This is a genomic window from Bradyrhizobium sp. CCBAU 53338 (genome assembly GCF_015291665.1).
Classification (GTDB): Bacteria; Pseudomonadota; Alphaproteobacteria; order Rhizobiales; family Xanthobacteraceae; genus Bradyrhizobium.
Map to the genome: position 1 here is coordinate 2,778,569 of NZ_CP030048.1, position 115,343 is coordinate 2,893,911.

78 protein-coding genes and 1 pseudogene (2 of these 79 running past the window's edge) are annotated in these 115,343 nt (G+C 61.6%); 47 read left to right on the forward strand and 32 right to left on the reverse strand.

The window, feature by feature from the left end:
- A protein-coding gene (locus XH90_RS12930; protein ID WP_194481843.1) for a S8 family serine peptidase crosses the window boundary here: on the reverse strand, positions 1–1,049 show its beginning. The gene continues 1,318 nt to the left of window position 1, outside the view; the window shows 1,049 of its 2,367 coding nt (coding positions 1–1,049); it begins with the start codon at positions 1,047–1,049; the stop codon falls past the left edge of the window.
- Positions 1,050–2,260: 1,211 nt separating this feature from the next.
- Between XH90_RS12930 and XH90_RS12935 the strand changes: the two genes are divergently transcribed.
- The 3 genes from XH90_RS12935 to XH90_RS12945 all read left to right on the forward strand — a co-directional run bounded on the left by XH90_RS12935 (position 2,261) and on the right by XH90_RS12945 (position 5,903).
- A complete protein-coding gene (locus XH90_RS12935) occupies positions 2,261–3,979 on the forward strand; it encodes a type I secretion system permease/ATPase (protein WP_194481844.1) in 1,719 nt (572 codons plus the stop codon).
- A 9-nt stretch (positions 3,980–3,988) separates the two neighbouring features.
- Entirely contained in the window at positions 3,989–5,347 is a 1,359-nt protein-coding gene (locus tag XH90_RS12940; RefSeq protein ID WP_194481845.1) for an HlyD family type I secretion periplasmic adaptor subunit, read from the forward strand.
- An 82-nt stretch (positions 5,348–5,429) separates the two neighbouring features.
- A complete protein-coding gene (locus XH90_RS12945) occupies positions 5,430–5,903 on the forward strand; it encodes a hypothetical protein (protein WP_194481846.1) in 474 nt (157 codons plus the stop codon).
- A gap of 76 nt (positions 5,904–5,979) precedes the next feature.
- On the opposite strand, the gene XH90_RS12950 is transcribed toward XH90_RS12945, so the two are convergent.
- Positions 5,980–6,561 (reverse strand): hypothetical protein, encoded by a 582-nt coding sequence (locus XH90_RS12950; RefSeq protein WP_194481847.1) that lies wholly within the window; start codon positions 6,559–6,561, stop codon positions 5,980–5,982.
- 533 nt (positions 6,562–7,094) lie between these two features.
- Here XH90_RS12950 and XH90_RS12955 point away from each other — a divergent pair.
- The 11 genes from XH90_RS12955 (at position 7,095) to XH90_RS13005 (ending at position 46,542) form a co-directional block, all read left to right on the forward strand.
- Complete coding sequence (locus XH90_RS12955; RefSeq protein ID WP_194481848.1) at positions 7,095–7,469, forward strand: helix-turn-helix domain-containing protein; 375 nt, start codon at positions 7,095–7,097, stop codon at positions 7,467–7,469.
- An 848-nt stretch (positions 7,470–8,317) separates the two neighbouring features.
- Positions 8,318–36,799, forward strand: a complete 28,482-nt coding sequence (locus tag XH90_RS12960) for an LEPR-XLL domain-containing protein (protein WP_194481849.1) — start codon at positions 8,318–8,320, stop codon at positions 36,797–36,799.
- A gap of 30 nt (positions 36,800–36,829) precedes the next feature.
- A complete protein-coding gene (locus XH90_RS12965; protein ID WP_194481850.1) occupies positions 36,830–37,633 on the forward strand; it encodes a SapC family protein in 804 nt (267 codons plus the stop codon).
- A 123-nt stretch (positions 37,634–37,756) separates the two neighbouring features.
- A complete protein-coding gene (locus tag XH90_RS12970) occupies positions 37,757–39,619 on the forward strand; it encodes an efflux RND transporter periplasmic adaptor subunit (RefSeq protein ID WP_194481851.1) in 1,863 nt (620 codons plus the stop codon).
- A gap of 13 nt (positions 39,620–39,632) precedes the next feature.
- Entirely contained in the window at positions 39,633–41,780 is a 2,148-nt protein-coding gene (locus tag XH90_RS12975) for a PqqD family peptide modification chaperone (RefSeq protein WP_194481852.1), read from the forward strand.
- Entirely contained in the window at positions 41,773–43,788 is a 2,016-nt protein-coding gene (locus tag XH90_RS12980; RefSeq protein ID WP_210348724.1) for a preprotein translocase subunit SecA, read from the forward strand. Before XH90_RS12975 ends, XH90_RS12980 begins: the two co-directional genes overlap by 8 nt.
- A 32-nt stretch (positions 43,789–43,820) precedes the next feature.
- Positions 43,821–44,714: an efflux RND transporter periplasmic adaptor subunit gene (locus XH90_RS12985; protein WP_210348725.1), complete on the forward strand. Its 894-nt coding sequence runs from the start codon at positions 43,821–43,823 to the stop codon at positions 44,712–44,714.
- 88 nt (positions 44,715–44,802) lie between these two features.
- Positions 44,803–45,066, forward strand: a complete 264-nt coding sequence (locus tag XH90_RS12990) for a cold-shock protein (protein ID WP_194481854.1) — start codon at positions 44,803–44,805, stop codon at positions 45,064–45,066.
- Between the two features lie 180 nt (positions 45,067–45,246).
- The gene (locus XH90_RS12995; protein ID WP_194481855.1) at positions 45,247–45,498 is read left to right on the forward strand and encodes a hypothetical protein; all 252 of its coding nucleotides are present in this window, start codon (positions 45,247–45,249) and stop codon (positions 45,496–45,498) included.
- A gap of 273 nt (positions 45,499–45,771) precedes the next feature.
- Complete coding sequence (locus XH90_RS13000) at positions 45,772–46,173, forward strand: hypothetical protein (RefSeq protein ID WP_246755787.1); 402 nt, start codon at positions 45,772–45,774, stop codon at positions 46,171–46,173.
- A 108-nt stretch (positions 46,174–46,281) separates the two neighbouring features.
- Positions 46,282–46,542, forward strand: coding sequence for a hypothetical protein (locus tag XH90_RS13005; protein WP_194481856.1), 261 nt, complete (start codon positions 46,282–46,284; stop codon positions 46,540–46,542).
- A gap of 319 nt (positions 46,543–46,861) precedes the next feature.
- Here XH90_RS13005 and XH90_RS13010 read toward each other — a convergent pair whose 3' ends face one another.
- The gene (locus XH90_RS13010) at positions 46,862–47,029 is read right to left on the reverse strand and encodes a hypothetical protein (RefSeq protein WP_194481857.1); all 168 of its coding nucleotides are present in this window, start codon (positions 47,027–47,029) and stop codon (positions 46,862–46,864) included.
- A 292-nt stretch (positions 47,030–47,321) separates the two neighbouring features.
- Between XH90_RS13010 and XH90_RS13015 the strand changes: the two genes are divergently transcribed.
- On the forward strand, positions 47,322–47,822 hold the full coding sequence (locus XH90_RS13015; RefSeq protein ID WP_194481858.1) for a pilus assembly protein N-terminal domain-containing protein: 501 nt from the start codon (positions 47,322–47,324) through the stop codon (positions 47,820–47,822).
- 132 nt (positions 47,823–47,954) lie between these two features.
- Here XH90_RS13015 and XH90_RS13020 read toward each other — a convergent pair whose 3' ends face one another.
- Complete coding sequence (locus XH90_RS13020; protein ID WP_246755788.1) at positions 47,955–49,265, reverse strand: UbiA family prenyltransferase; 1,311 nt, start codon at positions 49,263–49,265, stop codon at positions 47,955–47,957.
- A 182-nt stretch (positions 49,266–49,447) separates the two neighbouring features.
- Between XH90_RS13020 and XH90_RS13025 the strand changes: the two genes are divergently transcribed.
- Together XH90_RS13025 and XH90_RS13030 are read left to right on the forward strand one after the other, a co-directional pair.
- Positions 49,448–50,701 carry a glycosyltransferase family 87 protein gene (locus XH90_RS13025; RefSeq protein ID WP_194481859.1) on the forward strand — a complete coding sequence of 418 codons (1,254 nt, stop codon included), beginning with the start codon at positions 49,448–49,450 and terminating at the stop codon, positions 50,699–50,701.
- 279 nt (positions 50,702–50,980) lie between these two features.
- A complete protein-coding gene (locus XH90_RS13030; RefSeq protein ID WP_194481860.1) occupies positions 50,981–51,154 on the forward strand; it encodes a hypothetical protein in 174 nt (57 codons plus the stop codon).
- A gap of 62 nt (positions 51,155–51,216) precedes the next feature.
- Here the strand turns inward: XH90_RS13030 and XH90_RS13035 are convergent, their stop codons facing one another.
- The 3 genes from XH90_RS13035 to XH90_RS13045 all read right to left on the reverse strand — a co-directional run bounded on the left by XH90_RS13035 (position 51,217) and on the right by XH90_RS13045 (position 53,664).
- Positions 51,217–52,845: an IS66 family transposase gene (locus XH90_RS13035; RefSeq protein ID WP_194481048.1), complete on the reverse strand. Its 1,629-nt coding sequence runs from the start codon at positions 52,843–52,845 to the stop codon at positions 51,217–51,219.
- Between the two features lie 70 nt (positions 52,846–52,915).
- Positions 52,916–53,263 (reverse strand): IS66 family insertion sequence element accessory protein TnpB, encoded by a 348-nt coding sequence (gene tnpB, locus XH90_RS13040; protein WP_194481050.1) that lies wholly within the window; start codon positions 53,261–53,263, stop codon positions 52,916–52,918.
- Positions 53,260–53,664: a transposase gene (locus XH90_RS13045; RefSeq protein WP_194481052.1), complete on the reverse strand. Its 405-nt coding sequence runs from the start codon at positions 53,662–53,664 to the stop codon at positions 53,260–53,262. Before XH90_RS13045 ends, tnpB begins: the two co-directional genes overlap by 4 nt.
- A 603-nt stretch (positions 53,665–54,267) precedes the next feature.
- Here XH90_RS13045 and XH90_RS13050 point away from each other — a divergent pair.
- The 13 genes from XH90_RS13050 (at position 54,268) to XH90_RS13110 (ending at position 66,366) form a co-directional block, all read left to right on the forward strand.
- Positions 54,268–54,483, forward strand: a complete 216-nt coding sequence (locus tag XH90_RS13050; RefSeq protein WP_194481861.1) for a hypothetical protein — start codon at positions 54,268–54,270, stop codon at positions 54,481–54,483.
- Between the two features lie 135 nt (positions 54,484–54,618).
- A complete protein-coding gene (locus tag XH90_RS13055; RefSeq protein ID WP_194481862.1) occupies positions 54,619–54,834 on the forward strand; it encodes a hypothetical protein in 216 nt (71 codons plus the stop codon).
- Between the two features lie 72 nt (positions 54,835–54,906).
- Positions 54,907–55,413: a prepilin peptidase gene (locus XH90_RS13060; RefSeq protein ID WP_194481863.1), complete on the forward strand. Its 507-nt coding sequence runs from the start codon at positions 54,907–54,909 to the stop codon at positions 55,411–55,413.
- A 1-nt stretch (position 55,414) separates the two neighbouring features.
- Positions 55,415–56,371, forward strand: coding sequence for a Flp pilus assembly protein CpaB (gene cpaB, locus XH90_RS13065; protein WP_194481864.1), 957 nt, complete (start codon positions 55,415–55,417; stop codon positions 56,369–56,371).
- The gene (locus tag XH90_RS13070) at positions 56,371–57,567 is read left to right on the forward strand and encodes an AAA family ATPase (protein ID WP_194481865.1); all 1,197 of its coding nucleotides are present in this window, start codon (positions 56,371–56,373) and stop codon (positions 57,565–57,567) included. Before cpaB ends, XH90_RS13070 begins: the two co-directional genes overlap by 1 nt.
- Positions 57,564–58,994, forward strand: a complete 1,431-nt coding sequence (locus XH90_RS13075; RefSeq protein WP_194481866.1) for a CpaF family protein — start codon at positions 57,564–57,566, stop codon at positions 58,992–58,994. Before XH90_RS13070 ends, XH90_RS13075 begins: the two co-directional genes overlap by 4 nt.
- The gene (locus tag XH90_RS13080) at positions 58,991–59,923 is read left to right on the forward strand and encodes a type II secretion system F family protein (protein ID WP_194481867.1); all 933 of its coding nucleotides are present in this window, start codon (positions 58,991–58,993) and stop codon (positions 59,921–59,923) included. The genes XH90_RS13075 and XH90_RS13080 overlap by 4 nt, the downstream gene beginning before the upstream one ends.
- Entirely contained in the window at positions 59,920–60,822 is a 903-nt protein-coding gene (locus XH90_RS13085; RefSeq protein WP_194481868.1) for a type II secretion system F family protein, read from the forward strand. Before XH90_RS13080 ends, XH90_RS13085 begins: the two co-directional genes overlap by 4 nt.
- A gap of 73 nt (positions 60,823–60,895) precedes the next feature.
- On the forward strand, positions 60,896–62,236 hold the full coding sequence (locus tag XH90_RS13090) for a pilus assembly protein TadG-related protein (protein WP_194481869.1): 1,341 nt from the start codon (positions 60,896–60,898) through the stop codon (positions 62,234–62,236).
- A gap of 421 nt (positions 62,237–62,657) precedes the next feature.
- Complete coding sequence (locus XH90_RS13095) at positions 62,658–63,095, forward strand: hypothetical protein (RefSeq protein ID WP_194481870.1); 438 nt, start codon at positions 62,658–62,660, stop codon at positions 63,093–63,095.
- A gap of 556 nt (positions 63,096–63,651) precedes the next feature.
- Positions 63,652–65,313: a type II and III secretion system protein family protein gene (locus tag XH90_RS13100; protein WP_194481871.1), complete on the forward strand. Its 1,662-nt coding sequence runs from the start codon at positions 63,652–63,654 to the stop codon at positions 65,311–65,313.
- 12 nt (positions 65,314–65,325) lie between these two features.
- Entirely contained in the window at positions 65,326–65,727 is a 402-nt protein-coding gene (locus XH90_RS13105) for a hypothetical protein (protein ID WP_194481872.1), read from the forward strand.
- Between the two features lie 102 nt (positions 65,728–65,829).
- On the forward strand, positions 65,830–66,366 hold the full coding sequence (locus tag XH90_RS13110) for a tetratricopeptide repeat protein (protein WP_194481873.1): 537 nt from the start codon (positions 65,830–65,832) through the stop codon (positions 66,364–66,366).
- A 403-nt stretch (positions 66,367–66,769) separates the two neighbouring features.
- Here the strand turns inward: XH90_RS13110 and XH90_RS13115 are convergent, their stop codons facing one another.
- From XH90_RS13115 to XH90_RS38965, 3 genes and pseudogenes are all read right to left on the reverse strand, one after another.
- Positions 66,770–67,714 carry a phosphatase PAP2 family protein gene (locus XH90_RS13115; protein WP_194481874.1) on the reverse strand — a complete coding sequence of 315 codons (945 nt, stop codon included), beginning with the start codon at positions 67,712–67,714 and terminating at the stop codon, positions 66,770–66,772.
- Positions 67,715–67,787: 73 nt separating this feature from the next.
- Positions 67,788–68,493, reverse strand: a pseudogene (locus XH90_RS38960) (transposase); the annotation flags it as partial.
- Positions 68,494–68,645: 152 nt separating this feature from the next.
- Positions 68,646–69,116, reverse strand: coding sequence for a DUF5658 family protein (locus XH90_RS38965; RefSeq protein ID WP_246755789.1), 471 nt, complete (start codon positions 69,114–69,116; stop codon positions 68,646–68,648).
- 241 nt (positions 69,117–69,357) lie between these two features.
- On the opposite strand from XH90_RS38965, the gene XH90_RS13135 reads away from it, so the two are divergent.
- A complete protein-coding gene (locus XH90_RS13135; RefSeq protein ID WP_194481877.1) occupies positions 69,358–69,645 on the forward strand; it encodes a DUF5658 family protein in 288 nt (95 codons plus the stop codon).
- Here the strand turns inward: XH90_RS13135 and XH90_RS39795 are convergent.
- The 5 genes from XH90_RS39795 to XH90_RS13160 form a co-directional block, all read right to left on the reverse strand.
- On the reverse strand, positions 69,626–69,913 hold the full coding sequence (locus XH90_RS39795) for an ABC transporter substrate binding protein (RefSeq protein WP_371748364.1): 288 nt from the start codon (positions 69,911–69,913) through the stop codon (positions 69,626–69,628). The genes XH90_RS13135 and XH90_RS39795 overlap by 20 nt on opposite strands.
- A gap of 310 nt (positions 69,914–70,223) precedes the next feature.
- Entirely contained in the window at positions 70,224–71,225 is a 1,002-nt protein-coding gene (locus XH90_RS13145) for an ABC transporter substrate-binding protein (protein WP_194481879.1), read from the reverse strand.
- A gap of 402 nt (positions 71,226–71,627) precedes the next feature.
- Entirely contained in the window at positions 71,628–72,767 is a 1,140-nt protein-coding gene (locus XH90_RS13150) for an ERF family protein (protein ID WP_194481880.1), read from the reverse strand.
- Between the two features lie 39 nt (positions 72,768–72,806).
- Positions 72,807–73,052 (reverse strand): hypothetical protein, encoded by a 246-nt coding sequence (locus XH90_RS13155; RefSeq protein WP_246755791.1) that lies wholly within the window; start codon positions 73,050–73,052, stop codon positions 72,807–72,809.
- A 32-nt stretch (positions 73,053–73,084) separates the two neighbouring features.
- Entirely contained in the window at positions 73,085–73,894 is an 810-nt protein-coding gene (locus XH90_RS13160) for a YqaJ viral recombinase family protein (protein WP_194481881.1), read from the reverse strand.
- Positions 73,895–74,589: 695 nt separating this feature from the next.
- Here XH90_RS13160 and XH90_RS13165 point away from each other — a divergent pair.
- The 5 genes from XH90_RS13165 to XH90_RS13185 all read left to right on the forward strand — a co-directional run bounded on the left by XH90_RS13165 (position 74,590) and on the right by XH90_RS13185 (position 77,859).
- Positions 74,590–75,165 (forward strand): hypothetical protein, encoded by a 576-nt coding sequence (locus XH90_RS13165; RefSeq protein WP_194481882.1) that lies wholly within the window; start codon positions 74,590–74,592, stop codon positions 75,163–75,165.
- Complete coding sequence (locus XH90_RS13170) at positions 75,162–75,743, forward strand: hypothetical protein (RefSeq protein WP_194481883.1); 582 nt, start codon at positions 75,162–75,164, stop codon at positions 75,741–75,743. The genes XH90_RS13165 and XH90_RS13170 overlap by 4 nt, the downstream gene beginning before the upstream one ends.
- A 982-nt stretch (positions 75,744–76,725) precedes the next feature.
- On the forward strand, positions 76,726–77,025 hold the full coding sequence (locus XH90_RS13175; protein WP_194481884.1) for a PilZ domain-containing protein: 300 nt from the start codon (positions 76,726–76,728) through the stop codon (positions 77,023–77,025).
- 7 nt (positions 77,026–77,032) lie between these two features.
- On the forward strand, positions 77,033–77,275 hold the full coding sequence (locus tag XH90_RS13180; protein ID WP_194481885.1) for a PilZ domain-containing protein: 243 nt from the start codon (positions 77,033–77,035) through the stop codon (positions 77,273–77,275).
- A gap of 290 nt (positions 77,276–77,565) precedes the next feature.
- Complete coding sequence (locus XH90_RS13185) at positions 77,566–77,859, forward strand: hypothetical protein (protein ID WP_194481886.1); 294 nt, start codon at positions 77,566–77,568, stop codon at positions 77,857–77,859.
- 91 nt (positions 77,860–77,950) lie between these two features.
- On the opposite strand, the gene XH90_RS13190 is transcribed toward XH90_RS13185, so the two are convergent.
- Entirely contained in the window at positions 77,951–78,310 is a 360-nt protein-coding gene (locus XH90_RS13190; protein WP_194481887.1) for a hypothetical protein, read from the reverse strand.
- A 384-nt stretch (positions 78,311–78,694) separates the two neighbouring features.
- Between XH90_RS13190 and XH90_RS13195 the strand changes: the two genes are divergently transcribed.
- The gene (locus XH90_RS13195; protein ID WP_194481888.1) at positions 78,695–78,913 is read left to right on the forward strand and encodes a hypothetical protein; all 219 of its coding nucleotides are present in this window, start codon (positions 78,695–78,697) and stop codon (positions 78,911–78,913) included.
- A gap of 161 nt (positions 78,914–79,074) precedes the next feature.
- Here the strand turns inward: XH90_RS13195 and XH90_RS38980 are convergent, their stop codons facing one another.
- Positions 79,075–80,217 carry a hypothetical protein gene (locus XH90_RS38980; RefSeq protein ID WP_246755794.1) on the reverse strand — a complete coding sequence of 381 codons (1,143 nt, stop codon included), beginning with the start codon at positions 80,215–80,217 and terminating at the stop codon, positions 79,075–79,077.
- 130 nt (positions 80,218–80,347) lie between these two features.
- On the opposite strand from XH90_RS38980, the gene XH90_RS13205 reads away from it, so the two are divergent.
- A complete protein-coding gene (locus tag XH90_RS13205) occupies positions 80,348–80,620 on the forward strand; it encodes a hypothetical protein (RefSeq protein WP_194481889.1) in 273 nt (90 codons plus the stop codon).
- 26 nt (positions 80,621–80,646) lie between these two features.
- On the opposite strand, the gene XH90_RS13210 is transcribed toward XH90_RS13205, so the two are convergent.
- Positions 80,647–81,075: a hypothetical protein gene (locus XH90_RS13210; RefSeq protein ID WP_246755796.1), complete on the reverse strand. Its 429-nt coding sequence runs from the start codon at positions 81,073–81,075 to the stop codon at positions 80,647–80,649.
- Positions 81,076–81,727: 652 nt separating this feature from the next.
- On the opposite strand from XH90_RS13210, the gene XH90_RS13215 reads away from it, so the two are divergent.
- Together XH90_RS13215 and XH90_RS13220 are read left to right on the forward strand one after the other, a co-directional pair.
- Positions 81,728–82,228, forward strand: a complete 501-nt coding sequence (locus XH90_RS13215) for a hypothetical protein (RefSeq protein ID WP_246755798.1) — start codon at positions 81,728–81,730, stop codon at positions 82,226–82,228.
- Positions 82,229–82,343: 115 nt separating this feature from the next.
- On the forward strand, positions 82,344–82,709 hold the full coding sequence (locus XH90_RS13220) for a hypothetical protein (RefSeq protein ID WP_194481891.1): 366 nt from the start codon (positions 82,344–82,346) through the stop codon (positions 82,707–82,709).
- A gap of 61 nt (positions 82,710–82,770) precedes the next feature.
- On the opposite strand, the gene XH90_RS38985 is transcribed toward XH90_RS13220, so the two are convergent.
- Entirely contained in the window at positions 82,771–83,577 is an 807-nt protein-coding gene (locus tag XH90_RS38985) for a hypothetical protein (RefSeq protein ID WP_246755799.1), read from the reverse strand.
- On the opposite strand from XH90_RS38985, the gene XH90_RS13230 reads away from it, so the two are divergent.
- Positions 83,548–94,224: a DUF5801 repeats-in-toxin domain-containing protein gene (locus XH90_RS13230; RefSeq protein WP_194481892.1), complete on the forward strand. Its 10,677-nt coding sequence runs from the start codon at positions 83,548–83,550 to the stop codon at positions 94,222–94,224. The genes XH90_RS38985 and XH90_RS13230 overlap by 30 nt on opposite strands.
- Before the next feature lie 83 nt (positions 94,225–94,307).
- Here the strand turns inward: XH90_RS13230 and XH90_RS13235 are convergent, their stop codons facing one another.
- The 5 genes from XH90_RS13235 to XH90_RS13255 all read right to left on the reverse strand — a co-directional run bounded on the left by XH90_RS13235 (position 94,308) and on the right by XH90_RS13255 (position 101,893).
- Positions 94,308–95,162 (reverse strand): hypothetical protein, encoded by an 855-nt coding sequence (locus XH90_RS13235; protein WP_194481893.1) that lies wholly within the window; start codon positions 95,160–95,162, stop codon positions 94,308–94,310.
- A gap of 52 nt (positions 95,163–95,214) precedes the next feature.
- Positions 95,215–96,228: a transglutaminase-like cysteine peptidase gene (locus XH90_RS13240; RefSeq protein ID WP_194481894.1), complete on the reverse strand. Its 1,014-nt coding sequence runs from the start codon at positions 96,226–96,228 to the stop codon at positions 95,215–95,217.
- Positions 96,229–96,454: 226 nt separating this feature from the next.
- Entirely contained in the window at positions 96,455–97,702 is a 1,248-nt protein-coding gene (locus XH90_RS13245) for an HlyD family type I secretion periplasmic adaptor subunit (protein WP_194481895.1), read from the reverse strand.
- Positions 97,692–99,881 carry a type I secretion system permease/ATPase gene (locus tag XH90_RS13250; RefSeq protein WP_194482677.1) on the reverse strand — a complete coding sequence of 730 codons (2,190 nt, stop codon included), beginning with the start codon at positions 99,879–99,881 and terminating at the stop codon, positions 97,692–97,694. Before XH90_RS13250 ends, XH90_RS13245 begins: the two co-directional genes overlap by 11 nt.
- A 308-nt stretch (positions 99,882–100,189) precedes the next feature.
- Complete coding sequence (locus XH90_RS13255; protein ID WP_194481896.1) at positions 100,190–101,893, reverse strand: TolC family outer membrane protein; 1,704 nt, start codon at positions 101,891–101,893, stop codon at positions 100,190–100,192.
- 694 nt (positions 101,894–102,587) lie between these two features.
- Here XH90_RS13255 and XH90_RS13260 point away from each other — a divergent pair.
- Entirely contained in the window at positions 102,588–102,764 is a 177-nt protein-coding gene (locus XH90_RS13260) for a hypothetical protein (RefSeq protein ID WP_194481897.1), read from the forward strand.
- A gap of 1 nt (position 102,765) precedes the next feature.
- Here XH90_RS13260 and XH90_RS13265 read toward each other — a convergent pair whose 3' ends face one another.
- From XH90_RS13265 to XH90_RS13275, 3 genes are all read right to left on the reverse strand, one after another.
- A complete protein-coding gene (locus XH90_RS13265) occupies positions 102,766–102,987 on the reverse strand; it encodes a hypothetical protein (protein ID WP_246755801.1) in 222 nt (73 codons plus the stop codon).
- Between the two features lie 148 nt (positions 102,988–103,135).
- Positions 103,136–103,399 (reverse strand): hypothetical protein, encoded by a 264-nt coding sequence (locus tag XH90_RS13270; RefSeq protein WP_194481899.1) that lies wholly within the window; start codon positions 103,397–103,399, stop codon positions 103,136–103,138.
- A gap of 29 nt (positions 103,400–103,428) precedes the next feature.
- A complete protein-coding gene (locus XH90_RS13275; RefSeq protein ID WP_194481900.1) occupies positions 103,429–103,824 on the reverse strand; it encodes a hypothetical protein in 396 nt (131 codons plus the stop codon).
- Between the two features lie 463 nt (positions 103,825–104,287).
- Between XH90_RS13275 and XH90_RS13280 the strand changes: the two genes are divergently transcribed.
- Positions 104,288–105,109 (forward strand): helix-turn-helix domain-containing protein, encoded by an 822-nt coding sequence (locus XH90_RS13280; protein ID WP_194481901.1) that lies wholly within the window; start codon positions 104,288–104,290, stop codon positions 105,107–105,109.
- 78 nt (positions 105,110–105,187) lie between these two features.
- Positions 105,188–105,853: a DsbA family oxidoreductase gene (locus tag XH90_RS13285; RefSeq protein ID WP_194481902.1), complete on the forward strand. Its 666-nt coding sequence runs from the start codon at positions 105,188–105,190 to the stop codon at positions 105,851–105,853.
- Positions 105,854–105,858: 5 nt separating this feature from the next.
- On the opposite strand, the gene XH90_RS13290 is transcribed toward XH90_RS13285, so the two are convergent.
- The 5 genes from XH90_RS13290 to XH90_RS13310 form a co-directional block, all read right to left on the reverse strand.
- Entirely contained in the window at positions 105,859–107,022 is a 1,164-nt protein-coding gene (locus XH90_RS13290) for a GNAT family N-acetyltransferase (protein WP_194481903.1), read from the reverse strand.
- A gap of 149 nt (positions 107,023–107,171) precedes the next feature.
- Positions 107,172–108,611, reverse strand: a complete 1,440-nt coding sequence (gene ccoG, locus XH90_RS13295) for a cytochrome c oxidase accessory protein CcoG (RefSeq protein ID WP_194481904.1) — start codon at positions 108,609–108,611, stop codon at positions 107,172–107,174.
- Between the two features lie 38 nt (positions 108,612–108,649).
- On the reverse strand, positions 108,650–108,853 hold the full coding sequence (locus XH90_RS13300) for a DUF2892 domain-containing protein (protein WP_194481905.1): 204 nt from the start codon (positions 108,851–108,853) through the stop codon (positions 108,650–108,652).
- A 14-nt stretch (positions 108,854–108,867) separates the two neighbouring features.
- Positions 108,868–109,311 (reverse strand): thioredoxin TrxC, encoded by a 444-nt coding sequence (gene trxC, locus XH90_RS13305; protein WP_194481906.1) that lies wholly within the window; start codon positions 109,309–109,311, stop codon positions 108,868–108,870.
- Positions 109,308–110,594 carry an NAD(P)/FAD-dependent oxidoreductase gene (locus tag XH90_RS13310; protein ID WP_194481907.1) on the reverse strand — a complete coding sequence of 429 codons (1,287 nt, stop codon included), beginning with the start codon at positions 110,592–110,594 and terminating at the stop codon, positions 109,308–109,310. Before XH90_RS13310 ends, trxC begins: the two co-directional genes overlap by 4 nt.
- A gap of 116 nt (positions 110,595–110,710) precedes the next feature.
- Here XH90_RS13310 and XH90_RS13315 point away from each other — a divergent pair, with 116 nt between their 5' ends.
- The 3 genes from XH90_RS13315 to XH90_RS13325 form a co-directional block, all read left to right on the forward strand.
- Positions 110,711–111,010: a helix-turn-helix transcriptional regulator gene (locus XH90_RS13315; RefSeq protein WP_194481908.1), complete on the forward strand. Its 300-nt coding sequence runs from the start codon at positions 110,711–110,713 to the stop codon at positions 111,008–111,010.
- Between the two features lie 169 nt (positions 111,011–111,179).
- Positions 111,180–112,139 (forward strand): efflux RND transporter periplasmic adaptor subunit, encoded by a 960-nt coding sequence (locus tag XH90_RS13320; protein WP_194482678.1) that lies wholly within the window; start codon positions 111,180–111,182, stop codon positions 112,137–112,139.
- A protein-coding gene (locus XH90_RS13325; RefSeq protein WP_194481909.1) for an efflux RND transporter permease subunit crosses the window boundary here: on the forward strand, positions 112,136–115,343 show its 5' portion. The gene runs 17 nt beyond the window's last position; 3,208 of the gene's 3,225 nt are visible here — the first part of the coding sequence; the start codon lies at positions 112,136–112,138; its stop codon lies beyond the right edge, outside the window. The genes XH90_RS13320 and XH90_RS13325 overlap by 4 nt, the downstream gene beginning before the upstream one ends.

A 115,343-nucleotide genomic window follows, 5' to 3' on the forward strand; every position in this document is an offset into this window, starting at 1 on the left:
CCTGGAGCCGAGACGAGCAGCGCGGCGCCTGGCGTGCTGAATGTGGTGATGCGGCCGTTGATGTCCGTAGCGGCCACCGTGATCACGTAAGGATCGTTCTGATAGTTGTGATAGTTGACGTTGTCGCCGGTCGCGCGGCCATTGCCCGCGGCGAAAACCATATCGATTCCAAGTCCGCCCCGGCCGTTGGCGGCATCATTGAGTATCGCCGACTTTGACGACCCAAACGAAGAGCTGAAGAAATTATCCTGATACGCGGCGCTGTAGCCCCAGCTCGCGTTGGCGACGTCCATACCATTGGTAGCCAAGTGGTTGAAAGCATCAGCAATCTGGCTTGGGCCTCCGGTAGAGTAGCTGATGCGAAATCCGGCGATTCCGGCGTGGTAGGCAATTCCTGCGATACCTGATCCATCGTGTGCAGCGGCAAGGACGCCGGCGACTGTCGTGCCGTGGCTATCGGATGAAGTGCCGTAGGCGTCGCTTCCGCCGTTGGTCGCGTCGTAGTCGAGATTCGATAAATAGTTCGGGCTCAAGTCGGGATGATTGTAGTCGATGCCATCGTCGACGATGCCAATCTTGATACCCGCACCTGTGTAGTTCTGCCACGCCTTTGGGACGTTGATGCCAGTTGTCGGATTGGTGAGGCTCCATTGCCAGTTTGCGAAGTAGGGATCTGTGGGTAACGCCGTATCACCAATTGCCGGAGCGAGGGGGCGCCAGGTGGTCGTCACGTCATGGAGGGTAAGAGTCGTCGCGCCTTGGCCGAGTGTGGTCGACCCTGTGCTGCTGCCGCTCGTTGTGCCGCCACTCGTTGTCCCGCCGCTGCTGGTGGCGCCGCCACCCTTCTTCGCAGCGAAGCTCTCCGGCGCGCCCGCATCCGAGGTTGAAGCATCCGTTCCGAGCCCGCGATCCTCTGAATGGCCCGCTGGATTGTCCATCGATCCGACATGTGCCGAGGCGATGTTCAGTCCGACGAATTCCCATTCCAGAGCATTTGCATCCGCTTCAGAGAAATTCCCGTACTGATCATTCACGCCCCGCTTCGCCATCGAATCTCCTTGCATGTAGCGACGAAAGAAAATGCGCCTCATGTCGCGCGTGTTGCGCGGAGATCCGACGACGGAGCGATTTAAGGGTGGGTAAATTCAGTCGTTAAACTGAGATCGGCGGCGCCAAAGCGCTTACGGACGAAGCGCATGCTTCCGGACTGATTTAATGGCGCGTAAATTTGATTTATCTTTGTTTATGTTGATCGCCTCGTGATCGGTAAAATCGTCCGACGAGATCGGGGGTGCCCGCGCTGAATTCCCGCGTAGCGCCGCTTCCCGCTTCCCGCTGCGCGCCGAGTGAAAATGAAATTCGTATATTCCAAAGATTCGGATTGACAGAAGTTCGTGACTGGCGTATAGCCATGCCATCCTGGCCCGTCAAAAGGGCGTATCGCGATCGTCACGACACGGGGCTGGGATGCGGTGGCCGCGACGGCGTCGGCGCGAACAGGGTCGCAGGGCGGGGCTCCTTCGATGGTGCTCCGTGAGCGGCGATTGGGCGCGGTACGACACGGCGCTGACGGCGTCTCCATACGGTCTCGACGGTGCGCGCACGCCAACCGTCGAGGGTCCGGTGGAGGTGTGCGCGGACGGAGAAGTCGTGTGGTCCTGGCGCCCGAAGCTGGCGCCAAGCCTTGTGGAGGCGTCTCGCGCCAACCGGCGTGAACGCGAACATCCGCCTAGCGACGGGGGCAATTGAGCTCGTCTCCCCGAGGAGAGCACGAAGGACACCGTTAAAACCATCCGCGCAGGGAAGGCCGGGATGCCGGCATCACCTGTGACCCACCCGTGCGCACTTTCTTCGCACACGGGCTGCGGGTGCCGGCCGGCGCCCGACCTTCCCTGCGCCCTTTCCTCCGGGAAAAGGGAGTTCCCAGATTGAACCCGGGCATGTTGCGCCGCGGGAGCGCGAACCCATGTCCACGATTTGAGATATGACGGGGCGGGCGCCGGCGCCGCCTTATGCCACCCGGCTGCTTCCAGGTGCGCTCCAATCGATAATAAATATCGTAAATATCGTTGATGCCGTAGCTCTACGGGCACTTTTACCTTTCAGCGAGGATTGCTTTCTCGACGCGGAAGGGCTGTGCTAGACATTGTGCTCAATTGGATGAGAATTGTTACGGCTGCCAGCCGGTCTTTAACTTTGCCGGGCGTTGTCGCTCCGGTCGGTCGTTTTTGATTAGAGGGGCGGGCATCCGCCGGATTGTGTGAGCGCGCCTTTTAAAAGGCCGGACGAACTCCGGCGCCTGCTGCAGACCTGCCAAGGCTACTTTCTGACGGCCGGCATCTTCAGCCTCTCCATTAATCTGCTGTATCTCGCCGGCCCGCTCTACATGCTGCAGGTCTATGACCGCGTGATCTCGAGCGCCAGCGAGATCACGTTGTTGATGCTCACCATCGCGCTGCTGCTGGCCTTCATGGCGCTTGCCGGACTGGATGCGGTTCGTGCGCGCGTGTTGACCCGCGCAAGCATCCGTCTCGACCAGAAGATCGCGTCGCGTGTCATGACCGCGATCATCGATCGCTCGGCCGTCGCGGGTGGCGCCCGCAGCCAGGCGCTGCGCGATTTCGATACGTTTCGTCAGTTCATCACCGGTACCGGCGTCCATGCGATCTTCGATCTGCCATGGGCGCCGATCTACATCGCCGTCATCTTCGTGCTGCATCCCTTCCTCGGGGCATTCGCACTCGCCTGCTCGATCGTCCTGGTCCTGATGGCCCTGCTCAGCGAGTGGCTGGTCAAGCTGCCGCTGACGGAATCGAACGAGGCTGCGTCCCGCAGCTACAGTTTCACCGAGATGAGCCTGCGCAACACCGAAGTGGTCCGTGCCATGGGCATGACCGGCGGCCTGTTGCGGCGCTGGGGCCGCGACCGCGACCGGATGCTGGAGCGGCAGGTGGCTGCAAGCGATCGCGCGGCCGCGATCCAGAGCCTGATCCGTTTCCTGCGGCTCGCAATGCAGTCCTTGATCCTGGGACTTGGCGCCTATCTCGTGATCGAGCGGCTCACGACGACCGGCTCGATGTTCGCCGCCAGCATCCTGCTCGGACGCGCGCTGCAGCCGGTCGAGCAGATCGTCGGCTCGTGGCGGGGTTTGGTGTCGGCGCGGGCCGCCTTCCTTCGTATTCGTGAACTGCTCCAGGCACATCCCGTTCTCGAGGCGGGGTTGACGCTGCCCAAGCCCAGGGGCCGTCTGTCGGTCGAAGCGCTCACTTTCGTCCCGGCGGGTACGGCGAAGCCGATTCTGCGGGGCGTCACATTCGCGATTGAAGCGGGGGAGGTGCTCGGCGTCATCGGTCCTTCGGGCGCCGGCAAGTCGACGCTCTCGCGCCACCTCGTCGGTGTGCTGACGCCGTCGGCCGGAGCCGTGCGGCTGGACGGCGCGGGCGTCTCGACCTGGGTCAAGCGCGCGATCGGCGACCACATCGGCTATCTGCCTCAGGACATCGAGTTGTTTTCCGACACGATCGCCGCAAACATCGGGCGCTTCGACGAGGGGAACGACAAGGAGGTCATCCTTGCCGCTCAGCTCTCGGGCGTGCACGAGATGATCCTGAAGCTGCCGAACGGCTACGACACGCAGGTCGGCGAAGGCGGCGCCATCCTGTCCGGCGGCTTCCGCCAGCGCATCGGACTGGCGCGAGCGGTCTATGGCAGCCCCAGCATCGTTGTTCTCGACGAACCCAGCTCGAATCTCGACAGCGAGGGCGACGTCGCGCTTGCGGACTGCATCGTACAACTGAAGAAGCGGGGAGCCACCGTCGTCATCGTCTCGCATCGCCCGGCCACCATCGGCGTCGTCGACAAGATCCTGGTCCTCCGGGAGGGCGTCGCCGAGATGTTCGGGCCGCGCGCCGAGATCATGGCGCGCCTGACCCGTCCCGTACCCGTGCCCGTGCACGCGGTGCAAGGCTCCAGCAGCTAGGCGCGTCCCATGGCGATCATCGAGGCGGTACCCAAAAATCTCACGGGCGTTGGAGCCAAACGGGCGATCGCCGGCGGCCCACCCAGCGATTCCATCAAGCACGTCGCACTGGCCGGCTGGATCATCATCGCAACGTTCTTTGGCGGCATCGGTGCATGGGCCGTGACCGCCCCGCTCAACGGCGCCGTGGTCGCCAACGCCGTGGTCAAGGTCGATGGCAACCGCAAGAGCGTGCAGCACCTCGACGGCGGTATCGTCAAGGAACTTCATGTCAAGGAAGGCGACCGTGTTCGCGCCGGCGATCTGCTCATCGTGCTCGATGGGACCCAGGCGCGCGCGGAGTTCGACGTCCTCACGCAACAATGGGTCGTGCTTCGCGCCACGGAGGTCCGTCTGCTGACCGAGCTCGACCACGGGGCCGAACTCGTCATGCCCGCCGACCTGAAGGCGCGCTCGGACGATCCTTATCTCAAGAGCGTATGGAACGGGCAGATCAGCCAGTTCGACAGCCGGCGAGCCGCGCTCGAAGGTCAACGCAGTGTCATCAGGGAAAAGATCAACCAACTGGGCTCGCAGATCGTGGGGGCCCAAGCGCAAGTCAAGGCGTTCACGGAGCAGATCAACTCCGTCCACAGCGAGGCAAAGGATATCGCGCCCCTGGTCGACAGAGGACTGATCGCGCGTCCCCGCATTCTGCAGTTGGAGCGCACCGCCTATGGGCTGGAGGGCCAGATCGCGGATGCGAATGCCAACATTGCCAAGGCGCGCCAGGCGATTGCCGAGCAGGAGCAGCAAATTGCACAGCTCGATAACGATCGGATGACCGACGTGACCAAGGATCTTCGCGATACGCAGGCGAAAATCCTGGAGGTGATCCCGAAGGCCATGAACGCCAAGGCGGTCCTGGGGCGCATGGAGATTCGCGCGCCCTACAGTGGCCAGGTGGTCGGCCTCAACGTCTTTTCGGTTGGCGGCGTCATCCAGCGCGGCGACAAGATCCTGGACATCGTCCCGGAGCAGGACGGGCTGACCATCGAAGCGCAAGTGGCGGTCGAGGACATCAGCGACGTGCATCCCAATACGCGTGCGGAGGTTCACCTCACGGCTTACAAGCAGCGGATCGTGCCGATCATTCACGGCGACGTCATTCAGGTCTCGGCAGATCGTCTGACCGATCCGAAGACCAACAACCCGTACTACACGGCCTTCGTGCGGATCGACGGGGACGAGCTTGCCGCCATGCCCAATATCAAGCTCTATCCGGGAATGCCTGCAACCGTCATGATCCCGACCGTCCAGCGCACGGCCTTCGAATATCTGGTCGGCCCGCTGATCATGTCCTTCAATCACGCCTTCCGCCAGAAATAGGAATTGCGGCGACGTCGAGCGCGGAGAAGGGCAAGGTGGCCATCGTCCGACGCCGACGCCACGAGAGAGTGACGCTTTTCCGATGCGCACAGCTGTTGTTGTTGTCCTCCTTGGCCTGCTCGCCGGCTGCGGGGGAGTCCGGCAGGCGCTTCAGAACGAGAGCGAGGACGCCTCCGTCAGTCTGACCGATGCGCTCGCGGATTGCCGGAACGCCTTTCCCGACCAGATCACGCAGGCCGTGCGGCGCGCCGACTGCATCGTGAAGGCGACGGAGCTTTCGGTCAGGCCCAGCCTGCCATTTCCGGAACTGCTCGACCGCGAGAATGCGCTGCGCAAGACGCTTGCCGTCCAGGTCGAGGCGGGCAAGGTCTCGCTTCTCGAGCGAAACGACCAGATCGCGAAGGCCCACATGGCCATCGTTGCGGAAGAGGCGGAAAGACTGAAAGCCGTGCCGGCGGACGGGCAGGGCGCCAGCCCGACCTCCGTCGTTCAGTGGCGGGCCTCCAATTCGAATGCGTGTGCCGGTCTTGGGGGCAATTCTCCGAATTGCTATTGAACTGGCTTGGCGCGCCACTGCGACACGGCGCGAAACGTCGGAGCGAGAAGATTCGTCGCCCGGGCCGTCCCGATATTCACTTGAACGGGTCGTTGATCGAAGGAGCTGATTGCCTCACGCGTCGAACGCCGATGGGAGTGCCATCCGACACGAACAGAAGCTCATATCTCTGGCCGCGAGAGTCGGTCGCCGTGCAGGTGACGTTGGAAACCTTGCGCGCTGCGAAGTTGCCGAACTGGCGGCAGACACCCGTAGACGCCTCCTCCGCAGGCACCGGAAGCCCATGGACCTTCGGCCTGTGTTTGGAATTCAAGAGCATCCGGTCGACCGGAAGCTCGTAGGAATTGTCATCGAAGCGCTTGCCATTTTCTCCTGAGAAAGACACGACATGGCTATCGTCCGTCGGATCCTCGAGGGCCACAGCGAAGCTGACCCGTCCGGATTCCGTATGAGCGTAGGCAACGGCCTTGCACGCATAGTCCTGGCCGGCGATCTTGAGTGTCGTGCACTTGCCGGACATGAGCGCAAGAATGTCGGTCATCGGCTGACGATGTTCGATGTGTCTGGGCGCGTCGGAACGTTGCTCGACTGCCTGTCGTGTGTCCGCCGTTTGCGCGCCGCATGGGACTGCCAGGGTCAGAAACGCCCCGGTCAGCATGAGCGGGCGCCCCGCCCGCGGTTGAAGACGCGATAAAATGTTCAAGCCAGCCCCCATTGCAGGGCTAACGACCGCGACGGAGAAAGCCTCGTTCGATCATACCCTTACCCTGGTTGTGACATAGTGGCATTGACGTGATTGCCGATCAATCGCAACGAAGTCCGGGCGGGAAGAGCCTTGCCTTTTTAATTAATGCAGGCGAGACATTACACGCTTGGTCGAAACGACTACGGCCGTTTCGTTCGGCAAAGCAGCTTGCTTGGCCGAGGCAACTGTCGCGACGGCGTCGATTTAACGAGCTAGGAACCCGACGCGCGAAGCGACGTTGGCTTTGGGAATTGTGGCTCAGGCCTTGCATGGTCAGGGCGGCAATGCCGGCACCGGAATGGCAGTTAGCCGGACGATGTCCGCCTACGCCGGTCTCGGGAGCCGAAACCAATGAGTGATGATTGACTTCGACGCGGATAAGCCCCTAGTCTCGCCCACTTAAGGTCGTTAACGCTGATTCCCACTAATATAAATGGAATTTACAGGTGCCTAAAGTCAAGAACAAGGCCGCTGCCAACTTTGGTTCGCGCTTGAAGCAGCTGCGGGAAGAGCGGTCTATGACCATCACGGAGCTGGCGAGGCGGATTGACGTGACGCCGCCCGCAATTTGGCATTGGGAGAAGCGGGGCAGGCTGCCCAAGCCCGCCACCATAAAGGCCGTGGCAAAGGTTCTCGACGTCAGTTCCGAATTTCTCGAGAACGGTGTCCATATCGTGAGCACCCAGGATCAAGGGCCCTCGGACCAGATCTCGATGCGCCCGGACGAGATGAGCCTCGAACAGCTGATCCGTGCCATCGAGGCAAAAGGCTTTCATGTCCGGATCTCTTCGGCCGGCGATCGCGAGGCCTCCGAGGCCTAATCGGGAGAATGGGGAGTCCTCCTGCCCCTTCCTTTTGAATGTACCCTCGCCAGAACGGCGCGCGCCGGAAACAGTGCCGATCAAAGTCGTTCCGGCTTTGCGCGCGGCGATCCGGCTAGGGTCCAAGAGCGCAGTTCCGACCGGGGCGATCCTGCGCTAATTTTTATCATGCTGTAACGGTCGAACGGCGCGGGGGTGATGCCCCCTTGGCAAGCCGTGCAGTGACATTCACTGCGCACTTTCCGGTGATTAAAATAAGTCTCGCCGGAAAAAAGTCGAGCGAGTACGTGATTGAGGCTCGCCGACGTAAACGGATGCATTCTGTTCGTAGTGCTGGGCGGATTTTACAACTTCCAGCTATGTGGTGTCGTCGTGCATTTAGGCGACTGCCGCCGAGGCTTTGCGACCTCCTAAGTTGTTGAGCGAGCGCGCTTACTGAGCGGATCAAGCCGTGCCCCATGCAATCGGCTTGCAATCATGGATTGTGTATCGAGGTCGGCACCGACTCGCTGAGCTGCCGATGGCGGCCGAGAGGCCAAAGCGCTTGTAGACGGGCTGTGGCCGTGTCATAACGTCGTCGTTAAAGCCGTATTAAACTACGGATAAATCGAATTTAAGCCGCCCAATCGTCATTCGAAGGAGGCGCTGCGATGATCAAAGATTTTAGCACCTTTGAGAGTTTGCACTCAGCTCCTCCCATGCCGCGTGTCGTTGAAGGCACCGGCATTCAAATTCTCCCCGGCACACACCGCTAGACATTCTCCTCAGGCGCATACTGCTTGAGGCGCGTTCGCGTAACTTCGACTTGCTGCTCGCCGTTCGGTCCATTTTTTCGATGGAGCATTCCGATGGGTATAGCCTGGCGCTGGAACAAGGAAGCTCACAAGCGCTCCGCGTTCGAATCCCTCCTCGACAAGGTCATTCGCGAGATCCTTCCGGGACGGGACAGTAGAAAGCGGCGGATCGGCGGTGCTGCGCGCCCGGCGGCAAAGCCGCGGCGCCAGAACTTCACGCTCGAGGCGATCGAGCCGCGGCTGCTGTTGTCGGCGGATATCACCTATGGCGGGGTCCTCAATACGCATACGGACTTTACGCTCAAGGCCGAGGCGGGCTCGTTCAATCTCTACGACAACGCGACAGCATCGGTCATCGGTTCAAAATCAATCGTTGCCGGTGGTGACAACAGCGTCACGATCGACCGCGGCGGCGGAGACGATATTTACGGCGACACGATTCACCTGGATCTCAAGTCCTTTGAGACTGCAAATGCAGCGATCGGTGGCCACCTACTGAGCATCAATTTCACCGGCGGCGATCAAAGGCTGTTCCAGGACACCGTTTCGCTGGACGCCGCGTCTGCCGCGACGGTCGGTTTTGGCCTGAACGTCACGAGCGATTCCGCAATCTCGTCCGGCGCACATGCGAGCTTCGCTGGCGAACTGTCGCTGAAGTCGGAGGCCACCGCCGTTAGCGATGCGATCGTAGGCCAGGGAATACTGTCCAACGCGAATTCGGCCATCACACTGTCCGGCGCCAATCTGAGCGCATCCGGCAAGGTGAGTTTGACGGCGCACTCGGCGCTCAATGTGACTGCCGACGGTACTACTAAGGGCAATGCTGACGATCCTGACCTGAGCGGCGAGATCACCGGAAAGATCGCCGACGCGATCAACGACAATCTCGGCGACAAGATTCATCTCGTCTCACTGGTCACGAGTTTTTCCAGCGCGAAGATCGATGTCGGCGATTCCGTGCTCAGCGCGACCAATGGTGACCTGGTTCTCAATGCGACCGTCGACGGCACGCTGACCGCATCGTCGGCCAACAACAACTCGTTCAAGATCACGATCGTCGCCGGCGATGCGGATCCGGAGGTGCTGATCCACGGGGCCTCGACCAACGTCAGCGCCAGCGGCAAGATCGATGCGACCGCCAAATCCAGCGTGACGATCAATGCATCGGCCGTGCCGACCGACAACGCCGACGCATCGAAGGATGCAGCCGTGGCCGTCACGGCGTTCGAGAGCAGGGCAAAACTCGCCGTGTCGGACAGCGCGGTCGTGAATGCCATGGGCGGCGCCGCGACACTGCAGGCGAGCAGCGAGCTCGATGCCACGACCACGGCGGACGGCAGCGCGGGAACAGCCGGCGCGGGCGTTGCGGTTTCGGTGGTTTTCGGTGACACCGTAGCATCAGTTGACGGTTCCACCGTCAGCGGCCTCGGAGTCAGCCTTCAGGCCACGACGGACCGCGACATCACGACCACGGCCAATTCGTCGGTCGGCGGCAGTGCGCAGAGCGGCGGCGGCGACAACGCGAGCGAGACGACGCTCAAGAACAACAACGCGCAGACAGCGGGAGATTCAGGCAACGAAAGCATTTCATTTGCGGGCGCGATCGCGGTCGCGGTAGATACGGGCGATACCAAGGCCTATTTGCAGGACGGAACCATCAACGCCGGCATTGATGCTGCGTCGATCATAGCGGCGTCCGTCGACGTGATGACGACCAACGCGGATGGTGGGTTCACCCAGGATTCGTCCGGCGGTGGCGGCGGTGCTTCCAAGGCGGTCGGCGTCGCGGTCGCGATCAATGTCGCGACCCGGGATGATCTTGCCTACATTGGCGGAACGAGCACCGTTACTGGCGGTTCGCTCGCCATTGAGGTCCAGGCGCTGGACGACAAGCAAAGCGTATTCAGCGCAGAAGCGATCTCCGGCCTCGGGGACGCCAGCAGCGTCAGTTTTGCCGGATCACTGGCGATCAATGTCGTCCTGTTCAATCATAAAGCCTATCTCGACAACGGTGCGAACGTCACGCTGGTCGGGAGCCCGGACGTCACCATCGCGGCGCACGCGGACATCAAGAACGTCGCGAAGGCGACGCCGCACGAAGCCGACGGCGTGAATCCCGGAACCGGAATCGGCGCCTCCGTAGCTTTCAACTACGGTGAAGACACGACTGCCGCCTACGTCGACGACAATGTCTTGCTCACGGGCGCGAAGGGTCTGACGCTCGATGCCTCGTCGGCGCACGAGATGGAGACCGAGGCCAAGAACGGTTCGGCCGGCGGGACTGCGGTCACGCCCGTCATCGCGATTTCGGTCGCGAATGACGATACCCATGCAACGATCGGCAGCGGCGGCCTGCTGACGGTCGGCGCCGACGGATTCAATCTGAGTTCCACCCTGACCAATGTCGTCAGGACCTCCGCCGAGGGCGACACCGAAGCGGATAAGACCGGCGTCGGCATTTCGCTTGCCTTGTCGATCGTGAATGATGACTCGCAGGCCACCACCGGCCGCAATCTCTTCACGAGCGGCGGCGCGGCGGCCTTCATGTCGAGCGCCATCTCGATCAGTGAGAGCTCGGCGAAAGCAAGCGTGAAGGGCGGCGAAGACAGCGGCAGCGGCAAGAAAGCCGACGGCAAGAAGCAGGATCAGATGAACTTCGCCGACACCACGGCGAAGACCAAGACGGGTGGAAGTGCCAAGGGCAACAATGGCGCAACCGCTCCCGATGCCGATACCGGCAGCGGGCAGGTCGACGTCGCAGGTGCGATCGCGGTCAACATCGAGAATGGATCGTCGGTTGCGTCGATTCCGGATAGCGGCCATGTCACGGCGACCGGGCTGATTACAGTCCATTCGCAGGCCAATGTCGACGGGCATGCGCTCGCGGATGGTTCCGCGGTCACCGGAAGCGGCGGCACCGGCGTCGGCGTTGCGGTCGCTGTCAACGTCAACAACATCACCAACCAGGCCTTTGTCGGTAATGGCGCGGTGGTCAGCGGCAGTGGTCTGAACGTCGGTGCCGTCGTGGCCGATCGGCAGATCGACGCGCCGGTGATCACCGTACCGGTGGTCGACACCACGCACGATACGCTCTTCGTTGGTCTCAATGCCGGTCTCGCGAACGGCGATCAAGTCCAGTATGTCGGGCTCGGCGGCTTCGGCCTAACCCCCTTGGTCACGACCTATTACGTGCATGTCAACGGCGACGGCACCATCAAGCTTTACGACACCAACAAGGCGGATGCCGAAGACGGCGGCGCCACCGGCCTGGTGGATCTCAGTTCCGGCGCCCTGTCATCATCGGGCAACCAGCTCTGGAAATACATCGGGGGCGTCCCGACCCCGATCGGTGCGATTGATTTCGATCCGACCGGCAACATCACCGAGCTCAATCTCGGCCCCGACGAGACCCTGCGCACCGGCGACCGTGTCAAATATGATGCCAACGGCGGTTCACCACTCGGTGGTTTGAGCGACAACACCACGTACTTCATCATCGACCTGACCGGCGGTCACTACCAGCTCGCGGCGTCGCTGGGCGATGCCTACGACGGAAAGGCGATTACGCTGAGCGGCGCTGCGCCCGCCGGCCAGAAGCTGCACGATCTCACCCACTCTTCGCGTGCCGACGCAACGTCGGGCGCCAGCGGTGGTAATATCGGCGTCGGCATTTCGGCCGCAATCAACATCGTGAACAACGACACGCAGGCGGTGGTTGGCCTTACCCCGGGCGTGGATTTGTCCGGTTCGGCGACCGTGACGACGACCGGAGGCAATTCTTCGGTCTCGGCCGCCGGCGACGAGTCGAATTTGGCAACCGCCAGACCGCACGGCGACACCGAAGGCGAGAAAGCAGGCGTCGGTGCCTCGATCGGGATCAATGTGCTCACCAATACCGTCAATGCACAGATCACCGACGGGTCGTCGTGGTCCGGTTCAGTCGGGACTTTCACGGTTTCGGCCGACTCCGGAGATACGGCATTCACCCATGGCGAGAACGGTGCAGCGTCCTCTGGCGGGACCGGGGTAGGTATCGGCGTTGGCGTGCTGGTCGCCGACGAAAAGGCAACTGCGTATGTCGGCACTGGCGGACTGTTGTCTGCGAACGGTGACGTTGCGGTTACCGCATCGAACGATGCAGATTTCAACACCGAAACAGACGCCAAGGCAGCCGGCAAGAGCGTCGGCGTCGGCGCGTCGGTCTCAATTGCCTGGGTTACCGAGAAGGTCAGCGCCGAACTCGCCCGTAGCGTCAATACGACTGCGGGTGCGGCGACCGTTTCCTCCGATTCGACGGTCAAGAGCGAGGCCAAGGCCCTCGCGTCCGTCTCAGGGGCGAAGGACTCGGATGACAATGCCGATACGAAGGCCGACGGCCAGGTGAACGGCAGCAGCTCGAACACAAACAGCAAGGGCATCTCGCTGCCAACGGCCAGCGGCGGCGCTTCAGGCGGAAATTCGTCGGCTTCCTCCGAGGGCGGTACCAACAACAGCGGCGTCGGCATCGCCGCCTCTATCGCGGTCAACCGGATCCTCGCCGATAACACCGCGCAAGTCACCCACGGAGCCGACATCACGGCACAGGGCGCTGTGACGATCTCTGCTCAGGCCGAATATGACGGCAGTGCCAAGGCGATCGGCACCGGCGTCGCGTTGAACAGCGACGATCACATCGCGGCCGGCGTCAGCGTCAACTGGCTCGGGGCGACAAACAAGGCGCTGGTCGGGGGCGGCTCGGTCATCATCAGTCATGATGCGGTCGCGGGTATCACGATCCAGGCGATCACGCCGAGCGGCGAGACCGACGATTTTGTCGCATGGGGTGCGGCGGCCGCAGGCGGCAAGGGTGGCATGAGCATCGCCGGCTCGGTGGCGATCAACATCGTCGACCATTTCGACACCGAGGCATCGACGGCAAGCACCTCGCACCTCGAGTCCGACGGCGGGATCACGGTCAATGGAACTGCCGTTCTCGGGCCGCAGACGTTGGCGGCTGCAGGTGCGTTCTCCAAGGATAAGGGGGCGTTCGGTGCTGCAATCAATGTGACGCTGCTGCATGCCTCGACGACGGCAGCAATCGGTGGTGACGCGGATGCCGCCGGTGCCATTTCGGTCAAGGCCGAGAGTCACATGGTGCCAACCGAAATCGACCTGCCATTGATACAGCCGAAGCTGACTTCGGTGGCGGTCGCCGGTTCCGCCAGCCAAGCTGATTTGGCCATCGCCGGCTCGTTCATCATCAACGACCTGCACGTCGACGTGGACGCGCATATCGGCGCCTCCAGCCAGGTCAATCGGGGCGGCCTCTATACGGTCGGCAGCGCACAAACGGTCAGCGTGGCGGCGACAAACGAGACCAAGGTCGTCAGCGTCGCGGGTGCACTAGCCCTGTCTATCGATTCGTCGGGTTTCGGCGTCGGACTGGATGTCGAGATCCTGCACAAGACAACGAAAGCCTACATCGACGGGTCCGCGGTTGTCGGAAACAACGGTGGCGGAACTGTGAGCGTGACGGCGACATCCCCCGAGACGATGTTGTCGGTCGCCGCAACCTTGGGCGCCGGCTTTGGTTCCGTGGGCGCCGCAGCGTCAATCGGGATCGCCGACATTCATGTCGAGACCGACGCATACATCAACGATTCGGCGACCGTGCGCTCCGATGGCTCCGTCTCGGTGAAAGCGACCGGCACGTTCATCACGACGATGGTCGCCGGCGCGATCGGAATCGGCGACTCGGCCGGTATCGGGCTCGCGAACACGACATTGATTTATGACGGGACCGTGCAGGCCTATGTCGGAGCCTCTGCGACGGTGCGAGCGGGCGGCAACATCGATGTGATCGCCGCCGAAAGCGAGGACGTCATTGCCATCGCAGCGGGTGCGGCTGGAGCCAGTGAGGTCGGGGTCGCCGGCTCCGCTGGAGTCAACCTGCTGACCGAGCACACGACGGCGCGCATTGGTCACAACGCGGATGTCACGATCGTCGGCGCACACGATCTGACCGTCAAGGCGACCGATGATACCACGGTGACCACCGTGGCCGGTGAGATCGCGGTCGGCGGCACAGGCGGCGTCGGCGTCGGTGTCGGTGTCGGCGTGTTCAACAAGCACACCAACGCTTTCATCGACTCGGCCGTCGATGCGACCGTGGGCGGCAATATTTTCGTCACGGCGAAATCGACCGAGAGTCTGATCTCCGTTTCGGGTGGGGTCGCCGTCGGTGGAGACGTCGGGGTCGGCGTCAATGCCGATATCAACGTGTTCCAGCTGCAGACGCGCGCCTTCATAGGCGACGATCCGGACGATGCAATACTGAGTTTCGGCGATGGCAACGTGCATGCCGACGGCACCGTAGCTATTTCTGCCGACGACCAGACCGATATCAACGAGATCACCGCGGTCATCGCAGCGGCGGGTGTGGCCGGCATCGGTGCCGCGGCCGGTGTCGATGTTATGAACAAGGATACCCAGGCATTCATCGGTTCCCACGCCGTGGTCACGGGCGACGGGCTGGGTTCCGGCGCGACCGTGAATACGGGCGCAATCCACATCGACACAGCCGCTGCCGCCAGCACCTTTGATCCGCATGATCCACACGGACAGGGCATCGAGACAGGTCCTACGGGTGGTACGCGGAGTGCCGAATCCGACGATCCGGGCGCGCGCAGCACACTGCGGTCCGGCGGAATGGTTGGAACGCCCAGCCAGGATAAAGTTCTGGGCGGCACGACGAGTGGCGATACCTCGAGCCAGGATGACGATTCGCTGCACAACGTTCGTACGACGAGAGCAGAAACCGCACCTGGTTTCCAGGGCGTCGCAGTTGGTGCGACGAACAAGGAGAACATTCGGACATTCACCTTCAGCTTGGGTGTTGGCGAGGTCGGGGTGGGCGTGTCGGCGGGAGTCGATGTCGACAACGTGACGACCAAGGCCTACGTCGGTGACCATGCGACCGTGAATACGGCGCAGGGCAGCGTCATCATCGGCGCGGCAGACGATTTCTATCACCTTGCGATCGCGGGCGGGGCGGCCGGCGGTTTCGTCGGTGTCGCGCCGGCCGTGGGTGTGAACGTAGTCGGCAACACCACCCTGGCCTTCATCGGCGACCATGCGACGGTGAATGCCGGTACGCTTGCCGGTGGTGGCGACGTGACTGTAGCCGCCTCGATGCAAGAGAATGTCGTGATGATCGGCTTCGGCCTCGCCGGTGGTTTCGTCGGCGTCGGCGGCGCAGTGGACGTCCTCAGCGTCGACAACACGACCAAAGCCTATATCGACCACGATGCGGACGTGTTCGCCTATGGTGACGTGTTCGTCAACGCGACGGATACGACTCATATCTTCGAGCTTTCCGGAGCCATCGCCGGCGGTGCCGTCGGCGTCGGCGGTTCGGTCGGCGTAATGATCATCCACAAGGAAACCGACGCGACGATCGGTGCCGGCGCCACAGTCGATGCGCTGGGCAGAACCGGCGGCCATGACAACGTTCTGAACGACATCGTTGGTAGCAACTTCGCCCGAACCACGAGCCATGGCGTGATCGTTCAGGCCGAGTCCAAGGCGGACATGTTGCATATCGTCATAGCCGGTGCCGGCGGCTTCGTTGGCGTGTCCGGCGCGGTCGGCGTGACACTGATCAGCGGCGAGACCGATGCCGCGATCCTCGACAACGCTCAGATCAACACGCGTTACCAGACGGGTAACAACGCGAGCCTGCAGCAAGGCGTGCATGTCGGCGCCGCCGACGACGTCAATGTAAAGACGTTCATCGTGGCGATCGCCGGCGGGTTCGTCGGCGTCTCCGGCGCGGTGGATGTTGGTAACGTCAACAACAACGTCAAGGCGGTCGTCGGTACCGATGCGACGGTCAACGCGCTCGCGGACATCAATGTGGAAGCATTGTCGTTGAAGGACGTTGCAGGCTTCGACGCCAGCGGTGCCGGTGGTTTTGTCGGCGTCGGCGGTGCGGTCAGCGTCTGGGCGATCGGCAAGCAGATCGAGAAGAGCGGCAAGGACAAGGACGGTGCGGATACCGGTGACGCCCTCGCTGCCGGCGATCACAAGTTCGACCAGGGTAACGTCGATACAGGCGCGCACACGATTGATCTGGGCAGCGACGGCGGGTTCGGCGACGGCGCCGAGGTGGTCTATCACGGCGCCGGTCTCGGCGACGTCAGCGATGGCGACCATGTCTTCGTTCACCAGGTGAGCGGTGGCGTGATCCAGCTTTACGACAATGCCAAGGACGCACAGAAGCACGACGGAACCGGACTGAAGCAACTCTCCAGCCAGGGTAGTGATGGCCAGACGCTGACCTCGGTGAACGGCCCGGATGGTGACGCGGCGGCGGAGGCGAACTCCGGCAAGAACCTGGTGACCAACAGTTCCACCGGCAACGGCATCAACTACTTCACTGGCGACGGGAATGCGAACAGCAACCGCAGCCGGCTGAACAATGCCATTTCGGATCCGACGACGGGCGCCAGCGCTCGGGTCAATTCTGCAACCCCGAGTTCCTCGGATATCAGCGGCCGCGAAAACAATGCGCCGGCGCCGGCGAGCGACCCGACGATCCCGAACGGAACGTCGGCCGTAGTGAAGTCGGGCGCACATCTGAACGCAGGAACCGCGATAAACGTCATTGCGCACGAGATCGACACGTTCAAGGTGACGACGGGTCAGGCCGCCGGCGGCTTCGTCGGGGCCGGCGCATCGGTTTCCGTGCTGACCCTCGGTGAGAACGTCACGGCATTCGCCGACGGCACGCTGAGCGCCGGCGGCAACATCAACGTCAACGCGATCCTGAACGAAAACCTCAATCTGCTCGCCCTCGATGCCGCGGTCGGGTTTGTTGGAATTGGCGCCGCGGTCGTCGTCATCAGTGACGGCAGCTTGGCGCAGGCGAGCCTGGGCAGTGTGACGGATGCCGGCGATGTCTCTGTTGTCGCCAGCAACACTCGTGATCTGACGGAATTCACCGGTCAGGTCTCCGTGGGGGCCGTTGCGGCGGGCGTGTCCTATACCAGCCTGGAAACGACGGGTGGTGCGAGTGCGACGGTCGATGGCGGTGCGCAGATCGGCCAGGCGGCCGTCGGTACCGTGAATTCCCTCAAGGTGACGGCCACCAGCACCACCACGACTCACGTCCATACGCTTGCCATCTCGGCAGGACTGGTCGCGGTCGGCGTGAATTTTGCGCGCGACATCGACACCGCGTCGACCACCGCGGAAATCGGCGATGGTGCCGATATCAAGGTGACGAAGGACGTGACGGTCGAGGCAGCCTCCATCGACCTGGTCAATCCAATCATGGAAGGCGTCACGGTGTTGAGTGGCGTCACGGTCGGCCTGTCCTTCGACAAGGCAGACGTGGAAACCACCGTTCATGCGAGCATCGGCAACGGCACGGTGAACGCAACGAACGTGACCGTGACGGCGACGGAGAACGGCGATTCACTTCTGGTTGGCTATGGCGCCACCACGGACAACTCGTCGTCGTCGGGCCCGTCGCTCCTGAGCGTGGGTGCGAACATTTCCACCGCGATCATGACGCCGGACATGGAGAGCAAGATCACCGGCACAGTGACGGCGAGCGATACGGTCACGATCAGCGTTACGGATAATAGCTCTGCGGTCGCCAAGGCACATGGCCTCGGCCTGTCCGGTATCGGCATCGCCGCGTCGGAATCATCTGCGGAAGCCAAAGGCAAGGTCTTTGCCCATCTGGATGGCTCCGTTACTACGGCGAAGACCCTGAAGATCAGCGCCACGGGAACGGAAGCTGCGAACGCCAACTCGCAGGCCGTTGTTGGCGGCATCCTGGCTTCAGTGGATCATGATGGAGCGACCGCGACCGTTTCACCGGATGTCGAGGCGTATGTCTCGTCGAGCGGCAGCATCAACGTCACCGGGAACATCGAAATTGCGGCAGTGGCTTACCCGGAAGCCGATGCGCTGACCAAAGGCATTGGCGTCTCCGGGGGCGTGCACATCGGTGAGGTCGATTCGACGGCCACATCCAATCCGACGGTGAAGGCCTACATCGATCCGCCGACGGTAACGGCGGGCGGTACCGTCTCGGTTACGGCCACAGCCGACAGCAAGGCGACCAAGCCGCTGCCGAACTATCAGATCATCGGTGCCAACACCGATACCAGCAATGACCTGAGCGATCCCAACAACAACACGGTCAATGTCACCAACCACGGGCTCCTGACCGGCGACACGGTGCAATTGCCGACGAATGCCGGAATCGGCGGGCTGACCCCCAACGTCTTCGATGTCAACACCAACGCGCCCCTTGCGATCATCAAGACCGTCATTGCGGTCGATGGCGATCATCTCGCATTTGGCGACGTATTCGATGGCGCCAAGGTCGATCCGAGCACGGATATCATCGAACTGCCATCGGCGGTGAACCTGAACAATGGCGATCTCGTTGAATACGAGGTGCCAACCGGCAGCACGCCGATCGGCGGGCTGACGCCGGGACATGTCTACAGCATCTTCTTGCCGAATCCGGCAGATCAGACGCACATCAAACTGCGCGAGCCGTCGGGCGTAACCTACACCCAGCAGGCATTCACGCCCCCGGCGTCCGGCGACACAATCACTTTTGCCGCGAATCACGGCCTCAATGATGGCGACGCGGTGACCTACCATGCGCCGGCAGCGCACACGTTCCAGAGCGTTCAAGTCGACGTCAATTCCAGCAACCCGATCTTCGACCAGGGCAGCAAGACCTACAACAACGTCGACAACAACAATATCCAGTTCGTCAATTCCAACGGCGATGCTGCCAGCTGGGGCTTTGCTACCGGCGACATCGTCCGGTACAGCTCGTCGGGCGCACCAATCGGTGGACTGGCGAGCGGTGCCGACTACAAAGTCGTGACGGTCAATGGACCGAGCAGCAGTTCGATCCAGCTCGGCGACGATTCCTCACTGGGAATGGGGAATGTTCTTTTTGTCAGGAACGGCACTGGCGATACGATCACGCGTTCTGACGGCCACAATTGGTCCGACTTTGGCTTCGTGAACGGACAGACGATCGTCATCAGCAACGCAGTCGGCGGTGACAACGGCACCTTCCACATCGCGAGTGGGTCCGGAAGCAACACGTTGGAGCTCGTCGAGAGCAATGTCGTCTCGAACAACAGCGGCAATCCGACCTCGGCGAAGGTCGTGATTGCCCTTGATCCGGGCACCAAGGACCCGAACAATTCTGGGTTTGCAGCGCTGAAGAACGTCACGCATAGCCTGATCAAGAAGTCCGACCTCCCGATGACGGCCGGAGGCACCAATGCCGATGGCAAGCAGTTCTATGTTGAGAAGGTCAGCGACACTCAGATCAAGCTGCACCTGCTGAAGGACCTCAGTGACGCGGCGCTGACCCTGGCCGATCCTTTCGGCCCGACCGGCGATCACACGATCGGACGCGAGGCAGTGGACATCACCGGGCAGGGCGCCGGATTGCAGCAACTCCGCGTCGATCTGACCAGCGGTCCGGCCGGGACAGTCACGCTGACGGGACCGGGTGGTGTGTCCCTCGGTGTGATTTCGCCGCCGAGCGGCGACGGCGTGACGTCGGCGGTCGCGACGGGGTCCGGCGGCGGCGCGCTGCTCGGCTTAGCGGTTGCCAATGCGACGACGAACGACAATCCCAATGTTGACGCGCACATTTCGGCGGATCTGCTGTCGGCCGGTGGCGACGTCATCATCAAGGCGACGTCGACCACCAAAGCGACGTCGAGCGCCCGGGATGACGGCGGCGGATTCGTAGGCATCGGCGTGCCAACCGCAGATGCCAACCAGAACGACGCCAATCACAAGACCAAGGCCTACGTGGACGGACGCGTTGTCGCCACCGGTGACGTCAAAGTGCTTGCACTGACGAGCAATAATGCCGAGGCCGCGGCGCATACGATCACGGGCGGCCTCGTCGGAGTCGCAGTCGGGTTTACGCATTCCAATATCAGCGTCGACACCGCAGCGAACGTAAACGACAACACAGCGATTCTCGCAGGCGGCAGGATCATCATCGCTGCCGAAGACAAGGCGAACCAGGTCACGAACACCGATTGTACCGGGGTCGGCCTTGGTGGTGACGCCAACGCCTTCGCATCAAGCTCGCTCAGCGGCAAGACCGAGGTGAATGTCGGTACAGCCGCAAAGGTGGAAGGCAATATCGTGGTCCTGTCGGTCAGCACCGGGGACTCCAAGGCGACCGGCGACGACCAAGACCATCCGCAGATGACCGTCAAGGCAATCAGCGAGGGCGACGGCGGAGGCCTGGTTGCGGTCGGCACCGCGTCCTCGAACGTCAACGTAAACATTCCGTTCAATATTGAGGTCAAAGGTTTTGCCACGATCACAGGCTGGGAAGGTGTGGATTTCCGCACGTCCTATCAAGCGATCGACACTGAAGCGCATGCCGAATCGAGCGCAACCGGATTGTTCGGTGGCGTCGACTCCAGTTCAAGCAACACCACGACGCTCGACTCGCAAGTCAAGGGGGATGCGGACGCGATTGTTACCGCGACCCCGAGGGTCACGGGCGTCCTCGCGGACCCGGCCTTGCTGCCTCCTCCGGGCTCGACGCCAAGACTCGCGTTCGACATCGACATGACCAACCAGCCACGGGGCTCGCTCGATGGCTCCGACGGAACCATGAGGATCACCAGCGACAATCCCGATCATGTGCGGGCGCTGGGCTTTAGCCTCTCGGGCGATCCGGACCTAAATCCCGAGATCAAGCCGCAGATCACCTTCAATTCGGACGTGGTGATCTATTCCGGCCAGTCACCGGTGCTGATCATCGGTCCGACGGGCAACGTTGAGAAGCAGTCCAACGTCATATTCGACACCGCGACGGTTGGCTTGATCAACGTCCACGACATCATCAATCACGATCCCGGCGACGTGTATTTCGCAACTGGCGATACCGGCAGCAGCGACAGCCAGATCAACGGCTCGGGCGGCACGTGGGATTTCCGGGACAACTATCACCACGTTCAGCTGATCAACAAGTCCACGCTGGATATGAATGTACAGGACATCAAGGTCCTGGATGTCGATCCAGCTGACAAGCCGCAGGTCGACATCTCGAACACGGGCTCGCGCGGTCTGACCTTCAAGCTCAAGCGCGACGTCAGTCCGACGCTGATCGACATCGAGAATACGAATACGGCTTCGACGACCATCACGCTTAGTGGCGTCATCGACAATCCGATCGGTACCACGCGCGTCATCAACACCCATGGGGACATCCTGTCCAGCGCGAGCCGGGCAGACGGTGATGCGGATCCGGATTCGCTAATCCGAACCAATGTCCTCGACATCGAGGCGCGGCAGGGGAACATCGGCCAGAACCCCGGCATCGTGAACTTCGCCGATCCGGTCTCCCCGACGCAGCATCGGATCAACATCGATGTGGTCGACAGCGCGAAAGTTCCGGCAGAGACCGACTTCGTGAGTGGAAACGTCAGCGCCGGCGATCACTCGATAGCGCTGGGACTCAACCAGTTCTTCAATGGCGAGCTCGTGCAATATGTCGCCTCGGGCACAGCGCTCGGCGGGCTGACATCGGGCAACTATTACTACATCATTGCGGTCGACTCCCTGCGGGTCCAACTGGCCGAGGTATCGAGCCCGACGACGGCGATCCAGATCACTCCGACTGCGACGGCCACCGACCTCCATTCGCTCACGCCGGCGCAGCGCTTCACGGCCGTGGCCAAGGGCAACGGCACGACCGAAGGGTTCGCCTGGCTGGACGTCAAGGGGCGCCTGCGCGACGACAATACGCCGTACTCAGTCGTTATCGACGCGGTGAATACCGCGGGCGACGCCAACCTACGCATTTGGGGCAGCGTCCAGGACACGAGTGTCGGGACGGTCGGCGGCGTGCACGTGATCGACCGCGATGGAGCGAACACCAAGGATTATTTCAACAAGTTCCTGCCAGACACTGGTAGCGCGTTGCAGCAGGACAAGGGTGCATTCGGGACCGGCGGCGTGCATATCGACAGCACGTACGATATCCGAGCGCTGGACTCGACGGGCAATCTCTATCGCCCCGGCATCATCTCGGCCCACAACATCGTCATTACCAATGCCGAGCCGACAGCGACAAGTCCGAGGCTCATCAACGTCAAGGCGATCACGGAGATCGTCGGTGGCGGCACGCCAGGTCCGTCCGACACCCATCATGTCGACGTTTTGACGAACGGCTGGATCGACCTGGCCGAAAAGACCGACGATCTGCGCGTCGGCCGCGTCATGTCGACTGCAAATGACGTGACGTTGCATTCGCCCAGGATGATCATCGATGCTTTGAACGATGGTATCGGTTCGGAGGCAGACGTCACCGCCGTCAACATCACGATGACGGCTGGCGACAATGGCATCACCGGCACTGCCAGCGACAAGTCCGGTACCGGCGGCATCGGAGCCACCGATAATTTCCTCGAGATCAACGTTGACGAACTTTATGGAGCGGGCTCGAGCCTCGGCGTGCTGACCGCCAACGACGTCGCAGTGGCAAGCAAGGCCAACACCCAGGGCATCTTCATTACCGAGGTGGTGCGCGGCCTCGAGTCGCAGAACTGGCTGGGCGGGAAGGGTCCCGTCGATGGCTCGGGTCGCGAGATCGACGACCTCGAGGTCAATCTGGTTCAGACCAAGGGCGACGTAACGCTCGCCACGGATCCGGGTTCCATCGTCGATGCCCGCAATGGCGGCGTCGGGGCCGATACCGCCAATGTCATCGGCAATACGATCAACCTGTTTGCCGAGGGCGGCAATATCGGCAATTCGAATGGCGGCAACGATCTCGAAATCGATTCGCAGGCCTACGGCTATGGCACGATCGGAGCAAGAGCGACCGGCAGCATAGATCTCAGCGAAGCGCTGCCGACGACGGCTGTGGGCACGTTCTACGCGCGCGATGCCGAGGTTGTGCTGTTGCAGGCGCTGGGAATTGCCGGAGGCGATGGAGACATCAACGGCAACATCCGCTTCACGGTGCGCGAGAGCGCCGTGCAGGGCGAGGATCTGCATCTTCTGGACTCCGGAAGCGTGCTGTTCCTCGAGGATACGCCGGAGACGATGGTGCATGGTCTCGTCAACACGCCGAACGGGTCGATCCTGCTGCGCGTCGGCGACAATGTGACCACGGAAGCGAACTCGCAGATTCTCGCCGGCAAGAACGTCGACATCTACGGCGATTTCCGCCGAACCGGCGAGCTTTCCAGCGGCGTGGCGCAATTCGACAGCGATACGCCGAACGACACGCCGAACTTCGGCACTGTCATGCATCTGCATGGCGTCATCGCGCACGGCCCGACCGCGAGCGGATATCTCACCCGCATCTTCGGCAACGCCGACACCGACCAGATCTTCTTCGACGAGACGTGGCTCGGCGGCCAGAGCGGAACGCCGTCCTCGCCGATCCCGGGCGGACAAGACCAGAAGATTCCGACCGGCGGACTGGGACCGGTTCGCCTCATGTCGTTCTATTCCGGTGGTACCACGCGCGCCTACGGCAGCAATACGCCGACCCCGACCACTGCCGGAATCGATGCGCAGGTGACGTTTGCGCCCGATCCCAATGGCGACACCATCACGCGTACGGACGGCGGCACCTTTGCGGGCTTCGCCATCGGCGACGTCATCACGGTCGATTCCAGCGATCCCAGCAACCCGATCGCCAACAATCGCATCTATACCGTTACGGGGATTTCAGCCGCGGCAACGGTGCTGACCCTGAGCTCCGCCCGTGTCGTCACGGGGGCCTCGAACGTCAACGTCAAGATCAAAAATACCAGGCTCAATCCGTTTGCGCCGACGGGCGACAGCGAAGACTTCTTCGTGGTCAACCAGCTGCAGTCGATGGTGTACGGCCAGACCGCTCCGGCGACGGCGTCGAGCGATACACTGACCCTCGACGGCCAGGCCGGGACCGATACCTACGTCGTCAACACGACGGGTACGCAGGGAGAGCAGGGCGACACGTACAATCGCAACTACGTGATCAACGTGCTCGACACCGGCGGGCCGACGGACGGTGTCAACAACCTCTCCGTATACGGCAAGGACAATATCGATCCGAACTTCATCGGCGCCGGCAAGGCGTTCGACGATATCTTCCTGCTTCGTCGCACGACCGACATTCCGCGCGAGACCGGAGCCCGTCCTGAACTCTACGCGAACGAGTCGGCCTTCGTTGCCGTGCTCGATTTCGATCCGACCAAGCCCGGCTCGGCCCTTACGCAGACGCAGACTTCCGACGCGCCGGCCGACGGAACCGTGCGCTCGGAATCCGTCCAGCGCATCAACTACGACAGCTCCATCAATGGCCGGTTGATGGTGTTCGGGCAGGGCGGCAACGACTACTTCGCGGTCGATGACGAGGCCACCAGCACCACCCTCGATGGCGGCTCTGCCAACGACACGTTCCAGGTCGGACAGATCTACGGTTATCAGCGCGACGGCAGCACGCATCAGCCGGCGCCGCTCGGCAACACGTTGGGCGGATCCATCGTCACCGCCGCGGACCTGTTCCCGCAGCTCGCCAACTCGCTCACGCCGCAGAGCATCTACGGCACGGTGGCGACGACGCGCGGCTGGCTGTCGGCCGGCGCGACCTCTCCGCTGGTCGCCGAGGGCGGCAGCGGCGACGACACGTTCACGGTCTACAGCAACCAGGCGGTGCTGCGTCTCGAAGGCGACGACGGCAACGACCTGTTCACGGTTCGCGCGTTCGCGCTTGCCCAGACCGATCCCACGAGCGGCGACATCGTCTGGCTCGATCCGGTGCAGCAGATCGCGATGCCGAAGCTGACCAAGGGCTTCTCCACGGCGGCCGAGACGGCGATCCGCACTGGTGCCGGCAGCAACCAGGTGGAGTACAACATCAACGCGCCGGTTTCGGTCGATGGCGGCTCAGGCTTCGACAAGCTGGTGATCCTCGGCACCGAGTTCGCCGACCATATCGTCGTGACCGACAAGGGCATCTTCGGCGCCGGTCTGACCGTGACTTACAAGAACATCGAGGTGCTCGAGGTCGATGCTCTCGAAGGCGACGACACGATCGATGTGTTGAGCACGCCGCCCGGCATGGCCGTGCGCGTGATCGGCGGATTGGGCAACGATGCCATCAACGTCGCGGGCGACGTGGCTGGCGACGTGGTGTCGCGGGACATCAACGGCACGAGCTCGACGATCAATCATCGGATCTCGACCGACGACGGAGCATACAAGCCGGTCGTTCCCGACGGCATCTCGCTCAGCGTCTCGCGTCCCGACCAGGGACAGGTGATCATCGACGAGAACGTTCCGGACGATTTGAGCCCGGGCATCACCGATGTCACGGAAGGCAAGACGATCGGCGCCAATCCTGCGGACGATGTCTACGGCATTCGACTCGGGCACATCCCAGTCGTCGGAACATCCGTCTACGTCACGATCTCGGCCGCGATGAACCCGGAGGAAGAGCATGTCGCGAACGGCGCCCTCGTTCCGGCGTCTGGCGACATCATCGACACGCTGGGACTTGGCGACAGCGTCCTGCTGGCTTCCGGCAATACCCTTGCCATGGGCGACAAGGACAAGGCCGGTCTGTTGACGCCGGCAGCCTACGCGCGCGATGTGGTGCTCAACGGCACGCTGATCCACGTGCCGGCGCGAGCGATCGTGCTCGTGTTCGACAGCAGCAATTGGGACACAGAACAGTACGTTCACGTCACGGCGGTCGACGACCAACTCGCCGAAGGCGACCGCACGGTTGCGATCAGCCACACTGTGCTGAGCACCGATCCGACGTTCGACCACGCGATCGTGCGCAACGTCGAGGTGACGATCCACGACAACGACCAGCCTGCCGTCAAGGTGACGCAACTCGACGCCACGGTGACGGTGCCGGACTTCGTGAAATATCCGGGTTATGGCCGGCCGGTCGATGGCGTGACCAAGGTGCTCGAGGGCGCAAGCCCCCTGAACAATCCTGCTGATCCTCCTCCGGTCACTGCGGTGGACGACTACTTCGCGGTCGAGCTTGCAACCGCGCCGACCGGCACCGTCCAGGTGGCGATCAACCCGCAGTATCTTGATCCGACTGCGCCAAAGGATCTTCGTGTCTCGTTGAGTTCAGCCGACCCCCGCTTCAACATCGTCCAACCGACGCTGCCCGACCAGGACGGCGTGTACTACATCACTTTTGATGCATCCAACTGGAACCATCCGGTCATCGTGACGACGCATGCAGTGCAGCGCCTCACGACGGAGGATCCGCACGACACCACGATTACGGCGAGCGTCGTCGACGCGATCAACGGGGCCGTGACGACCGACACGGCCTACAAGAATGCCGCGACAGGCATCGTCTATTCCGGTCCCACGCTAACCTTTGCGCAGAGCGTCACGGGCGATACCATCACTCGCTCGTCGGGCAGCTGGATCACGGACGGGTACAAGGCGGGCCAGAACATCATCATCTCGGGCACGCAGACGATCTTGGACGGCCTCACCAACAACGCCTTGTTCGTCATCAAGAGCGTCGATGTGACCGGCACTATCCTGACGTTGACCACGCGGTTGACGGTGATTCCTGCTATCGAGAACACAGCACAGCACACCGTGAAGTTCCGTATCAACGGCTCGGACATCACCCAGACCATCGACGCGCAGGTCTTCGATGACGGCGCGGCGGGCGTCTTCACGCTCGAGAGCGGTGGCAGCACATTGGTGAGCGCCGGCACGGCCACGCAAGGCCCGGGTGACCCCGACACTTACACGATGCGCCTGACCAAGGTTCCACAGACCACGGTCAGTGTTGACGCGATCACCGACGGACAGACCGACATTCTCACGAATGGCGGCCAGATCACCCTGCAGCAAACCGGCTTTACCCAGACGCTGACCCTTTTCACCAAGGGCAACATCTCGGTCGGCCAGGATCCCGCGACGAGCGCCTGGATGATCACCCGCGCACCCGGGTCCCAGCTTGGCAGCTTCATCGCCGACGGCTTCCTGCCGGGGCAGACGATCACGATCACCGGCACCGGCCCGGGCGGCGTGGACGGCACCTACAAGATCGATTCCGCCAAGGGATCGGTGGGCGATCAATTCATCAAGCTGACCAACGCCGGTGGCGCGACCTTGCCGAGCGTGTCGGGGACGTTCAACACCACGGCGAGCCAGACCATCACCATCACCACTGTCAAGTCGAACGGCGTCTACAACAACGGTAACGTCAAGTACACCGCGGCGGACGAGGCGTTCCTGATGTTCACCGGCAACGTCCAGGTGAATGGGGCGGTGATCACGCGCTCCGGCATCGGAAGCTTCATCAACGACAACTTTGCGGCGGGCGAAATCATCCGCCTGCAGCGCAATGACGGCACGAGCGTGGGCGATTTCACCATCGCCGCAGGCGGCGTGACCGACACGCAACTGACGCTGACGGCCACGACCGGGCTGAGCGGGATGGCCGGTGACCTCAAGGGCGCCAGCATCAGCAAGATGCTCGATACGCTGGTTCGTACCGACGGCTCGAGCTGGCTCGACAGCGGCTTCTTCGAAGGCCAGCTGGTACAGATCACGCCTCTGGGCGGCGGCGGCGCGGTGCTGGTGAAGATCGACCTGATCACCGGTACCGATGCCGGCAAGCTCGACAAGATGGTGCTCACCGATCATCCGGCGAGCAACGGGCTGAATGGCACCGTCCCCTATAGCGGCCGTCCGTCTCTAGCGTCCCTGCTGACGCCAGGCATGGCGATCAACGTCAATATGGTGCAGATGGCCGCACGGGTCGAATTCGACCCGACCGGCGGAACCTATGCCTGGTACACGCAGGCGACGATCAAGGTGCAGGCGGATCCGTATTTCGACATCCAGCCCGGCCACGAGAACCTGCGAGCCTTCCCGAAATCGGCCCACACGTTGAGCGGCATCAGAGGCCCGCTCGCGGTCGAGGGCGGCACGACCAGCGCCGACCGCTCGCTGGTGCAGGCCGTATTGCTGCCCGGCGAGGCCAATGGCCCGTTCTTCAACATTCCGCCGCAGCCGCCGGAGACGCAGTCGATCGACGTGCTCAATGTCTATAGTGACGGCACCCAGGGAGCCGCCACCGGCAAGCTGACGTCGACGTCGCTCACCGGCCTCAACATGAACAAGGCGGGCCTCGACTTCACAGCCATACTCGGTGGAGCACATCCGTTCGGCGAGAGCGGCGTATATCCGGGCGGCATCAGCTACGGCTCGATCGTGCTGGCGCAGGATCCGCAGTTCCCTGGCGATCCGAGCAAGCATATATTCCTGACCGACGGCAGCCATTCGACGCTCGAGGTCGTGAACCTGTTCCTCGGCCAGGGCAACGACAAGCTCGACATCGACAGCACCCTCATTCCGGGCCCGGACCACAATGCCGACGGTACCATCGGCCTCGTCTCCGAGCATGGCGGGCTCACCACGATTCACGGCGGCGGCAACGCGCCGCTGCAGCTGATCGCCAACAACGGCGGTTCGTTCAGCACCTATGCAGGCGCGCAAGCTGGCACGTACCAGCTGGTTCGCTCGGATGGTCTGGACTGGACGATCGACGGCTTTGCGGTCGGGCAGCAAGTGCTGCTCAACGATGGCGGCGTCGTCGGCTCGTACACGATCATTGCCATCGGCAATCCGCCGGCCGCCGAGCCGGACGCCTCGCACAAGCCCGGCAGCGCCTTGACGTTGCTGCCTGCCGGCGTCGCGCCTCTGACGCTCGGCACCAAGCAACTCGGCACGATTTCGGTCATCGATCAACTTGCTGTCGTCAGCGGCCAGATGCTCGGCAATCAGACGACCGGAACCCTCGAAGTATCGGGTGCTACGGGCTTCAACCGCATCACGCGCGACGACGGTTTGACCTGGGCGAGCCTCGGCTTCGCGGTCGGACAGCAGGTGGCGTTTTCGATCGGCGGGCTCCTCGGCACACGCACGGTGCTCGGCTTCGACAACGCGACGCCGACCACGGGGTTCGGTAGCGTGCTCATCCTGGATGGTGCGGCACTTGCAGCAGTATCGCCCACGGCGGGCGTGGTGGCTGTAAACAGCCGCAACATCGTCTCCTCCAGCCCGGCAACACCGTTTGCGCTCACGAAGACCACGATCGCCCGCAGCGATGGCGGCAACTGGATCAGCGACGGCTTTGCGCCCGGACAGGCCGTGACGATTGGCGGTCAGTCGGGCTACTGGCTGGTTTCCGGCGACCCGACCGCGACGACGCTGACGCTGCAGGGTGCCGATCTCACGACGCTGCCCGCGGTGCAGAAGGTCGCGATCGTCCGCATTGGCGGCGACACCATCAATGTCAACGGCAGCACCGAGGTGGTAACCGGCAATTTCGACGTGACGGCGCCTGTGGCACCCGTCGGAGGTGTCGGGGGTGATCCGGCGGGTACGACGGATCGCCTGACCCGCAATGACGGCCATACCTGGGACGGCACCAACAGCGGCGACAGCGCCTTTGCGGTCGGCCAGCAGGTGACCATCAGCGCTACATTCAACTTCCCGCAGGTTGTTTTCGCGCGCAGCAACTCGGGCGATACGATCACCCGCAGCAGCGGAAACTGGGTGAGCGACGGGTTTGTGGCTGGTCAGACAATCGTGATCACAGACACGACCAGCAAGAACACCGACCCGAGCAATAGCGGCGACTTCCTGACCAACAACGGCAGCTTCACGATTGCCAATGTCACGGCGACCACGCTGACGCTGACCGCGGCCAACACCGTGGTGCCGACAGCGGACTTCGGCGCGAGCGAATCGGCGAAGATCTCGCTCTATGGCAACTTCATCGTCACCGGTTTCGCGGATCCGGTCGGTCCGGTCGATCCTATCACCGGCCTCCCCACCGCGCCTTACAAGACCCTGCTGGTGAGCGGCGCGGTTCTGCCGCGTCAGGCCGCCGTGCCGATGACGGTCAACGTCGATGCGCCGCTCGTTGTCTACGGCGATACGTCGCAGGATGGCGTCTGGTACAACGGCGTCGCCACGCAGCAGTCGCTCGGCAAGTTTGCCAATAAGCCGCAGCCGCACATGGACAACGTGACCTTCACATTGTCGAGCCCGTCGGTTCCATTGGTTGGATTCGACAATCTCACCGCGCCGGCCGGCACGGTACAAATCAGCGCGCCGTACACCGGCTTCAATACGGTGTCGATCTCGGATGATACGTTCGGCAACCTGACCAGGGCGGATGGCAGCTCGTGGGTCACGGCGGGCTTCAAGGTCAACGGCCTTGTCACGATCAATGGCGTTTCGGTCGGCACCGTGTACGGCTTCAAATCGTCCGACCCGCTGGCGCACCCCTTGGCGACCGATGTCCTCGTGGTCAACAACCTGCTGCCCGGCTATGCGGCGGGTTCGACCACCCAGGCGGTCCAGGAGTGGAACACCGCGTCGATCAAGCTCGCCTCCGGCCAATACGATCCGGGATTCGTGCCCGAAGGCCTCATCGCAATCGGCAAGAACTACACGTCACTGGTTTTTGCCCGCAGCGGCGGCGGCGACACGATCACCCGCAACGACGCCGGTGGAAGCTGGGTTGCCGACAAGTTTGCGATCGGGCAGAGCATCTCGATCTCCGGCACCACTTACAATGACGGCGGTGGGGGCCCGAATTACGTCATCACAGGCGTCACCGCGACGGAGCTCACTCTTGCTGCGGTCCAGCAGTTGATTCCGACCGCGCCGGGCACGTTCGAGACCGCGCGTATCAGCATCGATGTCGGCACGATCGCCGAGATCGGAACGCAGTACCAGGTATCGTTCTCCAGCTCAGGCGGGCAGAACTTCATCACGCGCTCGAGCGGCAGCTGGATCACCGACGGATTCACGAATCCGGCGAGCCCGGACAAGGCGATCTCGATCGCGCTCTACGGCGCAACGGTGGAAACCAACGACCAGGTCTACAAGGTGCTGGCCGTTTCGCTTGATGGTCTTACGCTGACCGTGGACAAGGCCGTGACGCCGGGCGGCTCTCAAACCGTCGTCATCAGCGGTGGTCCAGTGAGCCGCGACACCCTTTATCTTGCAAACCTGCGGCCCGGCGCGCTGGCCCTGCTCAATGGTGGCGCTCCGCAGACCAACACCATCGTCGAACGCAATCGCCTCGGCCAGAATGCGGACTTCTTCGTCTTCCCGTTGGCCGCCCAATACCAGTTCGACGGCAACGATACTATCGACGCGCACACTCTGTTCGCGGGGATCGCGGACGGACGTCTGCCGACCGTGGGTATCACGGCCTATGGCGGCCGCGGCGACGACACGATCCTCGGCAGTGCGGCGAGTGATTTCCTGGCCGGCGGGTCCGGCAACGACACGATCATCGGCGGACGCGGGGGTGACCAGATCTATGGCGACTCCGGCATCAACGTCGATGTGATCCGGCGCGTCATGGTGGTGGCCAATGCGGCCGGTACCTCCGGGGCAGTCAATGTCGATCCGATCCTGGCCGGCAGCGACCTGATCTATGGTGATGCGCAGGGCTCGAGTGCGACCAACGCGTTCGGCGACTACAACGACATCATCTTCGCCGATCTGGGCGACGTGCGTCAGGACGTTTCCGGCGCGCGCGATACCACCAAGCCGGTGGACCTGAAGCCGCAGCGCATCGAGACGACGCTGCGTGATATCGCGATCACGAGTGCGTCGCGGCAGAACGGCAAGAACGACATCGTTTACGGCAACGGCGGCGAAGACGTTCTGATCGGCGGCCCGGGCAGCGATGCGCTCGATGGCGGCACCGATCGCGACCTGATCTTCGGCGACAACGTCACGCTCGACCGTACCGGTCATTTCGGTAACTACGCGAATCTCCGCTTCGAGACCCTGTCCGGAACGAAGATCTACAGCACAGCCCTCAGCACGGACACGCTGGCGGCCGGATTGGACTACGCTAACGGCATTCCGCAGGCCGATCCGCGCGGGCACGGGGCGTGGGGCGACTACCTCGTCACCATGTACGACACGCTGCCCGACCAGACCAAATCGGCGACGGTCGAGAAGTCCTTTGGCGATGACTACATTGCAGGCGGCCCGCAGGACGACATGATCTTCGGCCAGGCCGGCAATGACACCGTCCAGGGCGACGGATCGATCGACTATGTGTCGCATATCCTGGTCGACAACGGCGTCGGCGCGATGATCGTGAGCTCGGGCGACAAGTACGGTGGACGCGTCGGGGTGTACCAGACCGCGACCAATATCGCCGGTAATCCGTTCCGTGCCGCAGACAACAGTCTGGTGCTGCGCCCGTCACTCGACGGTGCGGCCGATGGCCAGGATTACATCGAAGGCAACGCCGGCAACGATCTGCTGCTGGGCAACCAGAACCAGGATGACCTGATCGGCGGCAACTCCGACATGTTCAGCCTCAAGGATCCGACATTCAATATTTCCCAGAGCCTGCGTCCCGACGGCTCGGACCTGATCTTCGGCGGCTCCGGCGTTGCCGTCGCGCGCAATGCCATTGGCGATGCGGCAATCGATTCGAACGGCAACATTACGACGAGCGCAAATGGTCATGCGAACGATTCGGACGCGATCGTCGGCGACAACGGCGACATCATCCGGCTGGTAGGCGTCAAAGGAAACGTCGCCGATCCGGTCGGGCTGAGGACCGTCGCGAGCTTCACGATGAACGCCGATCTCACCACGACCGCCATCGCGACCCAGGTGCAGAGCTTCAACGGCTTCCTGCGCTTCAACTACGAGACCAGCACCGCGGAAGGGACGCTTTACGACCAAACCGTCAAGATCGTCGTGCGTGCCGTGCGGCTGCTCGACTACACTCCGGGTGGCCCGGACTTCAACGGCGCCGACCCCACCAACCCGGCAATCGCGCCGAATGACATCGGTGCCGCCGACGAGATTCATGGTGAATCCGGCGACGACTTCATCTACGGCCAACTCGGCAATGATTGGCTGTACGGCGAGGGCCAGAACGACGACATCATCGGCGGCTACGGCAACGACTGGATTTCCGGCGGCACCGGCGATGACGGCATCATCGGCGATGACGGCCGGATCTATACCAGCCGCAACAGCCTGAGCGCCGACCCGACCAGCGCCAAGTACACAGTGAGCGCCGGCGAACCGCTCAACGGCATCGCGCCGCTGCTCCCAAGCGATCCCGATCCGAAGTACAGCAACGGCAACGCGCTGAACGAGTTCATCTACACGCCGGGCAACATGCAGATCGACACGATCAATGTGAGCGGCGCTCTGAAGAAGACCGTCGACCTGACGCCGTTCAGCTCGGATCCGACCTTCAACGGAACCAAGGACGATTTCGCCGTCCTCAGCACGAAGAACAATGGCGCCGCGAGCGACGGCAAGACAAAGTCGCACAACGACGACATCATCTTCGGCGGCCTGGGCAGCGACTGGATCCATGGTGGTTCCGGCGACGATGCGATCTCGGGCGCCGAGTCGCTGAAGCTCTCCTACACCCAGGTGGAGAACGCGAAGACTCTCGACCTGACGGGCATCGCCGAGACCGACTACTACCATCCGTTCAATCCGGGCGACGCGCTTCGCTTCAATCCGACGGATCCGGACGGCAAGTTCACGCATCCGCACATCGCGAATCGTACGGGCGAGTTCGCGCTGTACGACGAGAACAATCCGATGCGGAAGATTCTCCTCAATACGGATGGAACTGCCAGCAGCACGGGGACCGGCCTCGAATGGTTCCTGAACTTCGACCAGACCGAAGGCGTTCTGAGGCCGGGTGGCACCACGCCGGGCAACCAGAACCAGTCCGTCACGTACCCGGCCGTTCATGACGACGGCAACGATGACATCTTCGGCGATAACGGCAACGACTGGATCGTCGGTGGCACGGGCCGCGATCACACCTATGGTGGCTGGGGCAACGACCTCCTCAATGCCGACGACGATCTGACGACGGCGGGCGGGCTGAACAACGTTCCGGAGACCGCGCCGACCTATGAAGATCGGGCCTACGGCGGAGCAGGGAAGGACGTTCTGATCGCCAACACGGGCGGTGACCGGCTCATCGACTGGGTCGGCGAATACAACAGCTATCTCGTGCCGTTCTCCGAATTCGGCATGGCTACGGTAAGTCGGACGATGCAGCCGTTCCTGCACCACTTCCTGTACGCGGAGTCTCTGAGCGACGGCGTCGACGCAACGCGCTATTCCGACCTGAACAACGGCGCGACGCCGCCGGTGCCGACCAAGAACAATGATCCCAATCCGGGTCGCAACGGAGAGCCGGCGGGCGAACTCGGCCTGGTGCTGCAGCAAGATACCGCCTGGCACGCTCAGACCGGTGCGCCGACCGATCCGCAGGCCGGTAACACCCCAGGCACGCAGCGCGACGTGCTGCGCAGCGCAAGCTACGCTCCCAATACGGTGACCGGTATGTTCGCAGACAGCGGCAGCTGGTCCGTAACCAATAGCACCTACCAGAACAGCACGTTGAACGTGAGCGGCGACAACATCAGCCTGTTCGATCTCGACGCGTGGTTGCCGGGCAACTTCTTCGAAATTCAGTCGACCATGAAGGTGTCGAGTGGCGGCACCTTGCAGAATGGGTTCATCATCTTCGACTATCAGGGGTCGAACAACTTCAAGTACGCGGGTCTCGACGTCACCAACAACGTGATCAAGATCGGTCAGCGTTCCGACGCCGGCTGGACGGACCTTGCAACGCTCTCCGCCGGCAAACCGGGCTTGGGTCTGAACTCGCAGAACACTCTGCTGCTCACTGTCAACGGAACCGCGGCAACCCTGACGGTGACCAGTGCAAACGGCGGCAAGGCAGCGAGCACGCTGAAGGTGTCCTATGCGTTCAACGCTCCGCTGAACACGGGAATGGTCGGCGTCGGCACCAACAACTCCCTTGCCGCCTACACCTCGTACACCGTGCAGAGGTTGCCGATAAGCTTCACCTACAATGTTCTGGAGGATTTCTCCGACGGCGTTGCAAACAACTTTGCGGCCCAGACCGGTACATGGACCACCACCAGCGGGACCAGCGGTCGTTACTTTGCGGTTCCGCCGGCTAACGACGCCGCCCTGTCAACGAGGCAACTGGCGGTGGCGCCGCTGTCCTACGTCGAATATTCGGCGACAGTGAACGCGAGCAAGGCCGGCACATCGGCAGGGCTCACCTTCGCGACCACGTCGACCAACGACTTCCTCTATGCCGGCATCATCGCCGGGACCAACCAGGTCGTCCTTGGACATCGCAGCAACGGCAATTGGTACGTCGACGCCGTTGCAAGCACGACCATCACGGCCGGGACCGACTACAACCTGCTAGTCGCCCTATCCGAGGGCGTCGTGAACAACGTCAACGTCGTGCTAAACGGCAAGAGTGTCTTGAGCTTCAACTACAATTACCTGGTGCACGACGGCAGTCTCGGGCTCTATGCCCGCAACGGCAATGCGTCCTTCGACAACGTGCTGATCCGCGGTGACGACATCGCCTATGCCGGTGGCGGCACGCCGCAGGTGGCCGCTCTGGCGGCGCCTCCGGCGACGGACGTCGCCGTCGTGACAGCCGACCAGCTGGCGGCCATCGTTGCGACTGCGAAACAGGCCTGGACCGCCGCGCTTGGGCCGTCCGATCCGCGCCTGTCGATCCTCGATCAGGTCACGGTGCTGATCGCCGACTTGCCCGACCAGATGTTGGGCGCGACGACGGGATCCACGATCGTTCTCGATGGCGAGGCTGCCGGTTGGGGATGGTTCGTCGACCCGACGCCCGGCGACAGCAGGGAGTTCTCGATCAGGCTGTCCAGCGAGGTATCCGAAGCTGCACCGTCGAGCCCGGCTGCCGGACGCATGGACCTTCTCACGACGCTCGTCCATGAGATGGGCAATGCGATGGGAATGCCGGAAGACTCCGGCGACGACGTGGCCGGCATGGTCCTGGGTGCCGGCGAGAGGCGGTTGCCGGAGCCTGCCTGGCATCCGGCGCCGGCTTCCGCGGCGGTGCTGCAGAGCGTGGTTGCCGCCCAGGCCGTGCCGCAGATGACGCTGATCCCGCTCGCGCAGGCAACGACCACGATCGCGCCGCCGCTACCCGCGGTCGCCAAGGCGGACGAGCCCAGCGGTATTACGCTGATCTCGAATATCCTCCTGAGCCCGATCGCAAGCACGTCGCAGAACGGCGTCCGCAAGGACGCCGGCATGACCGACGATCCGGGCAAGTCTTTTGTCTCGCTGTCTGCCAGCCTGACGGGTGGCGCTCCGAAGGGTTCGACAGTCCCGCAAGAGGACGTCTCTTCACCACAGCAGCACTCCTCGCGTAATATCAATGGCGCGAAGGAAACAACGAGCATAAACTGGCAGAATAATCTCGATGCCGTCGAGCATCTCGCCTCGGGACCTTCGAACGGTTCGCAGGAGTGGCTCGACGATTTCCTGAACCACGTGGGCCAGAACGAGACCCAGTGGAATCCGAACGCGAGTCTCCGCGTACGCCCATTGTCGATTAATAATGCGGGCCATGCCTGAGCCCGTAATTGCAAGGGAAGGAGCCTAGTAATGACCGCCCAATTGTTGATTTACGAAACCGTTATTCCGTTGTCCGCCGCGCGGCACCGTGGCTGCGCAGTCGAGATGGCCAGGAACTACGGCTTCAGCAGCAAGACCAATTCGGTACCTTTGATGGCGGTCGAGTTTCCTGCTGCGGCATCCGAATATGCGATCGTGTTTGCCGGCACCAAGGATAACGTCATGCCGGCCGTCATTCTCGGCGTGCGAGACAGCGAAAACCTGTTCCTGTCGGAGGATTCAAAGTGGGACGCCAAGTATGTCCCGGCCTTCCTGCGTCGCTATCCATTCGTCTTCTCGACCAGCTCGGACGGCGAGAGGTTCGTCCTGTGCATCGACGAGGCTTACTCGGGCTTTAACCGCGACGGTCGGGGACAAAAGCTGTTCGACGACGACAGCAAGCCCACCCAATATGTCCAGAACATCCTGACTTTCCTGCAGGAATATCAGGCCCAGTTCAATCGCACCCAGGCCTTCTGTCGCAAGGTCCGCGAGCTCGATCTGCTCGAGCCCATGCAGGCACAGGTGGAGCTCGCCTCGGGCGAAAAGCTGTCGCTCGCGGGGTTCATGGCGGTGAACCGGGAGAAACTGAAGGCTCTGCCCGGCGAAAAACTCGCCGAGCTTGCCAAGACGGACGAGCTCGAGCTGCTGTATCTTCACCTTCAGTCGATGCGCAACTTCCAGGCCCTTCCGTCGCGCCTCGCTGTCGTGCAGGGGACGGCTCCGCCGGCGAGCGGGCCTGGCGATACCGCGGAAGCGGGCGATCGCCTGAACGGGGCAAGAGCATCCGCCTAGAGAACGGATCACACCGTGTCCCTGAGTGAATGCGAGGCCTCAGCGCCGCCTCCGTCGCGCGCGCCGCGATGCTGTTCACTCTTGCAGCGTCGCGGGCACAGCTCCGAGAGCGATGAGTAGCCAATGAGCACTGCGTCCCCGATCTATTCCTTCACCGAGGACGCAGCGCGGGCCGAATCGATCGCCTGGGCCAAATTCTCGGCCGCCAAGGACAGCTCCGAGTTTTGCGCGAGCTGGCTCGCAATCCTTTGCCTGCAGGTCGAGCGGGTCGGCGGCGGGCTTCTGCTGCTGGGGCCCGACAAGGATGGGAGCTACGTGCCCGCGGCGGTGTGGCCCCACCCCGGTCTGGACATGCAATATCTCAGCCCGGCCGCCGAACGGGCTCTGACCGAGCGTCGCGGAATCGTGCTGCCCTCGGAGGGCCAGGGCGCTGTGCGCGAGCATCATGCGTTTATCGGCTATCCGATTGAGATGTCCGGCACCCTGCATGGGGTCGTGGTGCTCGATATCGGGCCCGGCCCGGAAGCTGCGCTGCAACGGGCTTTGCGGTTGCTGCATTGGGCGAGCGCCTGGCTGATCGACCAGTTCCGCAAAGGGGCGCTCGAGGAGCGCGACGCGCGGCTCGCGCGAATGGGGCTCGCCATGGATATCGTGGCGACTGCGATGCAGGAGCGCTACTTCTCGGCCGCTGCCCTGGCTGTCGCCAACGAACTTGCGGGGCGCCTGGCGTGTGATCGTGTGAGCGTGGGGCTCGAGCGTTCGGGCAGTATCGAGGTCAAGGCGATCTCGCATACCGCGACGTTCGACGCCAGAATGGATCTTGGCCGGCGCATCGGAAACGCCATGGACGAGGTGCTCGACCTCGACGTTGCGCTGGTGTTTCCTCCACGCGACGATGTGGAGAGCGCGGCCCTCGCGCATGCCGATCTCGCACGCGAGTATAGGGATATCGCGGTCTGCTCGGTGCCGCTCGCAGATGGCGGGCACGCAACCGGCGTGCTGACCCTGGAACGGACCGCGGGCGAGCCGTTCGACATCGAGACCATCGAGCTCTGCAAAACGGTCGGCGCACTGCTTGGTCCGATCCTGAAGCTCAAGCGCGAAAGCGAACGCAGCGTCGTGCGACACGCCGCGACCTCGCTGCACCATGGCCTGGAGCTCTTGTTCGGACCGCGCCATCCCGGCGCCAAGCTCATCGGTCTCTTGCTGGTGGGCGTCATCCTGTTCTGCAGTGTTGCGACGGGCACGTATCGTGTTGCGGCAAAGACGGTGATCGAAGGAGCGGTACAACGGATCGCCGCGGCACCGTTCGACGGGTATATCGCAGAAAGTTTCGTCCGCGCAGGCGACACCGTGCATGCGGGGCAGGTGTTGTGCAAACTCGACGACCGGGAGCTCAAGCTCGAACAAACGCGATTGTCGTCCGAGCGCGAGCAGCTCGACCGCAAATATCGGCAGGCGCTGGCCGCACAGGAACGCGCGACCATGACGATCCTGCAGGCCCAGATCGAGCAGGTCGACGCCATGCTGTCGCTCGTCACCGACAAGCTCGCCCGTGCCACGCTGGTTGCGCCTTTCGACGGCATCGTCGTCGCGGGCGACCTTCACCAGCTCCTCGGGACGCCGGTCGAACTGGGCAAGATGCTCTTTACGGTCGCGCCACTGGACAGCTATCGCGTCATCCTGCAGGTCGAGGAGCGAGACATTTCCTACATCAAGCTCGGTCAAGAGGGCGAGTTGACGCTTTCGGGAATCCCGCAGCGAGGAATGGGCTTCTCCGTCGAGCAGATGACGCCGGTCTCGACCGCCCAGGAGGGCCGCAACTACTTCCGGGTCGAGGCGCGGCTGCAGAATGCATCCGAACGCGTGCGTCCCGGCATGGAGGGCGTTGGAAAGGTCGATGTCGGCGAGCGCAAGCTGATCTGGATATGGACTCACAATTTCGTGGACTGGGTTCGCCTGTCGATTTGGAAATGGCTGTTCTGATTGCGAGGTCGAGGTGAACGCGCCGTTGCTCAGCAATTGGTGGTATCGAGTTGCAGCGCGAAAGCCGAAGTTGCGTGCGCACGCCCGATTGCATCGGCACATCTATCGCGGTGAAGTGTGGTACCTGTTGCAGGATCCCGCCTCGTCGCGGGTGCATCGCTTCAGCCCGTCGGCCCGACTGATCGTCTCGCTCATGGACGGAACGCATTCCGTCGAACAGTTGTGGGAGCTTGCGAACCGTCATCTGGGTGAAGATGCACCCAGCCAGGACGACCTCATCCAGCTGCTCGGCCAGCTGCATGCCGCGGACCTGCTGGAAAGCGACGTAACCCCTGATGTCGCCGAGCTGTTTGCTCGCAGCGAGCGCGAGCAAAGGGCGCGTCATTTGCGTTCCTATGGCAATCCCATGGCGATCCGCATCCCGCTGTTCGACCCGGATCGGATGCTTAATCGCTGGGCGGGTCTTGTACGGCTTATCTGGAGCGGATGGGGAGCCATCGCGTGGCTGGCCGTCGTGTTTCCGGCCTTCATTCTGGTCTGGCCACATTGGCCGGAGCTCAGCCACAATTTCAGTGACCGTGTGTTGGCGATCGACAATCTGTTCATCATCTATCTGGTTTTTCCTGCGATCAAGGCGTTGCACGAGCTGGGACATGCCTCCGCCACCAAGGCCGGAGGCGGAGAGGTCCACGATCTCGGCATCATCCTGTTGGTACTGCTGCCGGTTCCCTACGTCGATGCGTCGGCCGCCACCGTTTTCAGATCCAAGTATCGGCGCGCTCTCGTCGGTGCGGGCGGCATGGGTGTCGAACTCTTTGTTGCGTCGATCGCGTTCTATCTGTGGCTCCTGGTCGAGCCGGGCCTGGTGCGGGCAGTCCTTTTCAATGTCATGCTGATCGCGAGCGTCTCGACGCTTCTGTTCAACGGCAATCCGCTGCTGCGCTACGACGCCTATTACATTCTGGTGGATCTCATCGAGATTCCGAATCTGGCGGCGCGGTCGGCGCGTTACTGGGGCTATTTGTTGGAGCGGTATCTGCTCGGGGTCTCCGACCTGGAGCGTCCCGATGCTTCCGGCATGGAGCGGGCATGGTTCTTGTTCTACGGCCTCGCTTCGACCGCCTACCGCATCATGGTGACGATCTTCATTGCGCTGTTCATCGCGGGACAATTCTTCTTCATCGGCGTTATTCTTGCCGCCTGGGCGGTCGCGGCGATGGCGATTCTTCCGATCGTAAAGGCGGTGCGGCACCTGATCGAAAACCCCCGCCTGCGCAAGCATCGCGCCCGTTCTGTTGCGGTAACGGCCGGACTCGTGCTCGGCCTGGCCGTCTTTCTGTTCACCGTTCCGATGCCCTACCATTCCAACGTCGAGGGCGTGCTTTGGCTGCCGGAAGAAGCAATGGTGCGTGCAGCTTCGAATGGCTTCGTCCATGAACTCCTGGTTACGCCGGGAACGCAGGTCGCTCTGGGTGACCCGTTGGTTGAGAGTAGAGAGCCGACACTCGTTGCGCAGTTGCGCAGGAGCGAGGCCAAGGTAACGGAACTTCAGGCCGAATATGCCGCGGAGTTCGTGTCGGATCGGGCAAAGGCCCAGATTGTCCGCGACAAGCTTGAACTCGAGCGCGCAAATCTGAGCCTCGCCCGCGATCGCGCTTCGGACCTTGTGGCGCGTGCTCGCAGCGATGGCGTGTTTGTCGTACCGCAGATGGTCGATATTCCCGGCCGCTACTACCGTCGGGGTGAGCTGCTTGGCTACGTTGTCGGCAACACGACGCCGCTGGCACGCGTCGTTGTGCCTCAGGAGGCCGTCGACAGGGTACGCCTCACGACCGATCGCATTGAGGTCCGTCCGGTGGACCAGCCGCGGCTGATCCTGAAGGGGCGCGTATTGCGGGCGGTGCCGGCCGCCGGCGAATATCTCCCCAGCGCGGCGCTGAGTGTCGAGGGAGGCGGGGATATTGCGACCGATCCGCGCGATGCGAAGGGGCCAAAGACGCTGCAGCGGACCTTTCAATTCGACATCGAGCTTGAAGGCCTGGAGGCGGTGGACCACTTCGGCCAGCATGTCTTCGTTCGGTTCGAACATCGAAGGGAGCCGCTGGCAGTACAATGGTATCGCAGCGTCAGGCTGCTATTGTTGACGAACTTCCATGTCTAAGAGCGTGATGGATCTCGATCACCGCGACCTGGCGGTTGGCCGTCCCTATCCGGAGCGCGCGGACCGCGAGCCGGCGGTTCACGATCGAGTGGCCGAATATCTGGCGAAAGGACTGTTTCAACGCGCCTTCGACCGGATCCGCGATCCGGTTCGCACGTTGATGCCTATCGTCGAGCATGCCGCGGCGCATGAGAATACCCTGCGGATCATGAGCGACGAAAAATTGCGTCTCCAGGTGTCGGGTATCCGCGCGCAACTGCGGAATTCGGGGTTTACGCCGCCTCTCGTCGGCCGATGCTTTGCACTGGTGCGGGAGGCAGCGTCGCGGACCATCGGTCAGCGGCATTATGACGTCCAGCTGATTGCGGGATTCGGGCTGCTGAAGGGCAGGCTGGTGGAGATGGCGACCGGTGAAGGCAAGACCATTGCTGCCACGCTGCCTGCGGCCACGGTGGCGCTTGCCGGGTATCCCGTGCATCTCATTACAGTCAACGATTATCTTGCCCATCGCGACGCAGACGAGATGAGGCCGCTTTACGAGTTCCTCGGCCTGAGTGTCGGGGCCGTGGTACAGGGCATGCCGAAATCCGAGCGGCGTCGCGCCTATGCGAGCGCGGTGACATACTGCACCAACAAGGAGCTCGCGTTCGACTACTTGCGCGACCGTGTCGCGCTGGCGCATCGTAGCAGCAGTTTGCACCTATCGCTCGATCGTCTGCGCGGCAATTTCAGACGGAACGAGGATCTCGTGTTGCGCGGGCTCTATTTCGGCATCGTCGATGAAGCAGACAGCGTATTCATCGACGAAGCGCGCACGCCCCTCATTCTGTCGTCGTCGACGGGAGCCGCCGAGGAAAGGCTGCAATGCGAGCAAGGTCTTCAGTTCGCGCGCTCTCTCGTTGCGGGAGAGCACTACGAGATAGATCTCGCAGAGCGAAGTCTCGCGCTGACCAAGGAAGGCTGCCGAGAGATCGGCAGGCTCGCCGAGGAGCTGCATGGTGTTTGGAGTTCGGTTCGGGCTCGCGAGGAGCTTGTGACCCAGGCTCTCTCGGCAATGATGCTGTTCAACCGCGATCAGCACTATGTCGTCATGGACGGCAAGGTGCAAATCGTGGACGAGTCGACGGGACGCGTGATGCCCGACCGCTCCTGGGAACGCGGCCTTCATCAACTCATCGAGATCAAGGAAGATTGCGAACTCACGGATCGGCGCGAGACCCTCGCCCGCATCACCTATCAGCGGCTGTTTCGTCGTTACATTCGCCTGTCCGGAATGACGGGTACGGCCCGTGAGGTCGCGCGGGAGATCAAGTCCGTGTACGGCCTCGATGTCGTTCGTATCCCGCTGAACCGGCCTTCGCAGCGCCGGGTGGATCGCCCTCTGGTATGCACGACCCCGGCCGAGAAGCTGCGGATCATTGCCGACCGGGTGGAGCGGTTGGCCGTGGCCGAGGGCAGGGCGGTGTTGATCGGCACGCGCTCGGTAGGGGCGTCCGAGGAGATCAGCGCCGCCTTGAATGCGCGTGGCATTGAACATGCGCTGTTGAATGCGAAGCAGGACCAGGATGAGGCTGAAGTCGTCGCAAGGGCTGGCGAGCCCGCGCGGGTCACGGTGGCGACGAACATGGCGGGTCGCGGCACCGATATCCGGCTCGACCCGGGCGTTGCCGCGCGGGGCGGCCTGCATGTCATCCTGACCGAATACCACGATTCCCGGCGGGTCGATCGCCAACTGTTCGGCCGTTGCGCGCGGCAGGGCGATCCCGGCAGTTGTGAGGCGATAGTTTCGCTTCAGGACGACGTGTTCATGATCCATGCAGGATCGATGACGCGCCTGATTGCGCGACTTGTCAGCACGCGCATTCCTGTTCCGCTGCGGGTCTACCAGTCTTTGCGCTGGCTGGCTCAATTCCAGGCGGAACGACGACATGGCTATGTGCGCGTTCAGAACGTGAAGCTGGACCGCCGGCTCGACCGGGTGCTTGCGTTTTCGGGGAGAGGCGAATGAAACGAATTCGAGCACTTGAACGCGTGCCCGATTTGCGGACGCGGCTTTCGGATTTCAATCTCGCCGGCGACGAAGCCAAGCGTCCGGCCGTATTCGGCATCTTGTGGAGGATCTCCGCCATTTTGGTCGTCTTTTTCTCCGCGGGAGCAGGACACGTCGACGCGCAGGAGCGAAGGCCGGAGGGGCAGTTCGATTGCCTGATACAGCCGAAAATGGTCCTCAAGCTTGGAACATCCGTGCCGGGTCTCCTGAACGAGGTGCTGGTCGATCGCGGTGACGTCATCAAGAAGGGAGATGTCGTTGCTCGCCTCGAATCGGGGGTCGAACAGGCGGCGGTGTTGCTGGCGAAGGCTCGTGCCGAGAACGACGCGACGGTTCGCTCGAGTATCGCCAAGCTTGAATTCCAGCGGCGCAAGGACGAGCGATCCAAGTTATTGCGCAAGAACGATGCGGTCTCGGTCGCGGTTGCCGACGAGGCTGAGACGAGTGCGCGCGTTGCCGAACAGGATGTCGAGGAAGCAAAGGTCAACTTCGCGCTCGCCGGGCTGGAATTGGCCCGCGCCAACGAAGTCCTCAAACTGCGTACCATCCGCAGCCCCATCGACGGCGTGGTCGTCGAGCGCAAGCTGGGGCCTGGCGAATATGCGTTCGATCAGGCCCATCTCCTGACGATTTCGCAAATCGATCCGCTGTTGGTCGAAGTTTTTGTTCCGCTCAGCCAGTTCGGGAAGATCCATGTGGGAGCCTCGGCGGAGGTGCTTCCGGAGGCGCCGGTAGGAGGCCGATACACCGCACGCGTGACGGTGGTCGATCAAGTCTTCGACGCGGCGAGCGGGACGATCGGTGTTCGCCTTGAATTGCCGAACCCCAATTATGCGCTTCCTGCAGGTCTCAAATGTCGCGTTCGTTTTCCTGGTGTCGGTTGATTCGAATATCGAGCAGGTGAGGAAATCGGGTGCGTTCGACGCTTAGGAACGTCCGAACCATGCGCCCATCGAACTGAAAGGTTGCAAGATGCTGGAAGGTACAATCAAGACGTATCATGGCGACAGGGCGTTCGGTTTCATCAGGCCGGATTCCGGCGGCACTGACATCTTCTTTCATCTCAAATCGTGTTCTCCCGGCCTCACACCCGAGGCCGGTGCCCGGGTGACCTACAATCTTGCTCCTGATCAGCGGTCCGGCAAGCGGCAGGCCGTCGGCGTCCGGGTCCTCGCCAATGCGCATCCCGTGCCGGTCCTGACGCGCTATGTCAGATCACCGCGCCTGCAGCGCTGATCGGTATCTGGTCGACGGGAAGGACATCATGCTCGCTCGCCTTCGAAAGCTCGTTTTCCATATCCGACACCGTACGCCCGCCGTGCGCTTCACCGAAAGCATTCGCCGTGTGAACCGCCTCGTGCGCCTCATGTCGACGATGCAACGACGGCCTCCTCGCAAGGCTGGACAAGGTTGACGATGCCGGCCGATCCGGACGGAGGCGACAGCATCGACCGGAGGGAGACGATCGTCCGTCGACTTCTGCAACGTGCCGCCGCAGGCATCCGTCGCTCGCAAAGGCCAGCTCCGGAGGTCCCGTTCGGCCGTGAGAGCGATCCGAATCTCGAATTCGAAGAGCACCAGACGGGCAGTGGGATCGCCTGGCTTCTGGGGGCCTTGTCCTTTTTCATGATTGTCCATGCAGTTTGGACAAGGCTTGCCGCTTCATGAGCGGGCCGGCAGCGATGCCTTTACCGGCGGCATTAATCGCATTTACTGCGTTTTAACCATAAGCGCTCAGCCTTGGTCCCGGCGTCGGATGGTCCCGGCGTCAGATTGGCCGTTGGCGCGGACGAACCGGTATCGGGTCATGATCGACATCCTGCGCGGGCTCCAGCCCCCACATTGGCTCATCATCGCAGGCTGCGTCCTGGTTGTTCTCGGCTCGGCCGGCGTTGTGATCAACGGACGTAAATTCCGCTAACGAGCAGAGGACCCGCCATCATGCCCACGGGTTTTCGCAGACGGTGGACGGCGAAATGCGTCCGGCATGCCGCCGCGTTGGTGCTGTCGATCTGGGGCGCGGGCTGCGCGACGTTCGAACCGGTCCGCGCAGGCTCGACGAGGTCGGTTTCGTGGGATGGACTTGGGCGAAATCCGAACCAGGCCAGGCCTGCAGCGCGCCGTGCGATGGCTGCCTCCCCGACGCCGGTGGACCGCATCGGCGAACGGGAACGGGCGCTGACGACACTGCGCCCGTACTCCAGCGCGTGGTGGGCCGTTCACGACGAAATCGAGGGAGAGCGGGACAGGCAGTTGGCCGAAAAACTCGTCATCTGCCGCGATTGCCTGCCGGACTTCAACGCGGCCGAGGCGACCGGCTCGGTGGCCGGGAGCGGCCGCTGATCGGCCGAGACACGGCGAGCCGTACCCCTACGGGCTTCCTCGGAGCCGGCGAATCGGGCCTAGTTCCTTCCAAGACTTGTGCCCGTGGTTCAATTGACGGAGCAACGGTTGGACGATCTGGAGCGCACGGTCGAGCTGCTCAGGAAGTCGCTCGCAGCGGCATGGCGCGATCTCGCGCAGTCCTCGAGCTCTGCCGTCGATAGACGCGAGATGCGGGCGCAGGCAAAGCGCTGCAGCGAGGAACTCAGGCGCTGTCTTCTGATCATCGAAGCCAGGCAGACCCGCAAGCACGCGAAGGCGCTGTCCGATTACGACGGTCGCGCCCTGCCTAAGCCTGGTTTCCGCTTTCTCGGAATTACGGACCAGTAAACGGCAGTAATGGTGACATAAATTCATCGCCACGAAATCGTCCGGAAACCAGAATTCCGGATTGCCGACATCGCCCTGAAACCTTGCGAGACCAGCCTGTCGATGTTTCGAGCGATGGGGATTTATCATGTGGGCATTTCTGAACGACCTCTACCGCGAATACTGCCTGGCCCGGATCAACGAGATGCGGAAGTTCGAGCTGACGCATTGAGGCCGGCGGTGCGAGCCGCCGGTCCTGGGCGGCATCCGCGATCTCCCCCTTGTACGGGTGTCAAAATACTGCTGCGCGGATAAGGCAAGCGCTGTCGGGCTGCCCGGCTCATTCGTCCGGATGGCAGATCAGCCGGCGAGGATGCTCGGTGCCGAGCTCGGAAATGAGATACGCCGGGGCCCGGCTCTGCTGAAACAGGCGCTCGGCCAGGTCGCCGTTGCAGCGCCTGATCTTGGTGACGTAGTCGCACCACTCGTTGTCGCGTGGCTGCCGCATGCGGGGGTCGCGGTCGGGGCAGGGCCTCTCGTCCATGAGGTACGGAGCCTGCGCGTGCGCATCCCCGGCAGACATCCAACAGCAGACCATAAAAACGGATAAACCGAAGTAAAATCGCATGCCTGTCCCCAGCCGCCCCGGCGATTCAGCTTCCCCCAAGCTTGCTGAAAACGCAAGATCGCGGCCTCCCGGCATCAACACGAAACAGACGTCGGCCGCGGATTTATGCTAATCTTCGCCGGCCGCGCGCCATTTGCGGTTTTAAGCTTCCTGTTTCCCGGGAGGAATTTTCATGAAGCCAATCATTTTGCCGGCCGTGCTGATGTCGCTCTTTACCCTCGTCGGCGGCACCGCAAGCGCGCAGCACATGCAGGAGATCGTCGCGACCGAGACGATCGAGCTTCGGGCCGAGCAGGCCCGCACCTTCACGCTGGATCAGCCGGTGAACAAATTCTCCCTCTCGGTCGAAGACATCGCGCAGGTCATTCCGGAAACCGACCGCGTCTTCACGATCCGGGGGCTGAAGGCCGGTCGGGTGATGATGACGGCCTATGCCGCCGACGGTCAGGTCGTCCACCGCGCCAACGTCATCGTGGACCAGACCCAGGGGCTGGTGAAGATCTACCGCGCCGAGGTGAAGGATTATGTCGGCTTTTTCTGCACCAGTCTTTCCTGCGGCCGAGCCGACCCCGATGCCAAGCCGCTGCCTTACGGGGCGACGCCGGAGGCCCAGCAGCGGCAGCAGCAGCGGAGCGAGGGCGGCAGCGCCACGCCGGCGAAAGAGTCGCCCTGAGGCCCTCCCCCATATGAAGGGTGCGACGACTAGTCTAGCACATTAGGCTCGCGCTTCCTCTTGGCCAGATTAATCTGGCTGGCTCTAAGGGGGGCGTATCGCGCTTGGCGAAGCGCCTGGCGGAAATTTCCTTCAGATCGCGCTCAACAAGATAACTCCGACGAGAACGAATAGAAAAACACTATTGCGGTCCTTCAGAGCAAATAAAATCGGATCATCGTCCATTTCTCGCCTATGTGCCATCATCAATGCCCGTCCCAACCAGTACATGAGAATGGGACAAATCAGCCAGAGATTGTACGGATGACGATACAAGCGATGAACCGTCTCAGAGGAAATGTAGAGCGCAAATACGGTGACCGCATTGAATGACGCGGCCGCCGCAAGCGAAGCCACAATGGTTAAATCGCCCCTTTTGTAATTCCTGTTTGCTGGGTCCGGCAAATCAGCGTCGAGCCCTGTCGTCAGCTCCACGTAGCGCTTGATCAAGGCCAGCGCCATGAAGACGAACATCGAAAAGCCAAGTAGCCATTCTGATGAAGGCACTGAAATAGCGACCGCGCCACCTACGACCCGAATCGTGTAAAGCGCCGCGAGAGCAATGACATCTAGCAGCATCTTCCGCTTCAGTACGAAAGAATATGCAATCGTCAGACAGAGATAGGAGCCTAGCACTGCGGTAAGTAACGGAGACACTGAGCTGGCCGCCATTATTGCAATCGTAACGAGGGCGACCGCGGCAATGAGACCGTGCGAAGCACGTATCGAGCCGGCGGCTATCGGTCGGCTCCTTTTTCGCGGATGGTTCCGATCTGCATCGATATCCACCAGATCGTTCACGATATAAATGCCAGAAGCTGCCAGAGAGAACCCTACGAAGGCTGTGGCAGCGTGGCCGAATGCGAGGAGCTCAAACTGATGAGCGGTTATCAGCGGTACGAATACAAGCGCGTTCTTTGACCATTGGTGCACCCTGAACAGTCTGGTCCAGAGGCGCATTCGTTCGAGGAGATCTACCCAACTCCGCGATGCGGTGATAGGAAGCGTTAAGCGTTCGAAGCCGCCAGCTCCGAACGCTTTTGCAAGTCGCATCTCCAGCGTAGCCTTGGAGTTCGGTTCGTCACGATCATCGTTGATGATAACTCCAGCAAACAGTCCAAGATGATCTGCTATCCGTTGCGTGTGCCACCGATCCTCATCGGAGATCAGATAAACACGCCTGCCCGCGCACAGGACTTGCCGGATTTGGGCAAGCATAGTTTTGTTATAGGGAAGGAGTGAGATGTCCAAAGTCGACCTTGGGGCCGACAAGTTGGTGTCTGCTTCGGCCCGACAAAAACTCATGAGCAATTCGAAAACACCGGCAGGATGCTTGCCAAGTAGGGCAAAGATGGATTGCAATGAGAGATCACCACCCATCACGACGTCGGCAAGCTCGACCACGATTGGAGCCGCATTTGCAGATGTGTCGGCTGAGCTAAGGTCCATGGCTTAAGGTCAGACCCACACTAGTGCCCCTGCTATTGTTGGTTTTAGTCTATCGTTGGGAAGTGTAATCATACGAGCCCAGGAATTATATAAGTCAATCCTTTTTCTGAAAGTCGTATCTAATGAAGTCATCGGACTTGGCCGAATTATTTACAGGAAGGCAAACGAGGTATGCGCGCTATCTTATAGAGGTCCTGACGGTTGTTCTTCTCCTGATGACAAGCTGGTTTTCCCGATGGGGGAGGTGGCAGAATAGGAAGATCCTCGATTTCGATACATTTTACATTGTCGCTCAAAGGGTTTGGCATGGCGACGTCGAGCGGGCCTACTATATTGATCAAATGCTCAGGATGGAGATGGATGCGTCCGGCGGACCGTTTAAACCCATGCCCTGGACATATCCGCCCCAGTTCGATTTGCTGGTCGCTCCCTTGGCCCTCCTGCCTGTCGGAGGGGCATACTTCCTTTTTGTTGCGGCAACGCTAAGCTTCTACCTTCTGATACTTAAGGCGATTTCCCAGAGCGGCTTCACGCTAATATCGTTCCTGCTTCTGCCCAGTTTGCTGATCACGCTTATCGGAGGTCAGAATGGCTTTCTGACGGGGGGGCTTATCGGCCTTGCGTGTCTGACAATCGAACGACGGCAGGTAGTGGCTGGACTGAGCCTTGGTGCAATGGTGGTCAAGCCACACCTTGCTGTCGCTTTCGCTGTGTATGTCGTATTAGCACGCCGCTGGATCGCGCTTGTCATAGCAATTGGTGTGGTTCTTTCGAGTTCTATCATTTGCACCGTATTGCTCGGCCCCGGTATCTGGAGCGCCTTCTTTGTAAGCGTACACGCTTCCGCTGATTCGCTTGCCCGCGGCGGCGTCTACCCATTGTATCGAATGGTGTCGGTCTATGCTGGGCTCCGAACAGCCGGATTTCCCGCTTCGCTGGCGTTTTTGGGTCAGGTCGTCGCGGCGATCCTTTCCCTGTTCATTATCGCCTTCGTGCTCTACCGCAGACTACCGACGCGCTGGTGCGTGGGTCTGGCGGCGGTTACCTCGCTGTTGATCAGCCCTTACGCGTACGATTACGATTTGCTTATCCTCGGTATGGGCATTGCCATTTTGCTGCCCGAAATCACAAGGCGGGCAAATGCGGGTGAGCGCATAACCATATACAGCATGATGCTGTTTGCGGAATGTTCGGGAGTCCTCCAAGCTTTGCGCGTGGGAACTCTGAACGAAAACGTTGATTTGATCGAGCATCAGGTTGCTTCGTTTGGCGGCTTCGCCGTTGTAGGGCTAGTTTTGTTGATACTTCGCGTTCTGTTGCGAGATGCCGGCCCGGGTGCTTTGTGCAAGAATGAAGTACCTGCTCACGGCGCGGAGGTCGGAAGCAATTAGCTCGTTGATTCGGGTCTCCGCGGCGAGCCCTCCGCTTGCAACCGGTGAGCTTTATTCGCGCTAAAGACGGTAGAACCGTTTGATCCCAGGGCTCGCCCTCCCTCGCAAGACGAACAGGCGGCGGTGGCCGAAACGCAGCAACTCGTTGGCGAGTTTACGTAACCAGCTGGAGCTAGGCAGAACCGCGTCAGGCGAACGGCTGGAGCGATAGCGCGATCTGCTTCAACGATCCACGATTGAGCAGGCCCGCAGGCCGGCACCTCCACGTTGGATCAGCCGGTGGAAAGGTTCTCCCTTTCGGTCGAAGACATCGCGCAGGTCATTCCGGCAACCGATCGCGTCTTCGCGATCCGGGGCCTGAAGGCCGGTCGGCTGATGATGACGGCCTATGCGCCGACAGTCAGGTCGTCCACCGCGCCAACGTCATCGTGGACCAGACCCAGGGACTGGTGAAGATGTACCACGCCGAAGTGAGGATTATGGTAAGCATCCGGTGAGTACCGCGGAGCGGTTATTCAGGCGGCTTGGTTGACTTGGTTGTTTCGGTTGCGCCAATTCCAGGGCAGAAGTTCGTCGAGCTGTTGGAGCGGATGTGCAGCGATGCGCGCCAGGACGTCGGCGAGCCAGGCTTGTGGATCGACGTCGTTCATTTTGGCTGTGACGATGAGGCTGTACATCATCGCGGCCCGGTCGCCGCCGCGGTCGGAGCCACAGAACAGCCAAGACTTCCGCCCCAAAGCGATGCCGCGCAGGGCTCGTTCGGCGGCGTTGTTCGACAGGCAGATGCGGCCGTCCTCAAGGAAGCGGGTGAACGAGCCCCAGCGCTTGAGCATGTAGTCCATCGCCTTGGCAACGTCGTTGCGCCGAGAGAGCTTGGCGCGTTGCTCACGCATCCATCCTTCCAAATCGGCGGCGAGCGGCGCGCTGAGCTCCTGGCGCACGGCCCGGCGCCGCTCGGGCTTCTCGCCGTTGATGCCGCGCTCGATCTCGAACAAGGCATCGATCCGGCGGACTGCTTCCAGCGCCAGCGGCGAGATCACCGCAGGCTTTCTGCCCTGTACCTTGCGGCGCGCATTTTCCGCCAGATCAGCCATTACGAAGAACGGTCGCCGGGCATGGACCCAACACGCGGCTTCCAGGATCGGACCTGCGTTGCGGCCCGCCTCGTAAAGCTTGCCATAGCCGCTATAGGCATCGGCCTGGAAGATGCCGCTGTAGCCGGCTAGATGGGCTTGGGGATGCTCGCCGGCGCGATCGCGCGAGTAATAAAACACTGTCCCCGGCGGGGCTTGGCCGCCAAACGGCTTGTCGTCGCGCACATAGACCCAGATTCGACCGGTATCGGTCTTGCCTTTGGCCAGGACCGGCACCGTCGTGTCATCTCCGTGCAATCGCTCGGCGCTCAGCACGTGGGCCTCGAGGCGCTTGAACAAAGGCATCAGCGCCGCCGTGCAGCCACCAACCTGGTCGGCCAGGGTCGACAGGCTGAGCGGCACGCCCTCTTTAGCATAGCGCTCGGCCTGCCGGTTTAGCGGCTGGTGCTGACCGAACTTCTCGAACAGCACCATTGCCAGCAAGCTGGGGCCGGCCCAACCACGAGCGATGACGTGGAACGGCGCCGGGGCCTGGCTGATTTTCTCGCAATCACGGCAGCTGAACTTCTCCCGGACGTGCTGGATCACCTTCCAGGATTTCGGGATCACCTCCAGCGTCTCGGTGATGTCCTCGCCAAGCTTGGACAGCCGCAAACCGCCGCAGCAGATGCACGACGTCGGTCCCGGCACGAGCACCCGCTCGCGAGGCAGATGCTCCGGGAACGGCTGGCGCGACGGCCGCTTGCGCGTGAACGAGGCCACCTTTGTCGTCTTGGCCGCGGCCATTTCGGCAGCGAGTTCGTCCTCAGTCGCTGAAGCCTCGAGCTCCTCCAACGTCAGTTCGAGCTGATCCAGCAGCCTTGCGGTACGCTCCGAGCGAGGGCCATGGCGATCACGGTTCAGCTTTTTGATCTGCAGCTTCAGGTGAGCGATCAGCGCATGGTCGTCGGACTGCTGGGCGCGAACGCTGGCGAGTTCGGCACGCGTCGCCAGCAACGCCGCTTGGAGCGCCTCAATATCTTCCGGCAGCTTCTCGGGACCGTCACCCATGCATCGATGGAATCACAAAAACCGCGATTTGGCGCGCGCTTTTTGCAATCTCACGGGACTATTGCGCAACCTATCCGGCGCTCTGCGGCCGCCAGCTGTGTTGCGGATTGCGCCAGTCGATCGCCTCCAGCAAATAGCCCATCTGAGCTGCCGTCAGCGACACCACCCCATCCACCGTCGCGGGCCAGATGAAGCGCCCATGGTCCAGCCGTTTGGCGTAGAGCGATAGCCCGATCCCGTCGTGCCAAAGCGCCTTGATCAGTGTGCCAGCACGACCACGGAACACGAAGACGTCGCCGGCAAAAGGATCTCGCCCCAGCCCCTCCTGCACCAGCAATGCCAGACCCTGCATGCCTTTGCGCATGTCAGTGTGACCGGTCGCGATCCAGATTCTTGCCCCTGCCGCGATCGGGATCATCGCCGCTCCAGCAGATCCAACACGCGAGACAACGCGGTCATATCAACGCCGGCGTCCACGATCACCCGACAGCCCTTGCCGATGACAATCTCCATGCGTCCGCTCGCTGGCCCCGCCAAAGCTATTGGCGGCACCGGCGGTTGGTCCGCCATCACCGTCGCAGGCACAAAGGCTGGCTGAGGCTGTTCAATGTCGTTCGTCCGCGCCCCAAACGATCGTCGCCAAGTCAACAAGAGCGAGCGAGAGATGCCATACCGTCGTGCCGTCGACGAGACCGCGCGCGGTGCTTGCAAACTCTCCAGGACGATTTTGAGCTTCTCATCATCGGTCCAGCGCCGGCGGCGGCCGGTCTCGACAACCTCGAACCGTTCGATCTGAGTACTGAATTTATTGCTGTCCATAAGGGCTGTTACACAGCACCTGCATCAACCCGACAAGGCGGCCCTCACCGGAGGGAGACGGATTATGTCGGCTTTTTCTGCACCAGAATCTCCTGCGGCCGCGCCGACTTCGATGCCAAGCCGCTGCCTTACGGGGCGACGCCGGAGGCCCAGCAGCAGCGGAGCGAGGGCAGCAGCGCCACGCCGGCGAAAGAGTCTCCGTGACAGACGGCCTGGCAGGGCCGGCCGCGGCGCCAGGCGCATAGCCGTTGACGCCTGCGGCCTGCCGGCCTTCGGAATTTCCGCTTTGCGGAGCCGCGGCGCCCCCGACAAGCTCGGGGGCGATCATGAGGCTTGTTTTGTCTGCCGCTCACCTCGGCTCATGTGGGCTGTTGGTTTGCCTATTGCAGGTGCAATTAACCCGCAATTTAACGGGACTTTGCCTTTTTAACCGCCTGACGGGTTCGGGTTCCCGGCCGTAATCTTCCGGGGCGCCCCGAGTAAGGTTAAAAAACGATTAGCAGGTGACAACTTTCAGGAGAAATATTAGAGTTTTAGCAGTTGGCTGAATTTTATTGCCAACGCTAATGACCAGTTAATCTTAGTAACGAGGGATATTCCACTATGCTGAAATATTACATCAAGACCACCGAAGCCCTGAAGCAGCTGCGTTCGGACACGCGCGGTGTCGTGTCGTTTGAGTACGTCATCGTTGCTGCGTGCATCGTCGCTGCGGTGGCGGCCGCATTCGGTACGAGCGCGGGAACGGGCATCGGCAAGGCGCTGTCCGATGCAATCACAGCTATCAGCGGCAAGGTAACCACAGCCGTCGGAACCTGATGTTCTGATCGAAAGGCGGGACATTGGGATTGTCCTCTGTCCCGCCTCACTCGCATGCGTTCAACTCATTTTTTTTTAAGCGATTAAGTTGGCGGGGTTCTCGTCAAAGAGTTTTCTGGCGTCGGGAAACTTTCCATGTTTACGCACCGGTTGAAAATAATAGCCGCGTTCAAGGGTCTCGGCACCGACAAAGGCGGTGTGGTGTCTTTCGAGTACGTGGTGCTTGCGGCTTGCATCATCGCGGTTGTGGGGAGCGTTTTCAATAACGGTGCAGGCGGGGTTATCAAGAATACGCTGACGACCGCACTAAACACCATCGTTTCTGCACTCAATGCTGCTGTTGGAGGATAAAAATGGCTGCTGGACTGGTGGAACATTTTCTACCACCCGATTCGTAAATCCCTCATTTGAGGCCAGCGTTTGATGAGTTCTATTGCTTGGATCACATATATTCTGGAAGTCTTGTTGTTGCTTCACGTCGCAGCTTCTGATGTGGCGACACGACTGATCCGGAATGAGATCTGTCTGGCGCTGGCGCTCCTTGGAATTATCAGTCAGTTTGCACATCCGGCCCAGCTCGTTGAGTCATTATTCGCTGCTGTCGTCCTGTTTTCTCTTCTGTTCGTCGTCTACTTGCGAGGATGGATGGGTGGCGGCGACGTCAAGCTGCTGACCGCTCTGGCGGTCGGACTTCCCTTTAGCGACATTATTCAATTGTTGACCGTTACTGCGCTGGCCGGCGGTATTCTCGCCATTTGGCACGTGATGATGCGGAACCTGCCTTATCCCCGGCTGGCGCCCGCCGGTTCGTCGCTGGTGCGCCGGGTCTACGCGGTCGAGCGTTGGCGCCATTTGCGCCACGCGCCGCTGCCTTACGGTGTTGCCATCGCCTGCGGCGGCATCTGGGCCATTTTCAGTCGAGGATTTTGACATGTCATCCGCTTTGCGCATCTCGATCATCATGGTGTTGTTGCTTGCAACAACGGCGCTCGGGCTCATTGCCTACAACATGAACCTGCCGAGACAGGTTCCCGCGCAGGTTGCCGAAAAGGGTCCGGCCGCGCCCGCCACGGTCGGCTATTTCGTAGCGGCCCGGCCCCTGCCCAAGGGGACATTGGCCCGCCAGGAGGATTTCACGCTCCGCCAGGTGCCGCCCGAGCGCGTCCCGACCGGGGCGATCCTCGAAACACCTGAATCCACCGCCGGGCTTCCCGGGTCGCTGGTTCGCAAGTTCGTCGATGCCGGCAGCCCTATCACCTTGCAGGACATCCTGCGCCCGCGCGATCGCGGCTTCCTCGCCAGCGTGCTGGCGCCGGACAGCCGGGCCATCAGCATCAAGGTCGATGAGGAATCAGGCGTCTCGGGCTTGGTCAGGCCGGGCGACCACGTCGACGTCGTGCTGACCCAGGTGTTCGAGAAGGCGGATCCCGCGCGCCGCGCAATGAGCGAGACGGTTCTGCGCAACGTCCGGGTCATCGCGATCGACCAGGAGATCGTGCAGGGCGGGCGCGGAATTGCCTCCGTCGCCGGCAAGATGCCGCAGACGGTGTCGTTGGAGCTGACCCAGGAGCAGGTCAAGAAGGTCACGGTGGCCAAGCAGCTCGGGACGCTGTCCCTGGCGGTACGGGCGGCGATCGATCAGTGGGACAAGGGTGACACCGGCGCGATTTCGAGCTGCGACGTCTCGCCGGAGCTTGCGCGCCAGAATGCCATCGCCGGCCAGCGGACGGCGGTGGTGGTTCATTCGGGCGGCGAGGTCAGGCAATACACGGTCAGGAAGCAGGACGCCGAAGACGTCGATGCGGCTGTGAGCTGCGATGGATCGGAAGCTGCGGAGCGCACCGCAAGCGCCACTGGCTACGCCGCCAGGTTGCCGGAGAAGCATTGATGAACATGGCCGTGATCACTCCGCCCGAAGAAACGACATCCATCGTCACCCGCAACCGGATCGTCTGTTTCGTCAATGACGAGGTCAGTGCAGGCGCGCTCGGCAAGGGCCTCGAAGGCAGTAATCTCGCTGTCAGGCACGGCACGATCCGCAATGCCATCAAGATGCTGGAGACGGACACCGATCTGTTCGCCCTGGTGGCCGACATCAGCGGCATTGACGATCCGTTTCCCGAGCTGGAACGCCTGGCCGGCGTCTGCCCGCCGGATGTCCGCGTGGCGCTGGTCGGTGACAACAGGGAGATCACTTTCTACCGTGAGCTGATGGAGCTCGGCCTGACCGAGTATCTCCCGAAGCCGCTCACGCGGGATATCGTGCTGGACCAGCTCCGTCCGAAATTGCTCGGGGACACCTCGCACGTTCAAGCCGACCGCGGCGGGCATGTAGTCTCGATCTGCGGCGCGCAAGGCGGCGCCGGGGCGACCAGCATCGCCATCAATCTCGCGCTCCAGGTCGCCGAGACCACCAAGGCCAAGGTCGCGCTGCTCGATCTGCATCTGCAGGGCGGCGAGACGGCCGTGATGCTGGGCGTTCGTCCCGGGCCGGGGCTGCGCATTGCCCTGGAAAATCCGATGCGGGCCGACACCCTGTTCATCGAGCGCGCGGCGATCGAGATCAACGAGCGCGTGTCCCTGATATCGGCCGATGAGGAGCTCGATGCGCAGCTCGACATCACAGAGGCCGGGGTGCGGCATGTACTCGGCCTGCTCCGCCAGCGCTTCAACTACGTCATCGTCGACATGCCGGTGCCGTTTCCGCCGTCGATGCACCCGGTCATCAGTCTGTCGCGCCACGTGCTGGTGCTGCTGGAGGCCGAGGTGACCGGGTTGCGCAACGCCCATGCGCTCCGCACCGCGGTCACGAACATCGCCGGCAAGGACCGCGTGTTCACGCTGCTCAACCGGGCCGATCGCGCCGGCGGGCTTCCGAGGCCCACGATGGTCAAGGCGCTGGGCGCCGAACCGGACATGGTGATCCCGGATCTCGGCAAGGGCATGACCCAGGCGGTCAATCTCGGCATCCCCGCGCTCAAGCACGTCAGAAGATTGCGGCGCCACCTCGCCCCGATCGTCCGGGAGATCACGGGTGTCGGCGCCGAGCAGAAGGGCCGGCTGAGGAGGCTGATCGGGCTATGAAGAAATTCGGTCGACGCCCGGACGACATGCCGGATCGCGTACCCGTTCCGGCGTCGGGTTCTCCTCCGCCGTTGCCGGGCGCGGCGACGGCAGGTCTGCCGTCGTCACATCAGGACGTGCTTGCTTCGGCGCCCGTCGTGCTGACGAGGCGCGAGGAAAGCGAGGTTCATCACCCCGTGATGCCTGCGTCGCTGCGCGAACGGGTCATCGAGCAGATCGATCCCGCGGCGGCGGCGACCGTGTCGCGCGATATCCTGCGGCGGCAGGTCGAGGAGATCATCCACGGCATCGCCAACCATGACCGGCTCGAACTGTCGGGCCGCGAGCAGATTTTGCTCGCGGACGAGATCGCCGACGACATGACCGGCTACGGCCCGCTGCGTCCGCTCCTGCTCGATCAGACGATCAGCGACATCATGATCAACGGTCCCAGCAACGTCTATGTCGAGCGAAGCGGCAAGCTGGAGCGGATCGCGGTGCGGTTCCGCGACAACGACCACATCGCCTCGGTGGCGCAGAAGATCGCGGCTCAGGTCGGCCGGCGCGTCGACGAATCCAGCCCGATGGTGGACTGCCGCCTGCCGGACGGCAGCCGTGTCAACATCATCCTGCCGCCGCTCGCGATCCACAGTCCCTGCATCTCCATCCGCAAGTTTCCCAGTCGCCGTCTGGACATGGCTGGGATGGTCGATAACGGGTCGATGACCCCGGCCATTGCGCAACTGTTGGAAATCGCCGGCAGGTCCCGGCTCAACGTCCTGGTCTCCGGCGGCACCGGCTCCGGCAAGACCACGCTGCTCAACGCCATGAGCCAGTTCATCGATCCCCGGGAGCGCATCGTCACCATCGAGGACGCAGCGGAGCTGCAGCTTCAGCAGCCGCACGTGATCAGCCTCGAGACGCGCCCGCCGAGCCTCGAGGGCACCGGGCAGGTGACGCAGCGCGATCTCCTCTGGAACGCCCTGCGCATGCGTCCCGACCGGATCGTCGTCGGCGAGGTCCGCGGCGCCGAGGCCTTCGACATGCTCCAGGCCATGAACACCGGGCATGACGGCTCGATCTCCACCGTGCACGCCAACAGCACCCGCGATGCCCTGACCCGCGTCGAGAACATGGTGCAGATGGGACAGGTCAATCTGCCGTCGCGGGCGATCCGGTCCCAGATCGTTGCCGCGCTGGATCTCATCGTCCAGGTCGAACGCATGCGCGACGGGCAGCGCCGCATCGTCCAGATCACCGAGGTGATCGGTCTGGAAGGCGAGGTGATCACGACCAACGACATCGCGGCCTTCGAGTACAAGGAAGAGGACGTTCACGGGCGCATATCGGGGGCATACCGGTCGACGCACGCGGTTCCGAAATTCAAGAGCCGTCTTGTCTATTATGGACTCGATCGGGATTGGGACGAGGCAATGAGGCACATATGATACCGCAATCCGTGATCGTAGCGGTTCTGATGCTCCTGCTGTGCGCGACGGCGGTGTCGCTGTGGCTCGACGGACGGCAGCGGCGTATGGAACGCCAACTGACGACGGCCTTGCCCAGCTCACTTGCGGCAAGTTTGCCTTCGATCCGTAGGCTCGAAAATGGCACCCGCTCGCAGTTTTTGCATCGTCTCGCCAACTATCGTCCGGGCATCGTTTATGCGTGTCACCCGGCCTACGTGCTGCTTGCCGGCGTGGTCGCAGCGTCAGCGATCCTTTATGCGAATCGTCTGTTTGCGTTTTCCTCGCTTTATGTTTCGATCGCAGCTGCTATCGGCGCGCTTGTAGTGGTGCGAGGTCTATTTGGGTGGCAGCAACGCAGCTTTGCCAATCGGCTTTTCCGGCAGCTACCTGACGCGATTCAACTCGTGACGAGCACCGTTCGAGCCGGGTTACCCGTCAACGAGGCTTTTCGCGCCATCGCTCGCGAGATGCCGCAGCCCACGGCGGGACAGTTTGCCGTCGTCTGCAGCGAGCTGAGCGTCGGAAGACCTCCGGAGGAGGCCGTGGAAGCCGTTTATCGGCGAACGCAGGTGGCCGAGTATGCGATGTTTGCGGTGACGCTTGCCGTCCAGTTGAAGTCGGGCGGCAGTCTGGCCGAAACATTGCAGATTCTGGGAGAGACCGTGAGTCAGCGCGTCGCGCTCGCCGCGCGCGCCAAGGCGCTTGCAGGAGAGGTCATCTTTTCCTCGCGCGCGTTGTCGATGGCGCCGCTTCTCGTGGGTGGTTTGTTATACATGATCAATCCGCAATCCATTGATCTGTTGTTCTATGATCCGGTTGGAAACACGTTATTGGCTTACGCCGTCGGCTCGGTGCTCGTCGGGCATTTCGTGATAAGATGGATGATCCGGCGGGAGACGGCACTATGACGGCCGGTCTCGCATTTGTTGCGTTGGCGATCGCCGCGGCGGCTGCAACCTTCGTGTTGATCATCCGCGAACTGCACCTCCGCACCCTGGATGCGCGCGTGTCGAATGCAGTGCTCGGCATCCCCGATCGATCGACGCGTTCGAAGGATCTGATGAGCTGGCTGTCGTCGATCGGTACGCGGTACAGGCGGTTCTACGCCGAGGAAAATCTGGACCAGCTGCGAGCGGTGCTCCAGTCGGCAGGCTTCAATCACTACCGGACGCTCCCGGTCTGGATCGGCGTCAAGATCGTCTGCATGTTCCTGCTGCCTGTCGTTGTCTTTCTTTTCGTCCAGCTTTCGGGAAGGCCTTTCGGGGACGTGCTGATCTTCACCCTGGTCGCAGTGGTGATCGGTATCATGGGCCCTCGGCTTACACTCCATATGCTCAGGCGGCGTTTCGATGCTGCCATTCGGCTCGGCACGCCGGATATGATCGATCTGCTGGTGGTCTGCAGCGAAGCGGGCATGGGGCTGGAAAGCGCTCTGCAGCGTGTGGCGGAGGAAATGTCCGACACCAACCCCGCCATGGCCCGGGTTCTGTACGGCTTGCTTGACGATCTCCGGATCCTGCCCAGTCGCGCCGAGGCCTTCGAGAAACTGGGAGCCACCTCCGAGGGACTTCGCCGCTTCGGCACCATGGTGAGCCAGAGCCTGCAATACGGCACGCCCCTTGGTCAGGCTTTGCGAACGATCGCCGCCGACCTTAGGCGCGAGCGCATTACCAAGCTGGAGGAACGGGCGCACAAGCTGGGCGCCAAGCTCACCATTCCGATGGTGCTGTTTCTGCTTCCGGCGATGTTTGTCATTCTCGGCGGAAGTCCGTTTCTGCATCTCATTCGCACGTTCAAGCAGATTTAGGTACGGGAAAGTCATGGGCCGGGTTAGCTCTCCGAAAGCTGTTCAGAGCGTTACGAAAACGATCTTGCGTTTGATGCGCGACAAGCGCGGCGTAAGCGCCCTCATGTTCATAGTATCTTCGATCGGATTTATGGGCATGGTTGGATTCGGTATGGAGGTCAGCACTTGGTACCTTGAGCGAAGACATGGACAGAATACCGCCGACTCAGCCGCGATTGCCGGTGTTCTCGCGCTCATTCAATCAGGCACATTTGCAAGCGCACAAGCCGCAGGCATCGATATGGCGACAAGCAACGGATATACGTCGGGGGCAAACCAAACGACAGTTACTGTACAGCCTGGCACATACAGCAGTGGCTTCAGCGCTGATGGAAGTGGAGCCTGTTCACCATCCTGCAATGCTGTCAGGGCTACCATCGTTCGTTCAGTGCCTCGCAGCTTTACGGCTCTCGTCATGGGATCGGGCTCAACGAACGTTACTGAAGTGGCGACTGCCGAGCTCGCGACGTCAGGGCCAGCATGTTCGTTGGCTTTAGCGGGCGGACTCGCTTTCAGCGGCAGCGCGGCAGTCACCGCAACGAATTGCTCTTTGGCGTCTAATAAGACAGGTCCTCAGTCCATTTCTTTCAACGGCGCTGGGGCTAATAAGACTCAGGCGAACGCTATTCTGGTAGGAGCGGGCGGTTGCACTCAGTCTGGTAGCGGTAGTCCCTGCACTCAGCAGGGCAGCCTGATGTATCAGCCGCCTTCGCTAGATCCGTATCAGGCGCTCTTAACGGATTCCTCCGCTATTCCCTCTGCGGTGAACGCCACGAATTGTAGCAGTAGCAAGACAGCCACTTCTCCTTATGTTATCTCCCCTGGCGTGTTCTGCGTCGGAGCCGATCTAAAAATTAACAATGCAGGCAGTAGCCCTCCAGGGCCGCCGACAGGGACGCTACCGTCGGGGACCTATTTCTTCTACAATTCATCAGTCACCGTGTCGGGCGGAACGCTCATTTGCAATGGGTGTACTTTTATTTTTACGGGCAGTTCCGCCAGTAAACTCGGCCAATTGAGCATTACCGGGGGAACGGTAACGATGACCGCGACGAAAACCCCTGCTTATGCTGACACCAATTACAAGGGCATTTTGTTTTATATGGACTACCGATATCCGGAACAGAAAGCAGGATCTTGCGGGAGCACGCAGGTCACATTGACGGGCAGTTCGACCGTCACATTGAACGGGGGAATGTATTTTCCCAATGCGAGCGTCTGTGTAACGGGCAATGCATTCGCTACCGCAGAGAGCTGCTTCTCGTTGGTCGCTTGGTCTGTGTACTATAATGGCAACGCAACTGAACAGCTAAGCGGATGCAGCACTACCGGCACGCAGACCGCTCAGGTGCGGGCTGTCAACCTCGTCCAGTAGAGGCAACCTATGAGGCGCCTTAATTTCGTACGAAATCAGCGCGGAGCGGCCGCATTTGAGTTCGTCATGATTGCGGTGGCGTTGTTTACGTTGCTGCTTGCCGGTGCCGGCATAGGCGACGTAACGCAACGAGGGATCGCGATACATGCGGCTGTTAGGGCGGGCGGAGAATATGCACGCTTTTTCCCCACCGATCCGGTGGGCATTCAGAATGCCGTAATAAACGCTCTTCCCTCAGGCTGGACATTGAGTGGAACGCCTGCCGTGACGTGTTCCTGCGCTGGAGTAGCGACAGGATGTACGGGGATTGCGACGGGCACCACCTGCAATCCGCCATTTTTGGTTACGGTCTCAGCGAGTATGCCTGCGACCAGCGTGAATGCTCTTCTCTGGTCAGGATCGTTCAGTAACAGAGCCAGCTATGAAGTTCGTGTTCAATAAAGGTCGTGATAGGTTGGGGGCTGTCTCGTTTGAGCTGGTGCTCGTCTTCATGATGTTTGTCTTGATCTTCATTGCAATAAGTGATGTCGCGCGATTTTACGTAACAGCGAATTCGGTTCGCACTCTGTCAAGTGAGTTGGTGCGGCAGACCCTTATCTACTGCGCGACCCAGTCTCAATCGGCGGTATGCGCGTTGCCAGCCACCGGAGCGAACAGTGTCGCTACCGCAGAGTCGGTGGTGCCGTTTCTCAGTACTTCCGGGTTCGCTGCAACACCTTCGGCTTCTCGATCCGCGATGAATACCAGCACCGGGGCGATGAGCATAACTGCGAGCGCAAACTACAATTTCAGCTTCATGCTGCCAATATGGAGGGGAACCGTCAGCCACGTGGCTCAGAATACCCTTGCAGCATACTGAGACAAAATCGCAGTTTAGCTTTGCGTCCGCAATTCCAGCTTTGCACTGCCTCCAGGCGGGGCAATGGAGACATTACGCCGCCGACTATTGACGATTTCGGCTTACCCGAAATTCGGCGCGAATCGCGCCCTATTAGTCGCGCCGCGACCACGTTTATTTCGACCGACGCACGTCTGCGGGACTGTGCTAAAAGCCAGCTACAACATCTTAAGGTACGTAGTTATTCTTCCGTTCCTATGTGAGAAGTGGTGCTTCCTGGCAACATTCTCAGGTTTTCTATGGCGTTGCGGCGCTGCGGTAGGGGTCTCGCCTTGCCAAGGGCGCGAAGGATTGCTGATGATCTCCAGGCCGCCGAGCGCGGCCGGCGGGCCTTGGCCCCCGGGCGGATACGGGAGTGATTTTAGGCCCGATGTGTTCGCCGGAAAGAAAATAACCGGTAACGGTTTATAGTGGAACGAATTGTAAGCTCTGTGGCGTTGCGTGCGAAGGAGAGTTGTTGAGGCGCCCTGGAGTGCATCGTTGGGGACAGCCGCAGAATGCGGCAAGGGGTTTTGAGATGGGTGGCGGTCGCGTTTTCATGGGGCCCGGTGGTAGGCGTTTCGCCCTGAGCGTTTTGGCTCTGAGCGCCGGATTTACCTTGGCGGGCTCCGCGGATCACGCCGGTGCAGCCGACCGGCGGGTGTCCGGCGGTGGTGTGTTCGTCAGCGAGATGAACGACGTCCAACGCATCAAGGTGATCGTCAACAAGTCCAGGACCTTCCGGGTCGAACAGGCCTTTGCGACCATCGTGGCTGGCTCGTCCGACATCGCCGACGTCAAGTCGCTGAGCGACCACCTGATCTACATCCAGGGCAAGCAGACCGGCACCACCAACGTCATTCTTTTCGACTCCGCGATGAAGCAGATCGGCATCCTCGATGTCGAGGTTTCGATCGACACCAACAGTCTGCAGCAGAACATCCGCGCCAGCACCGGCTCGCAGGGTATTCGCGTCTCCTCGTCGGAGGGACAGGTGGTGCTGAGCGGCACGGTGGTCGATGCCGTCGCCGCCGAGCGGGCGATGGCGATCGCCACCGGCACGGTCGCCAAGGGCGGCACCGTCGTCAACGCGATGAGCGTCGCGGCGCCGCAGCAGGTGATGCTGGAGGTGCGCTTTCTCGAGGTTAGTCGCGACGCCGGTCGCAACTTGGGCGTCAATCTCTATGCTGCGAATGCCAATGGGACGAATGTCGCAAATTCGGGGCGCGGCGGTGCAACTAGCGCGACGGTCCGAGAGCCGATCGGTGGGATTAACACAATCCAAAACCCCAGTGGTAACACCGGCGGTTCTCCTGTTGGTGCTTCTCCTACTGGAAGTCTTCCGATCCTCGGAACGCTCGGGACGCTCGTCGGCACTGCAGGCGGCGTTGCTCCGGCCCCGTTCGGAAGCTTGCTAACCAGCATCATCAGGACCAGCAACGGCGGCTCGGTGGACCTGTTGATCTCTGCGCTGGAAACCAAGGGATTGGCGCGCCGGCTGGCTGAGCCGAACTTGACCACGCTCTCCGGGGATGCCGCGCGCTTCCTGGCTGGTGGCGAGTTTCCGGTGCCGATCCCCAACACGACGACGAACGGTTTTCCGACTGTCACGATTGACTACAAGAAGTTCGGTGTCGAGCTTGCTTTCGTTCCCACTGTCCTCTCGCGTGGCGTGATCAACCTTCGTGTCGAGCCATCGGTGAGCGAACTTGATTTCTCCAACGCAGTGACAATTCAAGGGACGACGGTTCCTGCGCTGACGCGCCGCGACGCGCGGACCACCGTGGAACTGCGCGACGGCCAGAGCTTCGCTATCGCCGGCCTGCTCCAGACCCGTAACCGCCAGGACGTCTCGCAATTGCCCTGGATCGGCTCGGTGCCGGTGCTCGGTAGCTTGTTCAGCAGCAAGTCCTACCAGCAGCAGGAGACCGATCTCGTCATCATCGTCACGCCGCATCTGGTTGCGCCGGCGGCGCCGGGGCAGCGACTGGCCTCGCCGCTGGATTCACGGCTGCCGGCCAATGACGTCGATTTCTTCCTCAACGGCCAGATGGATGTCCGCAAGCGTTACGATGACTACGTCAATTCCGGCGGCGAGGTGAAGGGGCCTTACGGCCACATCATCGCGCCCGAGATCCGGACGCCCGTTCCGCCCCCCGCCGCGGCTGTCGACCAGCCCGTCGTGAAAACCCTCAACTGAAGGACGCGGGAGATGACCATCAGGTATCTGGCTCTGTGCGCGCCCTTGCTGCTCGGAGGATGTTACGGGCTCGCCGGACATGACGAGGTGGACCGCTATTTCCAGCGTTCCGACACCATCACGATGAGCGCCGGCGATGCCAAGCAGGTCAACGCCGTCACCCACACCATCACGCCGTGGCCGCGCTACGTCGGCGACACCAGGATCGCCACTGACGCGCGGCGAGCCGGTGCTGCCGTCACCCGCTATGGCAATACCAGGCAGCCGGTGGATCAGCTTCCGGATATGGGAGATCCCACCAAGGCGATGGGCCAGCGGCCGCCAACCACCCAGAACGTCAACATCGAGGGGTTGGGGGCGGGCTCGTCAGCCGGTGTCTCAGTACCGGTGGGCGGCGCGGGGGCCGGAAGGTAAAAGCTGAATTATTTGAACGATATAGCTACTGCAGTGGGTATTTTGCAGAATGTGGCTGCGAGCTGGCTGAGGCCGCTGGGAGCCGGCGGGGGACAAGGATCGATGCGGCGTCTCATCATGATGCTGACCTGTTGCTGGTTGGGAATCGGCCTTGCCGGGTGCGACTACACGGTGCGGGAGGCCGCGATCGTGGCGCCTGTCGATCCGCCGGGCGGCGATCCCGTGCAGGAGCCGACCGACGTCAAATACTATCCCTCCGACGAGCCGGTGCGGCTCGGGCTGGAGCAGTTCAACCGCGGCAATTACGGCATCGCCAATCGCTATTTCAGGGACGGCGTCGAGAAGGCGCCGAAGGACCTGACCGCGTGGACCGGCCTGGCCGCGAGCTACGATCGCCTGCACCGCTTCGACCTTGCCGACCAGGCCTACGCACAGGCGATTCGCCTCGGCGGCGAGACCGTGCAGATCCTGAACGATCAGGGCTATTCCTACATGCTGCGCGGCAATCTGAGCGCGGCACGGCGCAAGTTCGAGAAGGCCTATGCGCTCGATCCGGGCAATCCGGTCATCGTCAACAACCTCGAGCTGCTCAACGGCAGCCGCCGGTTCATTGAAAGGTCGCCCAACAACCAGCCTTAGACTGATTGGCTGTCGATGCGATAATCATCGTCACTTGCTGGAATTTATTTAAATGCGTTGTCTGCGCAGCATCTACGCGTAAAGCTGGCGTGTTGCCTTGCACTGCAACCATTCGAACTGCCGCCACGACTGGCTCCAATTGCGGTCAACGAACTAACGTTATTCTGGTTGAGCCCTTCTCGGAGCCTTTTAGCTTGGCATTACCTATCTCGCCCCATTTCATCATTACAGGATTACCGTCCCACAGCCGTTCTTTTGTTTTTTGCATCGGATAGATTTTAGTGCTTCTGCGCGTTGCACGGGGGGGGGGGTGATCCCGATGCTTAGAATTGCTGATTTCAGTCTGCTGAATTGGCCGTCGAATCGCCGCGAGACGCGCTCCTATCAGGCCAGACTTAATTGATTATAGCCCAGCTTTGGCCGCGGGCACCGCCGAACCGTTGTCCGCTCTGCGCGCAACGAACAGGATGGATACTACCGCGACAACCGCCCCCCCGATCAGGTCCGAGAAGTGGTGGCCGCCGAAGACAGGCGTCGCCGCGATCATGATTGTGCTGAGGACTGTCAAAAGCGGGAAAAGAACCCTGACTCCCCTCGCTGCATAGATGCAAATTATCCCGAAGATCATATGGAACGAGGGAAACTGTACGATGCCATCGAGCTGACTGAGAGGAATCTCATGAATCGCCCCGCCGCGCAGGTCGAGAAACAACTGAACATAACTGGCATCAGTCACTGACGTCTGCTTGTACCAGACGAATGCACCGCCGGCGGGAAGCACTGCCGAGATCGCGACGGTTAAGACGAGCGTGCTCGCGACGAGTCCAATAAACTCATCGATACGCGCGAAATCATCGGCAATCACGGCGAGCCACCAGAAGAGCAGCGCAGTTTGGACCGGGATCGAGCTATACGCAGACCTCAGAATGACGGAGAGCAAGGGGTGGGAGTGTACGAAATCGAAAGCAGCCGTCCAGTCCAGACCCAATGCCTGATCGACTCTTGACAGCTCGGCGTCAATGAGGGGGCGATCGAACGTCGCAACGATACAGGACAAGATAACCATGACGCCCGTTAGGGCGAGGTACTGCATCACGGCGTGGCACAGGCACGCAATGCGCGGCCTCTTCCGCACGAAACGGTAAATCACAAATATCCCTAGCAGCAGCAGACCCAATAAAAGAGCCCAGCGCTCGACAATGATATGAACGCCTACCAGCCTGGAAAGAAAAAAGTCAATTACGGCAATGCCAGCTAGTAAAGACCAGCGGAGAAAGTTGTTCACGTCCTCACCAAAGTGCGACTTCAAAATAGCTAGATCTATATGTTCAGCAATATAAAACTGCAATCTTGCGTCGACTTAAAAGCTTAATCCAGCGGCTTTGCTTACGTGCCTCGACCCGGCAGCGACGCGACAGCGTCAGGCATTCCCGGGTGAAGTCGTCGACCAGGGTCAGGATGCGGAAGCGCCGGCCGCTAGAGAGCGTATCCGTCACGAAGTCGAGCGACCAGCGCAGGTTCTGACCCTGCGGATCGTCATCGGCGCCCGGGTGCCCAGTGCCCGTTTGCGGCCACCCCGTTTACGCACCGGTCAGCCGCTCCTCCTTGTAGAGCCGGTACAGCTTCTTCCGATTGATCCGGCCCCCTTGCCGAGCCAATAGCAGCCCCACGCGACGGTAGCCGAAGCGGCAGCGTTGCGAAGCCAATTCCCCCAGCCGAGCCCGCAACGTGCCATCGTCCGGTCGCGTCAGGCATAGCGGTCGGTCTTCGGCTGCAGGCCCACCAGCTTGCAAGCCCGCCGCTGCGAGTAACCCTTCTGATCGGTCGCCCAGGTCACAGCACGTCTCCGCAAGCCGGGGCGTCAGAAGTTTTTTCCAGCATCTCCTTCAGCGTCGATGCATCCAGTATCGTCTCTGCCACCAACTTCTTGAGCTTGCGGTTCCCTTCCTCGAGGGCCTTCAGCTTGCGGGCATCGGAGACCTCCATCCCGCCATAGCGCGACCGCCACTTGTAGAATGTGGCGTCGCTGTTGCCATGCTTGCGGCACAGATCGCTCGCCGAAATCCCGGCAGCGTGTTCCTTCAGCACCTCGATGATCTGCTCTTCGGTGAACCTGCCTTTACGCATCGTCCGTCTCCTCGGTGGAGAACAGAACCCTAACTCAAAATCGGGGGCGTTTCAGGGGAGCAGGTCACGCTAGACGCGTTGCAAAATTCGGAAATTTCTAATCAGCCCAACGCGCGCTATCAAGGCAAAAGATGGTGATGTTGCTGTTCGCCTCAGGGCGCACCTACAATAATTAGTAAGTTGTTCAATACCGGCGCACTGCAGAACGCCACGACGATTGCTATATTGTAAGGATTATTGCTTCGCCAAAGTAGCCACATCATGAAATAGGTCAGAGTCAATTTGGGGATAAGCCACCATACTCCGAGCCACGTTTGAGCGAAGTGCATAAACGGGTTTAGCTCGTGAAGTCCGCGATTCAGAATAACATTTGTGGTGAAGAGGTCGGAGATCCCCAATATCAAGACGGAAAGAACCAAGAGCGTCTTGATCAGATTTGCCTCGATCTCTCGCGCTGAAGATCGCTTTTTGCTTGGCACCACCAAGGTTTGATAAGCGAAAGCGGCTCCCTCTAGACGGTTATGCTGAAACCACCTTTGGGCGTCTAACTTTGTGGCAAAGACCCTAAGATGCTGCGGATCGCTAACGTTCTTGCTCGTGTCCGTATAAATCCAAACTTGCATCTCACAGGCTTCTCCGGAAGCGATTTGAATCTAGATGGGCGGAGCCGTCCACGAGAGCATGATGCCCGAGGGATATTCCAGCTGCAACTGGCCGATCGTAGCAGCCTTGTTTTGCTCCCCTAAACCCTCCCGGCCTTAAAATATTGGATCAAACTCGAATTGATTCCTCTGGAATAGCGGCTCACGCTTTCTTAAGGGAACCTCAGTAGCCTTCGTTCATTGGTAGGCCAGCGAGACTGAAATGATCCGGATTAAACTAGTCTTAATATTGTCGGTACTGGCGTTGGGCTGTGCTGACCTCGCCACGACAAACAGGTTTCTAGAACTCGGGTTTCACGAGGCAAATCCGATCATGGCGTGGAGTCAAACCCTGCTGGGCCAATGGTGGCTGATACCCAAACTGGTAGCCACGGGAGTTGTCGCGGCCCTTCTTTGGCGCGCCAAGAATGTCTACAACGTCGCACTCGTAGTCGCGTTTCTCGCCACCCCCGTGATCAACAATCTGCTTCTCATCGCGGGCGCAAACTAAGAGTTCGAAGTCGAGGTCGTCTGCTCACGTCTCCGAGCCCGACGGGATCCGCGTGCTGAGCGAAGACAATGGGAATGGTGGCAGTCGCGCGCCGGGCAGGCCCTACCTGGGTGGATGCAGGCGCGAAGATGACATCGACCTTCCTGTCAACGAGTTGCTTTGCGAGATCGAACGTTTGATCGACGCGCTCGGCCCATTGAAAGTCGATTGTGAGATTCCTGCCCTCGACATATCCGAGGTCGCGTAAACCGGCGCGGAAAGCCTCCACTTCGCTCCGTCCAGCTCGATGCTTCGCCAAATCCCAGATACCCGATTTTCCAAACCCGTGCCGATTGCTGTCCAAACGACAGCTCTGGCCAAGTCAGTGCCGCACCTCCCACAAGAGTTACAAAATGGCGGCGTTTCATGCGGCCCCCCAGGGGGCTTGAGCTTAGTTCAATTTTGCTCCCGGTCCAACGTGAGGAAAACAGCTCGGGGTCAACAAGGCCGTTTTGACTGGCGGTGGGGAGCTTCCGCTTTACCCCCAACCCCAGACGTCTCGCCGCAGCGCCCTAACGGAAGCGAGGGGCTAGAAGCGGTCATTCGATCACTTCGTCAGCCCGGACAAGGAGAGTCGTAGGCATTGGCAGGTCGAGCGCCTTCGCGGTCTTGAGATTTATGATCAACTCGAAGCGGGTCTGCTGGTAAAATGGAATGTCGCCCGGATTGTCACCTTTGAGGACTCGATAGACGAGGTTGGCGCAGCGCCGCTGAACATCTACAAGGTCGGTCGAATAAGCCATCAGACCGCCAACATCGACGAACGCGCGATAAGGATAAACTGTCGGAATCCGCGTGTTTGAGGCGAGTTCCGTAATGGCTTTGAGATAGGGAAGATGGTCCGACTCGTCCGACAAGACGAGTGAATCCACGCGATCTTTCTCCATCAAGCGAAAGGCGGGCTTGTATGCCTGCTCGCTGATCGTCGTTAGCAGCGTACCCAACATATTAATTCCGGCTTGCCGAGCAGCCTCCTGGACCGCCGCCGCAGAGCCAGACGTCCTCTCCCACAAGGCTTGCGACGAGAGGAAACGCGCATTGGCGAGATGTGGTCTCGCTTCTGCAAGCAGTCCAAGACGCTTTCCCCAAATTTGTATTCCGGCATCCACGCTGACTCCCGTGATGTTACCGCCGGGTCGGGCAATGCTTGGGACAAGCCCAAGTGCTATCGGATCGGCGGATATTGCGATAATGGGTATCGTCGCGGTCGCGGCTTTAAAAAGTAATGCTAGCGGACCGGACATTGCATAGATCAAATCGGGCCGTGTGCCGACGACATCGTGAGCAAGATCGGCAAAATGCTTGATGCGTCCTTCCCCGGAATATCGTTCCACCGAGAGGTTTTGACCCTCAACATAGCCAAGTCGATCCAACTCTTCGAAAAAGGCGCGAAAATATCGGTTACCATTATTCATATCGCTGGTCTTGGTTCCCGGCGAAACGAGCGCGATTCGCTTTATCGCTGGTAGTTGCGAACGCGCAAGGGACGGCCATGTAACCGCACCGCCAACGAGGAGCTTGACGAAATCGCGCCGACGCACGCTTTCCCCTCTTAAGCTGTCCAACGATCCCGCTTAGCCTAGCATCTTGCGCCGTGACTGCGAACGCGAAATGATCCCCGATGGGTCTCGCGACGCTGGCATACGCGACGCCTGCCTTGGGTCAAAAGCGGTAATGCTGACTGATCGCTAGATTTCCGCTTGGCCGTCAGAAGCTGACATCTCCGCCCTTACGAGTACATGCCCTACCTCACCAGCTCACCACCTTGTGCGCCTAATCCTCGACGCTCTTCTGGCGGCGCTTCAAACCTTCCAAGTCTGAGCGCGACGTTCTCACGGACGATTAGTTTGCATCACGTGCTTGTTCGCTCGCCGCGCCCCCTTTTGGCACTACAAGCCGGAAAGGCGCGCTGACGCGGCTTGCCGTTGGATTTCGGCCGAACGTCATAAACCGCCGTAAGGGCGGCTATCCAGCCAGAGGGATCGCGCAACCGCGAGCGGCTCGATTCCGAGCCTCATCCACCAGTCCGTCTCCTTGCCGGCGCGGTGCAACTCGCGATGATGTGCTCGGCATAGCGGCACCGTGAACTCATCACTAACTTTTTGTCCAATTCCGTGATCCTGCGCGAACTTGAGGTGATGCGGGTCGCTCGGCTCGCGGCCGCATACCAGGCAGGCTTGCTGGGCGACGAACCTTAAGTGGTGGCGATCACGCTGTCGCAAGGGTTTTGAAATTGCGAACGCACTTGGAGCAGCGCCAGCGTTTTGGTCTGGATTGATTTCTATATCAGCTTCAGAGGAGCCTGGCGCCGACGTGGGCATCCGCAATGCAGTCAATCGCGCGTCAAAAGCTTCGCGGAGCCGCTCGGCATCTTGCAGGCGAAGCGTATTTACCGCGGACCACGACCGGGATGCCCACTTGTCGAGTTCGTCCTGGGTCGTCAGTGATTCCAGTTTGACCATCATCTGGGCCTCCAGCTCTAACGAGGCTTTGGCAGACAACGGCCTGGTCAACATGCGCGCCGCGTTCACTTTGGGCGCAGGCCTTTGAAAAGCGCTTCCGTTCAGTTTGGAGGGCGTAGCGGATCTTCGGTTTTCTGAATCCCCATCGGTCGGGCTCGCGCCATTCGGACTGCTTGAGCGCGACGCTGGGATCGCAAGATCCGGTGCATCGAGATCATCCTCCCCGGCAATACCCACCAAGGTGAACAGGCCGTAGCGGCGCGCGTACGTCAGCGCTGCGCCCATCCGGTGCGGGGCGGCTGTTTCGCTGACCGGGCACACCGGCCAATCGGAGGCGATCCATTCGCCGGAAGCGTGGAGGAGAGTGGTCGTCAGTTTAATTAGCCCCGTCTCGAGCTCAATCGCGGTGGCTTGCACGGTCGCGATTTCGTGCTTCGTGAGGCATTTGCGGACGATTTCAAGTCCACTCGCGAGCGAGGCATAACGGAAGGTCCGGTCATCTTCGCGGGGAAAAACAGAGACGATGGTCGCTGACAGGGTTTTCTCGGGATTTTTCAGTTCGGCTTGTGCGCGTGCGAGAGCGCCGGCGATCTGGCCGATGTTTTCGCTGGATCGCTGCATTGATTACTCCGATGGTGTTTGGTGGGGAGTTGACCCGGCTCACGGCCGGGCCAAACGTTCGATCTGAATGGCGAGGATGAGCCCGGCCGCGACAATCTGCCGTTCGAGGTCAAGGGTGAGGCAATGTAGTACGACGTCTTCGCAGTGGCGGTCCCGAAGCCCCTGCAGCCGGCCGAAGATCTCGGCAAGCAGCTCAAAAGCTTCTTGGTAGGCCTCCGGCGGGTCGCAGGCAGGGTCGATGTGTGTAAAGTTGAAGAAGGACGGCACGAGCAATTCCTGGGACAAAAGCTCTGCTGTGGCTCGGCGAGACGAGGGCCTCAAGCGACGGCGATCACCTCGAAGCTGATCGCCCCTGACTTTGAACGCTTGGCCCGAACGCCGTTCCCGCATGCTTCCTTGGCGTCGTCAGGCACCAGCGCCTTCAACTCGCCTTTGGCTTGTTCGTGCTCGGCGGCGGCGTCCTTGGTTCTGCGATAGATCTCCGCAAACTCGGCCCACATATTCGAGCCGCTCATGTCGACCATCCGAACCGCCTCGAGCTGGGGGCGCGGTGGCTCGATCCCGAATAGCTGCGGCGGCTCACCCGTCTCGACGCATCGCCAAAACTTCTTCTCTGCCGTGAGCAAGAGATGCTGGTAGAGCGGATCGGCCGGGATTGTCATCTCGATCCATTTGCCGCCTCCGGTGATGATCGACAGTACCGCGCTGCGCGCGGCCGTCACCCACATGTTGTGCTGCAACTGCGCCATGTGCCTTGTCGCGGCCGCTTCCTCAGAGAAACACCATGGTTGCGCGAACTTGGCTTCGAATACCGCGCCGCTGGCCTCAATCCGCCCGTCGAGCGTGGCCGCCATCCACCGGTGCACTGGATGGAAAATGCGCCTCTGCACATCGGTTACGGTCTGGCCGGTGTTCTTTTCGTACCAGTGTCGATTCAACGGCTCTGTGCATGAACCGAGCTGGACCAGCAGGTTTCCTGACAAATCGTTTGGCTGAAGTTCGCCACGCTTCTCTCGCCAAAGCCGCAGGAGGGCAGGAGCGTCATCTCCCATGATTGTGCGTGCGTCGGACCCGCCTATGAAGTGGCGGCGTTCGTAAGATGCCCCTGTCGAATCAGATGTTTGCATGATCTTTTACTCCAAATGAACGCGATTTTAATTATCAAGTGATATTAAGAATATCATTTGATTTCTAGGAGTCAAGCATGAGATTGCCCCTCGCGAGCGCGCAGATCCGAGCGGCCCGCTCGTTAATTCGCTGGCGTGCGGAAGATTTGGCGCGGGCTTCGTCTGTAGGGATCGCAACAATTAGGAGGGCCGAGCTCGCGGAAAACGAGACCTCGCTGACAGCTGCAAATGACCAGGCCATCCGCCGTGCGTTAGAGTCGGCCGGCGTCGAGTTCATTGACGAGAATGGTGGAGGACCCGGCGTACGCCTTCGCAAGGGCAAGCGGTGAAATGCGCTTTCAGCCCGGGGCAGCCAAACCGGCTTATTCACAACTTTAGATGTGTGCGCAGCTAAGTCTGGTCACAAAACGAGGCGTAAGCAGATTCTTCAGTGCCAACGCGCAAGGATTTACAAAACGAACCCAATTTAGCGAGGCGGAATCAAAGGTTTGGTTCCCGGCAGAGCGACGTTTCGGATTGATCGAACCTTGTCAAAGACGTGGGGCTTGCCCGTGAAGCCGCCGCCAATGTTGATCAAGCCTGTTGATAACCACGCAAATCAAGGCAGCCGGTTCTCTCGTGCTGCCAGCGTAATGGTCTTGTTAATTTCTATCGCTTGAACTCACCCCGCGCAGTCCTGCTCGCGGAGAAGGAATATGTCGCCCAAGCGGTCACCCCACGATCTGTTCGATCGACTCTACAAATGCATATCGCTGCCGACCGAGTCGGCAAAAAAATTGAAGGACATTCGGAGGGCGGTCTACGACGAACTCGCACCTGAAACGGCCATCGAGCAATTCATTGTGCGCGAAATCGTTATGGTGATGGTTGACGTCGAGCGTCATCACCGGTTTCGTGCAGCCATTCTTCGAAGCGCCTTCTTACCTGCGCTGCAGAATTTGCTCGAGCCGACGAGCCCGTTTGCGGGGGCAATCACAGATCCGATCGTTCACTGCTATTTCACAAGTGCAGATGCAAGAAAAGACGTCGAGAGCCGGCTGGCAGGCGTCGGCCTGCGCGGTTCTGATATCGAAGCCGAGGCGTTTCGAATACGGTTCCATGTCTTGGAAAGTCTGCAGAAGCAACTGGCTGCCGACGAGACACGGTTGCGGCTGCTGTTGCGAAGCTTGCAGCAATTTCGTGATCAGAGCGCAACTAAAGCGGTTGTCGCCCCGAGTATAAGCCCTGTCGCAGTCTCCGAAACGTCAATTCACCAAGGGGCGCCCAGATGACGTCGGAATCTCAACTTCGCGCCAACAGGACCAATGCAGCCAAATCGACTGGGCCGCGATCTCGCCACGGCAAGAAACGTGCGAGCCAGAATTCGTTCAAGCACGGGCTTGCGAAGAATTCCGCTGGGCACACCGGCGAGGATATCGAGCATTTGGCCCGCGAACTGGCCGGCCAAGATGCCGAGATGCGAACCTTAGAAAACGCCCGTAGCTTGGCGCGTGCCAATATCGATCTGGCCCACATTCGGTCGGTCAAAACTTCCATGCTTCGGCGGATTCTGCAGTTTGGCCGCTTGCATCGTCCGTACTACCTTCTCTCCCAGCTTGATCCAATCGTTCTTACCGAGCAGGAGATGAGAAGAGCCGAACTAGCATTCCAGAGCGGCAAGCTGCCGCGTCTTCGGCGCCGCAAAACCAAACCCATGCCAGAACTGGCCCCAGAGCGCACGGCGGAATCATTGCGGCGTCTGCATTCAGAATTCAGCGCAATCGATCGATATCACTATGAAGCCTCAGCCCGGTTTAGTCGCGCGCTCGGCCGCTTTCTGCGTACGATGCAGCGAGGGTATATTTGCTGAATTCATAGTTAGTCCGTGCTTTGCGTGTCTGGGTTATCTCGCACATGCTGTACTTTCGGCTATGCCTCTCGCCATCGTCTTAGCTATCCTGCTGGTGCCCACGGCGGTGCGGCCGAGCCGGGATAGGTAGCAACATATAAATTATTCAACTATTGAGTGCCAATCGCGATCGTCAGTACGATCGCGATTGGTCTAAGTTCGTGGCCGCAAAGCCGCAGATAGGGCAGCTTGGTTCACCGTATTAGAACGGAATCCACATGGCACTTAAGTACCGGTAGGGTGCTGATGCCGGGGCTGGCATTTCATGACCGACAAGAATTTCAACCGGCAAGGGGCCGCTCTTTGAGCGGCCCCTTTCAGTTGGAGTTGGCCGTCGAAAGGTCGCCCGCCTCCGGCAAAAGGCGCAATGGAGGCGGGCTAAGGGCACTATGCGGCGGCGGGCCCCCGGGGCTGGCAAGGCGACCCCCGCGCGCGATGGAACCGTAGCACCGTGGAACCCTGCCGGAAATCCGCAGTAATACCGGAACAGCAACTCGGCTGCCCGAGACGGTCGTGCGTGAACCCTGCGCCACACAAAGGTGATGCTGTTAAACAGCGGATTTGCGTGATTTTACGCCGTGCATTTACTGGAATTTACGTTTTTATTACTGTTGCGAGACTGCTTTCACTCTTGCAACCAATGCGGTCTATTCGACTGTCTAGCGGCTCCCAACTCCGGTGCAGCGAGAGGTCGGCAGCCGTAACGCCGTTGAGCGTCGCGACAACGACTCTTGCTCGTCGTTGCCGGAAACCGGCAGGGTCATTAGTCTTTTTTGAATCTTTATCTCGCATCATCGCGTGGACGCGCAGTTTAGCGGCGCTCTGTTTCGAGACGGGCGCGGTCCGGGATTTATCAGAGCTTGTTCGCGTCGGCTGGCGCAACTTTTTTGTGCCGGCAGGCCGTACCCGAAACGAAAATTTCAGACACGGGTTTTGATCCGGTATGTCTGGTTCTTTACCAACCGAAAAACGTGGTGCGGCACGGGTCGAGTTCTCGCGCGGTATCGATGTGCACATGGTGGCCATCGACGGGACATGGAGCCGTCAATGTCAGATGACCGACGTGGCCGATTCCGGAGCGAAGCTCAAGGTCGACGGCTCGATCGAAGGTCTTGCACTGAAGGAGTTCTTCCTGCTCCTGTCGACGACCGGTGCCGCCTTCCGTCGCTGCGAGCTGGCATGGATCAATGGTGACCATATTGGCGTGCACTTCCTGCACGGCAAGAATTCGAGCAAGGTGTGAATCGTCCGTGGAGGAACGTCGTAAACAGCCCCGCGCGACAGTTGACGAGGTAGCCTACATCGCCGGCGACGGGTCCAGCATGCGATGCCGCGTGGTCAGCCTGTCGAGTCAGGGCGCCGCTATCGAAGTGCCGGATAGAACTTTTATCCGACCTCGTTTTAGCCTGATGCTGGAGAAGGATCGCATCATCAGGGCTTGTCGTGTCGTCTGGTCGAGCGAGAATCGCATCGGCGTGGAATTCCTGGATTAAGGCTGCTAGTTCACGGTCAGGTCTGCACGCGCGCTTCTCGGACCCCAACTGGAGGCTGCCCAGGTCGACCATAGGCAGCCAGGTTGAGCCTGACCTCTGCGGCTCCCGCGCTGGTCGTCGGTTCGGTCGATGGCAAGATTTAATCTTTGCCGACCAAGATTTGGGCTTGCATCAAGGGAAAGTCTGGGCAAGCTTAAAAAGCCGCTGGGCATATTTTAGGCTGCGCATAATAGAATTTATGTTCTGTACTGATCGAATTTCTGCTCTGGACTAACCTTCGGAATTCATAAATGAGAACGCTGCTGATCATTCTTGCCATTTGGCTTCTTATTAACGTTCTCTTCGTCGTCGTGATGATTCCGCCGCACAAGTCGCGTCGTCGGGGTGTTATCGCGGGGATGACCGCTGGGCCGTCGGAAACGCACGCCGAAAGCGTTTCTCTCCGGCACGCCATTATCGCAATAGCGCTCGATGTATTCTTCTCGCTGACGCCCCCGTTTATCGAAGCCTACGATGCGATCAGAGGATTGGTCGAGAAGCGCCGATCCAAATCGAAAAGACCCCTCGATCCTTCCGACCGTTGAATTGCAAGCGGAAGGGGAGGCGGCTGACGGAAGCGGCCGTCAGATCCATCGCGATGCCGCCGCGCCCCAAAATCGTAACGGTCGTGTCAGTTCACCAATATTGATTCATGCGATACGGCCGGGGAAGTTCGCCGTGGTAATAGATAATTCCCGGTCCGGCCACACGCCGATGGCGAAAGCCTGAGTTGGAAAGCTCGACGGCGATCGCCCGCACGTCGTGGCCGGCAGAAACAGGATATTCGTAGCGGAAGGTACCGCCGTCTTCTGCAACGGAACTGTTCGGCCAATAGGTCGACGAGCCCGAGCCGTATCCCAGTCCCCACACGTTGTCGACGGTCGGAAGCCCGCCCGTTCCGTTCCGACTTCCGCCCGCGAGGGCGGATCCGGTTGCAACGAGGGTGCCGAGGCCAAAAAGCGCGGCTACCGCCAATATGCGCGAAGTACCTTGCATCGCATTTCTCCTCTCAGGTCAGACGTCAAGAAAAAGGAGTAGGGGAAAGTTAAATCTAGCTGCTCTTCCACGACGACGGAAGCGGATAGGAGCGCGTCCGGAGAAACCTTGAAAACTCGAGTGGCTTGACTTCGTGGAATCCGTGCCGGCCAAAGCGCAATTGGGTGCCGTTGTCTTTGGCCGCGCGTTCAGCGCGTGGGTACGAAGTTTCGTGAGATCCGTCCGTAGGCTAGATTTCGACTGTGGCTTTTGCGGTCCAACACCCGCGGCGTGAGTTTTGGTTGCGCGTTAGCAGTTGCAAAAACGATAACGCTTGCCTTGATTGGTCGGATCGATAGTCTTTGACACTTTAATGACGTCTATTTCAGCACTTTGGGGCCCCAAGTGACAAACGATACCGCTGTATTTGATGCCTTGCGCTTCGATCCGCGTGAGGGCGAAAAAATCGCAACGGGCCGAATAGGGACTCGGGAAGCTATTGTTCGTGATGGTTTGCTTGTTGATCCGGGCACACTCGCTTATTGCCCGCATCAATGGATTGACGACAGGGGCTATCTCGATCTCGATCTGACGAGACAATTTCCTTACTCCCTCGCACTTTGACAGGTCGAGATTGCGTTCGAAAAGGGATGGTGCCTGCTGCCGCTTGAAGCAATCGTTTTAAGGTTTCAATGACGAAGGATCTTTGGCGTCCAGCCAGAGCCGAACTCGAACACCGAACCGCTTGTCAGCTCTAGCTTGCGTTGAAACGGTGGCCGGTGAGGTCAGTTCGGCCCAAGGACGGCGTCGATCTGATGGCTGTCCCGTCTGACGACGAGGATCGCCCCATTGCGGATCGCGAATTTCGCGCCAAGTAATTTCGGCACCTTCTCTGTAACCGGAGAAGGAAAGGGTATCGTCGTCCCGACGATCGGATCGCCAACAGCCGGTGCCGTGGCGGAGCCGATGCCTGGTGCGGGCTTGATATATTCGCGAACGAGTTGAATTTCTTCGTGTGACAGCGAGAGCGGGGCTTGTGGGGGCGGATTGTCTGCTGTCCGCTTGCTCCGTTCTTCCCGCGCCTTTTCTTCGGCCTGCCTGGTTTTCTCTGCCAGATCAAAGCGTGAAAGCTTGTCCTTCAGCGGCGATAGCTCGCGCTGCAGAGTGGAGATTTCTGTCTCGAGGGATCGGATCTGTCTCAAGGCGACTACAGCGCCGGCGCAGATGATCACGACCAGAAGGCTGACGAGCGCGATAACGATTCCGTTGACGTTGGCTCCCTGGCTGATCGTCCGTGTTTTCGGCAGATCGTCCTCGATGTGCCGCCGCCAGAGCGCCCCCATGCGATGGAACTGCCGCGCAACTGCGCCGAACGTCCGAGCCCGCCAATCGGGATTGTTTCGCGCTCGATCGGGTTCGCGTGAAATGAACTGCTGCCGGGCCATCGCCGATGGTGGAGCCCTTGTCGGCGGCGGAACGACCGGTTGCGGAGCAGCCGTCGCCGCATCCAGGTCTGCCGGGATCGGCTCGGCCGAAGGTTGAGATGCGTCGTCCTCGTCGTCAGTCGCGGCAGCTTCGGAGGCGTCGGTTTCGACCTCTTGGCGGAGGTCGAGGTTGAATATTCTCGAGCGTATGTCAGCGCCGACCAGGTGGTCGATGATCTCCAACGAATTCGCTTGGGCAAACGAGCGATGGGGGAGGAGGCCCTCGACGACTGAGCGGCCGGCCTCGGTGATTTGAAGGCTATCGCCATCCACGACGGCGAGGCCGGCCTCGATCAGCTCGCTTCCAGCTGAGACCTGCTGCTCGACCTGCTCGTCGAGTTTTCCATCCTCGTTCGCTTCGAGCTGCCGGTCGAGCTCGGCGAACGTGATCCGTCCGTTCGGACGACCGGCAAGTGCAACGAGAATGGCGAGATTGGCTTGCACGGGGCGACCACGATGATCAAGCTGGACGTCAAACGAGATGCAACGAGCAGACGACTGAACGGCGCTCGACTATTCGGCGATTAGGGCCTTGATTGAAATCGCCCGCTTTGGCACTGTCGCGCATTAGCTCGTGAAGATCGAGGGCAACATGCCAAAATTGCTGGCCGCGGCCGCCACTTCCCTGACGGTGATTTTCGTTTCAAGCGCCGCGCATTGCGGCCCCTATCCCTTCGGAGACGAACCGTATCGTCTCGATTTCGGTTCCGAACCGCAGGTTGACGCCGCCTGCTGGAAGTGGAATTGGCAGCAGTATCAATGGAATAATTACTGCCCGGTCTACGTCCAGCCCAAGGCGTACATGTATCCGAGGTCGCAGGGCGTCGTGCTGCGCACCAAGGGATAGCCAACGCGCGCCGTAGAACTCTCGCCTCAATGGGCGAGAGTGCAGGCGATTTGGGTGTGCTTTCCGAAGTTTAGCAGAGCATTTTCGCGGAAGCCGTCGAGCCAGACGCCCCGTCCGGCATAACGGTAGCCGACGCCCATCGGCACCATCCGAACATGCGCACCGCCATGTCCGCCGGTGTGCAGAGTTGCGGTAACGACCTCGCCGGCAACCGAGACTGCGATTGGGCAAAGCGGGTACTGCCTGCCGTTCTCACAGACAAACACCAGGTCGCTGCAGCTTCCAACGGGGCCCGATGTCACCAAGCCCAAATCGGCGGCGCTGGCAGCGCTCGTACCGATCGCCAGACTCAAAAAGATCGCTGCCCCAAGAAACCCCTTGAATCTGCTTTGCATCGCGGCCCCCAATGGCGAGAAATATCCGACCAAAAGAGCAAAAATGGCATCAAAGGTCAATCAGCAGCGCTTCGTTTTGCAACGCGCCGAACCAGGCGTGGGGCGTCAAATCGGCGCGTCACGACAATTTGCGCGGGGCTGGGCATCGACCATTGGCCCACGAGACCCTTTGGAACCAGCGGACGCCTGAAACCTGAGAACACGCCAGGGCTTGTGCGAGAGCCTCAAGATAAACTCGATTTAGCTCCTCGGAAATTGCCCGCAGAAACGCTTTAGTTGCGTCCACGACATCGATCATCGCGATCGCGAAGGCCCTGTTCGGGAATTGCCTTACATTTATCGAAGTACCGCCGCCTCGCGGCAGGTCCGTTTTGGGCGTTTAAAGGGCCTCGGGATCAGCGTCGGCCACTGTGACTGAAATGCCGCGGTCGGCAGAATTAATGGCACATAAACTCCCTTTAAGTCCTCGGACGGTCCCTCCGTAGTGGCGCGTGGTTGACCGGCCGTCTGCGCCCGTGACAAGAAGTCGCGTGGGGAGCAGGGATAGTCACACGCGATTCGAGGCGCTGCCGATCAGGGCATGCGAGTTTGCCGTAATTTAACGGGGCGGCCGTATTGTTAATGTTTGCTTTACGGCGGTGCGTGAACCTGCGGCAATGACTTCGACTGTGCGGCTATTCCGCCGGGGACCAAGCGAGCAGGTATGGAGACAATGAGCACAGGCCGCCGTTCAATTCTTGCAGCCCCTTTCATTCGTTGCGCCGCTGTGGCGCTTCTCATGACCTCGATCACGACCGTGGCCAAGGCGGATGAATTTGCGGGGCCGACCTTCCGCAAGGGTCTGTGGCACTTCGTTCGTACGCTCGACATGATCGCCCATCGCAAGTCGAAGCAACGCTTGCTCGAGCGGGAGTTGACGGCCTGCGTCGATCCGACCGTCTCGATGAAGGCGACGTTCTCGTCCCCCTCGGTCGGCAGCTGCGTCTCCGCGCGGCCCGAGAAGAAGAACAATCAATACACGTTCGCAAACCGTTGCGATGTCATGGGACCGGTCAGCACGGTGATCACAGTTCATAGTGACGAGTCCTACACTGAGCAGAATGAGCTCAGCGAAGGACAGGTGCCAAGGGTCGAACTGGTGGTGGCGCATCGGATCGGTGATTGCGGAACAGACACGGCGCAGGTTTCTTCTGCGAAGACGCTCTCTCACTGACGCCACTGTGCCATCTGGCGCGAGTTGTCGCGCCGAAATGGCGACGGGCACTTGCGTCGGTCTCGAAAGCGCGGAAATATCGCCGCGTATGGGGATGAGGCGCGTGATGAGGTCGTTGGCCGAGATCGTTTGCTTTGCAGGGCTGTATGCCCTGGTCGGCGCCGCGGCAGCCCAGGGCGCGCAGCCGCCCGCAGCGCACTCCGGCTTGAGCGAGCTCGTCAAGATCGACTCATTCCAGGCGACGCGGCGAGCTGACAATTACGGAATTGCCAGTTTTGTGCTTTCCAACGGCACGGACAACAAGATCGACAGCGTTGAGCTGACTTGCTGGATGGATGGGGATCGAGAGCGCGCCACGACAGTCTTGGTGTGGGCCAACCAGCCTGTCGCCGCGCATGCGAGCTACGAGTTCAAGAACGTCAATATCGGCGTGGTTGGACCTAACGCTCGCAGCGAATGCGAGGTCACCCGGGTGCAATAGTTTTAAGCCCGGGTCGATGGACGGTTTGTCGATTGCTTCCGGTCCCGTGTCTGGACTACCGCTAGATCTTCTGACCGCCAGGTCCCACGACACTGACCGTTATCTTTTGGATCTCGGTTCGACCCCCAGCATATTTGACCTCGATGGTCAGCTGATCGTTGCCCGTAAAATCCGGAGGGGATTTGTAGAACGCAATGTATGCCGGCACTTCCAGCGCCAGGCAGGCCTTGTAGTTGGTCGCCTTCACCTTGCCGGACTTCACGACGACCTTTCCCGAGGTCGGGGATGTTGCCAATCGGATGGTCGGCAGGGGGCCGGAGGTGCAATCGGGCCTGACGTTAATGTAAAGCCCGATTTGAGTGTCCTTGTTCGGTAGCGCCTTGATCGTGCGTTCAACCGTCTGGGGATCTGGCGCCGGCGGATTTTGAGCAGCCGCGCTCTGCAACCCGAAAAGTCCCGCCAGCACGGCTGTTACGAGTAACTTCCTCATCTTTTGCTCCAGCTGCCGCCCTAGGACTGGAACGACATGCGCCAAAACGGCGAGCGATTTCGCCCCGTTTTGCGACATGTCGCGTGCCGCGCGGCTCTTTACCACATCCTGATCGAAAGTATTGATTAACCAAATAGTTTTCTTGACCCCTGCTGGGGTTAACAATAGCTTAAAGATACACTTCGACGTAAATTTACCTGCAATTTTCACTTCACGTTCTTTTCGCGGAGAGATTTCATGAACGAGCAGTTTCGGGTTGCCCAGGCTACTGGTGCGGGAAATTCGAACAACGCATCTCCGCCGCGCATCTTCAAGTTGACAAAGCCGTTTGCCGATCAGGCGGTGGTGTTGAACCTCGGATACGACCAGAAGGTTCAAGTCGACTTTTCGGCTATTTCGAATGAAAAGATCACCCTCGTCCATATCGGCGAGAAGCTGATCATCCTTTTCGACAACCACTCCACTGTGACGGTCGAGCCGTTCTTCGACTCCCGCCACGACCAGCTCGGCAATCTCACCATCGAGGTCGCGCCAGGCCGCGATCTGACGGTCGCCGAGTTTGCCAGCGCCTTCCCGATCATCAATGATCCCTCCGCGGCTTCGGCCGTTCTCCCCGCGGCCGGCGACACGCTCGGGCAGAACAACGCGCAGGCGAGCGGCGCGAATTTCAGCCCCTTTACGGTCGACCCCCTGCCGCCGGTACCCACCAACACCCTGGCTCCTCAGGAGGAGTTGCCGACGTTCCAGGTCGATTTCCCAACCGGCTTTGTGCTGCAGCCGACGACCCCTCCCGCGCCCACGATCTCGCTCGGAACCCTGCCGGAACTGGTGGTCGATGAGAGCTTCCTGACGGCTGCGACGAACGGCATTGACGGCTCTGGGACTGGTCCTGCAGGGACGACTGTAGCTTCAGGATTGTTGCCCGTCACGCTCAACGTGCCCGGTGGGCAGCAGTCCCTGGCCTTCGCGCTGTCGATCAGTGCGCCCGGCGTGGACACCGGACTGATCGATTCGCAGACCGGAAATCATGTGTACCTGTTCCTGGAGAACGGGGTCGTGGTCGGCCGCGAAGGCAAGGATGCAGCCGCCGCGGCCGTTGGCCCGCAGGATTTCACGGTGTCCGTCGATGGCAGCGGCAAGCTGACGCTGACGGATCTGCGCTCGGTGCATGAAGGTACGGGCGAGAACGGCGACGTGAGCGAGGGCACCCATGTGCCCGCCGGCCTCATCTCGCTGACGGCCACGGTGACGGACAACAGCAACCAGAGCTCGAGTGCGAGTGCTGACGTCGGCCCGCATCTGACGTTGCAGGACGATGGTCCGTCGATCCAGGTCGTCCTGGACGGTGAGGAGCGGTTTATTCCGAACTTGACCGTCGACGAGAGCAACCTGACGGCTCTGACCAACGGCATCGATGGATCGATCCACAACGGCAACAACACGGCGATCGCGTGGTTCGGCGGCATTTTCCAGGCGGTGACTGGCGCGGACGGCGTGGCGGATCCGCAGCATCCGATCAGCTATGCGCTGTCGATCGATGCCTCCAAGTCGACCGGCCTGGTGGACTCGCAGACCGGCGAAAATGTCGTGCTGGTGATGAACGGCACGACGGTGGAAGGCCACACCGCGTCGAGCAACCTTCTGGTGTTCACGCTGTCGGTCGACAGCAATGGTTTCGTGACCTTCACGGATGACCGTGCCGTGAAGGAGCCCGACGGCACAAATCCGGATCTCAACGAAGGCATCAGCATCGCCAGCGGTGCGGTGACGCTGACGGCGACGATCACCGATAATGACGGCGACACGGCGAGCTCGAGCATCGACCTCGGCACGCGCGTGACGTTCCTGGACGACGGTCCGACGATGGTCGCCTCGGGCACGGGTCCGTCGCTGACGCTGGACGAGAGCTTCCTGACGGCTGGGACGAACGGGATCAGCGGGACGACGCCGGACCTCACGCACACGACGACGAGCGCCTCGTTCGCCGGCGTGTTCATCTCGAACCCCGGTGCGGATGGTCAGTCCGGTTCGATCAGCTATGCGCTGTCGATCGACGCGACCAAGTCGACGGGCCTGGTGGACTCGCAGACCGGCGAAGCGGTCGTGCTGGTGATGAACGGCACGACGGTTGAGGGCCACACCGCGACGACGAACCTTCTGGTGTTCACGCTGTCGGTCGACGGCAGCGGCAATGTGACGTTCACCGAGGACCGGGCGGTCAAGGAGAGCACCGGCACCAATCCGGACACCAGCGAAGGCATCAGCCTCGCCAGCGGTGCGGTGACGCTGTCGGCGACGATCACCGACCATGACGGTGACACGGCGAGCTCGAGCATCGACCTCGGCACGCGCGTGACGTTCCTGGACGACGGTCCGACGATGGTCGCCTCGGGCACGGGTCCGTCGCTGACGCTGGACGAGAGCTTCCTGACGGCTGGGACGAACGGGATCAGCGGGACGACGCCGGACCTCACGCACACGACGACGAGCGCCTCGTTCGCCGGCGTGTTCATCTCGAACCCCGGTGCGGATGGTCAGTCCGGTTCGATCAGCTATGCGCTGTCGATCGACGCCTCCAAGTCGACGGGGCTGGTGGACTCGCAGACCGGCGAAGCGGTCGTGCTGGTGATGAACGGCACGACGGTTGAGGGCCACACCGCGACGACGAACCTTCTGGTGTTCACGCTGTCGGTCGACGGCAGCGGCAATGTGACGTTCACCGAGGACCGGGCGGTCAAGGAGAGCACCGGCACCAATCCGGACACCAGCGAAGGCATCAGCCTCGCCAGCGGTGCGGTGACGCTGTCGGCGACGATCACCGACCATGACGGTGACACGGCGAGCTCGAGCATCGACCTCGGCACGCGCGTGACGTTCCTGGACGACGGTCCGACGATGGTTGCGTCGGGCACGGGTCCGTCGCTGACGCTGGACGAGAGCTTCCTGACGGCTGGGACGAACGGGATCAGCGGGACGACGCCGGACCTCACGCACACGACGACGAGCGCCTCGTTCGCCGGCGTGTTCATCTCGAACCCCGGTGCGGATGGTCAGTCCGGTTCGATCAGCTATGCGCTGTCGATCGACGCGACCAAGTCGACGGGCCTGGTGGACTCGCAGACCGGCGAAGCGGTCGTGCTGGTGATGAACGGCACGACGGTTGAGGGCCACACCGCGACGACGAACCTTCTGGTGTTCACGCTGTCGGTCGACGGCAGCGGCAATGTGACGTTCACCGAGGACCGGGCGGTCAAGGAGAGCACCGGCACCAATCCGGACACCAGCGAAGGCATCAGCCTCGCCAGCGGTGCGGTGACGCTGTCGGCGACGATCACCGACCATGACGGCGACACGGCGAGCTCGAGCATCGACCTCGGCACGCGCGTGACGTTCCTGGACGACGGTCCGACGATGGTTGCGTCGGGCACGGGTCCGTCGCTGACGCTGGACGAGAGCTTCCTGACGGCTGGGACGAACGGGATCAGCGGGACGACGCCGGACCTCACGCACACGACGACGAGCGCCTCGTTCGCCGGCGTGTTCATCTCGAACCCCGGTGCGGATGGTCAGTCCGGTTCGATCAGCTATGCGCTGTCGATCGACGCCTCCAAGTCGACGGGCCTGGTGGACTCGCAGACCGGCGAAGCGGTCGTGCTGGTGATGAACGGCACGACGGTTGAGGGCCACACCGCGACGACGAACCTTCTGGTGTTCACGCTGTCGGTCGACGGCAGCGGCAATGTGACGTTCACCGAGGACCGGGCGGTCAAGGAGAGCACCGGCACCAATCCGGACACCAGCGAAGGCATCAGCCTCGCCAGCGGTGCGGTGACGCTGTCGGCGACGATCACCGACCATGACGGTGACACGGCGAGCTCGAGCATCGACCTCGGCACGCGCGTGACGTTCCTGGACGACGGTCCGACGATGGTTGCGTCGGGCACGGGTCCGTCGCTGACGCTGGACGAGAGCTTCCTGACGGCTGGGACGAACGGGATCAGCGGGACGACGCCGGACCTCACGCACACGACGACGAGCGCCTCGTTCGCCGGCGTGTTCATCTCGAACCCCGGTGCGGATGGTCAGTCCGGTTCGATCAGCTATGCGCTGTCGATCGACGCCTCCAAGTCGACGGGGCTGGTGGACTCGCAGACCGGCGAAGCGGTCGTGCTGGTGATGAACGGCACGACGGTTGAGGGCCACACCGCGACGACGAACCTTCTGGTGTTCACGCTGTCGGTCGACGGCAGCGGCAATGTGACGTTCACCGAGGACCGGGCGGTCAAGGAGAGCACCGGCACCAATCCAGACACCAGCGAAGGCATCAGCCTCGCCAGCGGTGCGGTGACGCTGTCGGCGACGATCACCGACCATGACGGCGACACGGCGAGCTCGAGCATCGACCTCGGCACGCGCGTGACGTTCCTGGACGACGGTCCGACGATGGTTGCGTCGGGCACGGGTCCGTCGCTGACGCTGGACGAGAGCTTCCTGACGGCTGGGACGAACGGGATCAGCGGGACGACGCCGGACCTCACGCACACGACGACGAGCGCCTCGTTCGCCGGCGTGTTCATCTCGAACCCCGGTGCGGATGGTCAGTCCGGTTCGATCAGCTATGCGCTGTCGATCGACGCCTCCAAGTCGACGGGCCTGGTGGACTCGCAGACCGGCGAAGCGGTCGTGCTGGTGATGAACGGCACGACGGTTGAGGGCCACACCGCGACGACGAACCTTCTGGTGTTCACGCTGTCGGTCGACGGCAGCGGCAATGTGACGTTCACCGAGGACCGGGCGGTCAAGGAGAGCACCGGCACCAATCCGGACACCAGCGAAGGCATCAGCCTCGCCAGCGGTGCGGTGACGCTGTCGGCGACGATCACCGACCATGACGGTGACACGGCGAGCTCGAGCATCGACCTCGGCACGCGCGTGACGTTCCTGGACGACGGTCCGACGATGGTCGCCTCGGGCACGGGTCCGTCGCTGACGCTGGACGAGAGCTTCCTGACGGCTGGGACGAACGGGATCAGCGGGACGACGCCGGACCTCACGCACACGACGACGAGCGCCTCGTTCGCCGGCGTGTTCATCTCGAACCCCGGTGCGGATGGTCAGTCCGGTTCGATCAGCTATGCGCTGTCGATCGACGCGACCAAGTCGACGGGCCTGGTGGACTCGCAGACCGGCGAAGCGGTCGTGCTGGTGATGAACGGCACGACGGTTGAGGGCCACACCGCGACGACGAACCTTCTGGTGTTCACGCTGTCGGTCGACGGCAGCGGCAATGTGACGTTCACCGAGGACCGGGCGGTCAAGGAGAGCACCGGCACCAATCCGGACACCAGCGAAGGCATCAGCCTCGCCAGCGGTGCGGTGACGCTGTCGGCGACGATCACCGACCATGACGGTGACACGGCGAGCTCGAGCATCGACCTCGGCACGCGCGTGACGTTCCTGGACGACGGTCCGACGATGGTCGCCTCGGGCACGGGTCCGTCGCTGACGCTGGACGAGAGCTTCCTGACGGCTGGGACGAACGGGATCAGCGGGACGACGCCGGACCTCACGCACACGACGACGAGCGCCTCGTTCGCCGGCGTGTTCATCTCGAACCCCGGTGCGGATGGTCAGTCCGGTTCGATCAGCTATGCGCTGTCGATCGACGCCTCCAAGTCGACGGGGCTGGTGGACTCGCAGACCGGCGAAGCGGTCGTGCTGGTGATGAACGGCACGACGGTTGAGGGCCACACCGCGACGACGAACCTTCTGGTGTTCACGCTGTCGGTCGACGGCAGCGGCAATGTGACGTTCACCGAGGACCGGGCGGTCAAGGAGAGCACCGGCACCAATCCGGACACCAGCGAAGGCATCAGCCTCGCCAGCGGTGCGGTGACGCTGTCGGCGACGATCACCGACCATGACGGTGACACGGCGAGCTCGAGCATCGACCTCGGCACGCGCGTGACGTTCCTGGACGACGGTCCGACGATGGTTGCGTCGGGCACGGGTCCGTCGCTGACGCTGGACGAGAGCTTCCTGACGGCTGGGACGAACGGGATCAGCGGGACGACGCCGGACCTCACGCACACGACGACGAGCGCCTCGTTCGCCGGCGTGTTCATCTCGAACCCCGGTGCGGATGGTCAGTCCGGTTCGATCAGCTATGCGCTGTCGATCGACGCGACCAAGTCGACGGGCCTGGTGGACTCGCAGACCGGCGAAGCGGTCGTGCTGGTGATGAACGGCACGACGGTTGAGGGCCACACCGCGACGACGAACCTTCTGGTGTTCACGCTGTCGGTCGACGGCAGCGGCAATGTGACGTTCACCGAGGACCGGGCGGTCAAGGAGAGCACCGGCACCAATCCGGACACCAGCGAAGGCATCAGCCTCGCCAGCGGTGCGGTGACGCTGTCGGCGACGATCACCGACCATGACGGCGACACGGCGAGCTCGAGCATCGACCTCGGCACGCGCGTGACGTTCCTGGACGACGGTCCGACGATGGTCGCGTCGGGCACGGGTCCGTCGCTGACGCTGGACGAGAGCTTCCTGACGGCTGGGACGAACGGGATCAGCGGGACGACGCCGGACCTCACGCACACGACGACGAGCGCCTCGTTCGCCGGCGTGTTCATCTCGAACCCCGGTGCGGATGGTCAGTCCGGTTCGATCAGCTATGCGCTGTCGATCGACGCCTCCAAGTCGACGGGGCTGGTGGACTCGCAGACCGGCGAAGCGGTCGTGCTGGTGATGAACGGCACGACGGTTGAGGGCCACACCGCGACGACGAACCTTCTGGTGTTCACGCTGTCGGTCGACGGCAGCGGCAATGTGACGTTCACCGAGGACCGGGCGGTCAAGGAGAGCACCGGCACCAATCCGGACACCAGCGAAGGCATCAGCCTCGCCAGCGGTGCGGTGACGCTGTCGGCGACGATCACCGACCATGACGGCGACACGGCGAGCTCGAGCATCGACCTCGGCACGCGCGTGACGTTCCTGGACGACGGTCCGACGATGGTTGCGTCGGGCACGGGTCCGTCGCTGACGCTGGACGAGAGCTTCCTGACGGCTGGGACGAACGGGATCAGCGGGACGACGCCGGACCTCACGCACACGACGACGAGCGCCTCGTTCGCCGGCGTGTTCATCTCGAACCCCGGTGCGGATGGTCAGTCCGGTTCGATCAGCTATGCGCTGTCGATCGACGCCTCCAAGTCGACGGGCCTGGTGGACTCGCAGACCGGCGAAGCGGTCGTGCTGGTGATGAACGGCACGACGGTTGAGGGCCACACCGCGACGACGAACCTTCTGGTGTTCACGCTGTCGGTCGACGGCAGCGGCAATGTGACGTTCACCGAGGACCGGGCGGTCAAGGAGAGCACCGGCACCAATCCGGACACCAGCGAAGGCATCAGCCTCGCCAGCGGTGCGGTGACGCTGTCGGCGACGATCACCGACCATGACGGTGACACGGCGAGCTCGAGCATCGACCTCGGCACGCGCGTGACGTTCCTGGACGACGGTCCGACGATGGTTGCGTCGGGCACGGGTCCGTCGCTGACGCTGGACGAGAGCTTCCTGACGGCTGGGACGAACGGGATCAGCGGGACGACGCCGGACCTCACGCACACGACGACGAGCGCCTCGTTCGCCGGCGTGTTCATCTCGAACCCCGGTGCGGATGGTCAGTCCGGTTCGATCAGCTATGCGCTGTCGATCGACGCGACCAAGTCGACGGGCCTGGTGGACTCGCAGACCGGCGAAGCGGTCGTGCTGGTGATGAACGGCACGACGGTTGAGGGCCACACCGCGACGACGAACCTTCTGGTGTTCACGCTGTCGGTCGACGGCAGCGGCAATGTGACGTTCACCGAGGACCGGGCGGTCAAGGAGAGCACCGGCACCAATCCGGACACCAGCGAAGGCATCAGCCTCGCCAGCGGTGCGGTGACGCTGTCGGCGACGATCACCGACCATGACGGTGACACGGCGAGCTCGAGCATCGACCTCGGCACGCGCGTGACGTTCCTGGACGACGGTCCGACGATGGTCGCGTCGGGCACGGGTCCGTCGCTGACGCTGGACGAGAGCTTCCTGACGGCTGGGACGAACGGGATCAGCGGGACGACGCCGGACCTCACGCACACGACGACGAGCGCCTCGTTCGCCGGCGTGTTCATCTCGAACCCCGGTGCGGATGGTCAGTCCGGTTCGATCAGCTATGCGCTGTCGATCGACGCCTCCAAGTCGACGGGGCTGGTGGACTCGCAGACCGGCGAAGCGGTCGTGCTGGTGATGAACGGCACGACGGTTGAGGGCCACACCGCGACGACGAACCTTCTGGTGTTCACGCTGTCGGTCGACGGCAGCGGCAATGTGACGTTCACCGAGGACCGGGCGGTCAAGGAGAGCACCGGCACCAATCCGGACACCAGCGAAGGCATCAGCCTCGCCAGCGGTGCGGTGACGCTGTCGGCGACGATCACCGACCATGACGGCGACACGGCGAGCTCGAGCATCGACCTCGGCACGCGCGTGACGTTCCTGGACGACGGTCCGACGATGGTTGCGTCGGGCACGGGTCCGTCGCTGACGCTGGACGAGAGCTTCCTGACGGCTGGGACGAACGGGATCAGCGGGACGACGCCGGACCTCACGCACACGACGACGAGCGCCTCGTTCGCCGGCGTGTTCATCTCGAACCCCGGTGCGGATGGTCAGTCCGGTTCGATCAGCTATGCGCTGTCGATCGACGCCTCCAAGTCGACGGGCCTGGTGGACTCGCAGACCGGCGAAGCGGTCGTGCTGGTGATGAACGGCACGACGGTTGAGGGCCACACCGCGACGACGAACCTTCTGGTGTTCACGCTGTCGGTCGACGGCAGCGGCAATGTGACGTTCACCGAGGACCGGGCGGTCAAGGAGAGCACCGGCACCAATCCGGACACCAGCGAAGGCATCAGCCTCGCCAGCGGTGCGGTGACGCTGTCGGCGACGATCACCGACCATGACGGTGACACGGCGAGCTCGAGCATCGACCTCGGCACGCGCGTGACGTTCCTGGACGACGGTCCGACGATGGTTGCGTCGGGCACGGGTCCGTCGCTGACGCTGGACGAGAGCTTCCTGACGGCTGGGACGAACGGGATCAGCGGGACGACGCCGGACCTCACGCACACGACGACGAGCGCCTCGTTCGCCGGCGTGTTCATCTCGAACCCCGGTGCGGATGGTCAGTCCGGTTCGATCAGCTATGCGCTGTCGATCGACGCCTCCAAGTCGACGGGCCTGGTGGACTCGCAGACCGGCGAAGCGGTCGTGCTGGTGATGAACGGCACGACGGTTGAGGGCCACACCGCGACGACGAACCTTCTGGTGTTCACGCTGTCGGTCGACGGCAGCGGCAATGTGACGTTCACCGAGGACCGGGCGGTCAAGGAGAGCACCGGCACCAATCCGGACACCAGCGAAGGCATCAGCCTCGCCAGCGGTGCGGTGACGCTGTCGGCGACGATCACCGACCATGACGGCGACACGGCGAGCTCGAGCATCGACCTCGGCACGCGCGTGACGTTCCTGGACGACGGTCCGATCATGAGCGGCTTTCAGACAGCGATCGTTGCCGCTCAGGACAACCAAATCGCAAATGGCACCTACAACATCAACTTTGGCGCAGACGGCGATGCATCCATGGCCGTTGCCGTCCACAACGGTTCTGTCGGCAGCACGGGGTTCAATCTCGCAACGACAAATCTTGGAGGCGGAATCACCTCGGTGCACGTGACCGGAAACGGCGACGATTATACCTTCTACTACACGACTCACGCAGTCAGCGGAGGGGTGGAACTGGATGCCTTCTACACCGACACAGCCGGGACCCTTAGCAATCCATTCTTCTCGCTGCTGATCGATCCAAACGGCACCTATACGTTCGATCTGGAGAGCGTTGGGCTCTTGACGCAGGTCACTGTCAACGGTTCCGATTTCGGAGCGTCAGGTGGCGGCCAGGCCTCGCTCACCTCTCCGGACGGTCAACTTATCATCACCGGAACCGACAACAACGGCAACTTCCTCGAAGTCAAGGCTTCGAACAATGGCATCGCCGTTGGTCACTCCGGACTGCAAATGGATGCGAACGAAGATCTTCACCTCAATTTTGCTCAGGAACAGACGCAGGTAAGCTTCATTTTCACTCAATGGCAGTCGAACGGTACTGCAGACGTCAAGTTCGACGTCAAGGATGGCGCAACCCTTGTTAATGAATTCGATATTAACGTTGCAAAGCCGGGCTCCGGAGACACTCACATCGTGGTGCAGGAGACGTCGAATGTAGCGCTCATCAATACGTATGCGTTCGATAGCACGACGCAGACGTACACGCTCTACGTTGGTCAAAGCTTCACCGAGGTGGACGTAGACTACAATCACGCGGTCAGCGGCGGCGCTACGTTCACGGTCAACAGCATCACCTACAATCACGAGACGCTTATTCCCAGCACGGACTTGCTTTTCGATGTGACGGCTACCGATCACGATACCGATACGGCGACAAGCAGCCTTCAGGTAGACCTTGTGGGTGGTTCTAACGTGGCGAGTGGCGCCACTCTGACCGGCACGTCAGGTAACGACTTGCTTGTGGGCGGCAGCGGCAACGATACGCTGGTTAGCGGAACCGGGAACGACATATTCGCGCTGAAGGCGTCGGGAGGAGGGCACGACATCCTTTCTGACTTCGATGCAGCGAGGGATGTGATTGTTGTTGACGTTGCAAGCCTTAGCCTGACAACGGCAGAGTCCTCGGCGATCTCGGCCGGCCAATTCACCACCTCGATTGCCACAGGTCAGAATGAAACTGCGGCGAGTGCTTGGAATGAAAGCGGCAGCACCAATAAGTTCTTCTTCAACGCGACGACGCAAGAGCTTTGGTATTCGGCAAACGGGACTGGCAGCGACAAGATTGACTTGGCACATTTGAGCACAGGCGTGCCTGCTGCAGCGAATATTCACGTTGCATGAAGTAATTTGACCACAGATGAGGTCCCGTGGGAGTATCTCCCGCGGGCCCTCATTCTTCTGGAGGCCAATCGACAGATACGAGATCAGCCCAATGGCGGACGCGATTTCTTGATGCTCAGCTGATTGGGGAGCAGTGTGATGGGTGCTTCCAGGATCCTAACGCCTGTGCCAGGCGCATCGCTGAATCGAGCGGTGAAATGTCGAAGTCCAACGTGAGTGATCGCGTGCGAGACGTTGGCCCAAATTTCGCCTCCGCAATCTTCACGCCAACGATGGCAAAATGAATAGTCTTCTGACAGTCGTAGTCCATCCACGGTAAGAAACTCGAATGCACGGATGATTCGAGAGCTCTTTTTGCCCAGATTGAGTCCCGCCCGTTTATCCACAATTGCTGGCAGCTTCGCTATCATGGCCTCGATACAGGACCTCTGCACGAGCATGATCCCCGTTCCGCAGCCGTCGACTCGAACGAAGCCGTTTCTGCCTGAGGATCGAGAAGGCTTTTGCACGACGAAGTCATGCGAGGCAGCGCTCGCCTTGTCCATTGACTGTCCGGCATTCACCGCTTTTGCGAATCGATCGAGGTCAATCTGCCGCTTGGGATAGATCGCCCCGACAATCGGCTTATCGAACTCGAGCATGTCGAATATGAGCTGTGGTTCGAAGCCCATATCGGCATCGACGAAGAGCAAATGAGACGCATCCGTCTTGTCGAACCAATGCGTCAGCAATGCGTTGCGGCCTTCTGCAACGTCAGCATAGGACACTGCGGCAAGGATGGATCGGATGTGCCGTCGTTCGAGTTCGATACCCAGTTTGAACAATGTCTGAACACAAGGTGTATAAAAGCTTTCGCCGTAAGCAGGCACTGCGATGAATAATTGGGTTGGGGGCATCCGAGAAACTTTCCCATGAAATCGACCAACGTAGTATGCCAAGGCTCACTCGTTCGGTACAGCGGCGCGCTTTGTCTGGCGGTTTTGTTTTGTCTCACAGCAGCAGTGGCAGCGGGCCCAGCGCCCCACCGCCACCCACGTCCGCGGGCTCCGAGCCTGCCCATTCCGATCCCGCCGCCGCAGGCGCGGCTTCTGCCGTGAGCGGCGTAGCCTTCGCATAGGGCTTGGCGAACAGATTGACGCCGTCGTGATTGATCGCGAACAGCGGCGCGAAATTGAGCTCGCCATTGTCCTCCCGCAGGCCAGCCCAGCGGTTGTCCAGGATCAGCCAGTGGCCGTCGAGCCGGGCCGCGAGCACGGCGTGGTCCTGTCGGACCGTGCGGTCACGGACGAGGAGCAGGCGCATGTCGGCATCGGGGATACCCGCTTCGCGCAATGCGGCGTATTTGGCGATCGCGTAATCTTCGCAATCGCCCTTGCCCGTCGCAAAGCTCGCCAGCGGCGAACTCCAGCGGTCGAGCTCATGATGCTGGACCAGGTCGCTGACATAGCGGATCGCCGTGTTGACCCCTAGATTGACTTCCTCGAGCCGGGCGCGTCCGGACTTGGCCTTGACGGCGCCGACGAGCCTGAGGAACTGGGCAGCGTAAGAGGGGCAGCTTCCGGCGTCGGACCGGCAGCGCTCGAGCACGGCCTGGTCCTTGCCCATCTCGACTTCAACCGCGCGCCATTTGCGCCAGATGTCGCTGTCCGGTGCGCGGAACGTGAAGAGGCCGAAGGGTTCATCGCCGAGCGTTGCGGCCGCCGGAGAGGCGGCCTCAGGCATGGCATCCGTGGCCGTGGAGGAGGGGGGCGCGAGCGCCGCCAGGCGAATGGCATTCGGGCCGCGGCCATGTTCGCGGTCAAGCTTTGCGAGCACCGCGTTGATCGTGAAGAATGTCGCGGGCCCCTGGATCGCATCAGCACCGGATGGCGCGATTTCAGTCGGACCAACCGGCCCGGCGTCAGCTGCAAAAGCGACCGGCGTCGCAGCCACGCCAAGCGCAACCAGTACGGCCGCCGCGAGCGCCACAACGCCCTGCTGCCGCAGTCCCAAACGCGACTTCATTGACCGTCCCCATATTTCGGGACGTCGCCGGCGTCTTTGCGCGCCTGATCGTCATCCCGACCTGTTTATCGGGAGTGAGCGTGCGCGCGGGCGCGCTTAAGTCGGGTTAAAACCGGGGAAGTGCAGCCGGGAATGAGCCGGCGCGATGAATGGCGCCCCTCCAGCAATGCTAAAGCTTGGCATCGCGCGTTAGGGACGCATTAAGCAAGGCGGATCGCGGGGGGCCCTAGTGCTCGCGCAGAGCTTCATCCCGCAGCGTGCGCGCCGGCTTCATGATGTAATCCAGAACGCTCTTCTTGCCGGTCAATATCTCGACCGTCGTGATCATGCCCGGAATGATCGGAAGCGGGTTTTCCTCGGTGCCGAGATGGTTCTTGTCGGTTCGAACCATCACGCGATAGTAGGTTTCCGGTCGCTGCGCCGACTCGCCCTTGTCGTCGAGGATCGTGTCGGCGCTTATCCGCTCGACCTTGCCGGCCAGATGGCCGTACACCGAGGAGTCGTAGGCGGATATCTTGACGACGGCATCCTGGCCCGGGCGGATGAAGGCGATATCCTGCGGCCTGATCTTGCCTTCGACCAGCAAGGTGTCGTCGAGCGGGACGATGTCCATGAGGTTCGCACCGGGCTGAACGACCGCGCCGATCGTGGTGACGTTCAGCTTGTTGACGATGCCGCGAACCGGCGAACGCAGATCCGTCCGACGTACCCTATCCTGCGCAGACTTGATGTTCTCGTCCAGGACGGCGAGGTCGGCGCGCGTCTTGGCCAGATCTTCGTCCGCCTGGGCTCGGAAGGTCGAGATCGTGGTCGCAATCTTTGCCTTGGCCTCCGCAATCTGACCTTTCGCCTCTGCCGATTGGCGCTCCAGTCGAAGCATTTCGATTTCGGGAACGACCTTCTGATCATAGAGCTTGCGCGTCAGCGTGAGCTCGCGATCGAGCAGGCCCGATGTCTGAGTCAGCCTCGCGATCTGTTGATTGAGTACGTCGACGTCCTGCGCCACTTTCAGCGCGCGGGTCTTGAACACGCTCCGTTCTGTCGTCACGGCGGCGGGGACGACGCCCTCGATCTGGTCGGGAAAAACAATCTCGCTGCGGCCGTTCGCTTCAGCCTCGAGGCGCGCGAAACGGGCGGCCATCGAGGCGCGCCTTTCCCGTATTTCGCCGAACTCCGAAGCAAACTTGGTATCGTCGATGCGCATCAGGGATTGCCCCTGCTGAACCACTGCTCCCTCCTGGACGAGGATGTCGCCGACGATCCCGCCTTCCAGCGACTGGACGACCTGCATCTGCCGCGAGGGGACGACCTTGCCGTTGCCGCGCTTGACCTCTTCAAGCACGGCATAATGAGCCCAGACCAGGAATGTGGCGAACATGGCCAAGAAGGCCCACAGCAACATGCGCGACGTTCTCGGCGTCTTCAGCTTGACGGCCGCGCGGATGTCGTTGGCGTAACTGAAATCAGCTGACATTGGATTTCTGCGCAGCCTGGACGGGTTGTATAACTCTGGGCGGGGCGGCAGGCTCGGCGGATTGGGCCTTGCCTTGCAGCAGGCTCAAGACCTGGTCGCGCGGTCCGTCGGCGACCAGGCGGCCGTTGTCGAACAGCAGCAGGCGGTCGACCATGCTCAGGAGCGAAAGACGGTGAGTGGAGATGATGATGGTCATCTTCGCATCGTCGAGCTTCTTCAGCCGCTCGAGGAATTCACTCTCGCTGCGCACGTCGAAATGGGCGGTTGGCTCGTCCAGAAACAGGATCCTGGGTTTTCGGATCAAGACGCGCGCGAGGCCGATGGCCTGCTTCTGCCCTCCCGAGAGGCTGCGTCCGCCCTCTGCAATGGGCATGTCATAGCCCATGGGATGACCGGCAATGAAGCTTTCGACGCCGGACAGGCGCGCTGCGGCGAGCACTTCCTCGTCCGTTGCAGCGGGATAACCCAGCGTGATGTTGTCGCGCAGCTTGCCGAAAAACAGGTCGGTATCCTGCATCGCAAAGCCGATGCCGGCGCGCAGGTCAGCGGGATCGTATTGGCGCGAGTCCACGCCATCGACCAGAATGCGACCGTCCTGCGCCTCGTAGAAGGAGAGCAACAGGCGCCCGACAGTGGTCTTACCTGAGCCAACTCGCCCGATGATTCCAACGCGCTCGCCGCTCTGAATCTTGAACGTGACCTTGTCGAGCGCCTTTCCGGGAGCGTTAGGGTAGGTGAACGACACATTGTCGAAACTGATCGTGCCTTGCTCGATCTTTCTGGCGACATAGGTTCGATCAGGTGAACGCTCCCGTTCCAGCGTCATGATGCGATCGATGGATTTGAGCGACGAGAAAGTCTGAGTGCCGCGCGTAATCACCGATGCGATGCCCGCAATCGGAGAAAGCACCCGTCCGGCCAGCATGTTGGCCGCGACCAGCGCACCGACCGTCAGGGTGCCGTTCTGAATCAGAAAGACGCCGATGACGATCAGGAGCAGGCTGGTCAACATCTGCGCCGAGTTGGCTGCGGTCAATGCCAGGGAGGACCAGAAGTGCACGGCCTCACCGGATCTGGCTGTCGCGGCGACCGAGCGCTCCCAGGCCGTCTGCATCCGTGCCTCGCCACCCGACGCGCGCACGGTCTCGAGCCCTGCAAGCGACTCGACGAGGACCCCGTGGCGGGCCGCCGATTCCGCCTGCAAGCGCTTCATCGCCCGATTGAGAGGACGTTGCAGCACGAGGCCAATTCCGATCATTACCGGCAGCATCAGCAGCGGGACCCAGGCCAAGGGTCCGGCGACGACGAACAGAACGGCGACGAACAGGATGGCAAACAGCAAATCGGTTGCCGAAACCACGCTGCCGGACGTGAAGAATTCACGAACGGAATCGAAATCCCGGAGCTGGTTGGCAATAATGCCGACCGAGGTCGGCCGTTGCGACATCTTCACAGCCATAACATGCTCGAAGATGTTGGCCGCAAGGACGACATCGATGGTCTTGCCGGTGACGTCGATCATCTTGCTCCTGACCATGCGCAGGACGAGATCGAAGGAAATTGCCAGACCCATGCCGATGGAAAGAGCTATCAGCGAAGGGATAGCCCCGTTCGGGATGACCCGGTCATAGACGCTCATCGTGAAGAGCGGCATCGCCAGGGCCAGAATGTTGATGAGCAGCGCTGCCAGCGCGATGTGTCCGTAGTTGCGCCAATGCGCCCTTACGACGGACCAGAACCAGTGCTGACGGGGAAGGCTGCCGGCAGCAACAGCTCGCGCGTCCGACTCTGCGGCGGCGCGAACGAGAAACGCGTAACCCGTATAGTCGGCAATGATGGTATCCAGTGCCAACATCCGTGGGACATGCGGTCGTTCGCTTGGATCGATCACCCTGGCGAGACGCTTGTCCTCGTCGACGCTCAGCAGGATCAGCGTCGTTCCATTCTTCATGATCAGGACGACGGGAAGGACGAGGGACGGAATGTCCGTCAATCTGCGCTTGGTGGCCTCAGTCTCCAGGCCGGCGCGCCGCGCCGCCCGGTCGTAGAGAGACACCGTCAGGCGCCCGTCCGGGATCGGCAAGCCGCCGAGCAAACCCTCCCGGGTTACAGCTCTGCCGTGATGTCCAGCGAGAAAGATGAGCGAGTCCACCAACGGATCGCGGTCTTTCGCTCCAATCCTCTCGTCCTCTCCTGATGCCGTATGCTCCTCGCCGCTCTTGGTCGGCCGTGCATCCTGGACCAAAGACTTCTTTGCTCGATGGAACAACAAGCTGATACGCCTTAAATGAAAACGATGAAAGCAAGCTCGGTAAAGTCGCTGAAGGATACGATAAATCGCTAGTTAATTCATTTACTTATTTGAATGGTCGAGATTAAGGATTAACGGTCGCGGCTTTGCAAGGCTATCCGTACGTTATCGGGGCGAACCAAAACAAAAAGCCCGCACGGTCGTGCGGGCTTTTGCAAGTCGGTCGTTCGACTGGATTACTTCGAAGTTGGCGAAAATGCCGTCAGCAGCCAATGGGGCTTTTCGGTCGGAGCGTACGAGCTGCGCTGGCTGGTCGAACTTTCGAGGACGATCGGTCCGGCTGAGCTTTCCCGCTGCGCGAACCAGGCCGACACGCCTGGAACCTTGGCTGACGCCTCCGTCTTGGCAGGTTCGCCCGAGAACCGTGCACCGAAAGCCGACGTGGCGGGTTCACTCGCAGCGTAGGACAGGCGAACGGGCGCGGCGGTCGGCGCCGGGACCGCAACCCGCAGCGGCTCGGAACCGCTCTGGGGAAGTGTCCAGCGGAACGTCGGCGGCTTGTAGTCGGGAAGGCCGAACAGGTTCAGATCGGTCGGGGCTGCGTCGACGGGAGGAGCGGCCTTCAGATATTCGATCAAGGTCCCGGTCGCCGCGAGCAACTGGTAGTCGGCAAACACCACGACCGCGCGTGCCGACGTCAGCGAAACCTGGGCGTTGAAGAACTGATTCTGGGCGTTCAGAAGATCGATGAGGGAGCGTTGGCCGAGCTCATATTCCTTCTGGAAGGCGGCAATGGTCTTCCGATCCGCCTCCAGCTGGCCGGTCAATGCGGAAATGCGCGTCTGAGTCACGGTGCGGGCGTTCCAGGCCTTGTCGATCGACTCATAGGCATCCCGCTGCAAGCGGGCGTGCCGGGCGGTCGCCTCGGTAAACCGTTCAGCCTTTTCCGAGCGATTCCAGGCGTCCTGTCCGCCGCGGAAGATGTCCCAGGACATCACGACCTTGCCGCTATAATCCTCATGCGTGACGGCGGGCGAGCCGGCGGCTGCAACGTAAGGGAAGGAGTTGTCGTAGTGCGTTGCCCGACCTTCGAGATAGAACTTCGGGGAAAACAGGCCGTCCGTGGACTTGAAGGCGTGCTTGGCGGCATCGACGTCGGACTGGGCCGCGTTGATCGTGGAGTTGAACCGCAGCGTCACCGCGAGCGCTTCGTCGCGGGTGGCCGGAAGCCCCCGCAACGGGCCCGGGAAGCGCAAATTGTAGGGCTCTATGCCGACGACCTTGCGGTATTTCGCCCGCGCATCCTCGAGGCTGCGGCGAAATTCGGCCAAGGCGGCCCGAGCATTCTCAACGCGCTCCCTCGACTGCTCGAGATCACCTTCACCGGCCCGCCCGCCCGAAAAGCGGGAGTTCACGTTCGAGAAGATCTTGTCATGATTGGCGACGTTCTGCTCGGCGAGGCCGACCAGGCGCATGTAGCGCACGACGTCGACGTAAGCCTCGGCGGCATCGAGGGCGATCAGTTCGGTTCGTTCCTTGACACGCGCCGCGGCGGCGTTCACCCGCGCGTTTTGGCGCCATACCTCGTGGATGGAGGTGAAACCATCAAAAAGCAGCTGTCGGACGACGACCGACTCCTGGCTCCCGTTCCGCCATGGTCCGGATCCGGTCGTTGGAACCGCGATGCTTGGCGCTACGAAGCCAGGCGACTGGTCGAACTTTTCCGGACCGTAGCTCGCATCGATACGCACCTGCGGCAAGAGCGTGCTCTGGGTCTGGCGGAGCTCGCTCTCGGTTGCCCGGCGGTTCGCTGACGCCTCGCCCACCGCGGGGTTGGTCTGCATCGCCTGGCGCAAGGCATCGTTGATTGAGAACTGCTCGGCTTGCGCGGGGGCGGCCGCCAGGATGATCGTTGCGAAGGCTAAATGCGCCGGCTTCATGGACCCCACCATAAAAGACTTTTAACAAATATTATTGCTCGGGAAGAATTAGCAAAATGCTACGGCTCAACCTATGACATTTCAGTCACAGCTTGCAGCAATCGACCGGGCTTCAATTGGCGCGAACTGAACGCGCCGGCCCCGACCCCCTAATATGTTACCTCCTGCATGCCTTCCCAGCGGCTGCTGCAACGCACAATGTGCGCGTGTAAATTGCAGCCGACGGTTTGATCTTTCACACGAAATTGCGTTATTGCCGCGCGGCAACCTCTTCGGGTTGGCGGATCGCCCGGGGATAAAACCTACCGGGTGCGGGGCTGGCAACCCGCGAGGTTTTACCGCAGGCCTCGATGCTTTCCCGCGCTTCCCGAGTTGTGGATCCCATCCCTGGTGCTCGCCGCCTTCATAGAATCGCGGATCAGGCCGCGGCGAGGGCATTTGGCTTGGACCGGTGACAGCCCGGGCCGAGGCAGATTGAGCGGGAGGGCATCGGCGGCTCGACGATGCTTTCAGACCTAAATACCGTCTGAGTCCCAGTTCAGGGAATGTCCGTTTGGAGAGGCCGTCAGGTGAGGGGCGCCGCGCGACGCTCCAACTTCAAGCTTCGTTTAAGCTCTCGGTCCCATAGTTCAGCCATTTCAGCATTAGGATTGAAGCTATGGATTTGGATCTTCGAACCGAGCTCGAAAGCATCATGGAGGACATCCAGAAGCGCCAGCGGCACATTGAAGACCGGGTGTTTCTGATCGATGTTCTCGAACGCGAGGGCCACATCACGTTGGACGAGCAGGCCGCGCTCAAATTCGAGCGTCAACTGCTGGCCCTTCAAATCGAGCAGCAGACACGGCTGCTGTTGAAGGCGCGGATTTAGTTCAGCGCCAGTCGTTCTCCGGCAGCGTTCCAGGCGGCGGCTTCAGTTGCTCGAGCCCGTCGTCGATCGCGTGGATGTCTTCCTCGACCTGCTCGATGGCGCGGGTCGGATCAATGCCGGACACCGTCCGTAGCTGCTCGAGCAACCGACGCCGGTGCTCTCGCAACTCTTCCAGCGCCCGGCGGTTCTTCAACTCAACATGAGAAGCGACGATCAATTCCATGGAGGAGGACAAGGCAAATACCTATCGATGAAAGTTTACATTTCAAAACGTTTATGCCGATCGCATGAATTTGCAGTATCACAGTACGACAACCTGCATGTCCCGGAGCGGAGAGCGTTCAATCGCGTCACAGGCATCTGCCAAGCAGCTAGTTCAGAGTCGGCTTGCCCAACACCAGTTCCGCTTCCGCGGACACGATGGCGATGTGTGCCGTCCTGTGCCTTGCGGCGAGTTCGAGAGCGATCGGTTGATCCCGATTCCATCCAGACTCGCCGCGCGCACGCCGCTCCCGATAATCGATCAGCCAGCTGGTTTCCTCGAAGGTGAGGCCGACGAACACTTCACGCCTTTCGGAATCTGTCGCTATTTCGCTGAGATAGGTAACGTGTGTACGCAGCTTCTCGGGCGTCATGGCTGTTTCCCCTGGCGAATTGCGGGCGATCAGCGCGGTCTTCGCATGGGGATGACCTGCCCCGAGCCCATCGGTGTCGGCGTCGGGGGGGACGTCGAGTCGGTCTTTCTTCTCGGCTTTAGCTTGGTCCAGCGAAGCGTCGGCGGGTAGCCGTAGAGCAAGTTGAGCCAGGATTCAGACATGGTTGCACTGGCGAAGGGCAACTCGGGTATGTCCCAATTTGCGTCATTCTCCGGACCGGGGGTCATGGGCACGGCGACCGCCGACCCCGGCCACATGAGACCTCCCGCGGGCAACTTGACGTATTCACAGCGATCTCCCTCCGTCCAATCATTCACCGAATTGGCAAGTTGTTCGGGTTGATCGACGAAGAAGAATCCGACGATTTGGCGACTATCAATCAAGCGGACAAGATAAGCGGGCATGGCAAAATCCGAAAATTGAATGTTGCCAAATTTTCCCGGTCTTGCCAAGGCCTCAGGGACGCCCGCGAGGGCACATTCCTCGCATCCTGCCCGAGAACGCTATCGGAAATTTGCAGATTATTCGCCGCGCGGGGATCGCTCCCCTCAAATCCCGGGAGCGGGACGCTTCCTGTTTTTCCCGCGGGCTCAACCAAATGACCGGTGTTTTCCGCGCTGCGGTATTGCGATTCACCAAAAAGACGGTTTTGGTTTGACCGCCGTCAGCGAAACCGCAGACTGGGAGAACCGGGAATTTGCATCACCCCTTCCCGGGGCTGGAGCAGCGCCGTCCGCCGACGCATTTCAAGGCGGACGGCGTTGTTGGAAAGGCCCTATGGGCAAGAGACATTCGAACAATACGTGCCAATACCCATTACCTCTGGGGTAATGGATGGGGTGAAATGCGCATGGTAGGTTTTTGGCCATGAACGCATATGCATCCACCGCGCAAGCCGAACGTAGCCAACCTGTCCGTGTCGGCGACCATTTGCGCGAATGGCGTCAGCGCCGCCGCATGAGCCAGCTCGATCTTGCGGGCGAGGCGGAGATTTCGGCGCGACATTTGAGCTTCGTCGAGACCGGGCGCGCTGCGCCCTCGCGTGAGATGGTACTTCGGCTCGCCGAGCGCCTCGACGTGCCGTTGCGCGAACGCAACGTGCTGCTGGTTGCGGCCGGCTACGCGCCGGCCTTTCCGCAGCGCCCGTTGGAGGATCCCGCCTTGAAGTCAGCCCGTCAGGCGATCGACCTCGTCCTTAGGGCTCACGAGCCCAATCCGGCGCTGGCCTATGACCGGCACTGGAACCTGGTCTCTGCCAACCGCATGGTGGCGCCGCTGCTTGCCGGCGTCCCGGAGCGTCTGCTCGGCCAGCCCTTCAATGTGTTGCGGCTCGCGTTTCACCCCGACGGGCTGGCGCCGCGCACGGTCAATCTCGCGGAGTGGTGCGCGCATCTGCTCGAGCGGTTGCACCGGCAATGCGAGGCGACGGCCGACCCCGAATTGATCAAGCTCTACCACGACCTCAGAAGCTATCCGATCCCGGCGCGTGCGGGGCCTCTATCGAGCGACAACGTCGCCATCCCCTTCAAGCTGCGCCAGAACGGGGAGGTGCTCAGTTTCTTCTCCACCACCATGGTGTTCGGCACGCCCGTCGACATCACTCTCTCCGAGCTGGCGCTAGAGACGTTCTTTCCAGCCGACGAGCGCACCGCGGAGCGGCTCAGGCAAATGGCCGCAGCCATGACGTAGCACCCTTCTCGCACCCTTGCCTCGTCGCGGGTTCGGCTTATCTTGGGGCAAACCCGCTTCGCCCGAAGGAGGCGCTCCATGAGCACCCTCAAACCGCTCCAGATCGATGTCGTCTCCGACGTGGTGTGCCCCTGGTGCTACATCGGCAAGCACCGGATCGAGAGTGCGCTGGCGCTCGTGCCCGACGTGCCTGTGAAGCTGAATTTCCGTCCCTTTTTCCTCAATCCCTGGGTGCCGCGCGAGGGCATCAGCCGCGAGGACTACCTCACCACCAAGTTCGGCTCGGTCGAGGCCTATAAGGGCATTGCCGGCCGAGTTGTCGCCGCAGCTGGCGAAGAGGGCCTCGTCTACAAGCCCGAGCTGGTCGCGCGCCAGCCCAACACGACGGACTGCCACCGCCTGATCCTGTGGGCCGAGGCGATCGGCAAGGCGCCGGAGATGAAGCAGCGCCTGATGGAACTGTATTTCCGCGACGGCGGCGATCTCACAGATGTGAACGTGCTGGTGCGGGCGGCCGCCGATGTCGGCCTCGATGCCGATGATGTGCGCAGGCGCCTCGCCACCGACGAGGACGTCGCGCGCGTTTCGGCGGATGCACAGGAAGCCGCGGAGAAAGGCATCTCCGGCGTACCGACCTACGTGTTCGCGCAGAAATACGCCGTTTCCGGCGCGCAGGATCCGAACCTGCTCGCCCGAGCCATCCGCCAGGTCTCGGCTGAGATCAACGCGCAGGCGGCGGAGTAGCGCGCCTATCTGCGGAGGAGACGGATCGCGCGCCGCGCTGTTTCGCGCGCATGGCCGCGCGCGATCAGCGCCGCGTGAATCATCGCCACCATTGGATCGTGCCGCCGAAGCGGGATCAGCACGTCTCCGATCGCAAAACGGCCGCGCCAGATCGGATTGATCATCGGATGATCAGCGCTCGCGGTGGAATCCGCGCTGGCGATGGTGGGATCGGCGCAGAGATGACGCGTCAGATCGAGCGTGAGCTGCACGCCCGGCGAATGTTTCGCGAAGCGTTCGTCGATGCCGAGCTTGAAGAAGAAGGCGCGGTCCTGGTGGCGCAGCACGATGCCGGCAGCAACTGGCGTCGCGCCGGCGCGCAAGCTGACGATTTCGCATTGCGCGGTCTCGGCGAGCGCCGGGACGGCGCGGCGGATGAAAGTCGCATCGCCGGCGTCCTGAACAAGCGCGGTACCGCGCTTGCCCTTCCAGCCGCTGGCTTCGAGTTGCAGGAACGTTTCGAGTGCAGGCTCGATCTCGTCCGCCTTGCGCGCAACGTCGAAGCTGATCGCACCATGCTCCGCCAGACGATGGCGCTGCCGGCGCAGTTCCTTGAGCTTCTTCGCGCCGAGAGCCTCGTGCAGCAATCCGTCGCCATCCTGTGCCGCGTCGAGGCTGGCACGGACGTACGAGCCGAGCACGCGCGGCTTCAGGCCGGCCTGGCCGAGCGCTTGCCCGAGCGACGCCATTGCCGCGCCATCGAGCGCAACGTCGCGCAGGACCAGCGCATGTGCACCCGCCTCGCGTGCGCGTTGCAGCAAGCGCGTTGCCGCCTCGACCGAAGCGTCGCGGTCGATCAGCGGGCTGCAGAGCGTGCCATAGGGATGTGCGCTCACCAGCGCGGGCAGGGGGATCTTCCAGGCCTTCCAAAGGGAGACCACCGGCATCAAGCCGATCAGCCGCGTCGAGGAGGTGCTGCAAACGGACAGGGCCGAGGCGCCGATACGGTCGCGCGCGGTTGCGCTGACGGCCAGCTCCCATGCAGGCAGATAATAGCCGTTCGGCTCGATCGCCCGCCGCGCGAGCGCGCGCCATCGCCCGGGCTCGATAGCCGTGAGCGGGACGAGCGCAGGCGTTGCATCCTTGGCCGATGCCGGATTGATCGCAGCCTGGTGCGCGATGTCGACCACGTCCCGTCGTCCCCGTTCACGCCGGCCGAGAGCCGACGTTGTCAGGTCGATGCTTACCGCAAAGATTGGAAAATCCCGTTGGGACCACGCTTCAATTCAAGCGGTATTGTTAACGTCTCATTGAGGACGAGGCCGGTCCTCCGGCGCTGTCACTGGTCTGCCGGGACGAAGTGATCGCGGGCACTAGCGTGTCCGCCGCCGGTCGTGTCGATGATCGCGATGTCGATATCACGCGATGCCTGCGGCAGATGGGCAGGATCGACCTGCACCGACAGGCGAACCTCGCGGGTCTGGTCCTGCCCGACCTCGACGACCGGTGTGCCGTCGGAGGCCGCCTCGACGCCGGCAACGCGGATGGTCGCGCCCGGAAGGCCGGAGACCTGGAGCGCGAACGATCGCGCTGCGCCCTTGTTGAGGATGCGCACGGTGTAGTCGTTGCGCACGCCGCCGTCGGAGAGCTGAACGAACAGCGGATTGCGCTCGTGCAGCACGTTGACGTCCATGGTCGCGCGCGTGGCAAGCGCATAGAGCATGATGCTCCCGACGACGGCAATAGCTGCGGCATAGATCAGCGTGCGCGCACGGATCAGGCGATAGACCGGCGCCTTGCCGTCGCGGCGGCGCTGCATGTTGATGTCGGTGTCGTAGCCGATCAGGCCGGCGGGCCGACCGATCTCGCGCATGACGTTGTCGCAGGCGTCGATGCACAGGCCGCACTGGATGCAGCCAAGCTGGATGCCGTGACGAATGTCGACGCCGGTCGGGCAGACATTGATGCACTGATGGCAGTCGACACAGTCACCGGCGGGATCGCCATGGGCGCGAGCGGCTTCCGCCTTCTTCACCGACATGCGCGGCTCGCCGCGGTCGCGGCGATAGGTGACGTTGAGGGCCCACTCGTCGGTCAGCGCCGCCTGGATGCGTGGCCACGGGCACATGTAGATGCAGACCTGTTCGCGGGCGTGGCCGGCGAACAGGTAGGTCGTGGCGGTCAGGATGCCGATCCAGAGATAGGCGACGACGGGAGCCTGGAAGGTCGCGAGATCCTTCACCAGCGTCGGTGCGTCGGCAAAATAGAGAACCCACGCTCCGCCGGTCCACCAGGCGATCATGATCCAGAGAAAGTGCTTCAGCGCGACCTTCCGGATGTGATCGAACGTCCAATAGCGCTTGTCGCCCTGCATGCGTTCGCGCCGGTCGCCCTCGACCCAGCGCTCCACCGCGTAGAACAAGTCCGTCCACACCGTCTGCGGACACATGTAGCCGCACCAGAGTCGGCCGGCGACCGCGTTCATCAGGAACAGGGTCATCGCCGCGATGATGAGCAAGCCCGTGAAATAATAGACCTCCTGCGGCCACAACTCGATGAAGAAGAAATAGAACCGGCGATGCGGCAGGTCGATCAGCACGGCCTGGTCGGGCAGGCCGGCCCCGCGATTCCAGCGCACGAACGGCAACAGATAGTAGGTTCCGAGCGTAATGCAGAGGATCGCCCATTTGATGCGGCGGAATGGGCCGTGTACCGACTGTGGATAGACCTTCCTTCGCTTCTCGTAGAGAGGCCCCTCGATGAAGGTGTCGTCGGTCATGGCAAATTCCCCCGCATCACAGGCTGCATCGGCGCGTCTTACGAGAAAGCGCAACCGCCGCGCAGGCCGAGCTTCTTGAAGACCATCGCGGCCGGGCAGAAGCCGGTGAACGAGGCCTGAACCATGTTGAGACCGGCGAAGGCGGTCAGCAGGTACCAGTACGCATTCACGTAGGTTCCCAGTGCGAGTCCGAGCAGGACGACGCATCCTGCGAAGGCAAGAACGGCTTTATCGACATTCATGGCATGCTCCTTTTTTACGAACGGGTCAGATTGGCTTCAGTCCACGCGACGATGCCGCGTGCGTCCATCGCTCCGGAATGGCGGGCGATCTCGCGGCCACCACGCATCAGCAGCAACGTCGGAATGCCACTGATGTTGAGCCGCGACGACAGCGCCGGCGCGCTGTCCGAATTCAGCTTCAGTAGCCGGACAGCGGGCTCGAGCTGTTGCGCTGCGCGCTCGAACATCGGCGCCATGGCGCGGCACGGTCCGCACCACGGCGCCCATACGTCGACCAACACGGGAATGTCGCTGCCTGCGACATGGCGGCCAAAGGCCTCTTCATTCACCTCGATCGGGTGACCGGTGAAGATCGGCTGATGACAGGCGCCGCAACGTGCTCCTTCCGGCGCGCGCTCGTCAGGCAGGCGGTTGATGCGGCCGCAATGTCCACAGACGACCTGGCGTGTCGTGCTCATGTGCCTGTTCGAACCTCCTTGATCTTGGCGATGTTCAGCCTGTCGAGCAGGAAGCGCTCGTAGAACGGCTCGCTCTCGCCGCGCCGCATCTTGCGGAGGAAGTATTTCTCGAAGGCGACCTTGGCGTAGTGCACCCACTCGCCCTTTGACGACCAATTGACGTTGCGCGGCGGAATTTGCGGCTGCGCGAGGAAGGCGACGCCGGAATCGCCGAAGTCGGCGAGGCAGATCGCATTCCAGGTGGGTTGCGCGGTCGGCGGCTTGCCGCGGAGCAGGGCGCCGATGTTCATCGCTGTCGCCGTCACCATGGACTCGATCATGAAACCAGTCTTGGGGACGCCGACCGGCACCGGCGTCGCGCCGACGGGGGCAATCGCGACGCAGACGCCGACCGCGAAAATATTGGTAAAGGTCGGGTTCTGCTGATGCTTGTCGACGATGACGAAGCCGCGCGGGTTGGTCAGCTTTTCGATGCCGCGAACCGCCTCGACGCCGCGAAAGGCCGGCAGCATCATCGAATAGGCGAAAGGCAGATCGTGCGCTTTGTGCGTTGTGCCGTTGTCTGCCAGCTCCTCCACCGACATCGTGCCGGGACCGACGCTGTCGATGCGGGCGTTCGTGATCCACTTGATGTGCTTCTCGCGCATCTCGCTTTCGAGAAGACCTTTGGTGTCGCCGACGCCGTCGAGACCGAGATGGCCGATGTAGGGCTCCGAGGTGACGAACGTCATCGGAACCCGGTCCCGCAGCTTTCGCCGGCGCAGCTCGGTTTCGAGGATGAACAGGAATTCGTAGGCCGGCCCGAAACAAGATGCCCCCTGGACCGCGCCGATTACGACAGGGCCGGGGTTGGCGGCGAGGATTTCGAACGCTTCCTTAGCACGCGCCGCATGATCGACATGGCAGATGGATTGCGTGTAGCCCTGAGGTCCGAGCCCCGGGATCTCGTCGAAGGCGAGTTCGGGGCCGGTTGCGACGACCAGATAGTCGTAGTCGATGGACGTTCCGTCGCCGAGCTCGATTCGGTTTTCCGCGGGGTGGACGCGCTTGGCGCCTTGCGTCAGCAGACGGATGCCCTTGCGCTTCATGATCTCCGCGAGATCGATCTCGATCTCGTCGCGCTTGCGCCAGCCGATCGCAACCCAGGGGTTCGACGGCACGAAATGATAGGCCGCGCCCTGTGCGACCAGGGTCAGGCGATCACCGCTTTTCAGTTGGGGCAGTAATTCATAGGCCATCAATGTTCCGCTCAGGCCGGCTCCGACTACGACAACTTCCGCCATGGATTCCTCCGTTGGGTTCAGGCTGCTCCACCGGTTGAAATCCGGCTGTCGTGCAGTGCTTGACTATATATTCGTAACATCGTATATACGCAAGTATGAAAATAGATAGCGAGATCATGGAGCGTGCCGCCGACCAGGCGAGCGACTTGCTGAAGGCACTCTCCAACCGTCACCGTCTTCTGATCATCTGCCAACTGATCGACGGCGAACGATCGGTCGGCGAGCTGGCAGAGTTTCTGAACTTGCGGGACTCCACGGTCTCCCAGCATCTTGCGCTCCTTCGCAAGGATGGCCTGGTGTCCTCGAGGCGGGATGCGCAGACAATCTTCTATTCGATCGCCAGCGAGCCGGCGCGCGAGATCCTGAAGACGCTCTACCAAGTGTTCTGCGCACCGAAGTCCGCAAGGACGAGGTGAAATCTACAGAACGGCGGACGGGCGCGCCTTGCGCGAGATCAACACGCCAACCTTCAATGTCGATGAAATGAGAGGGCGCCGCGAGGCGGCGCGAGCAACTCCGATGACGACAGGGATCAGTCCCGTGCAATATTCGGCGCGATGTCTTGGGCTTCTGGTTGCGTTGGCGATGATCGGCGCACCGGTCAGATGCGCTGTGGCCGCAGAAGCGCTTACCGTGACGCAGCAACCGGTCACCGACGAGAAGGCGGTGTTTGCCACCGTCGAGAGCATCAGTGTGGTCCCCGCGCGCGGCCGCATCGGCGGAACCGTTGCGCAGCTCAAGGTGAGGGAAGGCGACCGTGTTGCGGCCGGACAGGCCATTGCGACCATTGGCGACGAAAAGCTCGTCCTCCAGATGAAATCGCTCGATGCGCAGATCGAGGCGCTCCAGGCGCAGGCGAACCAGGCGCAACTTGACTTCACCCGGACGGAGGGGTTGGTCGAGCGCGGCATCCTGCCGCGCGTCAAGCTCGACGAGCAGCGCACGGCGCTCAACGTCGCCGACAATGGCCTGCGCGCAAAGACCGCAGAACGTGCCGTCATCAACGAACAGCTCAACCAGGGCCAGGTGCTCGCGCCGGCGGATGGACGCGTGCTGAAGCGGTTGATCACCGTGGGGTCGGTCGTGCTCGCCGGCGATCCGATCGTGACCGTGGCCCAGCAGAACTTCAAGCTGCGGCTGCGCGTGCCGGAGCGACACGCGCGCTTCCTGAAGGCCGGCGACAAGGTGCGGGTCGACGGTGCCGAGCTCGCTGGCGAGGCCTCGAAATGGGGCGTGATCGACCTCGTTTATCCGCAGATCGAGGAGGGGCGCGTCATCGCGGACGCGACCGTCGAGGGGCTGGGCGAATATTTCGTCGGCGACCGCCTGCGGGTCTGGATTTCCGGAGGCACGCGGCCGGCTTTCATCGTTCCCTCGAGTTATGTGACGACCCGGTTCGGCATCGACTACGTTCGGCTGCGGAAAGGTGACGCCACCATCGACGTGCCGGTACAGCGCGGCCGCGACATGCCGACGCCGGCGCTTCCCGATGGGCTCGAAATTCTGTCCGGCATTCAGGCCGGCGACCAGTTGGTGCAGCCGTGAATCTCGGACTTTCAGGACGGTTGACCAGGTCGACGATCGCATCGCCGCTGACGCCCTTGTTTCTGCTCGCCTCACTCGTCGTGGGGCTGATCGCCGTCGTGGTGATCCCGCGCGAGGAGGAACCGCAGATCAGCGTTCCCATGGTGGATATCCGCATCAACGCCGACGGCTTGCGTGGACCGGATGCAGTGGAACTGGTGACAAAACCGCTGGAATCGATCGTCAAGGGCATCGATGGCGTCGAGCACGTCTACAGCCAGACCGAGGACGACCGCGTGATGGTCACAGCGCGCTTCCTGGTCGGCACCAAGTTCGAGGACGCCATCCTGCGGGTGCACGAGAAGATCCGTGCCAATCTCGATCGGATTCCCGTCGGCATTTCCGAACCGCTGATCGTCGGCAGGGGCATCAATGACGTCGCCGTGACGGTACTGACGCTGTCTCCCAAGCCGGAAGCGGCCAGTCGCTGGACCGAGAAGGATCTCTATGAGCTCGCCGACAAGCTGCGCGCGGAGCTGATGAAGGTCGACGATATCGGTTTGACCTACATCTCCGGCGGCGCGGCGCAACAGATCCGGGTCGAACCCGATCCCGAGAAGCTGTCGCTGTTCGGCATCACGCTGCAGCAGCTCGTGGCCAAGGTGAAGGACGCCAACCGCTCTTTCCTGGCGGGGCAGGTCAGAGATGTCGGCCTGGTGCGGAGCGTCGCGGCCGGCCAGACACTGTCCGGCGTCCCCGACATTGGATTGCTGCTCATCACGACCCGCGACGGCCGGCCGGTCTACGTCAAGGACGTTGCCTCCGTTGTCGTCGGTCCGAGCACCATCGAGCATCGCGTCTGGACGGATACGCGCGGGGCCGGCGGGCAGTGGGCGCGGACGCCTGCGGTCAGTCTGGCGCTGGCCAAGCGCGCCGGTGCCAATGCGGTCGTCGTGTCCGAAAACATCGCCAAGCGCCTCGACGGACTAAAGTCTCGCCTGATCCCCGACGACGTCCAGGTGACGGTGACGCGCGACTATGGCGAGACGGCGAACGAGAAGGCCAATGAGCTGTTGTTCCATCTGGGGCTCGCGACGCTCTCGATCGTCTTTCTGATCGCGGTCGCGATCGGCTGGCGCGAGGCTCTGGTGACCTTCGTCGTCATTCCCACGACGATCCTGCTCACGATGTTCGCCGCCAACCTGATGGGCTACACCATCAACCGCGTCAGCCTGTTCGCGCTGATTTTTTCGATCGGCATTCTCGTCGACGACGCCATCGTCGTGGTCGAGAACATCGCGCGGCATTGGGGCATGCGAGACGGCCGGCCGCGTTTGCAGGCGACCATCGAGGCGGTGGCGGAAGTCGGCAACCCAACCATCGTCGCCACGTTGACGGTGGTCGCCGCGCTCTTGCCGATGCTGTTCGTGTCAGGTCTGATGGGCCCCTACATGGCGCCGATCCCGGCCAATGCGTCGGCAGCCATGCTATTCTCGTTCTTCGTCGCGATGGTGGTGGCTCCGTGGCTGATGCTCAAGCTCGCGCCGAAAGGCGAGGTTGCGCCGGCCCATGCGGCGCACGATGAGGGCCGGCTTGGCCGGATCTATCGACGCTTCGCCACGCCAATCGTGCGGAGCAAGCGATCGGCCTGGATATTCCTGCTCGGTGTCGGGATTGCGACACTGTTGTCGATGACCCTGTTCGCGACGAAGTCCGTGACGGTCAAGCTTCTGCCGTTCGACAACAAATCCGAGATCGCGGTGGTTGTCGACCTGCCGGAAGGGGCGAGCCTGGAGGCGACCGAGCGCACGCTGTTCGGCGCGGCCGAGATCGCGCGGCAACTGCCGGAGGTCACCTCGCTGCAATCCTACGCCGGAACGCCGGCTCCCTTCAATTTCAACGGTCTGGTAAGGCACTACTATTTGCGGGAGAGGCCCGAGCTCGGCGAAGTGCAGGTCAACCTGACTGCGCGCGGTGAGCGCAAGCGCCCTAGCCACGAGATCGCACTCGATTTGCGCGAGAAGCTGAAGGCGCTCGATCCGCCCAAAGGCACCAGCATCAAGGTGGTCGAAGTGCCGCCCGGACCGCCGGTGCTTTCGACGCTGCTTGCGGAGGTCTACGGTCCCGATGCCGCCACGCGCCGTGCGGTCACTGGCGAGCTCAAGAAGATCTTCGCGGAGGTGCCCTTCATCGTCGACATCGACGATTCCATCGGCGAAAAGCGGCCGCGGCTGCGACTTTCGATCGACCAGGACCGGCTCGAATTCTTCGGCGTCGAGCAGCGCGACGTATACGACACCATCCAGGCGCTGTTCGGCGGCATCTCGATCGGCTACTCGCATCGTGGCGAGGATCGCAACCCGATCGAGATCGCCGTGCATCTCGGAAAGCGCAACCTGGTCTGGGACGAGGCGCTGGCCTCGACGCCCGTGCCGGCCAACACGTTGCCCGGCAGCAAGACGGTGGTCGAACTCGGACAGGTCGTGAAGGCGACCGTGGAAGAAGGCTCTCCGACGATCTTCCGCCGTGACGGCCGGTTCACCGATATGGTGATGGCCGAGCTTGCCGGGCGCTTTGAGGCGCCACTCTACGGCATGCTCGCGATCGCCGATCGGGTGGACGCCCATGACTGGGGCAAGTTGCCGAAACCCGCGATCAGCCTGCACGGCCAGCCGTCGGACGAGTCGCATCCCACGCTGCTGTGGGACGGCGAATGGGAAATCACCTGGGTGACCTTCCGCGACATGGGGGCAGCGTTCGGCGCAGCGATCCTCGGCATCTATGTGCTGGTCGTCGCGCAATTCAGGAGCTTTCGTCTTCCACTGGTGATCCTGACGCCGATCCCGCTGACGCTGATCGGCATCCTGATCGGGCACTGGCTGCTGGGCGCGCCTTTTACCGCAACCTCGATGATCGGTTTCATCGCGCTGGCCGGCATCATCGTGCGCAACTCGATCCTGCTGGTCGACTTCATCAGGCACAGCGGTGGAGACGGCAAGTCGCTGCGCGAGGTGGTGCTGGAGGCTGGCGCGGTCCGCTTCAAGCCGATCCTGCTCACTGCGCTTGCGGCCATGATCGGCGCCGCGACGATCCTGCTGGATCCGATCTTTCAGGGATTGGCGATCTCGCTCCTGTTCGGACTTGCATCGTCAACATTGCTCACCGTTCTGGTGATTCCAGCCATCTATGTCGCCCTGCGCGCGCCGCGCGAGGCGATTCCGAACA

Bases quoted from the DNA above. Each gene is read 5' to 3' on its own strand.
- XH90_RS12940 (WP_194481845.1), top strand. From the start codon at position 3,989: ATGGCGATCATCGAGGCGGTACCCAAAAATCTCACGGGCGTTGGAGCC.
- XH90_RS12945 (WP_194481846.1), top strand. From the start codon at position 5,430: ATGCGCACAGCTGTTGTTGTTGTCCTCCTTGGCCTGCTCGCCGGCTGC.
- XH90_RS12950 (WP_194481847.1), bottom strand. From the start codon at position 6,561: ATGCTGACCGGGGCGTTTCTGACCCTGGCAGTCCCATGCGGCGCGCAA.
- XH90_RS12960 (WP_194481849.1), top strand. From the start codon at position 8,318: ATGGGTATAGCCTGGCGCTGGAACAAGGAAGCTCACAAGCGCTCCGCG.
- XH90_RS12965 (WP_194481850.1), top strand. From the start codon at position 36,830: ATGACCGCCCAATTGTTGATTTACGAAACCGTTATTCCGTTGTCCGCC.
- XH90_RS12970 (WP_194481851.1), top strand. From the start codon at position 37,757: ATGAGCACTGCGTCCCCGATCTATTCCTTCACCGAGGACGCAGCGCGG.
- XH90_RS12980 (WP_210348724.1), top strand. From the start codon at position 41,773: ATGTCTAAGAGCGTGATGGATCTCGATCACCGCGACCTGGCGGTTGGC.
- XH90_RS12990 (WP_194481854.1), top strand. From the start codon at position 44,803: ATGCTGGAAGGTACAATCAAGACGTATCATGGCGACAGGGCGTTCGGT.
- XH90_RS12995 (WP_194481855.1), top strand. From the start codon at position 45,247: ATGCCGGCCGATCCGGACGGAGGCGACAGCATCGACCGGAGGGAGACG.
- XH90_RS13000 (WP_246755787.1), top strand. From the start codon at position 45,772: ATGCCCACGGGTTTTCGCAGACGGTGGACGGCGAAATGCGTCCGGCAT.
- XH90_RS13010 (WP_194481857.1), bottom strand. From the start codon at position 47,029: ATGCGGCAGCCACGCGACAACGAGTGGTGCGACTACGTCACCAAGATC.
- XH90_RS13015 (WP_194481858.1), top strand. From the start codon at position 47,322: ATGAAGCCAATCATTTTGCCGGCCGTGCTGATGTCGCTCTTTACCCTC.
- XH90_RS13035 (WP_194481048.1), bottom strand. From the start codon at position 52,845: ATGGGTGACGGTCCCGAGAAGCTGCCGGAAGATATTGAGGCGCTCCAA.
- tnpB (WP_194481050.1), bottom strand. From the start codon at position 53,263: ATGATCCCGATCGCGGCAGGGGCAAGAATCTGGATCGCGACCGGTCAC.
- XH90_RS13045 (WP_194481052.1), bottom strand. From the start codon at position 53,664: ATGGACAGCAATAAATTCAGTACTCAGATCGAACGGTTCGAGGTTGTC.
- XH90_RS13050 (WP_194481861.1), top strand. From the start codon at position 54,268: ATGCTGAAATATTACATCAAGACCACCGAAGCCCTGAAGCAGCTGCGT.
- XH90_RS13055 (WP_194481862.1), top strand. From the start codon at position 54,619: ATGTTTACGCACCGGTTGAAAATAATAGCCGCGTTCAAGGGTCTCGGC.
- XH90_RS13060 (WP_194481863.1), top strand. From the start codon at position 54,907: ATGAGTTCTATTGCTTGGATCACATATATTCTGGAAGTCTTGTTGTTG.
- cpaB (WP_194481864.1), top strand. From the start codon at position 55,415: ATGTCATCCGCTTTGCGCATCTCGATCATCATGGTGTTGTTGCTTGCA.
- XH90_RS13070 (WP_194481865.1), top strand. From the start codon at position 56,371: ATGAACATGGCCGTGATCACTCCGCCCGAAGAAACGACATCCATCGTC.
- XH90_RS13075 (WP_194481866.1), top strand. From the start codon at position 57,564: ATGAAGAAATTCGGTCGACGCCCGGACGACATGCCGGATCGCGTACCC.
- XH90_RS13080 (WP_194481867.1), top strand. From the start codon at position 58,991: ATGATACCGCAATCCGTGATCGTAGCGGTTCTGATGCTCCTGCTGTGC.
- XH90_RS13085 (WP_194481868.1), top strand. From the start codon at position 59,920: ATGACGGCCGGTCTCGCATTTGTTGCGTTGGCGATCGCCGCGGCGGCT.
- XH90_RS13090 (WP_194481869.1), top strand. From the start codon at position 60,896: ATGCGCGACAAGCGCGGCGTAAGCGCCCTCATGTTCATAGTATCTTCG.
- XH90_RS13095 (WP_194481870.1), top strand. From the start codon at position 62,658: ATGAAGTTCGTGTTCAATAAAGGTCGTGATAGGTTGGGGGCTGTCTCG.
- XH90_RS13100 (WP_194481871.1), top strand. From the start codon at position 63,652: ATGGGTGGCGGTCGCGTTTTCATGGGGCCCGGTGGTAGGCGTTTCGCC.
- XH90_RS13105 (WP_194481872.1), top strand. From the start codon at position 65,326: ATGACCATCAGGTATCTGGCTCTGTGCGCGCCCTTGCTGCTCGGAGGA.
- XH90_RS13110 (WP_194481873.1), top strand. From the start codon at position 65,830: ATGCGGCGTCTCATCATGATGCTGACCTGTTGCTGGTTGGGAATCGGC.
- XH90_RS38965 (WP_246755789.1), bottom strand. From the start codon at position 69,116: ATGCAAGTTTGGATTTATACGGACACGAGCAAGAACGTTAGCGATCCG.
- XH90_RS13135 (WP_194481877.1), top strand. From the start codon at position 69,358: ATGATCCGGATTAAACTAGTCTTAATATTGTCGGTACTGGCGTTGGGC.
- XH90_RS13150 (WP_194481880.1), bottom strand. From the start codon at position 72,767: ATGCAGCGATCCAGCGAAAACATCGGCCAGATCGCCGGCGCTCTCGCA.
- XH90_RS13160 (WP_194481881.1), bottom strand. From the start codon at position 73,894: ATGCAAACATCTGATTCGACAGGGGCATCTTACGAACGCCGCCACTTC.
- XH90_RS13165 (WP_194481882.1), top strand. From the start codon at position 74,590: ATGTCGCCCAAGCGGTCACCCCACGATCTGTTCGATCGACTCTACAAA.
- XH90_RS13170 (WP_194481883.1), top strand. From the start codon at position 75,162: ATGACGTCGGAATCTCAACTTCGCGCCAACAGGACCAATGCAGCCAAA.
- XH90_RS13175 (WP_194481884.1), top strand. From the start codon at position 76,726: ATGTCTGGTTCTTTACCAACCGAAAAACGTGGTGCGGCACGGGTCGAG.
- XH90_RS13185 (WP_194481886.1), top strand. From the start codon at position 77,566: ATGAGAACGCTGCTGATCATTCTTGCCATTTGGCTTCTTATTAACGTT.
- XH90_RS13190 (WP_194481887.1), bottom strand. From the start codon at position 78,310: ATGCAAGGTACTTCGCGCATATTGGCGGTAGCCGCGCTTTTTGGCCTC.
- XH90_RS13215 (WP_246755798.1), top strand. From the start codon at position 81,728: ATGAGCACAGGCCGCCGTTCAATTCTTGCAGCCCCTTTCATTCGTTGC.
- XH90_RS13240 (WP_194481894.1), bottom strand. From the start codon at position 96,228: ATGAAGTCGCGTTTGGGACTGCGGCAGCAGGGCGTTGTGGCGCTCGCG.
- XH90_RS13245 (WP_194481895.1), bottom strand. From the start codon at position 97,702: ATGTCAGCTGATTTCAGTTACGCCAACGACATCCGCGCGGCCGTCAAG.
- XH90_RS13255 (WP_194481896.1), bottom strand. From the start codon at position 101,893: ATGAAGCCGGCGCATTTAGCCTTCGCAACGATCATCCTGGCGGCCGCC.
- XH90_RS13260 (WP_194481897.1), top strand. From the start codon at position 102,588: ATGGAGGACATCCAGAAGCGCCAGCGGCACATTGAAGACCGGGTGTTT.
- XH90_RS13265 (WP_246755801.1), bottom strand. From the start codon at position 102,987: ATGGAATTGATCGTCGCTTCTCATGTTGAGTTGAAGAACCGCCGGGCG.
- XH90_RS13270 (WP_194481899.1), bottom strand. From the start codon at position 103,399: ATGACGCCCGAGAAGCTGCGTACACACGTTACCTATCTCAGCGAAATA.
- XH90_RS13275 (WP_194481900.1), bottom strand. From the start codon at position 103,824: ATGCCCGCTTATCTTGTCCGCTTGATTGATAGTCGCCAAATCGTCGGA.
- XH90_RS13280 (WP_194481901.1), top strand. From the start codon at position 104,288: ATGAACGCATATGCATCCACCGCGCAAGCCGAACGTAGCCAACCTGTC.
- XH90_RS13285 (WP_194481902.1), top strand. From the start codon at position 105,188: ATGAGCACCCTCAAACCGCTCCAGATCGATGTCGTCTCCGACGTGGTG.
- ccoG (WP_194481904.1), bottom strand. From the start codon at position 108,611: ATGACCGACGACACCTTCATCGAGGGGCCTCTCTACGAGAAGCGAAGG.
- XH90_RS13300 (WP_194481905.1), bottom strand. From the start codon at position 108,853: ATGAATGTCGATAAAGCCGTTCTTGCCTTCGCAGGATGCGTCGTCCTG.
- trxC (WP_194481906.1), bottom strand. From the start codon at position 109,311: ATGAGCACGACACGCCAGGTCGTCTGTGGACATTGCGGCCGCATCAAC.
- XH90_RS13310 (WP_194481907.1), bottom strand. From the start codon at position 110,594: ATGGCGGAAGTTGTCGTAGTCGGAGCCGGCCTGAGCGGAACATTGATG.
- XH90_RS13315 (WP_194481908.1), top strand. From the start codon at position 110,711: ATGGAGCGTGCCGCCGACCAGGCGAGCGACTTGCTGAAGGCACTCTCC.
- XH90_RS13320 (WP_194482678.1), top strand. From the start codon at position 111,180: ATGATCGGCGCACCGGTCAGATGCGCTGTGGCCGCAGAAGCGCTTACC.